This is a genomic window from Streptomyces sp. NPDC004031, assembly GCF_053604375.1.
Genome location: NZ_JBSGHL010000006.1, coordinates 57,672 through 173,014, shown reverse-complemented (window position 1 = coordinate 173,014; position 115,343 = coordinate 57,672). Strand labels below are relative to the sequence as shown.

91 protein-coding genes, 3 tRNA genes and 1 riboswitch (1 of these 95 only partly in view) are annotated in these 115,343 nt (G+C 73.2%); of the genes, 62 read left to right on the top strand and 32 right to left on the bottom strand.

All coding sequences use genetic code 11. The features are described from left to right. From sepX to ACWERV_RS05755, 6 genes are all read left to right on the top strand, one after another. Positions 1–850, top strand: the 3' portion of a protein-coding gene (gene sepX / locus ACWERV_RS05780; protein WP_452929235.1) for a divisome protein SepX/GlpR. It extends 167 nt beyond the left edge of the window; only the last 850 of its 1,017 coding nucleotides appear in the window; its start codon lies off the left edge, out of view; its stop codon occupies positions 848–850. A gap of 69 nt (positions 851–919) precedes the next feature. Beyond that, positions 920–993: transfer RNA gene (locus ACWERV_RS05775), tRNA-Ala, on the top strand. 666 nt (positions 994–1,659) lie between these two features. Continuing rightward, complete coding sequence (locus tag ACWERV_RS05770) at positions 1,660–2,220, top strand: AAA family ATPase (protein WP_452929232.1); 561 nt, start codon at positions 1,660–1,662, stop codon at positions 2,218–2,220. 133 nt (positions 2,221–2,353) lie between these two features. Continuing rightward, the gene (locus ACWERV_RS05765; protein WP_452929230.1) at positions 2,354–3,010 is read left to right on the top strand and encodes a GTP cyclohydrolase II; all 657 of its coding nucleotides are present in this window, start codon (positions 2,354–2,356) and stop codon (positions 3,008–3,010) included. 306 nt (positions 3,011–3,316) lie between these two features. Continuing rightward, the gene (locus tag ACWERV_RS05760; protein WP_398177179.1) at positions 3,317–3,922 is read left to right on the top strand and encodes a TetR/AcrR family transcriptional regulator; all 606 of its coding nucleotides are present in this window, start codon (positions 3,317–3,319) and stop codon (positions 3,920–3,922) included. A gap of 202 nt (positions 3,923–4,124) precedes the next feature. Next, positions 4,125–6,329, top strand: a complete 2,205-nt coding sequence (locus tag ACWERV_RS05755; RefSeq protein ID WP_452929226.1) for an MMPL family transporter — start codon at positions 4,125–4,127, stop codon at positions 6,327–6,329. A gap of 149 nt (positions 6,330–6,478) precedes the next feature. On the opposite strand, the gene ACWERV_RS05750 is transcribed toward ACWERV_RS05755, so the two are convergent. From ACWERV_RS05750 to ACWERV_RS05730, 5 genes are all read right to left on the bottom strand, one after another. Further along, positions 6,479–7,024, bottom strand: a complete 546-nt coding sequence (locus ACWERV_RS05750) for a methylated-DNA--[protein]-cysteine S-methyltransferase (protein WP_452929224.1) — start codon at positions 7,022–7,024, stop codon at positions 6,479–6,481. Beyond that, positions 7,021–8,520: an AlkA N-terminal domain-containing protein gene (locus ACWERV_RS05745; protein WP_452929221.1), complete on the bottom strand. Its 1,500-nt coding sequence runs from the start codon at positions 8,518–8,520 to the stop codon at positions 7,021–7,023. The genes ACWERV_RS05750 and ACWERV_RS05745 overlap by 4 nt, the downstream gene beginning before the upstream one ends. 108 nt (positions 8,521–8,628) lie before the next feature. Further along, entirely contained in the window at positions 8,629–8,931 is a 303-nt protein-coding gene (locus tag ACWERV_RS05740) for a GNAT family N-acetyltransferase (RefSeq protein WP_452929321.1), read from the bottom strand. A gap of 26 nt (positions 8,932–8,957) precedes the next feature. Further along, entirely contained in the window at positions 8,958–9,224 is a 267-nt protein-coding gene (locus ACWERV_RS05735; RefSeq protein WP_398177193.1) for a DUF2630 family protein, read from the bottom strand. A gap of 87 nt (positions 9,225–9,311) precedes the next feature. Further along, complete coding sequence (locus tag ACWERV_RS05730; RefSeq protein ID WP_452929218.1) at positions 9,312–10,190, bottom strand: MerR family transcriptional regulator; 879 nt, start codon at positions 10,188–10,190, stop codon at positions 9,312–9,314. Between the two features lie 216 nt (positions 10,191–10,406). On the opposite strand from ACWERV_RS05730, the gene ACWERV_RS05725 reads away from it, so the two are divergent. The 4 genes from ACWERV_RS05725 (at position 10,407) to ACWERV_RS05710 (ending at position 14,143) form a co-directional block, all read left to right on the top strand. Further along, positions 10,407–11,939, top strand: coding sequence for a flavin-containing monooxygenase (locus ACWERV_RS05725; protein WP_452929215.1), 1,533 nt, complete (start codon positions 10,407–10,409; stop codon positions 11,937–11,939). After that, positions 11,936–12,895, top strand: a complete 960-nt coding sequence (locus tag ACWERV_RS05720) for an alpha/beta fold hydrolase (RefSeq protein WP_452929212.1) — start codon at positions 11,936–11,938, stop codon at positions 12,893–12,895. Before ACWERV_RS05725 ends, ACWERV_RS05720 begins: the two co-directional genes overlap by 4 nt. After that, a complete protein-coding gene (locus ACWERV_RS05715; RefSeq protein WP_452929209.1) occupies positions 12,892–13,794 on the top strand; it encodes an SDR family oxidoreductase in 903 nt (300 codons plus the stop codon). The genes ACWERV_RS05720 and ACWERV_RS05715 overlap by 4 nt, the downstream gene beginning before the upstream one ends. Before the next feature lie 118 nt (positions 13,795–13,912). Continuing rightward, positions 13,913–14,143, top strand: a complete 231-nt coding sequence (locus tag ACWERV_RS05710; RefSeq protein WP_452929206.1) for an antitoxin — start codon at positions 13,913–13,915, stop codon at positions 14,141–14,143. 111 nt (positions 14,144–14,254) lie between these two features. Here the strand turns inward: ACWERV_RS05710 and ACWERV_RS05705 are convergent, their stop codons facing one another. Both ACWERV_RS05705 and ACWERV_RS05700 read right to left on the bottom strand, forming a co-directional pair. Continuing rightward, on the bottom strand, positions 14,255–14,962 hold the full coding sequence (locus tag ACWERV_RS05705; protein WP_452929204.1) for an endonuclease V: 708 nt from the start codon (positions 14,960–14,962) through the stop codon (positions 14,255–14,257). Between the two features lie 67 nt (positions 14,963–15,029). After that, complete coding sequence (locus ACWERV_RS05700; protein WP_452929318.1) at positions 15,030–18,590, bottom strand: S41 family peptidase; 3,561 nt, start codon at positions 18,588–18,590, stop codon at positions 15,030–15,032. A gap of 168 nt (positions 18,591–18,758) precedes the next feature. Between ACWERV_RS05700 and ACWERV_RS05695 the strand changes: the two genes are divergently transcribed. From ACWERV_RS05695 to ACWERV_RS05665, 7 genes are all read left to right on the top strand, one after another. Beyond that, positions 18,759–19,313 (top strand): GNAT family N-acetyltransferase, encoded by a 555-nt coding sequence (locus tag ACWERV_RS05695; protein WP_452929201.1) that lies wholly within the window; start codon positions 18,759–18,761, stop codon positions 19,311–19,313. 301 nt (positions 19,314–19,614) lie between these two features. Continuing rightward, entirely contained in the window at positions 19,615–21,306 is a 1,692-nt protein-coding gene (locus tag ACWERV_RS05690; RefSeq protein ID WP_452929199.1) for an FAD-binding dehydrogenase, read from the top strand. Positions 21,307–21,821: 515 nt separating this feature from the next. Further along, positions 21,822–23,618 carry a glycoside hydrolase family 6 protein gene (locus tag ACWERV_RS05685; RefSeq protein WP_452929197.1) on the top strand — a complete coding sequence of 599 codons (1,797 nt, stop codon included), beginning with the start codon at positions 21,822–21,824 and terminating at the stop codon, positions 23,616–23,618. Between the two features lie 257 nt (positions 23,619–23,875). After that, positions 23,876–25,051: a serine hydrolase domain-containing protein gene (locus ACWERV_RS05680; protein ID WP_452929194.1), complete on the top strand. Its 1,176-nt coding sequence runs from the start codon at positions 23,876–23,878 to the stop codon at positions 25,049–25,051. Between the two features lie 4 nt (positions 25,052–25,055). Then, a complete protein-coding gene (locus tag ACWERV_RS05675) occupies positions 25,056–25,862 on the top strand; it encodes an SDR family NAD(P)-dependent oxidoreductase (protein WP_452929191.1) in 807 nt (268 codons plus the stop codon). A 246-nt stretch (positions 25,863–26,108) separates the two neighbouring features. Then, positions 26,109–26,333, top strand: coding sequence for a hypothetical protein (locus ACWERV_RS05670; protein ID WP_452929188.1), 225 nt, complete (start codon positions 26,109–26,111; stop codon positions 26,331–26,333). A gap of 204 nt (positions 26,334–26,537) precedes the next feature. Continuing rightward, positions 26,538–27,653 (top strand): NAD(P)/FAD-dependent oxidoreductase, encoded by a 1,116-nt coding sequence (locus ACWERV_RS05665; protein WP_452929186.1) that lies wholly within the window; start codon positions 26,538–26,540, stop codon positions 27,651–27,653. A 24-nt stretch (positions 27,654–27,677) separates the two neighbouring features. Here ACWERV_RS05665 and ACWERV_RS05660 read toward each other — a convergent pair whose 3' ends face one another. From ACWERV_RS05660 to ACWERV_RS05650, 3 genes are all read right to left on the bottom strand, one after another. Continuing rightward, entirely contained in the window at positions 27,678–28,127 is a 450-nt protein-coding gene (locus ACWERV_RS05660; protein ID WP_452929315.1) for a MarR family winged helix-turn-helix transcriptional regulator, read from the bottom strand. Between the two features lie 252 nt (positions 28,128–28,379). Further along, positions 28,380–30,011: a penicillin-binding transpeptidase domain-containing protein gene (locus ACWERV_RS05655; protein ID WP_452929183.1), complete on the bottom strand. Its 1,632-nt coding sequence runs from the start codon at positions 30,009–30,011 to the stop codon at positions 28,380–28,382. 181 nt (positions 30,012–30,192) lie between these two features. Further along, on the bottom strand, positions 30,193–31,914 hold the full coding sequence (locus tag ACWERV_RS05650) for a dolichyl-phosphate-mannose--protein mannosyltransferase (RefSeq protein ID WP_398177638.1): 1,722 nt from the start codon (positions 31,912–31,914) through the stop codon (positions 30,193–30,195). Between the two features lie 181 nt (positions 31,915–32,095). On the opposite strand from ACWERV_RS05650, the gene rsmI reads away from it, so the two are divergent. The 13 genes from rsmI (at position 32,096) to ACWERV_RS05585 (ending at position 47,690) form a co-directional block, all read left to right on the top strand. Continuing rightward, positions 32,096–32,959, top strand: a complete 864-nt coding sequence (gene rsmI, locus ACWERV_RS05645) for a 16S rRNA (cytidine(1402)-2'-O)-methyltransferase (protein WP_452929180.1) — start codon at positions 32,096–32,098, stop codon at positions 32,957–32,959. Between the two features lie 474 nt (positions 32,960–33,433). Continuing rightward, a complete protein-coding gene (locus tag ACWERV_RS05640) occupies positions 33,434–33,775 on the top strand; it encodes a hypothetical protein (protein ID WP_452929178.1) in 342 nt (113 codons plus the stop codon). 47 nt (positions 33,776–33,822) lie between these two features. After that, on the top strand, positions 33,823–34,707 hold the full coding sequence (locus tag ACWERV_RS05635; RefSeq protein WP_452929175.1) for a TatD family hydrolase: 885 nt from the start codon (positions 33,823–33,825) through the stop codon (positions 34,705–34,707). Positions 34,708–34,879: 172 nt separating this feature from the next. Beyond that, on the top strand, positions 34,880–36,034 hold the full coding sequence (locus tag ACWERV_RS05630) for a ubiquitin-like domain-containing protein (RefSeq protein WP_452929172.1): 1,155 nt from the start codon (positions 34,880–34,882) through the stop codon (positions 36,032–36,034). Between the two features lie 48 nt (positions 36,035–36,082). Continuing rightward, complete coding sequence (gene rsmA / locus ACWERV_RS05625; protein WP_452929169.1) at positions 36,083–36,937, top strand: 16S rRNA (adenine(1518)-N(6)/adenine(1519)-N(6))-dimethyltransferase RsmA; 855 nt, start codon at positions 36,083–36,085, stop codon at positions 36,935–36,937. A 7-nt stretch (positions 36,938–36,944) separates the two neighbouring features. After that, positions 36,945–37,865, top strand: a complete 921-nt coding sequence (locus ACWERV_RS05620) for a 4-(cytidine 5'-diphospho)-2-C-methyl-D-erythritol kinase (protein WP_452929167.1) — start codon at positions 36,945–36,947, stop codon at positions 37,863–37,865. Positions 37,866–38,191: 326 nt separating this feature from the next. Further along, positions 38,192–40,009, top strand: coding sequence for an ABC-F family ATP-binding cassette domain-containing protein (locus tag ACWERV_RS05615; protein WP_452929164.1), 1,818 nt, complete (start codon positions 38,192–38,194; stop codon positions 40,007–40,009). Between the two features lie 193 nt (positions 40,010–40,202). Beyond that, the gene (locus ACWERV_RS05610; RefSeq protein WP_452929161.1) at positions 40,203–42,008 is read left to right on the top strand and encodes an outer membrane protein assembly factor BamB family protein; all 1,806 of its coding nucleotides are present in this window, start codon (positions 40,203–40,205) and stop codon (positions 42,006–42,008) included. Between the two features lie 247 nt (positions 42,009–42,255). Beyond that, positions 42,256–42,933, top strand: a complete 678-nt coding sequence (locus ACWERV_RS05605; RefSeq protein WP_398177259.1) for a helix-turn-helix transcriptional regulator — start codon at positions 42,256–42,258, stop codon at positions 42,931–42,933. 195 nt (positions 42,934–43,128) lie between these two features. Continuing rightward, positions 43,129–44,226 (top strand): galactose-1-phosphate uridylyltransferase, encoded by a 1,098-nt coding sequence (gene galT, locus ACWERV_RS05600; protein ID WP_452929157.1) that lies wholly within the window; start codon positions 43,129–43,131, stop codon positions 44,224–44,226. Then, positions 44,223–45,200, top strand: a complete 978-nt coding sequence (galE, locus tag ACWERV_RS05595) for a UDP-glucose 4-epimerase GalE (RefSeq protein ID WP_398177265.1) — start codon at positions 44,223–44,225, stop codon at positions 45,198–45,200. Before galT ends, galE begins: the two co-directional genes overlap by 4 nt. Continuing rightward, positions 45,197–46,348 (top strand): galactokinase, encoded by a 1,152-nt coding sequence (gene galK, locus ACWERV_RS05590; RefSeq protein ID WP_398177268.1) that lies wholly within the window; start codon positions 45,197–45,199, stop codon positions 46,346–46,348. The genes galE and galK overlap by 4 nt, the downstream gene beginning before the upstream one ends. Before the next feature lie 544 nt (positions 46,349–46,892). Beyond that, on the top strand, positions 46,893–47,690 hold the full coding sequence (locus ACWERV_RS05585; RefSeq protein ID WP_398177640.1) for a LuxR C-terminal-related transcriptional regulator: 798 nt from the start codon (positions 46,893–46,895) through the stop codon (positions 47,688–47,690). Here ACWERV_RS05585 and ACWERV_RS05580 read toward each other — a convergent pair. Then, positions 47,649–48,146, bottom strand: coding sequence for a MarR family winged helix-turn-helix transcriptional regulator (locus tag ACWERV_RS05580; protein WP_398177271.1), 498 nt, complete (start codon positions 48,144–48,146; stop codon positions 47,649–47,651). The two genes, ACWERV_RS05585 and ACWERV_RS05580, sit on opposite strands and share 42 nt — an antisense overlap. Before the next feature lie 136 nt (positions 48,147–48,282). Between ACWERV_RS05580 and ACWERV_RS05575 the strand changes: the two genes are divergently transcribed. After that, positions 48,283–49,104 (top strand): trans-aconitate 2-methyltransferase, encoded by an 822-nt coding sequence (locus tag ACWERV_RS05575; protein ID WP_398177274.1) that lies wholly within the window; start codon positions 48,283–48,285, stop codon positions 49,102–49,104. Positions 49,105–49,248: 144 nt separating this feature from the next. Here ACWERV_RS05575 and ACWERV_RS05570 read toward each other — a convergent pair whose 3' ends face one another. From ACWERV_RS05570 to ACWERV_RS05545, 6 genes are all read right to left on the bottom strand, one after another. Beyond that, positions 49,249–49,653 carry a hypothetical protein gene (locus ACWERV_RS05570; RefSeq protein ID WP_452929151.1) on the bottom strand — a complete coding sequence of 135 codons (405 nt, stop codon included), beginning with the start codon at positions 49,651–49,653 and terminating at the stop codon, positions 49,249–49,251. 62 nt (positions 49,654–49,715) lie between these two features. Next, a complete protein-coding gene (gene pth, locus ACWERV_RS05565) occupies positions 49,716–50,309 on the bottom strand; it encodes an aminoacyl-tRNA hydrolase (protein ID WP_452929148.1) in 594 nt (197 codons plus the stop codon). A gap of 106 nt (positions 50,310–50,415) precedes the next feature. After that, positions 50,416–51,048, bottom strand: a complete 633-nt coding sequence (locus tag ACWERV_RS05560) for a 50S ribosomal protein L25/general stress protein Ctc (RefSeq protein ID WP_398177283.1) — start codon at positions 51,046–51,048, stop codon at positions 50,416–50,418. A 225-nt stretch (positions 51,049–51,273) separates the two neighbouring features. Beyond that, on the bottom strand, positions 51,274–52,251 hold the full coding sequence (locus ACWERV_RS05555; protein WP_398177286.1) for a ribose-phosphate diphosphokinase: 978 nt from the start codon (positions 52,249–52,251) through the stop codon (positions 51,274–51,276). 247 nt (positions 52,252–52,498) lie between these two features. Next, positions 52,499–53,953: a bifunctional UDP-N-acetylglucosamine diphosphorylase/glucosamine-1-phosphate N-acetyltransferase GlmU gene (gene glmU, locus ACWERV_RS05550; protein WP_452929144.1), complete on the bottom strand. Its 1,455-nt coding sequence runs from the start codon at positions 53,951–53,953 to the stop codon at positions 52,499–52,501. Between the two features lie 112 nt (positions 53,954–54,065). Further along, positions 54,066–54,136: transfer RNA gene (locus tag ACWERV_RS05545), tRNA-Gln, on the bottom strand. A gap of 232 nt (positions 54,137–54,368) precedes the next feature. Between ACWERV_RS05545 and ACWERV_RS05540 the strand changes: the two genes are divergently transcribed. Both ACWERV_RS05540 and ACWERV_RS05535 read left to right on the top strand, forming a co-directional pair. Beyond that, positions 54,369–55,361: an acyl-CoA desaturase gene (locus ACWERV_RS05540; RefSeq protein ID WP_452929141.1), complete on the top strand. Its 993-nt coding sequence runs from the start codon at positions 54,369–54,371 to the stop codon at positions 55,359–55,361. A gap of 55 nt (positions 55,362–55,416) precedes the next feature. Next, positions 55,417–56,094, top strand: a complete 678-nt coding sequence (locus ACWERV_RS05535) for a TetR family transcriptional regulator (protein WP_452929312.1) — start codon at positions 55,417–55,419, stop codon at positions 56,092–56,094. Positions 56,095–56,172: 78 nt separating this feature from the next. On the opposite strand, the gene ppc is transcribed toward ACWERV_RS05535, so the two are convergent. Further along, positions 56,173–58,929, bottom strand: a complete 2,757-nt coding sequence (ppc, locus tag ACWERV_RS05530; protein WP_452929138.1) for a phosphoenolpyruvate carboxylase — start codon at positions 58,927–58,929, stop codon at positions 56,173–56,175. A gap of 255 nt (positions 58,930–59,184) precedes the next feature. Here ppc and ACWERV_RS05525 point away from each other — a divergent pair, with 255 nt between their 5' ends. Next, on the top strand, positions 59,185–60,516 hold the full coding sequence (locus tag ACWERV_RS05525; RefSeq protein ID WP_452929135.1) for a sensor histidine kinase: 1,332 nt from the start codon (positions 59,185–59,187) through the stop codon (positions 60,514–60,516). Between the two features lie 384 nt (positions 60,517–60,900). Here ACWERV_RS05525 and ACWERV_RS05520 read toward each other — a convergent pair whose 3' ends face one another. The 5 genes from ACWERV_RS05520 to ACWERV_RS05500 form a co-directional block, all read right to left on the bottom strand. Next, positions 60,901–61,854, bottom strand: coding sequence for a cellulose-binding protein (locus ACWERV_RS05520; protein WP_452929132.1), 954 nt, complete (start codon positions 61,852–61,854; stop codon positions 60,901–60,903). A gap of 239 nt (positions 61,855–62,093) precedes the next feature. After that, complete coding sequence (locus ACWERV_RS05515; protein ID WP_452929129.1) at positions 62,094–64,559, bottom strand: SUKH-4 family immunity protein; 2,466 nt, start codon at positions 64,557–64,559, stop codon at positions 62,094–62,096. Positions 64,560–64,566: 7 nt separating this feature from the next. After that, a complete protein-coding gene (locus tag ACWERV_RS05510) occupies positions 64,567–65,580 on the bottom strand; it encodes an SMI1/KNR4 family protein (protein ID WP_452929127.1) in 1,014 nt (337 codons plus the stop codon). 187 nt (positions 65,581–65,767) lie between these two features. Continuing rightward, the gene (locus ACWERV_RS05505) at positions 65,768–66,460 is read right to left on the bottom strand and encodes a hypothetical protein (RefSeq protein ID WP_452929124.1); all 693 of its coding nucleotides are present in this window, start codon (positions 66,458–66,460) and stop codon (positions 65,768–65,770) included. Between the two features lie 396 nt (positions 66,461–66,856). Further along, positions 66,857–67,582, bottom strand: coding sequence for a sensor domain-containing protein (locus ACWERV_RS05500; RefSeq protein WP_452929122.1), 726 nt, complete (start codon positions 67,580–67,582; stop codon positions 66,857–66,859). A gap of 447 nt (positions 67,583–68,029) precedes the next feature. Between ACWERV_RS05500 and ACWERV_RS05495 the strand changes: the two genes are divergently transcribed. The 6 genes from ACWERV_RS05495 (at position 68,030) to ACWERV_RS05470 (ending at position 77,546) form a co-directional block, all read left to right on the top strand. After that, positions 68,030–68,536, top strand: coding sequence for a YwqJ-related putative deaminase (locus ACWERV_RS05495; RefSeq protein WP_452929119.1), 507 nt, complete (start codon positions 68,030–68,032; stop codon positions 68,534–68,536). Between the two features lie 7 nt (positions 68,537–68,543). Beyond that, positions 68,544–69,077 (top strand): SUKH-3 domain-containing protein, encoded by a 534-nt coding sequence (locus tag ACWERV_RS05490; protein WP_452929116.1) that lies wholly within the window; start codon positions 68,544–68,546, stop codon positions 69,075–69,077. A gap of 351 nt (positions 69,078–69,428) precedes the next feature. Further along, on the top strand, positions 69,429–70,217 hold the full coding sequence (locus ACWERV_RS05485) for an ABC transporter ATP-binding protein (protein WP_398177326.1): 789 nt from the start codon (positions 69,429–69,431) through the stop codon (positions 70,215–70,217). Beyond that, a complete protein-coding gene (locus tag ACWERV_RS05480) occupies positions 70,214–72,784 on the top strand; it encodes an ABC transporter permease (protein WP_452929113.1) in 2,571 nt (856 codons plus the stop codon). Before ACWERV_RS05485 ends, ACWERV_RS05480 begins: the two co-directional genes overlap by 4 nt. A gap of 216 nt (positions 72,785–73,000) precedes the next feature. Continuing rightward, positions 73,001–76,540, top strand: coding sequence for a transcription-repair coupling factor (mfd, locus tag ACWERV_RS05475; protein WP_452929111.1), 3,540 nt, complete (start codon positions 73,001–73,003; stop codon positions 76,538–76,540). A gap of 79 nt (positions 76,541–76,619) precedes the next feature. Then, complete coding sequence (locus ACWERV_RS05470; RefSeq protein ID WP_452929108.1) at positions 76,620–77,546, top strand: TolB family protein; 927 nt, start codon at positions 76,620–76,622, stop codon at positions 77,544–77,546. Positions 77,547–77,626: 80 nt separating this feature from the next. Here ACWERV_RS05470 and ACWERV_RS05465 read toward each other — a convergent pair whose 3' ends face one another. Together ACWERV_RS05465 and ACWERV_RS05460 are read right to left on the bottom strand one after the other, a co-directional pair. Beyond that, positions 77,627–79,276, bottom strand: a complete 1,650-nt coding sequence (locus ACWERV_RS05465; RefSeq protein WP_452929105.1) for a DUF2079 domain-containing protein — start codon at positions 79,274–79,276, stop codon at positions 77,627–77,629. Between the two features lie 101 nt (positions 79,277–79,377). Then, positions 79,378–80,073 (bottom strand): hypothetical protein, encoded by a 696-nt coding sequence (locus ACWERV_RS05460; RefSeq protein WP_452929102.1) that lies wholly within the window; start codon positions 80,071–80,073, stop codon positions 79,378–79,380. Positions 80,074–80,274: 201 nt separating this feature from the next. Here ACWERV_RS05460 and ACWERV_RS05455 point away from each other — a divergent pair, with 201 nt between their 5' ends. The 3 genes from ACWERV_RS05455 to ACWERV_RS05445 all read left to right on the top strand — a co-directional run bounded on the left by ACWERV_RS05455 (position 80,275) and on the right by ACWERV_RS05445 (position 84,641). Then, positions 80,275–82,332, top strand: a complete 2,058-nt coding sequence (locus ACWERV_RS05455; RefSeq protein WP_452929099.1) for an N-6 DNA methylase — start codon at positions 80,275–80,277, stop codon at positions 82,330–82,332. 93 nt (positions 82,333–82,425) lie between these two features. Continuing rightward, positions 82,426–83,106 (top strand): hypothetical protein, encoded by a 681-nt coding sequence (locus ACWERV_RS05450; RefSeq protein ID WP_452929096.1) that lies wholly within the window; start codon positions 82,426–82,428, stop codon positions 83,104–83,106. Next, positions 83,103–84,641 (top strand): protein kinase domain-containing protein, encoded by a 1,539-nt coding sequence (locus tag ACWERV_RS05445; protein ID WP_452929094.1) that lies wholly within the window; start codon positions 83,103–83,105, stop codon positions 84,639–84,641. Before ACWERV_RS05450 ends, ACWERV_RS05445 begins: the two co-directional genes overlap by 4 nt. Positions 84,642–84,663: 22 nt before the next feature. Here ACWERV_RS05445 and ACWERV_RS05440 read toward each other — a convergent pair whose 3' ends face one another. Continuing rightward, positions 84,664–86,232 carry a DUF2079 domain-containing protein gene (locus tag ACWERV_RS05440; RefSeq protein ID WP_452929091.1) on the bottom strand — a complete coding sequence of 523 codons (1,569 nt, stop codon included), beginning with the start codon at positions 86,230–86,232 and terminating at the stop codon, positions 84,664–84,666. A 287-nt stretch (positions 86,233–86,519) separates the two neighbouring features. Here ACWERV_RS05440 and ACWERV_RS05435 point away from each other — a divergent pair, with 287 nt between their 5' ends. From ACWERV_RS05435 to ACWERV_RS05370, 14 genes are all read left to right on the top strand, one after another. Continuing rightward, on the top strand, positions 86,520–87,332 hold the full coding sequence (locus tag ACWERV_RS05435; protein ID WP_452929088.1) for an HNH endonuclease family protein: 813 nt from the start codon (positions 86,520–86,522) through the stop codon (positions 87,330–87,332). Positions 87,333–87,536: 204 nt separating this feature from the next. Next, positions 87,537–88,193 carry a SurA N-terminal domain-containing protein gene (locus ACWERV_RS05430; RefSeq protein ID WP_452929085.1) on the top strand — a complete coding sequence of 219 codons (657 nt, stop codon included), beginning with the start codon at positions 87,537–87,539 and terminating at the stop codon, positions 88,191–88,193. A gap of 34 nt (positions 88,194–88,227) precedes the next feature. Further along, complete coding sequence (locus tag ACWERV_RS05425; protein ID WP_452929082.1) at positions 88,228–89,289, top strand: nucleoside triphosphate pyrophosphohydrolase; 1,062 nt, start codon at positions 88,228–88,230, stop codon at positions 89,287–89,289. A gap of 102 nt (positions 89,290–89,391) precedes the next feature. Further along, positions 89,392–90,669, top strand: a complete 1,278-nt coding sequence (locus tag ACWERV_RS05420) for a cytochrome P450 family protein (protein ID WP_452929078.1) — start codon at positions 89,392–89,394, stop codon at positions 90,667–90,669. Between the two features lie 136 nt (positions 90,670–90,805). Further along, positions 90,806–91,873: a transglycosylase family protein gene (locus ACWERV_RS05415; RefSeq protein WP_452929076.1), complete on the top strand. Its 1,068-nt coding sequence runs from the start codon at positions 90,806–90,808 to the stop codon at positions 91,871–91,873. A gap of 410 nt (positions 91,874–92,283) precedes the next feature. Then, a riboswitch (cyclic di-AMP (ydaO/yuaA leader) is annotated at positions 92,284–92,412 on the top strand. A 5-nt stretch (positions 92,413–92,417) separates the two neighbouring features. Next, positions 92,418–93,125: a transglycosylase family protein gene (locus ACWERV_RS05410; protein ID WP_452929074.1), complete on the top strand. Its 708-nt coding sequence runs from the start codon at positions 92,418–92,420 to the stop codon at positions 93,123–93,125. Positions 93,126–93,309: 184 nt separating this feature from the next. Then, the gene (eno, locus tag ACWERV_RS05405; protein WP_398177370.1) at positions 93,310–94,590 is read left to right on the top strand and encodes a phosphopyruvate hydratase; all 1,281 of its coding nucleotides are present in this window, start codon (positions 93,310–93,312) and stop codon (positions 94,588–94,590) included. A gap of 152 nt (positions 94,591–94,742) precedes the next feature. After that, positions 94,743–95,267, top strand: coding sequence for an FtsB family cell division protein (locus ACWERV_RS05400; RefSeq protein WP_452929070.1), 525 nt, complete (start codon positions 94,743–94,745; stop codon positions 95,265–95,267). A gap of 191 nt (positions 95,268–95,458) precedes the next feature. Beyond that, entirely contained in the window at positions 95,459–95,998 is a 540-nt protein-coding gene (locus tag ACWERV_RS05395; protein ID WP_398177375.1) for a DUF501 domain-containing protein, read from the top strand. Beyond that, positions 95,995–96,981, top strand: a complete 987-nt coding sequence (locus ACWERV_RS05390; RefSeq protein ID WP_452929067.1) for a Ppx/GppA phosphatase family protein — start codon at positions 95,995–95,997, stop codon at positions 96,979–96,981. The genes ACWERV_RS05395 and ACWERV_RS05390 overlap by 4 nt, the downstream gene beginning before the upstream one ends. A gap of 294 nt (positions 96,982–97,275) precedes the next feature. After that, entirely contained in the window at positions 97,276–98,670 is a 1,395-nt protein-coding gene (locus ACWERV_RS05385; RefSeq protein WP_452929065.1) for an NAD(P)/FAD-dependent oxidoreductase, read from the top strand. 267 nt (positions 98,671–98,937) lie between these two features. Further along, positions 98,938–100,263: a class I SAM-dependent methyltransferase gene (locus tag ACWERV_RS05380; RefSeq protein WP_452929062.1), complete on the top strand. Its 1,326-nt coding sequence runs from the start codon at positions 98,938–98,940 to the stop codon at positions 100,261–100,263. 202 nt (positions 100,264–100,465) lie between these two features. After that, positions 100,466–100,548, top strand: a tRNA-Leu gene (locus ACWERV_RS05375). A gap of 385 nt (positions 100,549–100,933) precedes the next feature. Continuing rightward, positions 100,934–102,460, top strand: a complete 1,527-nt coding sequence (locus ACWERV_RS05370; RefSeq protein WP_398177643.1) for a flavin monoamine oxidase family protein — start codon at positions 100,934–100,936, stop codon at positions 102,458–102,460. Between the two features lie 67 nt (positions 102,461–102,527). On the opposite strand, the gene ACWERV_RS05365 is transcribed toward ACWERV_RS05370, so the two are convergent. Then, positions 102,528–103,406 (bottom strand): bifunctional DNA primase/polymerase, encoded by an 879-nt coding sequence (locus tag ACWERV_RS05365; protein ID WP_452929059.1) that lies wholly within the window; start codon positions 103,404–103,406, stop codon positions 102,528–102,530. 208 nt (positions 103,407–103,614) lie between these two features. Between ACWERV_RS05365 and ACWERV_RS05360 the strand changes: the two genes are divergently transcribed. After that, complete coding sequence (locus ACWERV_RS05360) at positions 103,615–104,508, top strand: Bax inhibitor-1/YccA family protein (protein ID WP_398177389.1); 894 nt, start codon at positions 103,615–103,617, stop codon at positions 104,506–104,508. Positions 104,509–104,613: 105 nt separating this feature from the next. Here ACWERV_RS05360 and ACWERV_RS05355 read toward each other — a convergent pair whose 3' ends face one another. Next, a complete protein-coding gene (locus ACWERV_RS05355; protein WP_398177392.1) occupies positions 104,614–104,847 on the bottom strand; it encodes a DUF4287 domain-containing protein in 234 nt (77 codons plus the stop codon). Positions 104,848–104,979: 132 nt separating this feature from the next. Here ACWERV_RS05355 and ACWERV_RS05350 point away from each other — a divergent pair, with 132 nt between their 5' ends. Next, entirely contained in the window at positions 104,980–105,306 is a 327-nt protein-coding gene (locus tag ACWERV_RS05350; RefSeq protein ID WP_452929054.1) for a hypothetical protein, read from the top strand. 95 nt (positions 105,307–105,401) lie between these two features. Here ACWERV_RS05350 and ACWERV_RS05345 read toward each other — a convergent pair whose 3' ends face one another. The 3 genes from ACWERV_RS05345 to ACWERV_RS05335 form a co-directional block, all read right to left on the bottom strand. Next, the gene (locus ACWERV_RS05345) at positions 105,402–106,214 is read right to left on the bottom strand and encodes a hypothetical protein (protein WP_452929051.1); all 813 of its coding nucleotides are present in this window, start codon (positions 106,212–106,214) and stop codon (positions 105,402–105,404) included. Positions 106,215–106,481: 267 nt separating this feature from the next. Continuing rightward, positions 106,482–107,702, bottom strand: a complete 1,221-nt coding sequence (locus ACWERV_RS05340; RefSeq protein WP_452929048.1) for an acetyl-CoA C-acetyltransferase — start codon at positions 107,700–107,702, stop codon at positions 106,482–106,484. A 282-nt stretch (positions 107,703–107,984) separates the two neighbouring features. Continuing rightward, the gene (locus ACWERV_RS05335; protein ID WP_452929045.1) at positions 107,985–109,055 is read right to left on the bottom strand and encodes an SGNH/GDSL hydrolase family protein; all 1,071 of its coding nucleotides are present in this window, start codon (positions 109,053–109,055) and stop codon (positions 107,985–107,987) included. 216 nt (positions 109,056–109,271) lie between these two features. Between ACWERV_RS05335 and ACWERV_RS05330 the strand changes: the two genes are divergently transcribed. Then, positions 109,272–110,660 (top strand): cystathionine beta-synthase, encoded by a 1,389-nt coding sequence (locus ACWERV_RS05330; protein ID WP_398177406.1) that lies wholly within the window; start codon positions 109,272–109,274, stop codon positions 110,658–110,660. 340 nt (positions 110,661–111,000) lie between these two features. On the opposite strand, the gene ACWERV_RS05325 is transcribed toward ACWERV_RS05330, so the two are convergent. Beyond that, complete coding sequence (locus ACWERV_RS05325; protein ID WP_398177408.1) at positions 111,001–111,411, bottom strand: hypothetical protein; 411 nt, start codon at positions 111,409–111,411, stop codon at positions 111,001–111,003. Positions 111,412–111,502: 91 nt separating this feature from the next. On the opposite strand from ACWERV_RS05325, the gene ACWERV_RS05320 reads away from it, so the two are divergent. Beyond that, positions 111,503–112,861 carry an AMP-binding protein gene (locus tag ACWERV_RS05320; RefSeq protein WP_452929040.1) on the top strand — a complete coding sequence of 453 codons (1,359 nt, stop codon included), beginning with the start codon at positions 111,503–111,505 and terminating at the stop codon, positions 112,859–112,861. A 241-nt stretch (positions 112,862–113,102) separates the two neighbouring features. Continuing rightward, positions 113,103–115,313 carry an MMPL family transporter gene (locus tag ACWERV_RS05315; RefSeq protein WP_452929038.1) on the top strand — a complete coding sequence of 737 codons (2,211 nt, stop codon included), beginning with the start codon at positions 113,103–113,105 and terminating at the stop codon, positions 115,311–115,313. The last annotated feature ends 30 nt before the right edge of the window (positions 115,314–115,343 follow it).

Below are 115,343 nucleotides of genomic sequence, written 5' to 3'. Positions count from 1 at the left end.
CGCCAAGACGCGCGGCGAGCGTGTAGAGCCCGGTGCCGACGACGTCGAGGACGACCTCGACGCCGCGGACGTCGTCGACGTCCGCGGCCTTGCCGTGCCCGCGACCGAGGTGCGCCCCGCCGTGGCCGCCCGCCCGGCCGGTTCCGCCGCCGCACGGCCCGACGCTCGCGCCAAGGTTCTGGCGCGCCGTCGCCGGACGACCACCCTGCTCTTCCTCGCCTTCACCGCCGGGGCCGTCGCCGCGGCAGTGGGCGGTGTCACGCTGCTCTGGGCGCCGGCCGTCCCAGCCGTCCTGCTCACCGTGTACATCGGTCAGATGCGCCGCCAGGAGCGTCGCCGCTACGAGGTGCGGCTCGATCAGCGCCAGGCCGCCGAAGCCGCGCGCAGGCTGCGTGCCCGGCCCGACCGCGCCCGCCCCGAGCGGCCGCGCACGGAACTGCCGCCCGCGCCCGCCAAGGAAGCCGCCCCGCCCAGGCCTGCACCCGTACCGGCCCCCGCGCCCTCGCCGCGTACAGCCGACCGCCGCGCCCTTGTCGAGCAGACCGACCACGCCGAGTGGGTCGACCAGCAACGTGCCCAGCAGGCGGCCGACGACGGCTGGGAGCCCGTACCCGTGCCGCTGCCGACCTACGTCACCGCCCCGGTCGCCCCGCGCACCACGGGAGGCGTCGACCTCGGCGCGCCCGACACCTGGAGCTCCGCCCGCTCCGGTACGACGCCGTCCTCGGCAACGGGCGAGCCTGCCGCGCCCCCGGCCGCCGGCCCCGGCCGCCCGCGCCCGCGTACGGCCCGCACCCCGCTCTTCGACCAGTACGCCGACCCGGACCGCCCCCGCGCGGCGAACGAGTAGGCCTTCCCGCCAGCCCGTATTGCGTTCACGAGCACCCTCGCGGAGATGCTAGAGTTTTCCTCGTTGCAAGGGCCTGTGGCGCAGTCCGGTAGCGCACCTCGTTCGCATCGAGGGGGTCAGGGGTTCGAATCCCCTCAGGTCCACAACATGACTGTTCCGGAGTTCACTCGGGAACAGTCGCCACATCCCGCTGATCGTGACGATCGGCGGGATTTTTGCTGTCCCCCTTTCCCCGAGGCTGTTCGGCCGTGTTCGGGGTGGCCACTGCTCGCCGCGCCGGACGGTGCCGCGGGAGGCGCCCGTTCTTCGGTGGCTCTCGGATGGCACAAGCAGCGGTGGGATCTTGTGGGAAGGGGCCACGCACCCGTCGCCGTCACGGTGATCGACTGACGATTACTGATGTCAGTGGCCCCTGCCTTCGTTGCGGTGGCCCGCGGCTGCGCTCGCCGCGCGCAATACCCGCGAGTGCCGGCAGTCGATTCCGCCTACGGGCCGCAGCAGCCCCTTCCTGACCTCACGGGCCTGCGGGACCTCGCCCTCACGGCACTCGACCGCGTCATGGCCGAGCCGTCCGAGCTGTCGAGCTCTGGGAGGGGGCTCGCGGTCACGGTTGGCGTGTGGAGATCCGGCGGCTGCGGACCGGGCTCCTGCCGTAATCCCCCCGGGAGCAGATCCGATTGGACCGCCGAGCCTGTCGGCGCCGCTCGCCCGCCACCGGAAGAACGCTGGTTCCGGGGCCACGCAGAGGCCGATGGCGAGTCTTCAGAGGCTCAGGACGACCGGTCGCGGCTCTCTGGCAACCCTGGTGGGTGACTTCTCTTCCGCGCCCCACCCTGATCGTCGTCAGTGGCCCGCCCGGGGCCGGGAAGACCACGTTGGCCCATGAGCTCGCGCGGGTCGTCGGATGCCCCGCGGTCTGCCGGGACGAGATCAAGGAGGGCATGGCGCACGCGGCGCCGGACCTCGTTGCGGGCCCGTCGGACGAGCTGGCCGTGCGGACGCTGTCGGCCTTCTTCGGGGTGCTGGAGCAGCTCCTGCGGGCGGGCGTGACGACGGTGGCGGAGGCGGCGTTCCAGGACCGGCTGTGGCGGCCCGGTCTCCAGCCGCTGGGGGCGCTGGCCCGGATCCGTGTCGTGCACTGTGTGGTGGACGCCGGGGTCGCCCTGGAGCGCAGGCGGCGGCGCCTGGCGGACAACCCGCTGCGCCGGGTGCACGACGACGCCGCGCACCATGTTGCCGGGGTGCATTCGCGGGCCCACGAAGGCTTCCGGCGAGTGGCCCTGGACGCCCCCTGGATCGAGGTGGACACCACGGCGGGGTACGCCCCCGGCCTCGCGGAGATCGCCGCGTTCGCCGGCGGTCGCGGCTGACGTACCGTCAACCGGCCGCCGCACCCTCACCGTGCAGGGTGATCCGGACGTGTGACGTGCGTTACGCGGCGGCCGGGAAATTTTCCGACGCGCGTAAGAGCTTGAGTTTTCAAGATCTTACGAGGGAGTCGACATGCCGGCAGACGCACGACCGGTGCCCGCGGCGGTGTCCGCGCCACTGCCGCCCGCGGCGGTCCGCACCAAGGTGCGCGTTCCATTGCGGTTCACCGACGGGTGGGAGACGACGGCGGACGTCTTCACCTTCACCGGTCTGGCGGACGGCAAGGAGCACCTGGCGCTGGGGATCGGCGACTACGAGCATGCCCGCGTGCCACTGGTGCGCCCGCACTCGGAGTGCCTGACAGGTGACGTCTTCGGCTCCCGGCGCTGCGACTGCGGCCCGCAGCTGCGCGAGGCGGTGGAGCGGATCGGCGAGCACGGCGGTTACCTGCTCTACCTGCGGCAGGAGGGCCGCGGCATCGGTCTGTACGCCAAACTCGACGCATATGCGCTGCAGGACGACGGGCTCGACACGTACGAGGCGAATCTCGCGCTGGGGCGGGGCGAGGACGAGCGGGACTACACCGCGGCGGCGCAGATGCTGGCCGCGCTCGGGGTGGGCCGCATCCGGCTGCTGAGTAACAATCCCGACAAGGCGCGGCAGCTGGCGGCGCTCGGCATACAGGTGGACGAGCAGGTGCCGACCGGCGTGCACATGTCCGACGCCAATGTCCGCTACCTGAGGGCAAAGGTCGAGCACACGGGTCACACGCTGGCGCTGCCGGCCTGACCGCGCCGGCTGGCCTGTGAGGCCCCGTACTGCGACCTGCGGGCGCCGTGTCGTACGGCGGCGCATATGTGCCCCGATCCTGGGGTGGCGCGACAGGTGCCGGAAATGGTGTGCGCCGCAGTGGTGCGGGGTTCCCGTTCGGCGAGTGATACGACCCACGATCGAAACGGTGGCGTTTCGATCGTGGGTCGTCTACGCTCTAGGTGTACGACATCGTTTCGATGAGGGATGGACGAAGGTGTCCACACCCCACCGGACGAGGCCGTACGCTATGGCCGCCCAACCACTGCATCCGGAGGAGAGGACATGACGGCTCAGGCATCTGCCGGGCGTCGTACGCGCCTGACCCCCGAACGCGAGCGGGAGCTGTTCGAGGCGGTCGTCGAGCTGTTGCGCGAGGTCGGGTACGAGGCGCTCACCATGGACGCCGTCGCCGCCCGCACGCGGTCGAGCAAGGCCACCCTCTACCGCCAGTGGAAGGGCAAGCCGGAACTGGTCGCCACCGCGCTGAGGATCATCAAGCCGGTGTCGCCCTCGGACATCGACACCGGATCCATGGCGGGTGACCTGCACGAGCTCGTGCGGTGCCACGACGTGGACGACTCCAAGCGCGACCAGGAACTCATGCGTGGCCTGGCACACGCGGCGTTCCGCAACGAGGACCTCTTCACGGCCCTGCGCGAGCAGCTCATCGAGCCGGAGCTGGACAGCTTCCGTGCTCTGGTCCAGCGCGCCGTCGACCGCGGCGAACTGTCGGCCGACAACCCGGCGCGCGACTTCATCCCGCACATGCTGTTCGGCAGTGCGCTCGCGCGTCCCATCCTCGAGGGAATCGACGCCGACCCCGAGTTCAGTCACAGATACATCGACGCCGTGGTCATCCCCGCCCTCGGATTGTCACAAGACTCCTGATCCCATAGCCGTACCGAGTGAACCGACCGTCGTACGAGTAGGTCACCGTTTCGCCGGTGACGCATGCCCCGGTGGCGCCTGCCGCCCGCCCGGGTCGCCCGCTCGTCCCTCCGGTCCTCCGCCCACCTGACACGCCGCTCTCGTCGTCGGGCTGGTTCCACACGCCCATATTCGCCCCTCCTGACGGGAGCCCTCCTTCTCCATGGCCACCTACCTGTACAAACTGGGCCGGTTCGCCTTCCGGCGACGGCGATACGTCGTACTCGTCTGGGTCGCGCTGCTCGCACTCGCCGGGATCGGGGCCGCGACGGCGCCGTCCGCGCCGTCCGACAACTTCACCGTGCCGGGTACCGAGGCCCAGAAGGCCTTCGACCTGCTGCACGAACGTTTCCCCGGCACCAATGCCGACGGCGCGAGCGCTCGCATGGTGTTCAAGGCACCGGACGGGCAGAAGGTCACCGCCGGGCCGGCCAAGGAGGCCGTGGAGAAGGCGGTCACCGAGCTCCGGCACATGCCGCAGCAGGCCACGGTCGGCGACCCGTACGCCGCCGACACCGTGAGCAAGGACGGGACGACGGCCTACGCGACGGTCACCTTCCAGGCCAAGTCGATGGAGATCACCGACGCGACGCACACCGCGATCGACACCGTCGCGGAGCACGGGCGCGACGCCGGGCTGACGGTGGAGACCGGCGGCACCGCGGTGCAGGCGTCGCCGTCGACAGGCAACAGCGAGGCGATAGGCATCGGCATCGCCGCGGTCGTCCTCCTGCTCACTTTCGGATCGCTGGTCGCGGCGGGGCTGCCGCTGCTCACCGCGATCATGGGTGTCGGCGTCGGTATCGCATCGATTACCGCTCTCGCGAGCACACTGGGACTGTCCAGCACGTCGTCGACACTGGCATCGATGATCGGTCTGGCCGTCGGTATCGATTACGCATTGTTCATCGTCTCTCGTCACCGTCACGAATTGATGGAGGGCCGTGACGGCGAGGAGGCGGCCGGACGCGCGGTCGGCACGGCGGGATCCGCGGTCGTCTTCGCCGGGCTCACGGTGCTGATCGCCCTCGCCGGACTCTCGGTCGTCAACATTCCGATGCTCACCAAGATGGGCCTGGCGGCGGCCGCCACGGTCGCCCTGGCCGTCCTGATCGCCCTCACGCTCATCCCCGCCCTGCTCGGTTTCGCCGGACCCAAGGTGCTCACCCGCAAGGTGCGCAAGGGCCGGGCCGTACCGTCCGACAAACCCAACATGGGCACCAGGTGGGCGAGGCTGGTCGTGCGGCGGCGCGTACCCTTCCTGCTCGCCGGGATCGTGGCGCTCGGGCTGGCGGCCGTGCCGATGACCAGCATGCAGCTGGGTCTGCCGGACGACGGTTCGCAGCCGGTGAGCACCACCCAGCGGCGGGCCTACGACATGCTCTCGGACGGCTTCGGGCCGGGCTTCAACGGTCCCCTCATGGTCGTCGTCGACGGTGCGCACACCGACAACCCCAAGGCGGCGGCGCAGGACGTCAAGCGGACGATCTCCGGCTTCGCCGACGTCAAGACGGTGACCGAGCCGTCGTTCAACCCCAAGGGCGACGCGGCAACGCTCACCGTGGTGCCCGTCTCCAAGCCGAGCAGTGCCCAGACCGAGGACCTGGTGCACGTCATCCGCGGCCATGCGGGTGAATTCGAGAGGACGACCGGCGCCGAGGTCCTGGTGACCGGAACGACCGCGATGAACATCGACGTCTCGCAGCGGCTGAACGACGCGCTGCTGCCCTACCTGGCGCTGGTCGTGGGGCTCGCGTTCCTGCTGCTGATGGTCGTCTTCCGGTCGGTGCTCGTGCCGCTGAAGGCCGCGCTGGGCTTCCTGCTGTCGGTGCTCGCGGCGCTCGGCGCCGTGGTGGCGGTCTTCCAGTGGGGCTGGCTGGCCGGCCTGCTGGGAGTGGAGCAGACCGGTCCGATCATGAGCATGATGCCGATCTTCATGGTGGGTGTGGTGTTCGGCCTCGCGATGGACTACGAGGTCTTCCTGGTCACCCGGATGCGCGAGGCCTATGTGCACGGGGAGACACCGGGGCAGGCGGTCGTCACCGGCTTCACCCACGGTGCGCGGGTGGTGTCCGCCGCCGCGGTCATCATGATCAGTGTCTTCGCCGGATTCATCGGATCGTCCGAATCGATGATCAAGATGATGGGCTTCGGCCTCGCGATCGCCGTGGCATTCGATGCGTTCATCGTCCGTATGACCATCGTGCCCGCGGTGCTCGCCCTGCTCGGGCGTGCCGCGTGGTGGCTGCCGCGCAGGCTGGACCGGGTGCTCCCGAACGTCGACGTGGAGGGCGAGCAGCTGCGCAAGGCGCTGGTGGAGCCGCGGGCCGACGACGACCAGGAGGAACGGGAGCCCGCCGTCGTCTGACGGCGTCCGCCGCCCCGCGGGCGGCGGCGTTCCGCCCGGCCGGCCGGCGCACAGCGCGTCAGCCGGCCGGTTCGTGCCCGCCTACGGTGAGGGTGAAGTGCGCGGCGCCGCGTTGACGTCGCCGCAGGGTGGTCGGTGGTGACCGGGCGTCAGCCGAGGACGGGCTGGTGCGTGCCGTTCTCGAAGCTCAGCAGCCAGCGCTTGCGCTCGATTCCGCCGCCGTAGCCCGTCATGCTGCCGTTCGCCCCGACCACCCGGTGGCAGGGCACGATGATGCTCACCGGGTTCCGGCCGTTGGCCAGTCCGACCGCGCGCGAGGCGGTGGGCTGCCCCAGGGCGGCGGCGAGTTCACCGTAGGAGACGGTCTCGCCGTACGGGATGTCGCGCAGCGCCTCCCACACCCGCTTCTGGAACGGGGTGCCCGTTGTCGACAGGTCGATGTCGAAGTCGCGGACGTCGCCGGCGAAGTAGCCCGTCAGCTGCTCGGCCGTGCGGGCGAGGACCGGGCGGTCAATGACCTCCACGCGCGGGCCGAACGTCTCCGGGGCCGGCAGGTGCCGCTGCTCGGTCATGTAGACGCCCGCGAGGCCACCCTCGCGGGTGACGAGTGTCAACGGGCCGACGGGGCTGTCGACAATCGCGTGGACGGTTGTGCCGGTGGTTGCGGTGGCCGTCGTGACAGTGGTGGGGGTCATCGTGCGATGCCTTCCGGGTGAGGGTTGTCGGTGGGCAGGACGTTGATCGGATGATCGCCCGTCGCCCACAGGTACTGCGTCGCGTAGGCACGCCACGGCTGCCAGGCGGCGGCGTGCCGCGTCAGTGCCGCGGGGGTCGCCGGGAGGCCGAGGTCGCGCGCGGCGTAGCGGATGCCGAGGTCGGTCGGCAGGAAGGCGTCGGGGTCGCCGAGCGCCCGCATGGCGATCGTCTCGACGGTCCAGGGACCGAAGCCCGGCAGGGCCGCCAGCTGCGCGCGTGCGCGCTGCCAGTCGCTCCCGACGTCCAGGTCCAGCGCGTCGTCCTCCAGGGCCCGCAGGAGCGCCGCCAGGGTGTTCCTGCGGCTCTGCGGCATCGCGAGCCCGGCGGGGTCGTGCCCGGCGAGGGCGGCGGTGGAGGGGAAGAGGTGGGTGAGGCCGCCCGCGGGGTCGTCCACGGGCTCCCCGTGGGCCGCGACAAGCCGCCCGGCGTGGGTCCGCGCGGCGGCAGTGGAGATCTGCTGTCCGAGCACCGCGCGTACGGCGAACTCGGGCCCGTCCGCGACCCGGGGGACCCGCCGTCCCGGCGCCTTGGCGACGAGCGGCGCGAGCACCGGGTCGGACGCCAGGAGCGCGTCGACCGCCTGAGGGTCGGCGTCCAGGTCGAGCAGACGGCGGCAGCGGCTGATGGCCTGTGCGAGGTCGCGCCAGTCGGTGAGCCACAGCCGGCAGCCGATGTGCTCGGGCAGCGGCCGCAGCTCCGCGATGCCGGTGCCGTGCGGCAGACGCAGGGTGCGGCGGAAGGCGCCCGCGCGCCATTCCTCGACGCCGGGCACGGCGGTCGCCGCCAGGTGCCCGAAGAGGTTGTCCGGGGTGAGGGGGCGGCGGAAGGGCAGCCGCAGAGACAGCGAGCCGGGGCTGGCGGCGGGACGCCCCTTGGCGACGCGGGCGCGCAGTTCTCCCGGCGCGAGGGCGAAGACCTCACGAACGGTGTCGTTGAACGTGCGGATGCTGGCGAATCCGGCGGCGAAGGCGATCTCGCCCATCGGCATGGCCGTGGTCTCGACGAGCAGCCGTGCGGTCTGGGCGCGCTGGGCACGTGCCAGGGCGAGCGGCCCGGCCCCGAGCTCCGCGAGCAGCTGGCGCTCGACCTGGCGGGCGCTGTAGCCGAGCCGTGCCGCCAGCCCCGGCACGCCCTCGCGGTCCACCACGCCGTCGGCGATCAGCCGCATGGCGCGGGCCACCAGGTCGGCGCGCTCGTTCCACTGCGGCGAGCCTGGGCTGGCGTCGGGGCGGCACCTCTTGCAGGCCCGGAAGCCGGCCTGCTGCGCCGCCGCCGCGCTCGGGTAGAAGGTCATGTTCACGACCTTCGGGGGCGTGACGGGACAGCTCGGACGGCAGTAGATGCGGGTGGTCAGCACCGCCGTGAAGAACCACCCGTCGAAACGGGCGTCCTTCGACTGGACGGCGCGGACGCAGGCGTCGAAGTCCGTATGCACCCTTCAAGCATCGCTCCTCGTCACGATGCCGGTCTGGCGGGAAAACGACATCGACGTGGCACCTGGTGCAGTCACGTGACGAGGGCGCCGCGGGCAGGTGCGGTGCGGTCAGTCCGAGACGCTGCTCTCCGGGACGTACCGCAGGTCGTCGTACTCCGGGTGCCGGTCGAGCCATCCGGCGATGAAGGGGCAGATGGCCAGGACGCGCAGCCCCTGCGCGCGGGCGCCGTCCATCGCGGTGCGGGCGAGCGCCGAGCCGACTCCACGCCCCTCGTACGCGTCGCCCACCTCGGTGTGGATGAAGGCGATCACCTCGGGTGTGCGCATGTAGGCGGCGGTACCGGCCAGGTCGTCATCGATCCTGGCCTCGTAGCGGTCGGCCTGCGGGGAGTCGGTGACCGTGACGGGCACGGCCCCGCCCGATGCTGCGGAATCCGTCACGACCGGTAGCCCTCCACCGTGGAGGACGGGCGGACGCGTGCGCCGCCGGGGTCCTCGCCCGCCTCGGACAGGGCGCGGCGCTGGCGCAGCAGGTCCCAGCACTGGTCCAGTTCGTGTTCCAGGGCGGTCAGGCGGGCGCGCTCGTCCGCGCCGTCGGAGTCGGATCCGGCGAGCAGTTCGCGCAGGGCCTTCTCGTCGGCCACCATCTCGCTGATCCGGCCGAGGATCGCCTGTTCGGCACCGGCGTCGTGGGGCTGTTGCACGGGTGACACCTCCCAAACGGGGTCGCTGTACTCCACTCTTGCAGGTCGCCGCGTCCCTCGCTCGGGGCGGAGCGGGCGCCGGGGGCGCTACGCGGGCCGCTCGGGCTGCGCCGGGCGGTCCCGGGGCTCCGGGTGCGGGCCGCCGCCCGCGGGGCCTGTGGCGGCCGCCTGGCGGCGCAGCCACGCCTCGATCTCGGTGCGCACCCGGCGCTCCATCGCCAGCGACATCTCGGCGTCGACGATGTCCTTGGCGAGCGGGCGCAGCCGCTGCATCGTGTCGGAGACGCGCCCGACGTGCTCGGGCGGCAGGTCGTCCAGCGGGCCCAGGACGTGCGTCTTGACGACCTGGGTGAAGAGTTCGGCGATCGCGTCGACGTGACCGCGCACCTCGCGCCCGGCGGCGAGCACCGCGGCCAGGGGCACGCCCTCGCGTACCAGCGCGGCCGACACGTCGAGCAGGCGGCGGCTGGTGTGCAGGGCGTTCTCGCCGTCGACGGAGATGTACCCGATCTCCAGGGCGGTGGTCAGGTTCTCCGGGCTGACGTCGTCGCCGAAGTGGTCCGCCAGTTCCTGCGGGGTCAGGACGACCGGGGTCTCGTCCGACCACGGCGCGGCCAGCGTCTCGTCGAGGCCGAGGAGTTCGGCGACGCCGCCCAGGGTGCGGCCCTTCTCCCACGCGGTGATCAGCTCGGCGATACCGCCGAGGGTGTGGCCGCGTTCGAGCAGCGCGGCAATGGTGCGCAGCCGGGCGAGATGGCTCTCGGAGTACCACGCGATACGCCCGTCGCGGCGCGGCGGCGGCAGCAGGCGCCGCTCCCGGTAGAAGCGCAGCGTGCGCACCGGTATGCCGGCCGCCTCCGCCAGTTCCTCCACGCGGTATTCGCGGGCGCCGGGGTGCTCGTCGGCGGTGTGTGCGCCGGAGGCACCCGGATCCGCCGTGCCTGTCTGGTCCACGCGGTCGTTCACCCGGCCAGCCTATGTGCTGGCGTAAGGGGCTTCATCCAGATGCGGCGGTCCTTACCGCGCGTTCTCCGAAGAGTTTCCGTCTGCCCCCTACCGCAGGTAACCCCCGTGTTCTACAGTCCTGACAATGCCAGTGATTGATGGCATGGTATGCCGCGGCTGGCGGGACCGGTGAGGGTCCCGGGCGCGGACGAGCGGCCGGCAGGAAGGGGCGGTGGCATGGACGACGACAACCGCGAGCACGTGCGGGTGGCGGTGATCGGATCCGGGTTCGGCGGGCTGGGGGCCGCCGTACGGCTGCGGCGCGAGGGGATCACCGACTTCGTGATCCTGGAGCGCGCCGACGCGGTCGGCGGCACATGGCGGGACAACAGCTACCCGGGATGCGCGTGCGACGTGCCTTCGCACCTCTACTCGTTCTCCTTCGCACCCAACCCCGACTGGCCGCGCGCGTTCTCCGGACAGCAGCACATCAGGGACTACCTGGAGCGCGTCGCCGACACCTTCGGGCTGCGTCCGCACCTGCGGTTCGGCGCGGAGGTGCGGCGGGCCCGCTGGGACGGCGCCCGGCGCCGCTGGGAGCTGACCACGGCGGCCGGTGAGCTGACGGCGGACGTCGTGGTCTCGGCGACCGGCCCGCTGTCCGACCCGAAGATCCCCGACGTCCCCGGCATCGAGAACTTCCCCGGCAAGGTCTTCCACTCCGCCCGCTGGGACCACGGCTTCGACCTCAAGGGCAAACGCGTGGCCATGGTCGGCACGGGCGCGTCGGCGATCCAGATCGTGCCGTCCATCCAGCCCGACGTCAGCAGGCTGACCGTCATCCAGCGCACCCCGCCGTGGGTACTGCCGCGCGTGGACCGGCCCGTCAGCGCGGCCGAGCGGTGGCTGCACGGGAAGGTGCCGAGCACGGCGAAAGCGCGGCGCGGAGCGCTGTGGATGATCCGGGAGTTCCAGGTGGGTGCGTTCGTCCGGCACCCGCGGCTGATGAAGGCGGCGGAGCGCCTGGCGCGCGGGCATCTGCGCCGCTCCGTCAAGGACCCGGCGCTGCGCGCGCGGCTCACTCCCGACTACACGATCGGCTGCAAGCGGATCCTGCTGTCCAACACCTACTACCCGGCGCTCGCGCAGCCGAACACCGAGGTGGTGACCGCGGCGCTCACCGAGGTGCGCGGTTCGTCCGTGGTCACCGCCGACGGGACCGAGCGCGAGGTCGACGCGATCGTCTTCGGGACCGGTTTCCACGTCACGGACATGCCTATCGGCGACCGCGTCGTCGGTGCTGACGGGCGCACGCTCAGCGAGCACTGGAAGGGGGGGATGGCCGCGCTGCGCGGCAGCACCGTCGACGGCTTCCCCAACCTGCTGTTCGTCATCGGCCCCAACACCGGCCTGGGCAACAGCTCGATGATCCTGATGATCGAATCATCGCTCAACTACGTCATCGATTATCTGCGGACGCTGGAGCGCACCGGCGCCGCGGCCCTCGACGCCCGGTCCGCCGCCGTCGCCTCGTGGAACGAGGAGGTGCAGCGCCGCGCCGCGCGCACGGTCTGGAACACCGGCGGCTGCAAGAGCTGGTACCTCGACGCCAACGGCCGCAACACGACGGCGTGGCCGGGGACCACGGCGGAGTTCCGCCGCGCGACCAGGCAGCTCGTCCTCTCCGAGTACGACCTGATCGCGCCCGCCGGGAGCGATCTCCCGCAGGTGGACGACGACCGCACGGTCGGGGCGGAGGTGGCGTCATGACGCACCCTTACGAGCCGGTGGCGCCGCGCAGGGCGTTCGAGGTGGCGTCCGCGGACGGGACCCGTATACATGTCGAGGAGTTCGGCCGCGCCGACGGCACGACCCTCGTCCTCTCGCACGGCTGGACGTGCTCGATCCTCTTCTGGGCGCCCGTCGTACGGCTCCTGGCGCCGGACTTCCGGATCGTCGCCTACGACCAGCGCGGTCACGGACGCAGCGCGCCGCCTGCCACCCGCAAGGGGTACGGCACCGGCGTACTGGCCGACGACCTCCAGGCCGTACTGGAGGCAGCCGTACCGGACGGCGAACGGGCCGTGCTCGCCGGCCACTCCATGGGCGGTATGACGATCATGGCGGCGTCCGGCCGGGAGCAGGTCACCCAGCGCACCGCGGCGGTACTGCTGGCCAGCACCGGCAGCGCGCGGCTGCTCGGCTCCACCGAGGTGCTGCCGCAGCGGCTGTCGGCGCGCTGGCTGCGCCGCGCCCTGCACCGCCAGCTGCTGGTGTCCCCGCTGCCGCTCGGCCCCGTCACCCCGCTGACGCGCGCCGCTTTCGCCTACGGCGTCCTGGGCGCCTCGCCGACCCGCGAACAGGCGGCGTTCACCGCGCGGATCGTCCACGCCTGCAAGGCGCGCCAACGGGCGGCCTGGGGACGGGTGCTGGCCGTGCTCGACCTGGACGCGGAACTCGCGGCGCTGTCCGCGCCCACCGCGGTCCTGGCCGGTACGCACGACAAGCTCACGCCGCCGAAGCACGCGCGCGGTATGGCGCGTGCGCTGCCGCACTGCGTGGGGCTGACCGAACTGCCCGGCCTCGGGCACATGACCCCGATCGAGGATCCGGCGGCCGTCGCGGCGCTCGTACGGTCGCTGGCCACCGACCATGCGGGGCAGCCGGCGGCGGGCGGGGCGGATTCCCGGAGGAGCGACGCCGTCGCGGAGGAGAAGAGCGCATGAGCCGATCAGGTGTGCAGGGCAAGGTGGTGGTGGTGACCGGCGCCGCCCGCGGGGTGGGCGAGCTGCTGGCCCGCAAACTCGCGGCGCGCGGGGCCCGGCTGGCGCTCGTCGGCCTCGAACCCGACGAACTGACGCGGGTGGCCGCCTCGCTGGACGGCGACGCCGCGTACTGGACGGCGGACGTCACCGATCGAGAGACGATGGCGCGCGTCGCCGACGAGGTGCTCGCGCGCTTCGGGCGGATCGACGTCGTGGTGGCCAACGCCGGGGTGGCGACCGGGGGTCCGTTCCTCGACGCCGACCCGGACGCGTTCGACCGCGTGATCCACGTCAACCTGCTGGGCAGCATCGCCACCGCTCGGGCCTTCCTGCCGGCGCTCGTCACCTCGCGCGGCTACCTGCTGCAGATCGCGTCGCTCGCCGCGATGACACCGGCGCCGATGATGGCGGCCTACTGCGCCAGCAAGTCGGGGGTCGAGGCCTTCGCACACAGCCTGCGTGCCGAAGTCGGGCACCAGGGTGTGGCGGTGGGCGTCGGCTACCTCTCCTGGACCGACACCGACATGGTGCGCGGCGCCGACGAGGACGACGTGCTGCGGGAGTTGCGGGCCCGGTTGCCGTGGCCGACGAACCGCACCTACCCCCTGGAGCCGGCCGTGGAACGTATCGCCGCGGGTATCGGGCGGCGTTCGCCGCACGTCTACGCCCAGTGGTGGCTGCGCGGAATGCAGTCCGTGCGCGGGTACTTGCCGGCGTTCATCGGAGGGCCGCTCGGGAGGCGGGAGATGCGCCGCGCCGCCCCCGCCCTGGCGCGCGGTGCCACCGCGCGGCGCGGGCTGGTCGGGAGGGGCGGGGCCGCGGACGAGTCGGCACGCGCCGCCGAACATCACGTTCCGTGACCGTAAAACCCCTCTGACCTGGGGTGATTGGCAGATGATTGCCCCGGGATGCGTGGCCCCTCCGCCCGTGTAAGTCTGATCGAGGCCGCTTCCCCACACACTCCAGGAGGAGTTCACCATGGGCGGTATGGACGACATGCGGAACAAGGCGAACGAGCTCGGCGAGAAGGCCAAGGGCGCTCGCCGCCAGGGTTCCGAGCAGGCCCAGGAGGGCATGCAGCGCGCCGGTCAGGAGGCGTCGGAGCGTACCGGTGGCCGGTCCGACGAGCAGGCCCAGCGCGGCCAGGAGCAGGCTCGCCGCCGCATGGGCGAGGACGCGAACGACGAGCCCCAGGACGACTGGAGCTGACGTCGCGCCGTGAGGCGGACGCGCTGATGCCGTGATCCGGGAAAGGGGTGCCCTGCGGGGCGCCCCTTTCTCCCTTCCCCTGCCCCGCCCCCCTGCCGCGTGCGGTACCGGTCAGGCGGACGGGGCGGCGGCCCGCAGCCGTTCGCGGCTGACGCGGTCGGCCCAGCGCGTCGTCTCCGGGAGCCGGAACTTCGGTGTCAGCCGCAGCGTGTGCGCGCAGGCGTTGTCCAGCCCTATGCCGTGTCCCACGGAGACGAACACCGGCTTGACGCCGGGCCGGGTGCGCAGCGCGCGCCCTACCACCTCGCCCTCCTCCGACGTCAGCGGCGCGCCCGCACCGCGCTCGTCGCCGACCTCTCCGTGCCCGAAGACGAACGGCGTCTTGGCCACCCCGAAGCAGGGCAGCCCCGTCAGCACTCCCAGATGCACCGCGAGCCCGGCGCGGCGCGGATGCGCGACGCCGTAGCCGTCGCACACCAGCAGCTGCGGTGTGTGCGCCAGCCTCTCCAGCGCCGCCAGCACCGACGGCAGTTCGCGGAAGGCCAGCAGGCCGGGGACGTACGGGAAGGTGACGCTTCCTTCCACGACGGCGACCTCGACCGGTTCCAGACTCGTCGCGTCCAGCACCACGGCCGCCGCCACTAAGGCGTCGCTGTCGGTGGCATAGGACACGTCCACACCCGCGACCAGGCGTATGTCCTCCGGCGCCGGTCCGGCGGACGTGAGATCGGCCAGGGCGCGCAGGCGCTCCTGCTCGGCGAGGGCCTCCGCCTCCGTCCGCGGCCAGGAGGCGGGGCGTGCGCTGCTGTGGGTGTCCATGACGCCAGGCTGCCATGGTGGGGGCGCGCGGCGCTCCTGGCAGGTGTCAGGGTGCGAGGGCGCTCCTTCAGCTGCGCGGGGGCAGCGGGGGGCGGGAACGGTCGGGGCGGTCGGAGAGGTCCGGCGGGTTGGCGGCGGGATGCTGGGAGAGCAGCGTCAGCGCGGTGCGGACGGCGACATCGAGCTGGCCGTGCCGCCCTTCCGCCCAGTCCAGCGGGGTCCGCAGACTCTCGATGTCGGGGGCCACCCCTTGATTCTCGATGGACCATCCGTACGCGTCGAACCATGCGGCGTTCATCGGAACGGTGATGACGGTGCCGTCGCCGAGCCGGTGGCGGCCGGTCATCCCGACGACCCCGCCCCAGGTGCGCAGGCCCACCACCGGGCCGAGGCCGAGCAGTTTGAACGCGGCGGTGATCATGTCGCCGTCGGAGGACGTCGCCTCGTCCGCGACGGCCACGATCGGACCGCGAGGGGCGTTGCCGGTGTACGAGACGGGCTGGGCGTTGCGGGTGATGTCCCAGCCCAGCACGGTGCGGGTGAGTTTCTCGATGACCAGCTCGCTGATGTTCCCGCCGGCGTTGCCGCGGACGTCGACGATCAGCGCGTCGTAGGCGACCTCCTTGCGCAGGTCGCGGTTGAACTGCGCCCACCCGGAGCCGCCCAGGTCGGGGATGTGCAGGTAGCCGCACCGGCCGCCGCTGAGGCGGCGTACGACCTTGCGGCGCCGGGCGACCCAGTGCTGGTAGCGCAATGGTCGATCATCGATTAGCGGGACGATGGCGACGCGACGCGGCGGGCCGCCGCCGGGCGGGCGGAACGTCAGCTCCACCGTGGTGCCGCCCGCACCGGCCAGCAGCGGGAAGGGGCCCGACAGCGGGTCCACCGGGCGGCCGTCGACATGGGTGAGGACGGCTCCCTCGCGGATGCCGGTGCCCGCGAGCGGGGAGCGCGCCTTGGAGTCCGACGACTCGCCCGGCAGGATGCGCACGACCGTCCATGTGCCGTCCTTGTTGTGCTGGAAGTCGGCGCCGAGCAGGCCGATGGGCCGCTGGTAGTGCGGCGGGCCCTCGTTGCGGCGGGCGGCGGCGACGTACGCGTGGGACGTGCCCAGCTCGCCGAGGACCTCGCGCAGCAGGTCGGCGAACTCGTCGGGCGTGGCCACCCGGTCCACCAGCGGCCGGTACTGGTCGAGGACGCCGGGCCAGTCCACGCCGCACATGTCCGGTGTCCAGAAGTAGTCGCGGATCAGGCGGCCCGCCTCGGCGTAGGACTGCCGCCATTCCGCGGCGGGTTCGACCTCGTGCAGGATGCGGCGCATGTCGACGTAGACGGTGGTGTCGTCGTCACCGCGCTCGTTGGCGGGCAGGACCGCCAGTTCGCCCTCGTCGTAGACGGCCAGGCGGCGGCCGTCGCCGCTGACGGCGTACCAGTCCATGTGCCGGACCAGCTCGGTCTTCTTGGACTTCCCGAGGCTGTAGAACTCCAGCGTGGGGCGCGCGGAGGGGTCGGTCGGGTTGACGAAGGTCTCGCCCAGGGCGCCGGAGATCGGCCAGCGCAGCCAGACCAAGCCACCTTGCACCGGTTCGAGCGAGGAGTACTTGGACGCCGGTACGGGAAAGGGCGTCACCCGGTCAGGCAGTCCCTCGGCCTCGACGACGACGGGGCCGTCACTGTCGCCGCCGCTCTCGCCGGGGTCGAGGCCGCTGCCGACCGGACCGCCGTCGATGGGCAGTGCGAAGGGCGACGGTGTCGCCGAGTTGAGCGGGACGAGGTAAGGGCGGCAGCCCAGGGGGAAGGACAGGTCGCCGGTGTGGACGTCGTACACCGGGTCGAAGCCCCGCCAGGAGAGGAACGCGAGGTAGCGGCCGTCGCGGGTGAAGACCGGCTGCTCGTCCTCGAAACGGCCGTTGGTGACATCGATGATCGTGCTGTCGGACAGTCGGGCGATCTTCACCGAACGCAGTGAGCGGCCGACGCCGGGGTGCGACCACGTCAGCCAGGCCGAGTCGGGGGAGAAGGCGATGTCACGGACCGGGCCGTTGGTGGAGCGGATGAGTTCGGTGACCGTTCCGGCCGGGTGCCGGGGCACGTCGTCGAGGTCGCTGCCGATGTCGTCGTAGTCGGACGGGCCCTCGCCGGCGCCGGTGGCCACCAGGAGCAGGCGTCCGTCGTTCGAGGCGACCGCGAGAGTCCCGCCGTCCGGGGTCGACACCAGCTCCAGGACACGGCCGAGGCGGCCCACCGCCAGGCGGGTGGGGGCGTTGGGATCGTTCACCGGTGGTGGGGGTGGGGCGCCCTCGGAGCCGCTGGCGCCGCCGACAGGTGCGAGAACACCGTCGACGTACGCCACTCGTGTGGAGCCCGTTCTGACCGTGTGGCTATCGATGGGCGATGGGCGGTCATCGTCTTTCGCTGAACGCTCGTCGCCTACCCCCGCGCGCGCCGACGCGCCCGCCACCGGAACGGTGTCAGGCGCAGTGCCGACGGGCTCAGGCGCGGTGAGCGCGGCGGCCACGTCGGCGGCCGACTCGGGGCCGCGGCTGAGCGCGCGGGAGGCCCGGCCGGGGAGCGGGGCCAGTTCGATGCCGTCCTCTCCCTCGGCATCCGTCACGTAGCCGACCAGACCGGTGTCGCCGAGCATCTCCGGTAGCCGGACGCGCGCGCCGGCGGTGTCGGCGACGGTGCGGGCCGGGCCGTCGCGGTGGGTGAGCCAGTACAGGCTGCCGCGGACGCACACCGCACTGGCGCGGCCCAGGCCGTCGACGGCCAGGCCGTGGATGTTCGAGGCGGCGGGCACATGGTACGGGCGACGGCCGCTGCGGGCGCCGCCGAGGCGGACGTCCAGGCGGCGCGGTTCGGCGTCTTCCGCGAGGTCGTCCACCAGCCACAGCGCGCCGGCGCACTGGTAGACGACGCGGTTGCCGTCGGTGGCGGCGTTGCGGGCGTAGAAGTCGGCGTGGTCGGTGTGGCGGCGCAGGCCGGTGCCGTCGGGGAGGCAGGAGTACAGGTTGCCGATGCCCTCGTGGTCCGAGAGGAAGGCGATACGGCCGCCGACGAACATGGGGGAGGCGAGGTGCCCGTCGATGTCCGGCACCAGACGCTCGCCGTGCAGCCACAGTCTGCCCGTCGCCCCGCCGCGGTAGCGCTTCCAGGCGTGCGGCTCGTGTGGCGGTGTACCGGTGAGCAGCAGGGTGCGGCGCTCGGTGCCGCCGCCTTCGGCGGCGGGCTCGTCGTGGACGGCGATGTCCGAGACCGGGCCCCAGGGCAGCGGGCCGCCTGGGCCGCCCTCCACCGGCACACTGTGCGCCCAGGTGAAGTAGGAGAAGGCCTGGCCGTGCGACGACACCGCGAGGATGTGGCCGTCCGGGGTCCAGGAGCAGACGCGCGTGTCGGTGCTGCCCCAGTAGGTGAGCCGCCGCGAGGTGCCGCCGTCGGACGGCACCAGATGCACCTCGGGGTCCAGGCTGCGCCAGGTGGTGAAAGCGATCATCGATCCGTCTGGCGACAGGCGCGGCGGGCCGACCCGGGTGCGGTCGGCGGTCACCCGCCAGGCGCGGCCGGGGGAGCCGCCCGGCGGGCCGAGCGGGGCGACCCAGATGTCGTCCTCCGCGACGAAGCAGAGCATGTCGCCGTGCAGATGCGGAAACCGTAGGTACGCGCCGTCGCTCACCTCATCTATGGTTCGGGGCTGCTTCGCGGGCAGCAACTTTTCACCCCGGTGCGCCCCCGGAGTGCGTCATCGCGCCGGGCGACCGCCGGGGTACGGTCCGATGGACGTGTACCGGATGATCCGATGGTGCGGTGGTCGGACGGGCGACCCGCCCGATGGCCGGCAGGACGTGGGGAGGCAGGCGTGGAAGCGGAGACCATCGCTACGGAGCGGCTCACACTGCTGCCGCTGGCGGCGCATCACGCGGAGGAGATGGCCGAGGTGCTGGCGGACCCGCGGCTGCACGAATTCATCGGGGGAGTACCGCTGAGCGTTGATCGATTGCAGGTGCGGTACGAGCGGCTGGTGGGGGGTTCCGGGGACGCGGATGTCGCCTGGTGCAACTGGGTGGTGCGGCTCGATTCGGCCGACCGTCTGACCGGGACGGTGCAGGCGACCGTCACCGGCACGCGGGCCGAGGTCGCCTGGGTGGTGGGTGCGCCCTGGCAGGGGCAGGGCGTCGCGAAGGAGGCGGCGCGCGGTCTGCTGACCTGGCTGCGTGCGAAAGAGGTGACGACGGTCGTCGCGCACGTTCATCCGGAGCACGCGGCGTCCGCGGCGGTGGCCGCAGCGATCGGGCTGGCGGCCACCGACGAGCGGCATGACGGTGAGGTCAGATGGCGGGCGGACATCCGATGAACCGCGACCATTCGCCATCGCCTCTCGACCATGGGCCATCGCCCGTCGATGACATCGCCCCAGCCTTCTGCTCGGGGCGACAGGGACGCGCGGGTGAGGTCGCGGTGCCGCCGGGTCCGTGATGTCGGGTGGGAATCGAGGAGCGGTGGGTGATCGTCGCCTATCGAGAGTCGGATCGGCGGAACATCGGATGAGCCGTCCGGGCCTGCCGGGGTGCTGACCGGGCGGGGGCCGCTCGCGTAACGTGCATTACCGCCGAGTAGGTCGGTGGCAGTGGACGCGTGGAGCAGGAGGCGGGCGGATGGCGCTGGACGCGGACGTCGTAGTGGTGGGCGCGGGTCTGGCGGGGCTGGTGGCCACCGCCGAGCTGGCCGACGCGGGGCGGAAGGTGATCCTGGTCGACCAGGAGCCGGAAGCGTCGATCGGGGGCCAGGCGTTCTGGTCGTTCGGCGGCCTGTTCTTCGTGGACTCGCCCGAGCAGCGCCGTATGCGCATCCGTGACAGCAGAGAGCTGGCGCTCCAGGATTGGTTCGGCACGGCCGGCTTCGACCGCCCCGAGGACCACTGGCCGCGCCAGTGGGCCGAGGCGTACGTCGATTTCGCCGCCGGTGAGAAGCGGGCGTGGCTGCACGGGCAGGGGCTGCGCATCTTTCCCGTCGTCGGGTGGGCCGAGCGCGGTGGTTTCCTGGCCACCGGGCCGGGGAATTCGGTGCCGCGTTTCCACATCACGTGGGGTACGGGCCCGGGTGTGGTGGAGCCGTTCGAGCGGCGGGTGCGCGAGGCTGTGGCGCGCGGCCGGGTGGAGTTGCGCTTCCGGCACCGGGTGACGGGGCTGACGACCACGGACGGCGCCGTCGACGGGGTGACCGGTGAGGTGCTGGTGCCGAGCGACGCGGAGCGCGGTACGGCGAGTTCGCGCGAGGTCGCGCGGGATTTCGCGCTCAGGGCGCAGGCCGTCGTCGTCACGAGCGGAGGGATCGGCGGCAACCACGACCTGGTGCGCGCGGCCTGGCCGGAGCGGCTCGGCACGCCGCCGAAGAAGCTGCTGTCGGGGGTGCCGGCGCACGTGGACGGCCTGATGCTGGGCATCACGGGCGCCGCGGGCGGGTCGCTCGTCAACGGCGACCGCATGTGGCATTACACCGAAGGCATCGAGAACTGGAACCCGATCTGGGCCCGGCACGGCATCCGTATCCTGCCGGGGCCCTCGTCGCTGTGGCTGGACGCGACGGGGAAGCGGCTTCCCGTGCCGTACTTCCCCGGGTTCGACACGCTCGGGACGCTTGAGCACATCATGCGGACCGGTCATGAATACACGTGGTTCGTCCTCACGCAGAAGATTATCGAGAAGGAATTCGCGCTGTCGGGCTCGGAGCAGAACCCGGATCTCACCGGGCGCAGTGTGCGCGACGTGCTGAAGCGGGTGCTACCCGGTGCGCCCGGACCGGTGGAGGCCTTCAAGCGCAACGGCGCGGACTTCGTGGTCGAGCGCGAACTCGGCGCCTTGGTGCGCGGCATGAACGCCCTCACCGGCGAGGACCTGGTGGACGAGGACGCGCTGCGCCGCGAGATCGAGGCCCGGGACCGGGAAATCGCCAACACCTACACCAAGGACCTCCAGGTCACGGCCATTCGCGGGGCGCGCAACTACATCGGCGACAAGCTGATCCGTACCGCTTCCCCGCACCGGCTGCTGGATCCGAAGGCGGGGCCGCTGATCGCGGTGCGGCTGAACATCCTGACCAGGAAGTCGCTCGGCGGGCTGGAGACGGACCTCGAAGGGCGCGTTCTCGCCCGGCCGGACGCGTCCGGAACCGGAGGGGGCGCGGGCGGGCGCGGCGAGCCGCTGGGCGGGCTGTACGCGGCCGGTGAGGCCGCCGGGTTCGGGGGCGGCGGGGTGCACGGCTACCGGTCGCTGGAGGGGACGTTCCTGGGCGGGTGCATCTTCTCCGGGCGTGCTGCGGGCAGGGCGGCTGCCGCGGCCACGGCGTAGCGGCGGCTCCCGTCCGCCGCGCGCGCTTCCCGCGCGTGACCCGGCACGTACCCCGGCGTGTACGACGGCGCGTACGGCGCCGTCACGGCGGCGTACCCGTCCCCGTACCCCTCGCCGCGGAGTCCGACACCTGGTGTCCGCCGCAAGCGTCCCTGCGCGCAGATGTGCCGCGCAGACGGGACGGTCGGCACATTGCCGCGCCTGCCCGTCACCTGACGGTCCTTCGGGCCGCGAACGCGGCGGGACGCGCGGCGGGTGCCGGGGCGCGTACGGCGTCGGGTACGGCGCGGCGCTGACCCGCGTGACCTGCGCGGACACGGGCTCCGGCGGGCAACTGGGGTCGGACGGCGGCGCCTTGTCGTGCTTCAAGCATTGACAGGAGCAGGAGGGCTCCGCACTATGGGAGCGCTCCCACGTTAAGAGTGTGTAACCGAAACAAGAACCACCGCACCACCTCCCATGGCCTCTCGAAGCCGTTTCGAAAGGCCCATCCCCCCTATGGAGGTTGTTCGCACATGGCAGTCCCGATTGTCCGACGCAGAACCGCGGCCATTGCCGCGGGTCTGATGGTCATTGCCTCCGGCGGTATCGCCGCCGCCCTGAACGCGCCGTCCGCTTCGGCCGCCACGGCCGGTTGCTCGGTCGACTACAGCCTCAACGACTGGGGCAGCGGCTTCACCGCGTCGGTGACCGTCACCAACACCGGCCCCGCGGTGACCAGCTGGAATCTCGGCTGGACCTTCGCCGGCAACCAGAAGGTCACCTCCGGCTGGAACGCCACCATCACCCAGTCGGGTGCGGCCGTCAGCGCCGCGAGCCTGTCGTACAACGGGGCGATCGCGACCGGCGGGACGACGAACTTCGGCTTCCAGGGCACCTACAGCGGTACCAATGCCAAGCCGAGCTCGTTCACCCTGAACGGCGTCACCTGTGGTGGCACCGGTGGCACCAACGGCGGTTCGACGGGCGGCACCACGCCTCCCACCACCCCGCCGACCACGCCGCCGACGACCCCGCCGACCACGCCGCCCACCACCCCGCCGACCACGCCTCCGCCCGGTCAGAAGGTGGACAACCCCTACGTCGGGGCCAAGGGCTACGTCAACTCGGAGTGGTCCGCCCTTGCGGCCGGGGACGGCGGCCAGGCCATCGCCAAGCAGTCGACCGCGGTGTGGCTCGACCGGATCGCCGCGATCAACGGCGTCAACGGCGGCATGGGTCTGAAGGCGCACCTGGACGCGGCCGTCCAGCAGGCCGCCGGCCAGCCGCTCACGATCGAGCTCGTGATCTACGACCTGCCGGGCCGCGACTGCGCCGCGCTCGCCTCCAACGGTGAGCTCGGCCCGACGGACATCGGCAAGTACCAGACCGACTACATCGACCCGATCACCGCGATCGAGGGCAACGCCGCGTACTCGAACCTGCGCATCGTCAACATCATCGAGCCCGACTCGCTGCCGAACCTCGTCACCAACGCGGGCGGCACCGCCGGTTCGACGGACGCCTGCGCGACCATGAAGGCGAACGGCAACTACGAGAAGGGCGTCAGCTACGCCCTGTCGAAGCTGGGCGCCCTCGGCAACACCTACAACTACATCGACGCCGGCCACCACGCCTGGCTGGGCTGGGACAGCAACCTCGCCCCGTCCGCCCAGGAGTTCTACAAGGTCGCGACGAGCAACGGCGCCAGCCTGGCCGACGTCCAGGGCTTCATCACCAACACGGCGAACTACAGCGCCACCGTGGAGCCCAACTTCAAGGTGACGGACAACGTCAACGGCACCACCGTGCGTCAGTCGAAGTGGGTCGACTGGAACAACTACGTGGACGAGCAGTCGTACGCGCTCGGCCTGCGCAACCAGCTGATCTCCGACGGCTTCCCGTCCAGCATCGGCATGCTGATCGACACCGGCCGCAACGGCTGGGGCGGCACCGCCCGTCCCACCGGTCCGGGCGCGACGACCAGCGTGGACACCTACGTCGACGGTGGCCGCATCGACCGCCGCATCCACGCCGGCAACTGGTGCAACCAGTCCGGTGCGGGCATCGGAGCGCGGCCGACGGCCGCTCCCGCGAGCAACATCGACGCCTACGTGTGGGTCAAGCCGCCGGGTGAGTCCGACGGCGCGAGCTCTGCCATCAGCAACGACGAGGGCAAGGGCTTCGACCAGATGTGCGACCCGACCTACGGTGGCAACGCGCGCAACGGCAACAACCCGACGGGTGCGCTGCCGAACTCCCCGCTGGCGGGCCACTGGTTCTCGGCCCAGTTCCACCAGCTGATCGCCAACGCATACCCGCCGCTCTCGTAAGCGACAGCAGCCGATAGCGGATCCCCCCACCGGGCCCGTAACGGGGCCGCCTCCGGGTCACCAGACCCGGACCGCGGTCCCGGTACGGGCCCGCCGCCGTTGTTGGGCACGACCTGACCGCCGTGCCTCCGGCCCCTCCCCGCTTCCCCCCCGCGGCCGGTTGTCGTACCCCTCGTGCACCATGGAGGGGACGCGACAGCAGCAGCGGACAAGCCGCCCCACCGGCGGCGGAGGGCCCGGCGGAGAGGAGGCGGCCGATGGACGGCATCGAGGTGCACGGGGTGGTCGAGCCCGGCTACGAGCCGGTACGCGCCGCCTTCGCGGGCAATTTCGCCCGGCGCGGCGACCGCGGGGCGGCGGTCTCGGTCTACCGGCACGGGCGCCGCGTCGTCGACCTGTGGGGCGGCACGGCCTCCCCGGAGGGCGGCGCGCCGTGGCGCGAGGAGACGGCGCAGACGGTGCGGTCGGCGACCAAGGGCGTGGCCGCGGCCTGCCTGCTGCTGCTCCACCAGCGCGGCCAGCTCGACCTGGACGCGCCCGTGGGCGCCTACTGGCCGGAGTTCAAGGCGCGCGGCAAGGAGCGGGTGACGGTGCGGGACGTGCTGGCGCACCGCGCCGCGGTGCCCGCGCTGGACGAGCCGCTGACCCCGCAGCAGGCGCTCGACGGGACGTCGGGGCCGCGCGCGGTGGCCGCCCAGCAGCCGCTCTTCGCACCCGGCAGGGAACACGGCTACCACGCGCAGACCTTCAGCTGGCTCGCCGGCGAGCTGGTGCTGCGCGCCTCGGGGCGGACGATCGGCCGCTTCACCGCCGAGGAGATAGCGCGGCCGCTGGGTCTGGACCTGTGGATAGGACTGCCGGACGACCGGACGGGCCAGGTCGGCACGATCGCCGACATCGCGGCACCCGAACCGGCCGTGTCCGGGGTGCTGCGCAGCCGGCCCAAGCGGTCCGTGCACGACGCGTACGCCGACGCCGGCTCGCTCACCCGGCGGGCCTTCGCCGCGATCACGCCGCTGCCGGACGAGAACGACCCGGCCTACCGCGCCGGGGAACTCGCCGCCTCCGGCGGCATCGCCACCGCCCGGTCGCTCGCCCGCTTCTACGCGGCGCTGGTGGGCGAGGTGGACGGCGGGCCCCGGCTGTTCGCGCCCGCGACGGTGACGGCGGCGAGGACCCCGGAATCGGAGGGGCCCGACCGGGTGCTGGTCGTCAACACCCTCTTCGGGCTCGGCTACATGCTGCACGGCCCGGCCGCCCCCCTGCTCGGCCCCGGCTCCTTCGGCCACCCGGGCCGCGGCGGCAGCCTGGCCTTCGCCGACCCGGACACCGGCACGGGCTTCGGCTACGTCACCAACGGCATGCAGCGCAACGTCACCGCCGACCCCCGCGCACAGGCTCTGGTCAGGGCGCTCAGGGAGTGCATACGCTGACCGCATGGGCGGACGCTTCGAGTCGTACGGTGTGATCGTCACAGGCGGTGCGCGCGGCATCGGGGAGGCCACGGCGCGGCGGTTCGCCGCCGAGGGCGCGGGGGTGCTGATCGCCGACATCGACGCGGAGGCCGCCGAGGCGACCGCGGCCGCCGTCCGCGCGGCGGGCGGCAGGGCCGAGGCCTGTGGCTGCGACGTGGCCGACCGCGAGGCCGTGGACGCGGCGGTGGCCCGCGCGGTCGACGCCTTCGGGACGCTGGACGTGCTCGTCAACAACGCCTATCGATGCGCCGAGCACCCGGGTGCCTTCGAGGACGAGGACGACGAGGACTGGCGGCTCGACCTCGACATCACGCTCGTCGGCGCGATGCGCTGCACCCGCGCGGCGCTGCCGCACCTGGCCGCGGCGCCCGGCCGGCGCGGCGCGGTGGTCAACATCGGCTCGGTCAACGGCCTCGCCTACTTCGGCAACCACTCCTACAGCGCCGCCAAGGCGGGGCTGATGTCGCTGACCCGCACGCTGGCGGTGCAGTCCGCGCCCCGCGGGGTGCGCGTCAACCTCGTCGCGCCGGGCACCGTGCGCACCCCGGCCTGGGCGGGCCGCGAGTCGGCGGTCGACGCCGCGGCGGCCCTCTACCCGCTGGGCAGGGTCGGCGAACCCGCGGACATCGCGGGCGCGGTCACTTTCCTCGCCTCGTCGGACGCGGCCTGGATCACCGGCGTGACGCTGCCGGTCGACGGCGGCATCCTCATCAGCAACCCCGGCTTCACGGCGGCTGTCGGGGCCGCCGAGGCGGGCGACGCGCCGTAGCCGCCGGGGGAGTCCCGCGGGGCCGGGCCGCAGGTGTAGGGACAGCGGTGTAGGGCGAAGGTCCGGGTGGTGCGGGCACTGCCGGGCCGCCGAGGATGCCGGCGTGACGACTCCGCCCTTCGACGTCGACCTTGTTCTCCGCGCGCAGCTCACTGCCCGGGTGGCGACCGGCGGGCCGACCGTGCGGCCGGGGTGGTTCCTGCGGCGGGACGAGGCCGGGGCGCGGCGGACCTGCGGATCGCCCTCGTGGTGGACGTGCGCAGCATCGCGACCGGTCCCGTGCGGCAGGCCGTCGTCCGCGGGCGGGCCGAACGGGTGCCCTTCGACGTGCCGCGCGGGCGGCGCATGCTCGTCCGCCACCTGTACGGCGACCCGGCCGGCCACGGCACGGTGTGGCTGCGTACGGCGCCGGCGTCGTTGACCGCGTGCGACCTCAGGTACGTGCCCGCCGGTGCCGGGACCGGCGCATGACCACTCGGGGGCGCTGACCTCGCGGTGACCCGCGCCAGGTGCGCGCGTTGGACGGGCGGCCGGTCCTCGCGCGCGGACATCTGACCGCGATTGTTTCGCGGATCCGGGAAGAGGCAGCGGCCTTGTACGGTTGTCATTCGTAGTACGAACTAATATCGTTCGTGCTACGAATGAAGATCGCCTATCGATTATGGGGTACGGAACATGAGCAGCACCGTGGTGGTCGTCGGCGGCGGGTACGGCGGGTCCAGTGTCGCCAAGGCACTGGACGCGGAGGACGGGGTGGACGTCGTCCTGGTCGAGCCGAGGGACGCGTTCGTGCACGCGGCCGGTTCGCTCCGGGCGCTGGTGAAGCCGGAGTGGGCCGGAAACATCTTCTTTCCGTACGACGGGCTGCTGGCGCGCGGGCGGGTGGTGAGGGATCGCGTGGCGGCTATCGATAGCGATGCTCGCGGCGTCACCCTCGCCGGTGGCGAACGGATCGCCGCGGACTACGTCGTGCTGGCCACCGGGTCGGACTACCCGTTCCCGGCGAAGAGCGACAGCGACGTCTCCGCCGAGGCGCTGGACCGGCTGCGGGCGGCGCACAAGGAGCTGTCGGCGGCCGGGCGTGTGCTGATCACCGGCGCGGGGCCGGTCGGGCTGGAGCTGGCGGGGGAGATCGCCGCGGTGTGGCCCGGCAAGCGCGTCACCCTGCTCGACCCGGCCGACGAGATCATGCCGGCCTTCGCGCCCGAACTGCGCGCCGAGCTGCACCGCCAGCTCGCCGCCCTGGGCGTGGAACTGCGGCTCGGCGCCGCGCTCGCCGCGCAGCCGCCGACGCCCGCCGGGCGGGCGGGGGCGTTCACGGTGGCGACCACCGCGGGGGACACGGTCGAGGCGGACATCTGGTTCCGCTGCCACGGGGTGCGGGTGAACGGCGGCTACCTCGCCGGCAGTCTGGACGCAGACGCGCTGAGCGAGCACGGGCAGGTGCGGGTGACCGCCACCCTCCAGGTGCGCGGCCATGAGCGGCTGTACGCGCTCGGTGACCTCACCGACCTGGCCGAGGCCAAGATGGCGGGCTACGCGATGAAGCACGCCGCGGTCGTGGCGGCGAACGTCGCCGCACAGGTGCGCGGTGAGCGGCCCGCCGCGACGTACACGCCCTCCCCGGTGCCGTCGGTGCTGCTGCCGCTCGGGCCGGACGGCGGGGTCGGGCAGGTGCCCGCCGAGGAGCCCGGCACCCCGCCCACGCTGCTGCCCGCCTCGGCGGTCGCCGCGTACAAGGGTGCCGACCTGTTCACCGGGCGCTTCGCCGAGCTGTTCGGCACCGCCTGAGGCGCACCGCCGGGGCTGCTGCCGTCAGCGGTGCGAGGCCGCCGCCTCGTGGTCGAGGAAGACCACCGGCACCTGGTTGTCCGTCACGACGCGGCCCAGCAGCGCGGCCATGGTGTCGCGGTCGGCGGGCGGCAGGCCCTGGGGGAGGAGTTCGACGCGGCGGCACGTCTCGGCGTAGAAGGCGTCGACCAGCGTCGTGCCCTCGCCGGTGAGGGCGACGCGTACCGCCCGCCCGTCCTCCGGGTCGGGTTCGCGGCGCACCAGGCCGCGCTGGGCGGTGCGGTCGACCAGACCGGTCAGGCTCGACTTGGCCAGGCCCAGCGTCTCCCCGAGGTCGGCCATCCCGCGCGGCTGCGGCATCAGCACGCACAGCAACTGGCCCTGCTGGCTGGTGATGCCGTACTCCCGGGCCGTCTCGGCGTAGACGGCGTTGACGAGGAAGGCGGCGCGCACCAGCGCGGTCGCGATGCTCATGTGCCCGCCGTCGTCCCTGCCCATGGCGTTCAGGGTACTTCGGCCGCGGCCGCCGCGGCGGGGCGTTGTCAGACCCTCCGCCTAGTGTGGGCGCAGACGACGGGGGGTCGGGACGGGCGGCGTGCGTACGCGTGCGCCTGCCCGTCCGTTGCCGCGGCCGGCGGGCCCCGCCCCAGGAGGGGGATGGCGGGTCCCGCCGGACCGCGGGCGGTGGTCCGGCGGGAGCGCGGCCTGTCGGGCGGCCGGGAGCGGTCAGGCGGCGGCTTTGAGCACGCTCGCGACGATCGGTCCCGCCGAGGCGTTGCCGTGGCCGCCGCCCAGGACGACGCCGGCGGCGGCGACATGTCCGGCGTAGGCGGTGAACCAGCCGTCGGCCTGGCCCTCGTTCTCCTCCGCCGAGCCGGTCTTGGCGCCGTACGGACTGGCGACGCCGTGCAGCAGGCCCGCCGCCGTGCCGTGGTCGGCGGTCTCCTTCATCATCTGCTTCAGCCCCTGCTGCACGTAGCCGGGCAGCCGGGTGGTGGGGATGGTGGTGCGGTTCTCGATCAGGCTCTTGTCCTGGAGGATCGTCGGCTGCAGGAACTTCCCGTTGACCACGGTGGCGGAGACCGACGCCATGTTCAGGGTGGACATCAGCACCTGCCCCTGGCCGATCATCTCCGAGGTGAACTCGTCGCCCGTGCCGCCCGGGATGCTGCCGTCGGGGGTGCCGGTGCCGACGAACCAGGGCAGGGATTTACCGTCGAGGCCGAAATACTTCTTGCCGACCTGGGCGAGACCGTCGGGCTGGTCGAGGTTCGCGGCGAGCCGGATGAAGCCGGTGTTGCAGGACTGGGCGAAGTCCCAGGCCAGGTTGGCGCCCTCGTTGTTCCGGGTGACATTGCTGTAGGGCTTGCCGCTGGCGAAGTTGTCGCCCTTGACGCACCGGGAGGGCGAGCTCGGGCCGATCCCGTTCGGGTAGGCGCTCGAATGCGGGGCCAGCATCAGCGCGGTGGCCGTGACGATCTTGAAGGTGGACCCGGGGGCCTTGAGGGCCAGCGCGTAGTTCACGCCGCCGGGCGGGTTGCTGGCCATTGCCAGGATCGCGCCGGTCCTGGTGTCGAGGGCGGTGACGCCCGCCTGTGTCGCGGAGGTGACCGCCTTCTCCGCCGCGGCCTGGAGCGTGGCGTCCAGCGTGGTCTTCAGCCGGGCGTTCTTGCCGGGCTTGACCACCAGCAGGGTCTTGACGGTGTCCTGGTGGGCGTCGGCGATGTACGTCTCGATGCCCGGTGTGCCGCCCGAGCCGCTGTAGCGCTTGCGCAGGTCGGTGAAGACGTCGGTCAGGCCCGGGTACTTGTCGGCCGTCATGACCTTGCCGTGGCGGTCCACCAAGTCCAGCTGCGGCGAGGTCGCCTGGCCGGTGATTATCGATTGGTTCGCCTGGACGCCGGGCACCAGCAGATCGGGCGTCCACTTCACGACCGGCTCGCCGCTCAGGTTGCGATCGACGGTCAATTGGGAGCTGTAGTCCCACTCCTTCGGCGGCAGGTTCGCGTATGTGACGGTCGCCTTCACCGTGAAGGGCACGGTCGTCCCGTTCAGCGGCTGCGGGGTCGCGGTGACCTTGCTGACCTTCGCGTCCTGGATCAGCGACGTCATCGCCGCCGTCGACGTCTGCAGCGAGTCCGTGAGGACCGCGGCCTTCTTCACGTCACCCGCCGACCATGCGGCGAGAAAGGCCGCGGCCGTCTTGGTGATGTCCCCGGCCGCGACCGGCGCGGCGGTGTCCGCGACCGTGCGGTCCTTGTTGCCGCTCCCGCCGCCCCCGTTGTCGTTCAGGCCGCTGTAGATGTTGTACGCGCCGTATCCCGCGACGCTCAGCATGACGACCAGGACCGTTCCCACGATCCCGATCTTCGCTCCAGGTGCCAACGGCATCCCGAGTCCCCCTGTCCCCACCCCTGAACGCGTTCAAATGATCGCGTTCCCCGCGCACTTTACGGGACGGGTGTGACGGGACAGGTCTCGAATGCAACACGGCTTCGTCCCCGATCTGTTCCGGCGGCCGCGCCGCCGGAACCGCCCGTCACACCCAGGAGTCGAACCACATCCTGGACTGCCAGCCGGTATACGGGATGGTCATACCTGTGTAGATCGGGAAGAAGTAGATGAAGTTCCAGATGATGAGCAGCACCAGGGTGCCCGCGCCCACCGCGCCCCACATCCGGCGGCTCTCCGAGGAGCCGGGCGGGCCGAGGAAGGCGCCCACCATCATCGCGACCGCCAGGCACAGGTAGGGGACGAACGACACCGCGTAGAAGTAGAAGATCGTCCGGTCCTGGTAGTGCAGCCACGGCAGCAGGCCCGCGCCCGCCGCGCACAGGATCGCGCCCGCGCGCCAGTCGCGGCGCATCACCCAGCGGTAGAGCAGGTAGAGCAGCGCGAAGCACGCCGACCACCACAGCAGCGGGGTGCCCAGCGCCAGGATCTCCTTCGAGCAGCCGCCCGTCGCGTGGCAGCCCTGCTCGCCGTACTTCGGCGACTCGAAGTAGTACGACACCGGCCGCCCCAGCACCAGCCAGCTCCACGGGTTGGACTGGTACGGGTGCGGCGTGTGCAGCGTGACGTTGAACTGGTAGACCTCGTACTCGTAGTGCCACAGGCTGCGCAGAGGTGCCGGGATCCACGACCAGGTGCCGCCGCGGTGGTCGGCCCAGTGCCGGTTGTAGGCGCTGTCGGACATGAACCAGCCGGTCCAGGTCGCCAGGTACGTCAGCACCGCGACCGGGAACATCGTCAGCACCGACCAGCCGAAGTCCTTGCGCAGCACCGCCAGCCAGGGGTTGCGGGCACCGGCCAGGCGGCGCGAGCCGATGTCCCAGGCGAGCGTGAGCAGCGCGAAGAAGGCCAGGAAGTACAGGCCGTTCCACTTGCTCGCCGCCGCCAGGCCCAGGCACACCGCCGCGGCGATCCGCCACGGCCGCCAGCCCATGCCCTTGCGCCCGCCGACCTGCCGGTCCGGGCCCGCCCAGCCCTCCTCGTCGACCGGCAGCGCGCGCGCCAGCCGGGCCCGCGACCAGTCGCGGTCGACCAGCAGGCAGCCGAACGCCGCGAGCGCGAAGAACATGATCACCAGGTCGAGCAGCGCGATCCGGCTCATCACGAAGTGCAGCCCGTCCACCGCCATCAGCAGCCCGGCCAGGCAGCCCAGCGCGGTGGAGCGGAACAGGCGGCGGCCGATCCGGCACAGCATCAGCACCGACAGGGTGCCGAGCAGCGCCATCATGAAGCGCCAGCCGAAGGGGTTCATGCCGAACATCCACTCGCCGAGCGCGATCACCCACTTGCCGGCCGGCGGGTGGACGACGTAGCCGGGCGAGTCCGACAGCGGGATCGTCTGCGGGTGCGCCAGGATGTCGGTGTTGGCGATCTTGGCGTCCGGCCAGGTGCCCTCGTAGCCGAGCTTGAGCAGCGACCAGGAGTCCTTGGCGTAGTACGTCTCGTCGAAGACGACCTCGCGCGGGGTGCCCAGGTGCCAGAAGCGCAGGCCGCCCGCGAGCACCGCCACCAGGATCGGCCCGAGCCAGCCGTTGGCCTTCGCCACCAGCCGGGCCCGCGCCGGGGCCAGGCCCAGCATCTGCCAGAACCGGGTCCCCGGCTCCGGGAAGGGCGGCACCAGCCGCTCCCGGGTGTCCGTACGCGGCCGCTCCGCATACCCGAACCTGCGCAGCCGCTGAGCCCACGGGCTCGGCTGCGCCTCGGCCGGAACATCCTCGGTGGCCCGGTCCTGCGTCGCGGTCTCACTCATCACCGGCCCATCGTAGGGAACGCCTCTGAAAATGTGATGAGGGTCGGCGCCCGGCGCCCCTGTTTGTCCGCAAACCCGGGGCCGCTCCGGGCCCCGCCGCCCCGCCGTACGGCCGCGGTACGGCCCCAGTACGTCCGCGGTACGGGCCGGGGGCCGCCGCGGGCGGTGCGAGACTGGGACGGTGACCACGCAAGCCGCAGGCGTCCTCGTACTGGCCGGAACCCCCATCGGCGACCCCGCCGACGCGCCGCCCCGGCTCGGCACGGAGCTGGCCGGCGCCGACGTGATCGCCGCCGAGGACACCCGGCGGCTGCGCCGGCTCACCGCGGCGCTCGGCATCGAGCCCACCGGGCGGATCGTCTCCTACTTCGAGGGCAACGAGGCCGGGCGCACCCCCGAACTGGTCGAGGCGCTGGCCGGCGGGGCGCGGGTGGTGCTCGTCACGGACGCCGGCATGCCGTCCGTCTCCGACCCCGGCTACCGGCTCGTCGCCGCGTGCGTCGAGCACGGCATCACCGTCACCGCCGTCCCCGGGCCCTCCGCCGTCCTCACCGCGCTCGCCGTCTCCGGGCTGCCCGTCGACCGCTTCTGCTTCGAGGGCTTCCTGCCCCGCAAGGCCGGTGAACGCCTCGCCCGGCTCCGTGAGGTCGCCGCGGACCGCCGGACGCTCGTCTACTTCGAGGCGACGCACCGCATCGACGACACCCTCGCCGCGATGGCCGAGGTCTTCGGCGCCGAGCGGCGCGCGGCGGTCTGCCGCGAGCTCACCAAGACGTACGAGGAGGTGCGGCGCGGGCCGCTCGCCGAGCTCGCCCGCTGGGCCGCGCAGGACGGGGTACGCGGGGAGATCACGGTCGTGGTCGAGGGCGCGCCGGCCGCGGCGCCCGCGGACCTCGGACCGGAGGAGCTGGCGCGGCTCGTCGCCGCGCGGGAGGCGGCGGGGGAGGGCCGCAAGCCCGCGATTGCGGCCGTGGCCGCGGAGGTGGGGGTTCCGAAGCGGGACGTCTTCGACGCGGTGGTGGCTGCGAAGCACGCTGCTTCCTGAGCTTGCCGCTTCTTGAGCTCGCCGCTCGGGGGTGCTCTTGCGCTGGGCGGGCGCCCTGGGCTGCGCGCTGCCGCGCGGGGCACCCGTTGTGGAGGCTGCGGCTGCGCCGCGGGGCAGCCGTTTTCAGGGGCGCGGGGAACTGCGCGCTCAGCCCACCACCGGCCGGTGGTCCGGAAACGACAGCAACTGCCCCTTCGGGCCGGTTGACTACCCGCGCCCCGGTGGGGGCTTGTCGCGCAGTTCCCCGCGCCCCTAAAAACGAGTGCCCCGCGCGGCAGGCGCGTCCCCGAGACACCGTGCCCCACATCGCACGCGCCGCCCCCCGCCGGGGTGGCCCGCGGAAAACGCGGGCCCGCGCCGCAGCGCGAGACGCCCGCCGGGGGCCGGGTTGCTGTGGGTTCGGGGGCGAGGTTCGCTGGAAGGGGAGGCGGGCGGGTGGGCCGGCCCGGAGGGCGGTGAGTGGAGGAGTGGGTGATGAGCGGCACAGTCGGGAGCGGCGCGCAGCCGCGGGTGCGGGAAGCGTACTCGTTCGCGTGCCTGAACTGCGGGTACGGCTGGGAGCAGGCGTACGAGATCGAGCACCATGTGGACGCCTTCGGCCGTGAGCACGTGACATACCTCGCCGACGGCACCTCTGTGCCGTCGCCGCTCACCAGCCCGGCGTGCGGGAACTGCGGCGGGGAGCACGTGCGGATCATGCGCTCGGGGCGGGTCGCCGGTGTGGAGGCCGTCGAGCCGTGGCACCTGGCCCGGGAGCACCGCCCGCACCACTGGTCCGCCCTGCACTTCCTGCACCGCCACCGTGAGACGGCCTGACCGCCCGCGCTGCCCGGCTGTCGTAGCCCGTCCCTAGGATCACGGGTATGGCAGACAGGAGCAGCAGGGCCGGCAAGGACCGGGACCGGGACCGGGACCGCACACCTCCGCCGGCGCCCGCGCCGCTGCGGGTGGCGGTGGCCGATTCGCACACGCATCTCGACATGCAGTCCGGCACGGTCGCCGAGGCGGTGGCGCAGGCCGCGGCGGTGGGTGTGGACACGCTGGTGCAGGTGGGGTGCGATCTGCCGGGGTCGCGCTGGGCGGCCGAGACGGCGGCGGCCTGGGAACGCATCTGGGCGTCGGTGGCGCTGCATCCGAACGAGGCACCGCGGGTCGTGGCGCGGCCGGAGGAGGGCGGGCGGGCCGGGCTGGACGCGGAGATCGACGCGATCGACGCGCTGGCCGCGCTGCCGCAGGTCCTCGGCGTGGGCGAGACGGGCCTGGACTACTTCCGCACCGGACAGGAGGGCGTGGCCGACCAGCAGCACTCCTTCCGCCGGCACATCGAGATCGCCAAGCGCCGCGGCAAGGCGCTGGTCATCCACGACCGGGACGCGCACGCGGACGTGCTGCGCGTCCTGGCGGAGGAGGGCGCGCCCGAGCGGGTGGTCTTCCACTGCTACTCCGGGGACGCGGAGATGGCGAAGGTGTGCGCCGAGCACGGCTACTACATGTCCTTCGCCGGGACGGTCAGCTACAAGTCCGCGCAGAACCTGCGGGACGCGGTGGCCGTGGCGCCGCGCGAGCTGCTGCTGGTCGAGACGGACGCGCCGTTCCTGCCGCCGGTGCCGCACCGCGGGCAGCCCAACGCGCCCTACCTCATCCCGCTGACGCTGCGCGCGATGGCCGCGGCCCGCGGTGACGACGAGGACGTGCTGGCGGCCGCGGTCGCCGCCAACACCGCCCGAGCCTTCGGCTACCCGCGCTGACGGCGCCCGCCGGGCGGACTCGGGCGCGGACCCGGGCGCGGACCCGGGCAGGGACCCCGGGCGCGTACCGGATGCGTACCGGACGCGTACCGGACGGCCGCAACACGCGGTGCCTGCGGCATACGGGTGAATGAACCGTTTATGTGGCTTTTAGGCCTTAAGGTCCGGCGTCGTGAGCATTCACCTAGCCGGAAACGCGCGCAGGCTCGTCCCGCAGGCACTCGTCGTGGCGATGCTCGCCGGTGGCACGGGAGCCGGCGTGGCCGGCGCCGCGACCGTCCGGCTGAGCGTCGACGGGACGGCGCGGACGGTGCGGACGTCCGCGTCCGACGTCGCCGGGGTGCTGCGTGAGCAGGGCATCGCGGTCGGCGCGCACGACCTGATCGCGCCCGCCCCCGGCCACCCGCTGCACGACGGCGACGCCGTGGCCGTACGGTACGGGCGCCCGCTGACCCTCACGCTCGACGGGCGGCGGCGCCAGGTGTGGACCACCGCCACGACCGTCTCGGCCGCCCTGCGGCAGCTGGGTGTACGGGCCGACGGTGCGCTGCTGGACGCCTCGCGCGGCGCGTCGATCGGCCGCCGCGGGCTCGCGCTGGACGTGCGCACGCTGCGCCGGGTGACCGTCGTGGCCGACGGCCGGGCGCACCTGGTGCGTACGCACGCCGTGACCGCGCGCGGGGCCGTCGCCGACGCCGGGGTGCTGCTGGCCGCCGGGGACGCGCTGGTGCCCGCGCCGGACGTCTTCCCGGACGACGGCGGCACCTTCACCGTGCGGCGGATCCGCGACTCCGCCACGGTGCGCCGCGAGCCGGTGCCGTACCGCACCGTGCGGCGGGCCGATCCGGGGCTGCCACGCGGGACGAGCCGGGTGGCGCGGCGCGGGCGGGCCGGGGTGCGCGAGCTGTCGTACGCCGTGCGCACCGTGGACGGTGTGCCGGGGGCGCCGCGCCTGCTGGGCAGCCGGGTGGTCCGGCAGCCGGTCACCGAGCTGGTCCGGGTCGGTACCGGGCCGGTACGGCGGCCCGCGCGTGCTCCCCAAGTGTCAGCGCCCGCGGCACCTGCCCCGACGGCAGGCGCCGCGGGCGCCGGGCTGAACTGGGCCGCGCTCGCCGCGTGCGAGTCCGGCGGGCGGCCGCACGCCGTGGACCCCTCCGGGCGCTACGGCGGCCTCTACCAGTTCGACGTGCGGACCTGGCGCAGCATGGGCGGCCGGGGCCTTCCGCAGGACGCGCCCGCCGCCGAGCAGACGCTGCGCGCCCGGCTGCTGTACGCCGCCCGCGGCACCGCGCCCTGGCCCGTCTGCGGGGCGCGGCTGCGCCGCTGAGCCCGCGCCGGGCGGGGGGCGCCCGCCGGGGGCATTAGCCTTGGGCGGGTGACGAGTGAGGACGACGGTCTGCTGGGGCCCGCGGACGTACGGGAACTGGCCGCGGCGCTGGGCGTCAGGCCGACCAAGCAGCGCGGGCAGAACTTCGTCATCGACGCGAACACGGTGCGGCGGATCGTCCGCACCGCCGAGGTGAAGCCGGACGACACCGTCGTCGAGGTCGGTCCCGGGCTCGGCTCGCTCACCCTGGCGCTGCTGGAGGCCGCGGACCGGGTGACGGCGATCGAGATCGACGACGTCCTCGCCGCCGCGCTGCCCGCGACCGTGGCCGCGCGGATGCCGGCGCGGGCGGACCGTTTCGCCCTGGTGCACGCCGACGCCATGACCGTCACCGAACTGCCCGGTCCGCCGCCCACCGCGCTCGTCGCCAATCTGCCGTACAACGTCGCCGTGCCCGTGCTGCTGCACATGCTCGCGACCTTCCCGACGATCGAGCGCACGCTCGTCATGGTGCAGTCCGAGGTCGCCGACCGGCTCGCCGCCCGGCCCGGCAGCAAGGTGTACGGGGTGCCGTCGGTCAAGGCCTGCTGGTACGCCGACGTCAAGCGGGCCGGTGCCATCGGCCGCAACGTCTTCTGGCCCGCGCCCAACGTCGACTCCGGGCTCGTCTCGCTCGTCCGGCGCGATCCGCCGCGGACCACCGCGAGCCGCAGGGACGTCTTCGCCGCAGTTGACGCGGCCTTCGCGCAGCGCCGCAAGACGCTGCGCGCCGCGCTCGCCGGATGGGCCGGCTCCGCGGCCGCCGCGGAGGCCGCGCTGCTGGCCGCCGGGGTGTCGCCGCAGGCCCGCGGCGAGGCGCTCACCGTCGAGGAATTCGCCGCCATCGCCGAGCACAAGCCGTAACGCCACCATGAGGAGCGACCCGCCCGTGTCCGCCGTCACCGTCCGCGTGCCCGCCAAGGTCAACGTCCAGCTCACCGTCGGCGGCCGGCGCCCCGACGGCTTCCACGACCTGGCCAACGTCTTCCTCGCGGTCGGACTGTACGACCACGTCACCGCCGCACCCGCGGAAGGGCTGCGGCTCACCGCGGAAGGCCGGGACGTCGACCGCGTACCGCTCGACGGGACGAACCTCGCCGCGCGCGCGGCGGTCGCGCTCGCCAAGCGGTACGGCATCGAACCGGACGTCCACCTGCACATCGACAAGGCCGTCCCCGTCGCCGGCGGCATGGCGGGCGGCTCCGCGGACGCCGCGGGCGCGCTCGTCGCCTGCGACGCGCTGTGGGGGACCGGGGCGACCCGCGAGGAACTCCTCGACCTGTGCGCCGAACTGGGCAGCGACGTGCCCTTCAGCCTCGTCGGCGGGGCCGCGCTCGGCCTCGGCCGCGGCGAGCGGCTCACACCGCTGGCGGTCGGCGGCGGCTTCCACTGGGTCTTCGCCGTCGCCGAGGGCGGGCTCTCCACGCCCGAGGTGTACCGCGAGTGCGACCGCCTGCGGCGGGCCGGGGGAGGCGGCGACCTCGCGGCGGATCTCCCCGAGCCCGCCGCCGACCCCGAGCTGGTCGCCGCGCTCGCCGCGGGGGACGCGGAGCGGCTCGCCGCGGTGCTCACGAACGACCTCCAGGCGGCGGCGGTCGGCCTGCGGCCGGAGCTGGCCGCGACGCTCGCCGCCGGGCTCGACGGGGGCGCCCTCGCCGCGCTCGTCTCCGGCTCCGGCCCGACCTGCGCCTTCCTCGCGCCCTCCGCCGCCGCGGCCGACGCCCTCGCCGCCGCCCTCCCGGGCCGCGCCTACGCCGCGCCCGCGCCCGCCCCGGGGGCGACGATCCTCTGACCGGGGCCCGTGCCCCGGGCTGCCGCTTGCGGTGGAGCCGCGGCCTGGCGGTGGGTGGGCGGCTTGTCGCGCAGTTCCCCGCGCCCCTGAAAACGCTCGTCCTCTTTCGCTCCGCCGGGGGCAGGCACTTGGCGCGCCGGGTGACAGACGTGGGGGCGCGGGGAACTGCGTGCTCAGCCCGCCACTACCGCCAGGTCGCGGCTCCACCGCAAGAGGCAGCCCGGGGCGTACCGGCCGCGGCGCCCGCGGCAGGCGGCGGGGCGGGGGGACCGCGGGGTCACCTAGGGTGGAGGGGAGTGGTTCGTACTGCGCTGGGAGAGCGAGAAGTGGCCGTCAACCTGGTCAACGTGGAAGCCGTCGGCAAGACATACGGCACGCGTACCCTGCTGGACAGCGTCTCGCTGGGGGTGTCGGAGGGCGACCGGATCGGGGTCGTCGGGCGTAACGGCGACGGCAAGACGACGCTCGTGCGGATGCTCGCCCGGCTGGAGGAGCCGGACTCGGGGCGGGTGACGCACCAGGGGGGCCTGCGGCTCGGCGTGCTGACGCAGCACGACAGCCTGGATCCGGCGGCGACCGTGCGGCACGAGGTCGTGGGGGACCGGGCGGACCACGAGTGGGCGGGCGACGCCCGGATCCGCGACGTGCTCACGGGACTGTTCGGCGGGCTGGACCTGCCGGGCTTCCCGGCGGGGCTGGACACCGTGATCGGCCCGCTGTCGGGCGGTGAGCGGCGCCGTATCGCGCTCGCGAAGCTGCTCATCGACGAGCAGGACCTGATCGTGCTGGACGAGCCGACCAACCACCTGGACGTCGAGGGCATCGCGTGGCTCGCGGCCCATCTGCGGGTCCGCCGTTCCGCGCTGGTGGTCGTGACGCACGACCGCTGGTTCCTGGACCAGGTGTGCGGCCGGATGTGGGACGTGCAGCGCGGCACCGTCTACGAGTACGAGGGCGGCTACAGCGACTACGTCTTCGCGCGCGCCGAGCGCGAGCGCATCGCGGCGACGGAGGAGACCAAGCGGCAGAACCTGGTCCGCAAGGAGCTGGCGTGGCTGCGCCGGGGCGCGCCGGCGCGCACGTCGAAGCCGCGGTTCCGGGTGGAGGCGGCGAACGCCCTGATCGAGGACGTGCCGCCGCCCCGCGACACGGCGGAGCTGATGCGCTTCGCCAACTCCCGGCTGGGCAAGACGGTCTTCGACCTGGAGGACGTGACCGTCACGGCGGGTCCCAAGCAGCTGCTGCGCCATGTGACGTGGCAGCTGGGTCCGGGCGACCGGGTCGGCCTGGTGGGGGTCAACGGCGCGGGCAAGACGTCGCTGCTGCGGGCGCTCGCGGACGCGAAGGCCAGCGACGGCGAGCAGCAGCCGGCCGCGGGCCGGGTCGTGGTCGGCAAGACCGTGCGGCTGGCGTACCTGTCGCAGGAGGTCGCCGAGCTGGACCCGCAGGTGCGCGTGCTCCAGGCGGTGGAGGCGGTACGCGGCCGGGTCGACCTGGGCAAGGGCCGGGAGATGACGGCCGGTCAGCTGTGCGAGCGGTTCGGCTTCACCAAGGAGAAGCAGTGGACGCCGGTCGGCGACCTGTCCGGCGGCGAGCGGCGCCGGCTGCAACTGCTGCGGCTGCTCATGGACGAGCCGAACGTCCTCTTCCTCGACGAGCCGACCAACGACCTCGACATCGAGACGCTGACGCAGCTGGAGGACCTGCTCGACGGCTGGCCCGGCTCGATGGTCGTCATCAGCCACGACCGGTACTTCCTGGAGCGCACCACCGACAAGGTGCTCGCGCTGCTGGGCGACCAGACGCTGCGGATGCTGCCGCGCGGGGTGGACGAGTACCTGGAGCGGCGGCGCGCGATGGAGGAGGCGGCGGCCCCGGCCGCGCCCGACCGGGCCAGGCAGCAGCAGCAGCCCAAGGACCGGCCGACCGGTGACACCCGGGCGGCGAAGAAGGAACTCCAGCGCATCGAGCGGCAGTTGGACAAGGCCGCGGAGAAGGAGAAGGCGCTGCACGCGCGGATCGCCGAGCACGCCACCGACTTCGCGAAGGTCGCGGAGATCGACGCGGAGCTGCGGGCGCTGCGCGAGGAGCGCGAGGACCTGGAGATGCGCTGGCTCGAACTGGCCGACGAGGCCGGGCAGTAGAGGCCGCGGGGGCCGTCCCCGAGGCCGTCCCGGGGGTGGTGCGCGAGGGGGTGCGGGCGGGGGTGCGGGCGGTCTCGCGGAGAACGTGTAGCGGCCCGGTAACGGAACTGCCGCGGCCCGCGGGGGTGTCGGTGCCGGGTGATAGAAAGAATTTCCGCCCGACACTGTTGTGAGTTGCGAAGAGGTTCCGCCGATGTCCCAGCCGCCCCCGCCGCCCGGCACCCCGCCCGAGTTCGGGAAGTCCGACGCGCCGGTGCCGCCACCGCCGGGATCTCCGCAGACCCCGCCCCCGCCGCCGGGCGGTTACGGCTACCCCGCCCCCGGCTCCGCGCCGCCCCCGCCGCCGCCCCCCGCTCCGGGCGGCGGTTACGGCTACCCGGCCCCCGCCTCGCCGCAGACCCCGCCGCCCGCGGGGCCGAACCCGTACGCGCAGCCGGTGCCGCCGGGGCAGAACCCGTACGCCCAGGCCCCGACGCAGGCGGCCTTCCAGGTCCCGCCGCAGACGCCCCCGCCGGGTGTGCCGCCGCAGGCCCCGCCGCCGTACCCGGGCGCCCAGCAGCCGTATCCGGGCCAGCCGCAGTACGGCCAGACGCCCCCGCCGGGCCCGTACGGCTACCAGACGCCGGCGCCGTATCCGGGGGCGCCCGGCGGTCCGGGCGGCGCGCGGAACAACAACAAGATGATCGCGATCATCGCGGCGGTCGTGGCGGTGGCGCTGATCGCCGTGGTCGCCGTCTACTTCGCGACCAAGAGCGACGGCGGTGACGACCCCAAGCCCAAGCCGACCGCGAGCGGGCAGAAGGGCCCGACCGAGTCGCCGCACTCCAGCGAGATCCAGTTCGCGTGGGACAAGCCGGCCGACACCGTCGCCAAGAAGGACAACCTCAAGCGGATACCCGGCATCTGGTTCACCGACAAGCTCGTGGTGAAGCAGGAGATCAACAAGGTCACCGCGTACGACATCGCGACCGGCGACCAGGCGTGGACGCTCGCCGCGCCCGCGGGTGACGACTGCTCGTCGGCCAGGGACACGTACCAGAACTTTGCGGCGATCCAGTACGGCCCGACGTGCAACCAGATCATGGTCTTCGACCTGACGACGGGTGTCGCGAAGTGGTCGGCGACGCTGCCCGGCGGTGACGGCGGCAGCGGCGACTTCGACTACTCGCAGATGGCCATCAGCGGCGACACGGTCGGCGTCGACTGGATGGAGGGCTCGATCGCCTACCGCATCAGCACCCAGAAGGTGCTCTGGCAGGGCGGCAACGGCAACTGCGAGGACGACGGCTACGCGGGCGGCGCGCAGTTCGTGGTCGTCGTCAACTGCGACTTCAAGACCTACAAGGTGCAGGTCGTCGATCCGGAGAACTCCGGCAAGGCGAAGTGGTCGTGGCAGGCGCCGAGCGGCTTCGAGGTCAAGGCGGTCGTCTCCACCGACCCGGTCGTGGTGGTGCTCGACACGCAGAACGGCGACGCGCTCGCCACCGACGTCGTCACCCTCTCCGCGGGCAAGATGCTCTCGCGGATCTCGCTCGGCACCGACAAGTACGACATCTCGCTCGGTGACAACGGCGTCGAGGACGTGCACAACATCCTGGTCAGCAAGGACACCGTCTATCTGACGCTGCGCAGCCAGGGCGACAGCAAGGGCCAGGTGCTCAGCGGCATCGTGGCCTTCAACACCGCCGACGGCAAGCAGAAGTGGATCGCCAAGCCGGCCGACAAGCAGGCCGTGGTGGGCCTGGACTTCCTGCCGGACGGCAAGATCCTCGCCGTCGAGCCGCCGGACTACGACGTGGCCGGCCAGCTGGACACCGTCGACCCGGCGACCGGCGCGATGCAGAAGTACGCGGTCTTCGCCGACGGCACGGAGGACAAGGTCGGCGACATGTCCGACCTGGAGGGCTACATGTACTGGCACAACGGCCACTTCTTCTACTCGTGCCACACCGTCTACGAGAGCAACGACGACCAGAAGTACATCGTCGACCTCCACTGACGGCGGCGCGCCGCGGGTCCGCCCACGGCGCGTCCGTACCCCCGCGCGCCCCCGGCGCGCACGGGTGCCCCGGAATTCCCGGGCGCCCGTGCCGCGTCGGGGGCGCGCTGTCATGGGGCAAGCGTGTACCTTCGCGTGCCTGGGCTCGTACCGCCCGGACGCGCGGTTGGGAGGGGCCGTCGCGCGGTATGCGTAGGGCAATGGGGGGCGGCGGGGACCGGGCCGCCCCGTGGAGGGGGTGTCCTGGATGGGGGTACGGCTCGTCGTCGTCGACGACCACCGGCTGCTCGCGGAGGCGTTGGCGTCGGCGCTGAAGCTGCGCGGGCACCGGGTGCTGGCCGCGTCGGCGCCGTCCGGCGGGGCGGCGGAGCTGGTGCTGGGCCGGTCGCCGGAGGTGTGCCTGTTCGGCACGGCGGCCCCGGCCGCGCCCGGCGCGTTCGAACCGGTGGCCAGGATCCGCCGGGAGCGCCCGGCGGTCGCGGTCGTGGTGCTGGGCCCGGTGCCCGATCCGCGCGGCATCGCGGCGGCCTTCGCGGCCGGCGCGTCCGGCTATGTGCGCCATGACGAGCGCATCGAGGGCGTGGAGCGGGCCATGGCCAAGGCTCGGGCGGGCGAGGTCGCCATCGCCCAGCCGCTGCTGCAGGGCGCCTTCGCCGAACTGCTCGATCCCGCCCAGCAGCCGGACGACGAGGGCGTGCGGCTGCTGGAGATGCTGACCCCGCGGGAGATCGAGGTGCTGGTGCGGGTCGCCGAGGGCGAGGACACCCGGCTGATCGCGGCGGGGATGCGGATAGCCCCGAGCACCGCGCGCACCCATGTGCAGCGGGTGCTGATGAAGCTCGGCGTCGGGTCCCGGCTGGAGGCGGCGGCGCTGGCCGCGCGCACCGGCCTGCTGGACCGGGCGGCGGCTCCCGGCCCGCGCTGAGGGCGCCACGGCGCTCCGGCGGGGGAACCGCTCACGCATCTGTTCGTCTTTGTTTGGTTGTGCCCGAAACGGAGTCGCAGCCCCGTACTGACCAACGCGTCAACTTCACCCACGCCCGCGCATTGACTGCACTGTTGTGTCATGATTCATTGTGTGCGGTTCTGTTGGGTGATTGTGGTGTGAGGGGTCAGCAGGGTGAAGAAGACGACGACCCGGCTCGCGGACGGCCGTGAACTCATCTATTACGACGGGGACGTACGCCCCGGCGGCGCGGCCGCGCCCGTTCGCGACGCCGTCGACCGCCGCCCCCTGGAACCCGTCTCCACCCACTCCGAGCTGCGCGAGGACCGGCTGCTCGGCGACACCGTGGCCATCGCCTCGCACCGCCAGGGCCGCACCTACCACCCGCCCGCCGACGAGTGCCCGCTGTGCCCGTCGCGCGAGGGGCGGCTGAGCGAGATCCCCGACAGCGACTACGAGGTCGTCGTCTTCGAGAACCGCTTCCCCTCGCTCGCCGGCGACGCCGGGCGCTGCGAGGTCGTGTGCTTCACCTCCGACCACGACGCCTCCTTCGCCGACCTCACCGAGGACCGCGCTCGGCTGGTCCTCGACACCTGGACCGACCGCACCCTGGACCTCTCCCGGCTGCCCGGCGTCGTGCAGGTCTTCGCCTTCGAGAACCGGGGCAAGGAGATCGGCGTCACCCTCGGCCACCCGCACGGCCAGATCTACGGCTACCCGTTCGTCACCCCGCGCACCTCGCTCATGCTGGGCACCCTCGCCGCGCACCGCGAGCGCACCGGCCGCAACCTCTTCGACGACGTCCTCGCCGACGAGACGGTCGACGGGACGGCCGACGGGACCGCCGACGCGGCCGCGGGCGGCAGCCGGGTGGTGCTGGCCGCCGAGCACTGGGTGGCGTTCGTCCCGCACGCCGCCCACTGGCCCTACGAGGTGCACCTCTTCCCGCGCCGCCGGGTGCCGGACCTGCTCGCGCTCGACGAGGACGCGCGCGCCGAGTTCCCGGGCGTCTACCTGGAGCTGCTGCGCCGCTTCGACCGGATCTTCGGCCCGGACCAGCCGCCCACCCCGTACATCTCCGGCTGGCACCAGGCGCCCTTCGGCATCCCCGAGCGACGCGAATTCGCCCTGCATCTGGAGCTTTTCACGATTCGCCGCACATCGGGCAAGCTGAAGTACCTTGCGGGGTCCGAGTCCGGTATGGGCGCCTTCATCAACGACGTCCCGCCGGAAGCCGCCGCACAGCGACTGCGAGAGGTAGCGAGCACGTGACCGAGAATCCCAGGAAGCTGCTGGTCACCGGAGGCGCCGGGTACATCGGCGGGGTGGTGGCCGCCCGGCTGCTGAACGCCGGGCACCGGGTGACGGTGCTGGACGACCTGTCCACCGGCTTCCGCGCCGGGGTGCCGGACGGCGCCGACTTCGTCGAGGGACGGATCCAGGACGCCGCCAAGGTGCTCGACCCGAGCTTCGACGCGGTGCTGCACTTCGCCGCCTTCTCACAGGTCGGCGAGTCCGTCGCGGACCCGGGCAAGTACTGGCGCAACAACGTCGGCGGCACCATGGACCTGCTGGACGCCATGCGCGACACCGGGGTGCGCACCCTCGTCTTCTCCTCCACCGCCGCCACCTACGGCGAACCGGCCTCCGTCCCCGTCACCGAGGACGCCGTCACCGCGCCCACCAGCCCGTACGGCGCCAGCAAGCTCGCCGTCGACCATATGATCGGCGCCGAGTGCGCCGCCCACGGCCTGGCCGCGGTGTCGCTGCGCTACTTCAACGTCGCGGGCGCGTACGGCGGCCAGGGCGAACGGCACGACCCCGAGTCGCACCTCATCCCGCTGGTCCTCCAGGTCGCCCAGGGCCGCCGCGAGGCCGTCGCCGTCTTCGGCGACGACTACCCGACGCCCGACGGCACCTGCGTGCGCGACTACATCCACGTCGCCGACCTCGCCGACGCCCACCTGCTCGCCCTCACCCACGCGGCGCCCGGCGAGCACCTGGTGTGCAACCTCGGCAACGGCAGCGGCTTCTCCGTCCGCGAGGTCATCGACACCGCCCGGCAGGTGACCGGGCACCCCATTCCCGAGACCGCGCAGCCGCGCCGGGCCGGCGACCCCGCCGTGCTCGTCGCCTCCGCGCAGCGCGCCCGCGACCTGCTCGGCTGGCAGCCCGTGCGCACCGATCTCGCCGACATCGTCCGCGACGCGTGGACCTTCGCCCAATCCCTTCGGGAGGACGCATGACCGACGGCCCCGGCACGACCGACGACCTCGGCATAGCCTTCAAGGACGCCTTCGGGCGCGACCCGGAGGGCTGCTGGTCCGCGCCCGGACGGGTGAACCTCATCGGCGAGCACACCGACTACAACGACGGTTTCGTGCTGCCCTTCGCCCTCGACCGGACCACCCGCGCCGCCGTCGCCCGCCGCGACGACGGACGGCTGCGGGTGCACTCCGCCGAGATGAGCGGCGGTGTCGTCGAACTCGCCCTGGACGACCTCGCCCCCGGCACCGACGCGGGCTGGGCCACCTACCCCGCCGCCGTGCTGTGGACACTGCGCGAGGCCGGCCACCCGGTCGGCGGCGCCGACATCCACTACACCAGCACGGTGCCGGTCGGCGGCGGCCTGTCCTCCTCCGCGGCCCTCCAGGTCGTCACCGCGCTCGCCCTCGCCGACCTGCACGGCGTCGAACTCCCGCGGCAGGAACTGGCACTGCTGTGCCAGCGCTCGGAGAACACCTACGTCGGCGCGCCCGTCGGCGTCATGGACCAGACCGCCTCCGCGTGCTGCACCGACGGCCACGCCCTGCACCTCGACGTGCGCGGCCTGGTGCAGCGCCAGGTCCCGCTCGACCTCGCCGAGGCCGGCCTCGCGCTCCTCGTCGCCGACACCCGCGTCAAGCACGCGCACGCGGACGGCGCGTACGCGCGGCTGCGGTCCGGCTGCGAGGCGGCCGCGGCCGAACTCGGCCTCCCGGCGCTGCGGGACGTCCCCTTCGACGGCCTCGACACCGCGCTCGCCGCGCTCTCCGACGAGCGGCTGCGCCGCCTGACCCGGCACGTGGTGACCGAGAACCGGCGCGTCGAGGAGGTCGTCGCGCTGCTCGACGCCGGGCGGGTCGCCGACGTCGGACCCGTCCTGACGGCCGGCCACGCCTCGCTGCGGGACGACTTCCAGGTCTCCTGCCCCGAGCTGGACCTCGTGGTCGAGGCCGCGCTCGCCGGCGGCGCCCTCGGCGCCCGGATGACCGGCGGCGGCTTCGGCGGCTCCGCGGTGGTCCTGACCCCGGCGTCCGCGGCCCCCGCCGTGACCTCGGCGATCCTCGCGGCCCTCCCCGGCGCCCGCGTCTTCGCCGCCGCCCCCTCCCCAGGAGCCCACCGCCTGACCTGACGATGCCCCGCGGGGCCCTCGTTTTCGGGGGCGCGCGTGCGGTGCGGGGACCCGTTTCGGGGCTGCTCGTGCGGCGCGGGGCACCCGTTTTTCGCGGCGCGCGGGGGGCTCGTTCTGGGGCTGCGCGTGCGGCGCGGGGCCCTCGCCCCCAGGGGCGCGGGGAACTGCGCTCCCCCAGAGCTCCGCCTGGGAGGTGCCCCCAGGACCACCGGCCGGTGGGGGCGGGCCGCGCCGTTCCCCGCACCCCCGGCGCCCCCGGCGCGGTCAGCGCACCCCGCACACCCCGCGCCCCCGGCAGGCCACCGCAGGGAAACCGCTTACCGAGCAGCCCGAGCCCCGCCCGGCAGGGCAAGTTGCGCCAAGACGGCGCCATTCCGCCGGGGAACCCCTACGCTTTTCCCACAACGCCGGTGGGGGCCGGCGTTCATCAGGGGGCGAGACGCAGGGATCCGGCCCCGTCCGCGGGCGGCGGCCCGCGGTACGGGACCGGGTCCCACGCGAGGCCCCGCCACTGGGGGAGTGCCGTACACCGGGAGTGGTGTCCGTGGGACGAATCCGCGTTCTCGTCGTCGATGACCACCGCATCTTCGCCGAGTCGCTCGCCGCCGCGCTCGCGGCGGAGTCAGACGTCGACGTGTCGGCGGCCGGCAGCGGCCCCGCCGCACAGCGCTGCCTCGACCGGGCAGCGGTCGACGGCCGCCGTTACGACGTACTGCTGGTCGACGCCGATCTGGGCACCGCGCCGCGCGGCCGCCCGGCGCTGGCGTCCGTACCGCCGCCGTCCGCGCTGCGCGCGGCCGAGCCGCGCGATCCGGTGCTGGACGGGCTCGCGCTGGTCGAGCGGGTGCAGGCCGAGCATCCGGGGACGCGTACGGTCGTGCTGGCCGAGCGCGACGACCCGCACCGCGCCGCCTGCGCGCTGCAGGCGGGGGCGTCCGGGTGGGTCGCCAAGGACTGCTCGCTGTCGCGGCTGCTGGCCGTGGTGCGTGGGGTGCTGCGGGACGAGACGCATCTGCCGCCCGCGCTGCTGACCGGGGTGCTGCGGGAGCTGACCGCGGCCCGGCGGCACCGCACCGAGAGCGAGCAGCTGGTGGAGTCGCTGACGCCGCGCGAGCAGGAGGTGCTGCGCTGCATGGTGGCGGGGCTGGGCCGCAAGGCGGTCGCCGAGCGGCTGTTCCTGTCCCCGCACACGGTGCGCACCCATATGCAGAACGTGCTGGGCAAGCTGGGCGTGCACTCCACGCTGGCGGCTGTGGCGCTGGCCCGGCGGGCCGGGGTGGGGCCGGTGGAGCTGGCCGCCTCAGGTGGGGATGTTGTCGAACGGCGCGGTCAGCTGTCGTAGCAGGCCCGCGAGTTCCGCCCGCTGGGCCTGGGTCAGCTCGCCCAGGATGGAGCGTTCCTGGGCGAGCAGGCCGGCCAGGGCCCGGTCGGCGCGGTCCTGTCCGGCGGGGGTGAGCCGGACGAGTACCCCGCGCCGGTCGGAGGGGTCGGGGAGCCGCTCCACGAGCCGCTTCTCGGCGAGCCGGTCGATCCGGTTGGTCATCGTGCCGGATGTGACGAGGGTCTGTGTGAGCAGTTGCCCCGGTGAGAGCTGATACGGCGTCCCGGCCCGCCGCAGCGCGGTGAGGACGTCGAACTCCCAGGGCTCCAGTCCGATCTCCGCGAACGCCAGCCGCCGGGCGCGGTCCAGGTGCCGTGCGAGCCTGCTGACCCGGCTGAGCACTTCGAGCGGTTCGACGTCGAGGTCGGGGCGCTCTCGGCGCCATGCAGCGACCAGCCGGTCGACCTCGTCCTCCATGGAGATCAGTGTAGTAGGTCTGTCGATATGAAGTCTCTTGACATCAAGATATCCCCGGGTGGAGCCTGGAACCGGAGAGATGAACCTCGCGCTCCGTTTCGGCAGCGGGTTCCGTACCACCCAGGGAGTACGAACGATGCACGCAAGCCCGACGTGGGATCCCCACCAGTATCTCCACCATTCCGCCCACCGCACCCGCCCGTTCCTCGACCTCCTCCACCGGATTCCGGAACTGCCCGGCGGCGGCTCCCCGCGGATCGCCGACATCGGCTGCGGGCCCGGCAACGTCACCGCGCTGCTCGCCGACCGCTGGCCCGCCGCCCGCGTCACCGGCTTCGACAACTCCGCCGAGATGCTGTCCGCCGCGCAGCAGTACGCCGGGCCCACCGCCGGCGGCGGCACCCTGGACTTCCGCCGGGCCGACGCCGCCGACTGGACGCCCGACGAGCAGTACGACCTGATCGTCTCCAACGCGGCGCTCCAGTGGGTGCCCGGCCACGCCGACCGCTTCGGCGACTGGCTCGACCACCTCGCGCCCGGCGGCACCCTGGCCTTCCAGGTGCCGGGCAACTTCACCGCGCCCAGCCACGCGCTGCTCGCGGAGCTGTGCGAGTCCCCGCGCTGGCGCGACCGCCTCGACGACCACGGCCGCCGCTACGTCCACATCCTCAGCCCCGCCGGCTACCTGGAGCACCTGACGGAGCTGGGCTGCGCGCAGGTGGACGTCTGGGAGTCGACGTACGTGCAGCTCCTCCAGGGCGAGGACCCGGTGCTCGACTGGACAAAGGGCACCGCCCTGCGCCCGGTGCTGACCGCCCTGGACGGCGATCCGGCCGCCGTCCGTGAGTTCGTCGGGCAGTACCGCGACCTACTCCGCAAGGCCTACCCGCCGGGCCCGCACGGCACGGTCTTCCCCTTCCGCCGCATCTTCGCCGTCGCCCGCACCCCCGCACGCTGACCGGTGGGGCCGGGTCCCGTCGCCCGAGGGGGTGCGGGGCCCGGCCGGCGCGGGGTCACAGCGTCAGGAACGCCCCGGCCAGCAGCGCCGCGCCGAGCCCGCTGAGCGTCCAGGCGGTGCGGTAGGCGCGCAGGCCGGCCGCCGTCACCATCGCGGCGAGCAGCAGCGGCCGCCCAGCGGCACCCACGCCCACAGCACCCCGCCCCAGCCGGCCCGCACCACGGTGTCGGTGCCGGGCTCGACGGCGACCGGGATGTGCGCGCCCGTGGTGTGCCGGATCGGCAGGCTGATGGTGACCTCCGGCCGCGCCACGGCGGTGCCCTTCGGCGCGAAGGGGCCCGTGCAGGTGGAGTCGCCGCAGTCGGTCAGGGTCATCGTGCCGTGCTCGCGGCCCTTGGTGAGCATCACGTGCTGCGCGGTCCGCCAGGAGTCCCAGGCGCCGGACACCAGCAGCAGCGCGGCGACGAGCGCGACGGCCACCACCCGGGCCAGCCGCGCCGGGCCCCTGGCACCCTCCGCCGCACGGCGGGAGCGGCTCCGTTCGACCATGCGGGCGATCCTTGGCCATGGTGTGCCGCCGGGTCAACTCCCGGTCGGCGGTCCGTGGTCCGTCAGTTGTTGTACGTGCTCTGCGCCCGCTCCAGGCCGTCGCCGACGAGCGCCTCGACCGCGTCGGCGGCGCGGTCCACGAACCACTCCAGCTCCTTGCGCTCGGTCGAGGAGAAGTCCTTCAGCACGAAGGCCGCCACGTCCATGCGCCCCGGCGGGCGGCCGATCCCGGCCCGCACCCGCAGGTAGTCCGGGCCCATCGCCTTGGTGAGCGACTTCAGCCCGTTGTGCCCGTTGTCGCCGCCGCCGAGCTTGAGCCGCAGCGTCGGGTACGGGATGTCCAGCTCGTCGTGGACGGCGACGATCTGCTCGGTCGGCACCTTGTAGAAGTCCCGCAGCGCGGTGACCGGGCCGCCGGACAGGTTCATGAACGACATCGGCTTGACCAGCACCACCCGGCGGCTCAGCGGTCCGGGCGGGCCGATACGTCCCTCGAGGACCTGGGCCTGCGCCTTGCCGGAGCGCTTGAAGGAGCCGCCCATGCGGGAGGCCAGCAGGTCGGCGACCATGAAGCCGATGTTGTGCCGGTTCCCGGCGTACTCGGGGCCCGGGTTGCCGAGCCCGGCCACCAGCCAGGGCGCTGTGCTGTCGCTCATCGAGTCTCCATGGGGTGCGGGGGTCCGCCCGGCACGGACCGGGGGGACAGACACGGCCGCCGCCGTACCCCGGGACAGGGTACGGCGGCGGGCCGCGGTGTCAGGCTCAGGCCTCTTCGGCGGCGGCTTCCTCGGCGGTCTCGCCCTCGGCGGCCTCGGCGGTCTCGGCCTCCTCCTCGCCCTCCTCGGGGGCTTCCTCGACCTGGGCGGCGACGACCTGGATCACCACGGCGTCCTCGTCGACGGCCAGCGTGACGCCCTTGGGCAGCGCGATGTCCTTGGCCAGGACGGAGGCGCCGGCCTCCAGGCCCTCGACGCTGACGGTGACGCCCTCGGGGATGTGGGTCGCCTCGGCCTCGACGGGCAGCGCGGCCAGCACGTGCTCCAGCAGGTTGCCGCCGGGGGCCAGCTCGCCCTCCGCGGTCACCGGGATCTCGACGTTGACCTTCTCGCCGCGCTTGACCGACAGCAGGTCGACGTGCTCCAGGAAGCCCTTGATCGGGTCGCGCTGCACGGCCTTGGGGATGACCAGCTCGGACTTGCCGTCGATGTCCAGCGAGATCAGGACGTTCGCGGTGCGCAGCGCGAGCAGCAGCTCGTGGCCGGGGACGGAGACGTGCTTGGGCTCGGCGCCGTGGCCGTAGATGACGGCGGGGACCTGGTTGGCGCGGCGGATACGGCGCGCGGCGCCCTTGCCGAACTCGGTGCGCAGAGCGGCAGGGATCTTGACCTCGGACATGAGGTTCACTCCTCGTGGTGGCAGACGGTACGGTCGCCCGGCCCCGACGGGCCGATCCACGGTTCACGAGGAGCGCGTCGATAACGGAGCCGGATTCCGGACCGCGTCAGACGCGTCCGGGGCCTCCCTCGCCGAGCAACGCGGACAGCGTAACCGGCGGGAAGGCCCCGGACGAAATCGATCACCGAGCGCGGGCGTACCGATTCTGCGGCCGCCCGCGCCGGATCAGTGCGCTTCCTCGAACAGGCTGGTGACCGAGCCGTCCTCGAAGACCTCGCGCACCGCGTTGGCGATGGTCGGCGCCATCGACAGCACGGTGATCTTGTCGAGGTCCAGCTCCGCCGGGGTCGGCAGGGTGTCGGTCAGGATGAACTCGCTGACCTTGGAGTTCTTCAGCCGGTCGGCGGCCGGACCGGACAGCACACCGTGCGTGGCGGTCACGATGACGTCCTCCGCGCCGTTGGCGAAGAGCGCGTCCGCGGCGGCGCAGATGGTGCCCGCGGTGTCGATCATGTCGTCGACCAGCACGCACACCCGGCCCTCGACGTCGCCGACGACCTCGTGGACGGTCACCTGGTTGGCGACGTCCGGGTCGCGGCGCTTGTGCACGATGGCCAGCGGCGCGCCGAGCCGGTCGCACCAGCGGTCGGCGACGCGCACCCGTCCGGCGTCCGGGGAGACGACGGTGAGCTTGTCCCGGTCGACCTTGGCGCCGACGTAGTCCGCCAGTACCGGCAGCGCGAACAGGTGGTCCACCGGCCCGTCGAAGAAGCCCTGGATCTGGTCGGTGTGCAGGTCGACGGTGAGGATCCGGTCGGCGCCCGCGGTCTTGAACAGGTCGGCGATCAGCCGTGCGGAGATCGGCTCACGGCCGCGGTGCTTCTTGTCCTGCCGCGCGTAGCCGTAGAAGGGGACGATCACGGTGATGCTGCGTGCCGACGCCCGCTTCAGGGCGTCCAGCATGATCAGCTGCTCCATGATCCACTGGTTGATCGGCCGGGTGTGGCTCTGGATCAGAAAGCAGTCGGCGCCGCGCGCCGACTCCTGGAACCGCACGTAGATCTCGCCGTTGGCGAAGTCGAAAGCCTTGGTCGGCACCAGCTCGACGCCGAGTTCCCGTGCCACCGCCTCCGCCAGATCGGGGTGGGCGCGGCCGGAGAAGAGCATCAGCTTCTTCTCACCGGTCGTCTTGATCCCGGTCACTGCACCGTCTCCTTGGTGTTCGACTGGTGTTCGACACAGCGACACCCGGATGCGGGCGTGCTGGCGGAATTGTGTGCACCCCACACGGTACGCCCCCTCCGGCGCATGTGTGCACCTCGGAGCGGCCGATGAGACAGCCCTCACTCACCCGCCGCTCGCATGTGCGACGGCGGGTGTTCGCCCTGCCGGAACCGGCAGGTGGGTGTGGGTGGTGTGGGGGAGGCGGGAGAGGGGAAAGGGTCGCGGCTCAGTCGTCCGGCTGGGTCTCGTGGGCCCGCTGCGCGGCCTCGGCGGCGGCGCTGCCCGGACGCTTGCGGGCGACCCAGCCCTCGATGTTGCGCTGCTGCCCGCGGGCCACCGCGAGCGAGCCGGCCGGCACGTCCTTGGTGATCACCGAGCCGGCCGCGGTGTAGGCGCCGTCGCCGACCACCACGGGCGCCACGAACATGTTGTCCGACCCGGTCTTGCAGTAGCTGCCGATCGTGGTGTGGTGCTTGGCCTCGCCGTCGTAGTTCACGAAGACGCTGGCGGCGCCGATGTTGGTGTGGTCGCCGATCGTCGCGTCGCCCACGTAGCTCAGGTGCGGCACCTTGGTGCCCTCGCCGATCGAGGCGTTCTTCATCTCGACGTACGTCCCCGCCTTGGCGCCCCTGCCGAGCCGGGCACCGGGGCGCAGGTACGCGTACGGGCCGACGTTCGCCTGCGGGCCGATCTCGGCCTCCTGGGCGACGGTGTTGGACACCCGGGCGCCCTCGCCGACGACGGTGTCGGTCAGCGTGCAGTTCGGGCCGACCTCCGCGCCCGCCGCCACCCGGGTGGCGCCCAGCAGCTGGGTGTTGGGGTGGATCACCGCGTCGGGCTCCAGGACCACGCCCGCGTCCAGCCAGGTCGAGGCGGGGTCGACGACCGTCGCGCCGTCCAGCATCGCCTGGTGCAGCAGCCGGTCGTTGAGCACCCGGCGGGCCTCGGCGAGCTGCACCCGGTTGTTGACCCCGGCGATCTCCCGGTGGTCGGCGGCGGTCCAGGCGCCGACCCGGTGGCCGGCCCCGCGCAGGATCGCCAGGGTGTCGGTCAGGTACTCCTCGGCCTGCGAGTTGTCCGTGGTGATCTTGGTGAGGGCCTCGGCGAGCAGCGCGGCGTCGTACGCGTAGACACCGGAGTTGATCTCGGTGATCGCCTGCTGGTCCGGGGAGGCGTCCTTCTGCTCCACGATCGCGGCGACCTGGCCGTCCGTCACGTCCCGCACGATGCGGCCGTATCCGGTCGGGTCGGGCACGTGGGCGGTGAGCACGGTCACCGCGTTGCCGTCCGCCTGGTGCGCGGACACCAGTGTGGCCAGCGTGCTCGCGGTCAGCAGGGGGGTGTCGCCGTAGGTCACCACGAGGGTGCCCTCGGGGGTGGCGCCGCGCCGGGCCAGCTCCTCCAGGCCGGTGCGGACCGCGTGCCCGGTGCCGTTCTGCTCCGCCTGCACGGCCGTCAGCGCGTCCGGGTCGGCGGCCGCGAGGTGCTCGGTGACCTGCTCGCGCCCGTGGCCCACGACCACCAGCAGCTGCTCGGGGTCCAGCTCGCGCGCGGCGGCGACCACATGGCCGAGCAGGGAGCGGCCGCAGATCGGGTGCAGCACCTTCGGGGTGGCCGACTTCATGCGCGTCCCCTCACCCGCGGCGAGGACGACGACGGCAGCCGGACGTGTGGGGCTCACAGGGAGAACTCCTGGGCTTTCGGGAGCGGGACTCCCGCAGAATACCCAGGCCGTCCGGGACGGGCCATCCGCTGCTCCGCGCGTCCGCCCGGCACGGTTCACCGCGCACCTGCTCCGCCGCCAGGACTCGAACCCGGACTTAAGGCACCAAAAGCCCCAGTGCTGCCATTACACCACGGCGGATCAACTCGGCCTCCCCGTCGATCAGGCCGGGGCGGCGAGCCGGTCGCTCCCATCATGCCGCACCGGGCATGGTGCACGCGACGGAGATCAGGGTAAGCATCGATCGGTGCCCGCCCGACTGCCCGCCCGACACGGTCCTGTCGTCCACGGGGCGCCGCTGCAATACTTACGGCAGCGTAGGTTACGCGTAACCGCTGATTACAGCCCCCACTTCCATCCGACAGGGACAGACATGACCACACAGACAGACGTGAGGCCCGAGTCCCGGGAACCGGATCCCGGGACGACAGGACAGGAGCCGCCGAGCGCCACCCGCGGTGGCGAGAACAAGCGCTCGATCGAGCAGATCGCGCTGCTGCTGTTCATCTGCATCCCCTTCGTGGCGCTGGTCGCCGCGGTGCCGCTGGCCTGGGGACACGGGATGAGCTGGCTCGACCTGGGCCTCATGGTGGGCATGTACTTCCTGGGCTGTCACGGCATCACCGTCGGCTTCCACCGGCACTTCACGCACAGCTCGTTCAAGGCCAACCGCCCGCTGAAGATCGCGCTGGCCATCGCCGGCTCGATGGCCGTCGAGGGCCCGATCGTGCGCTGGGTCGCCGACCACCGCAGGCACCACAGGTTCAGCGACGCCGAGGGCGACCCGCACAGCCCCTGGCGCTACGGCGAGACGCTGCCGGCCCTGCTCAAGGGCCTGTGGTGGGCGCACATGGGCTGGCTCTTCGACGAGGAGCAGACCCCGCAGCAGAAGTACGCCCCCGACCTGATCAAGGACCCGGCGATCCGCCGCATCTCCCGCGACTTCTGGCTGTGGACGGCGCTGTCGCTCCTCATCCCGCCGGTCGTCGGCGGCCTGGTCACCATGTCGTGGTACGGCGCCTTCACCGCGTTCTTCTGGGGTTCGCTCGTTCGGGTGGCGCTGCTGCACCACGTGACCTGGTCGATCAACTCCATCTGCCACGCCGTCGGCAAGCGCCCGTTCAAGTCCCGCGACCGCTCCGGCAACGTATGGTGGCTGGCCGTCCTGTCCTGCGGCGAGTCCTGGCACAACCTGCACCACGCCGACCCCACCTGCGCCCGGCACGGCGTGCTGCGCGGCCAGATCGACTCCAGCGCCCGCATCATCCGCTGGTGCGAGATGGCCGGCTGGGCGACCGACGTGCGCTGGCCCACCGCCGACCGGATCGCCGCCCGGCGTAAAGAAGACGTAAGCGAAGCGGCATGATGGAGGCGTGAGCGACGGCAGACAGCGCAGGGCGACGACGGCCGGCCGGACGACGGTGGCCCGCGGATCCGCCGAGGCCGCCGCCCCGGCCCCCTCGGGACCGACCGCACGCCGCACCCGCCGGGTCCGGATGACCGGCAAGGAACGCCGCGAGCAGCTCCTGGACGTGGGCCGCACGCTGTTCGCCGAGCGGGGCTACGAGGCCACCTCGGTCGAGGAGATCGCCCACAAGGCCGGGGTGTCCAAGCCCGTGGTCTACGAGCACTTCGGCGGCAAGGAAGGCCTGTACGCCGTGGTGGTCGACCGCGAGATGCGCCGGCTGCTGGACATGGTCACCGGCGCGCTCACCGGTGGCCACCCGCGCGAGCTGCTGGAGCAGGCCGCCTTCGCGCTGCTGGACTACATCGAGCGCTTCACCGACGGTTTCCGCATCCTGGTGCGCGACTCGCCCGTCGCGCAGTCCACCGGCACCTTCGCCTCGCTCATCAGCGACATCGCCACCCAGGTCGAGGACATCCTCGGCCACGAGTTCAAGCAGCGCGGCTTCGACCCCAAGCTCGCCCCGATGTACGCCCAGGCGCTCGTCGGGATGGTCGCGCTGACCGGCCAGTGGTGGGTCGAGGTGCAGCGCCCGAAGAAGTCCGAGGTCGTCGCCCACCTGGTCAGCCTGTCCTGGAACGGGCTGTCGGGCCTGGAGCCCCGGCCCCGGCTGGTCGGCCACCGCAAGAGCTGACGGATCCGCCGCGACGCGAGGGGAGCCGCCCCCGGCACGTGCCGGGAGCGGCTCCCCTTCCGTTCGTCCGGGCGGGTGTCAGCCGGTGTTGCGCAGACCCGCCGCGACACCGTTGACGGTGAGCAGCAGGGCGCGCGACAGCAGCGGGTCCGGCTCCTCACCGCGCGCGGCCGCCTCACGCTGCCGGGCCAGCAGCGTGACCTGGAGGTACGAGATCGGGTCCAGGTACTGGTCGCGGATCCGGAAGGTCTGCGCCAGCACCGGGCTCGCCGCGAGCAGCTCGGACTCGCCGGTCAGCCGCAGCACCTCGCGCACCGTCAGCTCGTGCTCGGCCTCGATGGCCTCGAAGACGTGCTTGAGGTCGTCGGGGACGAGCGAGTCGACATAGTGGCGGGCGATCCGCAGATCGGTCTTGGCCAGCGTCATCTCGACGTTGGACAGGAAGTTGCGGAAGAAGTGCCACTGCCCGAACGCCTCGTCCAGCACCCCGTCAAGACCCGCCTCACGGGCCGCCTTCAGGCCCGAGCCGACGCCGAACCAGCCGGGGACGATCTGCCGGGACTGCGTCCAGCCGAAGACCCACGGGATCGCCCGCAGGCCGTCGAGCCCGGCGCCGGAGTCCGGGCGGCGGGACGGGCGCGAGCCCAGGTGCAGCTCGCCGAGCTGGTCGACCGGGGTGGAGGCGAAGAAGTACTTCGGCAGGTCCGGGTCGTCGACGAGCTTGCGGTAGGCGCCGTTCGCCGCCTCCGAGACGATGTCCATCGCCGCGTCCCAGCGCGCCAGCGCCTCGTCGGACTGCCGCGGCGCGGTGTGCAGCGCGGACGCCTGCAGCGTCGCGGCGACGGTCAGCTCCAGGTTCTCCCGGGCCAGCGACGGGATCAGGTACTTGTCGGAGATGACCTCGCCCTGCTCGGTCACCTTGATCTCGCCCTCCAGGGTGCCCCACGGCTGCGCGAGGATCGCGGTGTGCGAGGGGCCGCCGCCACGGCCGACGGTGCCGCCGCGGCCGTGGAAGAGCCGCAGCCGCACACCGTGCCGGTGCGCCACGTCGCGCAGCCGGCGCTGCGCCCGGTGGATCTCCCACTGCGAGGTCGTGATGCCGCCGAACTTCGAGGAGTCGGAGTAGCCGAGCATGACCTCCTGCACGTCCCCGCGCAGCGACACCAGCCGCCGGTAGGACGGGTCGGACAGCATCTCGTCCAGCAGCTTGTCGGCGATCTTCAGCTCGACGGTCGTCTCCAGCAGCGGCACGATGCCGATCTTGGCGACACCCGCGTGCAGGTCGATCAGCCCGGCCTCGCGCGCCAGCACCGCGGCCGCGAAGACGTCGTCGGAGCCGAAGCACATCGAGATGATGTACGACTCCATCACCTCGGGGCCGAAGCGCTCGAAGGCCTCGCGCATCGTGTGGAAGACGCCCAGGGTCTTGGCGCCCGCGGCGTCCAGCGGCGCCGGGGTCGGGGCCAGCGGGCGGCGCGAGCGCAGTTCCTTGGCGAGCAGCTTGCGCCGGTAGTCGCGCGGCATGTCGGCGTAGCGCCAGGACTCCTCGCCGAGCCGGTCGAAGAGCTGGCCCAGCGCGTGGTGGTGGGCGTCCGCGTGCTCGCGCACGTCCATCGTGGCGAGCTGCAGGCCGAAGGCGGACAGGGTGCGGACGGTGCGGTCCACCCGGCCCTCGGCGATCAGGCCGCCGCGGTGCGCGCGCAGCGAGTCCTGGATCAGCTGGAGGTCGGTGAGCAGCGCGGCCGTGCCGAGGTAGTCCCGGCCGGGCACGTGCGGGGTGCCGGTGGCCAGCCGCTCACGGGTGTTGATGAGCTTCTGCCGGATGCAGGTCGCCTTGAGGCGGTAGGGCTCCTCGGCGTTCAGCCGCTTGTAGCGCGGGCTGATCTCGGGCAGCGCGACCAGGTCGGTGGCCAGCGAGTCGAGCAGCTCGTCGCTCGCGCCGGAGTTGCGGATCGAGTTGGACAGGGCGCCGCGCAGGGCGTCGACCAGCTCCAGGGCGTCGGTGATGCCGTGCTCGTGCTGGAGGATCAGCACGTCCCAGGTGACCTCGGGGGTGACGTTGGGGTTGCCGTCCCGGTCGCCGCCGATCCAGGTGCCGAAGGTCAGCGGGCGGGTCTCCGGCGGCAGCGGCACCCCGACCCGCTCCAGCTCCGCGGCCAGGTCCTCCAGCACGTCGCCGACCGCGACGGCGTGCAGCTCGTCGAGGTAGTAGATCGCGTTGCGCGCCTCGTCGGCCGGCTCCGGGCGGACCACCCGCAGCTCGTCGGTCTGCCACAGCAGGTCGATGCTCTCGGCCAGCCGCAGGTCGGCGCGCCGCCGGTCGCCCGTGCTGCCCTCGCCGTTGCCGTGCCCGTCCTCCAGCAGCTCGGCGATGCGGCGCAGCTTGTTCAGCACCGAGCGGCGGGCCGCCTCGGTGGGGTGCGCGGTGAAGACGGGACGGACGTTGAGGTTGCGGACCGTCTCGCGTACGTGCTCGGGGTCGCCGTCCTTGAGCAGGTCGGCGGTCTGGGCGAGCAGGCCGCCCTCGGCCGCGCGCCGCGACCGCAGCTCGCGCCCGCGGTGCACCTGCTCGGTGACGTTGGCGAGGTGGAAGTAGGTGGAGAAGGCGCGCACCAGCTTCGCGGCCGTCTCCAGGTCGGTGTCGCCGAGCAGTGCCGCGGCGGCCTCCCCGTCGCTTCGGGTCAGTGCGCGGACCTTCTCGACGAGATCGAGGAGTTCCTGCCCCTCCTGGCGCACCAGCGTGCCGCCCAGCAGGTCTCCCAGGCGGCGGATGTCGGCACGGAGGGCGGAACTGCTGGCGGTACTGCTGTCCGGGGCGGTGTCGGCGCTGCTCACAGGTGCGGCTCCTTGTGCAGGGGTGTGTGGACGGCGTACTCGCGGACCGCGCTGTCCGGCCGTTCCAGGATAGGTCGCGGCCCGCCCGGCGAGACGCCCAGCCCACGTGCCGGACACCGGGCGTCCGCTACGGCCCCCCGTCCGGGCCGCTCCGCCGCGCACCCGGGGCCGTTCACGGGCCCCGGGTGCGCGGCCGCGGTGCGCGGCTGGTACGTGCCCGGTACGTCCGGGCGTCCACCGCCTACGCTGGACGCCATGAGTACGACGGGGGCGCACGTACCGGACGACGGCGCCGGAGGAGGCGCGGCAGGCGACACGGCGGCACCGGTGCTGCTCCCCGCCGGCTGGTGGTGGTGGCAGCGGCGGCGCAGCTTCCTGCTCGACGCGACCCTGGCCGCGGTCTCCGCGATCGAGTGCGCCTTCGAGGGCGGCACCTTCGCCGACCGGATCGGCGTCCCCGCCTTCCTCGGCGCGCTCGTCGGCGTCCTGGTCGGCGGCGTGCTGCTGCTGCGGCGCCGCTGGCCGGTCGCGGTCGTGCTCGTCGGCATAGCCATGACGCCCGCGCAGACCGGATTCCTGCTCTCCCTCGTCGGCCTCTACACCCTCGCCGCCTCCGAGGTGCCGCGCCGCATCACCGCCGCGCTGGCCGGGATGAACGGTTTCGGCACGATGCTGGTCGCCGTCATCCAGTTCCAGGACAACCTCGACACCTCCGACGACGGCAGCGCGCTGCGGATGCCCGTCACCCTCTTCGTCTCCATCCTCATGGCGCTCGGCCTCACCGGGCCGCCCGTGCTCCTCGGCCTCTACGTCCGCGCCCGGCGCCGGCTTGTGGAGAGCCTGCGCGAGCGGGCCGACGGCCTGGAACGCGAACTCGAACTGCTCGCCGAGAAGGCGGCGGAACGCGCCGAGCGCGCTCGGGCGGAGGAGCGCACCCGCATCGCCCGCGACATGCACGACGTCGTCGCGCACCGGGTGAGCCTGATGGTCGTGCACGCCGCCGCGCTCAAGGCCGTCGCCCTCAAGGACCCGCACAAGGCCTCCGCCAGCGCGGAGCTGCTCGGCGACATGGGACGGCAGGCGCTCACCGAGCTGCGCCAGATGCTGGGGGTGCTGCGCACCTCGGAAGCCGCCTCGCCCGCCACCCCCGCCGCGCCCGCCCCGGACCGGCCCGCCTCCCGGGAGGAGGAAGAGGGCCCGACGCTGGCCCGCCTCGCCGCGCTGGTGGAGGAGTCCCAGGCGGCCGGCATGGGGGTCGAGCTGACCGTCGAGGGCGCGAAGCGCCCCTGCGGGGCGCGCATCGAGGCCACCGTCTACCGGGTGGTCCAGGAAGCCCTCACCAACGTCCGCAAGCACGCGGTGGGCGCCAGCGCGGTCGTCCGCCTCGCCTACCGCGACGCCGAGGTCGCCGTCCTCATCACCAACGGCCCCTCCGACGGCACCCCCCAGACCGCCCTCCCCGGCAGCGGCCACGGCCTGACCGGCATGCGCGAACGCGTCACCTCCCACGGCGGCGGCTTCGCGGCCGGCCCCACCCCCGACGGCGGCTTCCGCGTCTCGGCGATGGTCCCCCTCCGAAGCGCCTGACCCCAGGGTCGCCGGACGCTCCCACGAGGACGGTCCGGCCCGGCCACATCGTGGCGGATGTTCCCGCGAGGACGGTCGGGGGCAGCCGGTGGGGTGAGGGGGCGCGAGGAACTGCGCGCTCAGCCACATGGCGGCCGATGTTCCCGCGACAACCGGCGGACGCACCCCGGGGGGCTTGGGGGCGCGGGGAACTGCGCGCTCAGCCACGTCGTGGCGGATGTTCCCGCGAGGACGGTCGGGGGCAGTCGGCGGGGTTTGGGGCGCGGGGAACTGCGCGCCAAGCCCCCACTCGCGGACGGCCCCGCGACAACCGGCGGACGCACCCCGGGGGGTATCAGCGTCCGGCGCGGCAGCCGCAGCGGCAGGAGCCCGAGGGCGCAGCCCTCAGGAGGGGGAGGGGCCCGGGGGCCGCGGGTCACGGCCGGTCAGCGCGGCCAGCGCGCTGCGCACCCTCGCGAAATGAGCCCTCAGCTCATCGCGTCGCACCTCGTGCTCCCGCAGCGCCCGCTCGCTCTCCCTGCGCACCCTCTCCTCGTGGGCCCGCGCTCGCGCGAGCACCGCCGCGGCCCGCCGCTCCGCCTCCGCCTCCCGGGCGCGCAGCGCCTCCTCCGCGGCGGCGCGCTCGCGGTGCGCCGCGTCGAGACGCCGCTCGGCGTCGGCGAGCAGCTCGCCGAGCCGGCTGTCGGCCCCGGCCTCGCGTTCGGCGAGTTCCCGCTCCAGCGTGTCCAGCCGGGTGCGCCGCTCCTGCTCGCCCTCCGCGGCGCCGCGTTCCGCGTCCTGCCGTACGGTCTCCAGCGTGCGGCCGGCCTCGCCGCGTACCGCTTCGGCCTCGGCGCGCGCCTGGCCGAGGATGTCGGCGGCCCGCGCGCACGCCGCGTCGAGCATCCGCTCGGTCTCGTCCTCCGCGGCGGCGAGCCGTGCGGACGCGGCGGCGCGGGACTCGTCCTGGAGGGTGCGCCGCGCGGTCTCCGCGGCGTCCCGCGCGTACTGCGCCTCGGCCTCGGCCCGTTCGCGTACGGCCGCGGCCTCCTCCTCGACGAGCCGCACCAGTTCCTGCGCGCCGGGGCCGAGCGCGTCGAAGGCGGAGGACGGCAGCGCGTCGAACTGCGCGCGCAGCGCGGCGTGCTCGGCCTCCATCTCGTTGGCGAGTTCGCTGAGCCTGGTGGCCCGCTCCCATGCGGCGTCGCGGTCCTCGGAGAGTTCTTCGAGGAAGCGGTCGACCTGCTCGGGCCGGTATCCGAGGCCGCGCCCGCGCGCCCGCCGGACGGGCCCGGCGCCCACGTCCGCGCCCGCGCCTGCCGGAGGAGTCCCCGCCGATGCGGTCGTGTCGCTGCTCATGCGTCTGCTCCTTCGCCGCCGCTCGTCCCGCGCTCCGCCGCCGCACCCATCTCCTCTTTATGGCTTATGTCCGAATTCTAGAAGGTGGGGTGCGCGGAGCGCGCGTCTCCTGCGCGCATCCGGGCACCGGACCTCACCAGTACCCCTACCCGGAAAACGGCGGGGCCGGGCGGGAAGGCCCGAAAGCCCTCCCGCCCGGCCCCCGGCGGCAAGCCGCCGCCGTGCCGTGACGCCCGCCGCTACAGCAGCCCGTCCCACATCTGCTCGATGAGCACCGACCACCAGTTGTCGGGCGAGGCGATGGCCGCCGGGTCCTGCGCGGCCAGCTGCGCCTGGAAGTCCACTGTCCAGTGCCCGGCCTGCTCGGGCGTGAGCCCGATCCGCAGCCGCCACATCCGTCCGAGCAGGGCCATGCAGCGGGCGAACTCCGGCAGGCTCGAATTCACGAACTGCGGTGCCGCGGGCGGCGATCCGGCCGGACCCCCCTCCAACGGCAGCGCCACGATCTGCGCGGTGCCGTACTGCACGCACAGCTGGCGCCCGAAGTCGTTGCCCATCACCAGGTACGAGCCCGCGTCCGCGGTCGGCTGCACGCCGCGCGCGGCGGCCAGCTCGGCAAGGGTCGGCACCGGCTGGCCCGGCTGTGCCTGCGCCCAGAAGAACGGCCCGAAGTCCATCGGCAGCCCGGCCCACATCAGGGTCTGCGCCACGATGTCGGGGACGCCCTGCCGGGAGACGGCGCGCTGGTCGAAGCGGAAGACGCCCTGCGGGCCGAACGCGCCCGCCAGCTCCTGCCCGATCACGTCGAGCCCGACCGGCGGCACCCGCAGCACCGTGTGCGCGTCGGGCATCGGCACCCGCTGCGGCTGCGGGCGCGCGGGCGCGCCCGCCACCTGGTGCAGCTCGCCCTGGTGCGTCAGCAGGTGCTGGACGCCCTGGCGGCGGCTCGCGTGGTCCCGGCCGTAGGGGGCGGTGTGGCTGATCCGCACCTGCGGCCAGGTCTCGCGGATCATCCGCGTGCAGTAGCCGCCGGGCAGGTCGCAGGACTCCAGCTCGGTGTGCAGTTCGAGCACCTGCTCGGGGCGCACGCCCGCCGACCGCAGCTCGTGCAGGATCTGCCACTCCGGATGCGGGGTGCCCGGCGCCGAGCGCCGGATCATCTGCTGCTCGCTGCCGTCGGCGCCGCGGTAGCGCAGCACCGCCATGTAGCCCGGACCCACCGTCGGCACCCCTGCGTTCGGCTGCGGATAGCCGTACGCGGGGGCGGGGGCGGGGGCGGGGGCGGGCGGCGGCGTGCCGGTGCCCGCGGCGAAGGGGGCCGGGGGCGGCGGCGGGGTGCCGCCTGCCGGAGGGCCTGCGACAGCGGGTCCGGCGAGCATGGTCGCGGCGTAGTGCGGGTCGTTGCTCGCGGGCGGCGGCGTTGCCTGTCCGGCGTACGGGGCGGGTGGCGGCGTTGCCTGGCCCGCGTGCGGAGCAGGCGGGGGCGTGCCCTGTCCGGCGTACGGGGCGGGCGGGGGCGTGCCCTGACCGGCGTACGGCGGCGGGGGCGGGGTGCCCTGCGCGGACGGCGCGGACGGCGCTGATGGCGCGGGGGGAGCCAGCGGGACATGGCTGACCGGCGTGGCCTTGGCCGTCGCCAGGCCCGCGATGTCGGCGGCGCTCTGCCCGCCGCCCTGCGGCACCGGCGGGGGCAGCGGCACGGCGGGGCCGTCCGGCGCGGGGTACGCGGAACCGCCCATGGTGTGCGGCACCCCGCCCTGGGCGGGCGGCGGCACCGGCGGCCCGGACTGGGCCGGAGGCGGCGCGGGGGGTCCGGACTGCTCCGGCGCGAGCAGCGTCGGCGGCAGCCCGCTGCCGGAGGGCAGCAGCTTCGTCCTGGCCTCGGAGGACTCGGGCGCGGGCGGCGCCTCGGGGAGATCCGCGCCGCTGATCGGCGGCGCGAAGACGGTCGCGGGCATGGGCACGGACGAGCCCTCGCCGCTGTCGCTCACCGTCTTGCCCGCCCAGCTCCCGCCGTCCTCCGGCTCGTCCGACAGCGCGTCCTGCGGCTGCTCCTGCGCGGGCGCGGCGGCCACAGCGGGCGCGGCGGGCGCACCGGACCGCCGCACGTAGTCGACACCGCCCGACGCCTCCTCCGCCGCGGGAGCCGCCTCCGAGGCTGGCCGCCGTACGTAGTCGACGCCCCCGGACGACAGGTCGGCGGCCTGCGCGGGAATCCCGCCGCCGGACTCCCCGGCGGAACCGGAATCGGAGCCGGAACCAGAACCAGAGCCGGCGCCGGACCCGGAAGCGCTCCCGGCGCCCGACCCACCGCCGGAGCCGGACCTGCGGTCGGGGATGCCCATCCGGTCGGCGGCCTCCTGGAGCCACTCCGGCGGGCTCAGCAGGAAGGACGTTGCCTCCAGGTCGATGCGTTGCGGCGGCTCGGGCGCCGTGTCCTGCGGCATGGCGCCGTACTCCTCCTCGTAGCGGCGGATCAGCTCGCCGACGGGCAGCGGCGGCCAGAGGGTGGCCTCGCCGCTGTCCCGTGCGATGACGACCCGCAGTTGTGAGCCGTCGTCCGCCGGGCCGTCCTCGCGCGGCTCCGCCCATACGACGAAGCCGAGGTCGAACTCCCTGACCCGGATCTCGCGGTGCTCGTACGGCGGCACGTCGCCGTTGATCCACCGCTCGGCGCGCTCCTGCGCCTGCGCGAAAGTCACCATGGCCGGCTCACTCCTCCACCTGGACGGCGGTGGCGAAGCCGCCGTCCACCATCAGATTCGCCACCGTCGCCAGTTCCGGCGGATTGCCCGCGAGGCGCAGCAGGAACGCGTCGAGCGACTGGCCGCAGGGCAGCAGTAGGTCGGCGACCCGGTCGGCGGGGGTGTCCCAGTCGTCGCCGTCCCGCGCGTCGTCGTAGGCGCAGAACCACACCGTGCCGGCGTCCTGGCCCTTCACCTTCACCGCGAGCAGGCCGCCCTGGACGTAGCCGACGGCCAGGTAGTCCTTCGTCAGGTGGTCGCGCAGGCACTTGTTGACGTACACCAGGTCGTTGACCGCCGCGGCGTCGCGCACGGTGAAGAACGGCTGGTCGATCAGCAGTCCGAGATCGGGGTCGAGGGCGACCCCGCGCGGCGCGCAGCCGCCCGCCGCCTTGAGGAAGGCCCGGTAGGAGCCCGGCAGCCGGTAGCCCAGCTCCTCCTCGACGTCGCGCACCTGTGCCTCGGTGACCGCGACGGCGTCGATGGGCAGTTCGAAGTGCACCGGCCTGGTCTCCTGCAACGGGCGGGTGCCGCGTTTGGAGTGGTCGGCGACGGAGTCCGCGAGCCCGCCGTGGTGCCGCAGCAGCGCCTTGACCTCGGCGGGGACCAGCTCCAGGCGGCGGGTGCCCGCCACGTGGTGCCACGTCCAGCCGTGCGGGGTGGCCACCGGCGGCAGGCTGGCCCACAGTTCGTGGCCCGCGGCGTGCAGCGCGGCGTTCGCCGACACGTAGTCCGTCAGCCGCAGCTCGTCGATGCCGAAGCCCTCGGGCGGCTCGGCTATCTCGGCCGCGGCGCGGGCGAACGGCGAGAAGTCCGGGTGCCCTTCGGTGTCCACCCACACGCCCTGCGGGTAGCGCGCGGCGCGCACCGGGTCGGGGAAGTGCACGACCTGCCCGGCGTAGGCCACGTTGGGCGGCGCGGTCCGGGACTCCGCGCCGGAACCGGGGGGCGACGCCCCCAGCCCTTGCCGACCTGTCGTCATGACTGCTGCCCCCTGGTGCGTATGGCTGATGACCACAGCCTAGGGCCTGCGGCATGCCCGTTGACCGGCCAGTCGCCCGGTTGTGGACAACTCGTGAAACGCGCCGCCCGCCACCCCGTCCGCCACCGGGTCCACCGCGTCTCTCCGGCCGTCTCCCCGGCCGTCCCCGCGGCCTCCCCGGCGGCTGTCAGCTGTCCTTCGCCGCGTCCCGCAGCTTGGCGGCCTGCTTGGCCGGGATCGACGTGCGCAGCTGCGCGGGCTTGTGGTCGGCGCGCACCGTCTCGTACGCCGCGGTGGTGTCCCCCACCCGCACGACGGTCACCAGCACCTCGCCCGCCGTGCCCTTGGCGGTGTCGCCGATGACGTAGGCGACGCGCTCGTCGCCCAGCCCCGCGTCGGCCGTCGCGGAGCGCACCGTGAAGTGGGAGGTGACGCCGCCGCGCACCACGGAGTAGGAGTGGCAGACGGCGAGGGCCGCCGTCAGGTCCTTCAGCACCTTGGCCGCGTCGCCCTTCTTGTAGGACGCGATGACGGTCAGCGAGATGGTCTTGGCGCCCTTGTCCTTACCGGTGGCGTCCTTGGTGTCGGTGACCATCGCGCCGGTGTAGACCTGCCGCTGGTACTTGGGCCGGCTGACCCACTGGTCCACCACCGGCTGGCACGCGGCGGTGTCGGCCTTCTGGGCGTCGCCGAGCAGCTGCTCCTTGGTGCCCGCGGGCAGCACCTGCACGTCCGGGACGTCCTGCGAGGTGAGCAGCGCCGCGGTGAGCTTCGGTGTGCTCACCGCGCCCTTCGCCACCGTCGGGCCGTCCTTGTCGTCGCCGCCGCTGCCGCAGCCCGCCGCGAGCGCGAGGACGGGCAGCAGCGCGGCGGCGGCCACGGCGCGCCTACCGGCCGGTAGGCGATGGTCTGCGCGGATCGGCATCGGTGCGTTCCCCTGGTTCGTCGCGGCGGTCGTCGGCGGCAGGTGCCCGTGCGGCGCGGTGCGTCCCGCCCCGCGCCCCGGCACCCCGCGCGGGTGTGCCCCGGCCGCGGCGTCGTGCGGCGCGTCCCCCGTCCCGGGGGACCTCCCGCGGGCGCCGGGCCCGTTGCCGCGCGACTCTACGGCAACGGGCCCGGCACCTCCCCTGTGGGGCTGCTCACATGTGCGAGGCGCGGCGGGCCCACGGCCCGCCCCCCGCCGCGGCACCGCGCGGGAGCCGTCCGGGGCCGCGGGAGAGCCCCACCGCGGCCGTCCCGCACCCGTACCCGTACCCGTACGGCAGCCGTACCGCGGTCACTTGCGCGCGGCGAGGGCCTGCTTCAGCTTCTCGTCCTGCTTGCGCTCCACGTCGACGGGCAGCGGCCCGGCGCCGCCCGCGGACTTCACCGACACGTACATCGTCACCGTGTCCCCGGTCTGCACGACGGACAGCAGCGCGGCGCCGGCCTTCTTGTCGGCGGTGTCGTTCATGATCCAGGACACCGCCTTGTCGCCGACCGGCACCGCGGGCCCCTTGGACACGGTGAAGGGCGTCTTGGCCCCGGAGCTGTCGGTCGCGGTGAAGCCGGTGCAGCCCGCCAGCGCGGTCTTCAGCTCCGCCATGACCTTCCCGGCGTCGCCGGGGGCGTGGCTGGCCACCAGCATCTGGTTGATGATCTCCGGGGTCGCGCCGGTCTTCGCCGTGGTCTTGGCGAAGGCCGCGCCGACGAACGCCATCCGGTGGATCTTGGGATTGCTGCTGGTGACGTCGGCGAGTGGCTGGCAGGCGGGCTTGTCGGCGGTGAGCGTCGAGGTGTCGGACGTGTCGGCCGTCTGCGAGGGCTGCACGGTCCAGCCGGGCAGGTCGGAGTCGGTGATGAGGGCCTTGCTGAGCTGGTCGGTGGTGAGCGGGGCCTTGCCGCTGAGGACGTTCGGCGACTTGGAGTCGGGCTCGGGGGAGCCGTCGCCGGAGGAGCAGGCGGCGGCGAGCAGCAGCGCGGGCAGCGCGGCCGCGACGAGGCGGAGCCGGGTGGTGTGCATCGGGGTCACATTCCTGGTTCGGCGGTGTGGGGGGACCCGCTGGGACGGGCCGACTGCTGATCCTCCCCGGCCTTCCTGTGCCACGTCCATGCCGCGTCGGCCCGTCGCCAGTCCGAAGCCAGTCCGGAGCCCGTGGCGCGACCGCGTCCGACCGGCACCTGTGCCGTGCGCGGACGGTGACCGTCCGTGCCCGCAAGCCGCCGCGTCACGCGGGCCGCGGGCCAGCCGTTCGGGCGGTCCGCCGCCGTACGGATGTGACGTTCGTATGTTCGCCGTGTACGCACTGTGCCTGCTGTGTCGGAATTCGGACACCGGACGGTGACATGGCCCACACACAATGAGCCCGCCGACGTGTTCGCTTCCCCATCGCGCGACGCGTTTGGCAGTCTGATCGGCATACGGGGGAACGCCCGCTCGCGCGGGCGGACGGAGGGACGCACGCAGAACATGACAACTCATTTCCTGGACGCGGGTGCCGCGGACCCCAGGCTGAACTGGGGCGCGCCACGGCCCCCGGACGGTCCGCCGCGGCTGCGGCACCGAAGAGACGGCATCCTGCCCGCGGTCGCGGCCGCGCTGTCCATCCGCGACGAGGTGCTTACGTGCACCGGCGCCAAGGGCGACCAGCCGCCCGTCCTGCATCCGATCGTGCAGGAGTTCCTGGACGCGCTGCCCGCGACGCAGCGTGAGCGCTTCACCGGGCGCTGCGCCGAACCGGTGCTGATCTCCCGCCACCTGGCGTCCGTCGAGGGGCAGCGCGGCAAGCGCGCCGCCCGCCGGCCGCTGACGCAGGGTGAGGCGCGCAAGGCGCTGCGCGGCGCGAAACTGACGGCCCGCCGGATACGCGAGGACGGCGATCCGGCGCACGGCACGTACGCGCCGCCCTGCCGGTCCTGCGCACCGCTGCTCGCGCACTTCGGGGTGCAGGCCGTCGACCCGGCAGAGGGGGCATGACGTCCTGATGGCAGCGAGCGCACGCTTCCCCGCCGCCGTCGACGCCGCGCTGCGGGCCGGCGGGTGGCAGCCCGGACGGTGGGACATCAAGCAGGCCGAGGAGTGGGCGGACCTGCTGCGCGGCCATGTGTCGCCCGGCGGGCACCGGCACTGCGTCTTCCCCGCCGCCGTCGAGGCCTGGGCGGAGTTCGGCGGACTGGTCCTCCCGGCGGCCGCGGGCCCCGGGCCGCTCACCGCGCCCTCCGCCGTGACCGTGGACCCGCTGCGCGGCCTGCACATGGCCCGTACCTTCGGCGACCTCGGCCGCGCGCTGGAGACCGAGGTCAGCCCGCTCGGCGAGGAGCCCGCCACCGGCGCCCTGCTGGCCATCGACGCCGAGGGCCGGGTCTACGGCATCGACCACGCGGGGGACTGGTACGCCGGCCCCGACATCGACCTCGCGCTCGCCGCCCTGATCGGCGGCGGCCGCACCGTGCGCCTGACGCTCGCGACGTCCGGCGCGGACCGCGCCGACCGCGCCGACCGCGCCGACCGCGTGTAAAGCCCGTACGCCGGGCCGTACGACACCGCGGAGCCGCGGGCGCCCCTGAGGCCGTCCGGGCCCACCCCGGAGCCGCTGCGCTGCACTTCGGGGCGCCTGTCCCCGACCGCGGTATGACCCGGGGCGCCGGGTCCCCTAGGGGGCGGTACCTACTTTTGGCATGGACCGGTTCGTTCCGCCGGATGACGTCCGCGTCCCGCGCGCTCCCTACGGTCATAGGGCGGGGTGGGGATACCCCCACCACGGAGACGGAGACCTTCCCCAATGTGCGGCGGAGCGCCCTCCGGCAGGCTGATGGACATCACGACAGCGCGACACACGACCACGCAACACGACGACGCAGGAGTAACAGTGACAACGGCAGTGACGATTCCCAGGTCCGGGGGCAACGGAGAACGTTCGGCTGTTGCCGCTGCGGGTCGCTCGGTGACGAAGGCGTACGGCGCGGGTGAGACCCGGGTCGTGGCGCTGGACGCGGTGGACGTGGACATCGCCCGCGGCAAGTTCACCGCGATCATGGGCCCCTCGGGCTCCGGCAAGTCCACCCTCATGCACTGCCTCGCGGGCCTCGACACGGTCACCTCGGGGCGGATCTGGGTCGGCGACAACGAGATCACCGGCATGAAGGACAAGAAGCTCACCCAGCTGCGGCGGGACAAGATCGGCTTCATCTTCCAGTCCTTCAACCTGCTGCCGACCCTCAACGCGGCGGAGAACATCACGCTGCCGATGGACATCGCGGGCCGCAAGGTCGACCGCGACTGGTTCGAGCGGGTCGTGGAGACGGTGGGCCTGGCCGGCCGGCTCAAGCACCGCCCGACCCAGCTGTCCGGCGGCCAGCAGCAGCGTGTGGCCGTCGCCCGCGCCCTGGCCGCGCGCCCCGAGATCATCTTCGGCGACGAGCCGACCGGAAACCTCGACTCGCGGGCTGGCGCGGAGGTCCTCGGCTTCCTGCGCCGCTCGGTCGACGAGCTGGGCCAGACCATCGTGATGGTCACCCACGACCCGGTCGCCGCCTCCTACGCCGACCGCGTCCTCTACCTCGCCGACGGCCGCATCGTCGACGAGATGGCCAACCCCACCGCCGACTCCGTACTGGAGCGCATGAAGTCCTTCGACGGTCGCGGGAGGACGTCGTGACCGTCCTGAAGACATCGGCGCGGAACTTCTTCGCGCACAAGGGCAGAATGGCCCTCTCGGCGATCGCCGTCCTGCTGTCGGTCGCCTTCGTCTGCGGCACCCTGGTGTTCACCGACACCATGACCGCGACCTTCGACAAGCTCTTCGGCTCCACCGCCTCCGACGTCACGGTCAGCGCCAAGAAGATCGACGACGAGCAGGCCACCGGCATCCCGGACACCGTGCCCGCCGCGCTCCAGCAGCAGCTCGCCAAGGTGCCCGGCGTCGCCAAGTCCGACCCGGACGTCACCAGCGACCAGGTCACCGTCGCGAACGCCAAGAACGAGAAGATCGGCTCCTCGTCCGGCGCCCCGACCATCGTCAGCAACTGGGACCCGACCGAGACCAAGGCCGTCGAGCTGTCCTCGGGCCACCTGCCGAGCAGCGCCACGGACGCGGTGATCGACGCCGACACGGCGAACAAGAAGCACGTCGCGATCGGCGACACCCTGCGCGTCATCGCCGCGCCCGGCGACTTCGACGTCACCGTCAGCGGCATCGTCACCTTCAGGACCACCAACCCCGGCGCCACCGTCCTCTACATCGACACCGCCACCGCGCAGACCAAGCTGCTCGGCCGCTCCGACGCGTACACCGGCTTCGGCCTCACCGCCGCCAAGGGCACCACGGACGACCAGCTCAAGAAGAACGTCAGGGCGGCCATCGGCGCCGGCTACACCGTCGACACCGCGGCCGAGACCAAGAAGAAGGACCAGGACGACCTCGGCGGCTTCCTGAACTTCATGAAGTACGCGATGCTCGGCTTCGCCGGGATCGCCGTCCTCGTCGGCATCTTCCTGATCGTCAACACCTTCTCCATGCTGGTCGCCCAGCGCACCCGGGAGATCGGCCTGATGCGGGCCCTCGGCTCCAGCCGCGGGCAGGTCAACCGCTCGGTGCTCATCGAGGCGGTCTTTCTGGGCCTGACCGGCTCGGTGCTCGGCATCGGCGGCGGCATCGGCCTGGCCGTCGGGCTCATGCACCTGATGGGCAAGGCCGGCATGAAGCTCGACACCTCCGAGCTGACCATCAAGGCCACCACCCCGCTGGTCGGCCTCGCGATCGGCGTCATCGTCACCGTGGTCTCCGCCTACATCCCGGCCCGCCGGGCGGGGAAGATCTCCCCGATGGCCGCGCTGCGCGACTCCGGCACCCCGGGCGACGCCCGCGCCGGACGCATCCGCGCCGCCGTCGGCATCCTGGTCAGCGCCGCCGGCGCCCTCGCCCTGGTCGCCGCCGCGAAGGCGGACAAGGCCTCCTCGGGCGGCGGGATGCTGGGCCTGGGCGTGCTCCTCACGCTGGTCGGCTTCGTGATCGTCGGCCCGCTGCTCGCCGGTGTGATCGTCCGGGCGGTGAGCGCGGTGGTGCTGCGCTTCTTCGGCCCGATGGGACGCCTGGCCGAGCGCAACGCGCTGCGCAACCCGCGGCGCACCGGCGCCACCGCCTCCGCGCTGATGATCGGCCTGGCCCTGGTGGCCGGCATGTCGGTGGTCGGCTCGTCGATGGTGGCCTCCGCCGACGACCAGCTCGACTCCTCCGTCGGCGCGGACTTCATCATCGAGGTCGGCAGCAACGGCAGCCAGCCCATCACCCCGGCCGCCGAGAAGGCGCTCACCGCCACCCAGAACATCGAGCACTTCACGCACTACACGATCGTCAACGCCAAGTTCACCCTGCCCGGCGGCGAGACCCTCAGCTCCGACCTGAGCGCCGCGGACCCGAGCTACCCCAAGGACCTGCGGCTCAAGACCACGCAGGGCAACCTGCTGGACGCCTACGGCAAGAACGCCATGTCGGTGCCCGAGGGCTTCGCCAAGGACCACCACCTGAAGCTCGGCGACGAGATCAAGGTCGTCATGACCGGCGGCCGCCCGGCGCAGCTCAAGATCGCCGCGATCACCAGCGACGACACGACGATCGAGCACGGCTCGAAGTTCATCAACATCGCGACCGCCCGCGAGTACCTGCCGGCCGACAAGATGCCGGGTGACTTCCTGCTCTTCGCCACCGCGGTGGACGGCAAGCAGAAGGAGGCTTACACCGACCTGAAGGCGTCCGTGAAGTCCCACCCGGAGATCGACGTCCGCGACCAGGCCGACTACAAGGACCTCATCCACAACCAGGTCAACCAGCTGCTCTACATGATCTACGCGCTGCTGGCGCTCGCGATCATCGTGGCGGTGCTGGGCGTGGTCAACACGCTGGCCCTGTCGGTGGTCGAGCGGACCCGGGAGATCGGCCTCATGCGGGCCATCGGCACCTCGCGGCGCCAGATGCGCCGCATGATCCGCCTGGAGTCGGTCGTCATCGCCCTGTTCGGCGCGCTCATCGGCCTCGGCCTGGGCCTCGCCTGGGGCACCACCGGCCAGCGCGTGCTGGCCGCGGAGGGGCTCGGCATCCTCCAGATCCCGTGGACGACGATCGTGGTCGTCTTCGTCGGCTCCGCGGTCGTCGGCCTCCTCGCCGCGCTGCTGCCCGCGCTGCGGGCGGGCCGGATGAACGTCCTCAACGCGATCGCGACGGACTAGGCGGTACGCCGTCTCAGGGCCCGCGGCCCCCGTCCCCGGCAAGGGGGTGCGGGGGCCGCGGCCTTTCCGCTGCCGCGAGGGCACCCCCCTCCGCGGAGGGCACGCCCCGGCCGGAGGCCGTACGCTGGAGAGACCCCCGGCACGTGAGACGTGTCGGGCGCTCGCGTTGCCCGTGGCGGCGGCGCCCCTACACGTACCCCCCGGGACGGAACCCTCATGAGTCTGAACGGTCTGGTCGACGCCGCCGTCGCCGACACCGCCCTCGCCGAGGCGGTCCAGGCCGCGGTCTCCGGAGCGCGGCCGCACGTGGATCTGGTCGGCCCGCCCGCCGCGCGCCCGCTGGCCGTCGCGGCGCTCGCCGCCAAGGCCGGACGCCCGGTGCTGGCGGTCACCGCGACCGGCCGGGAGGCCGAGGACCTGGCCGCGGCGCTGCGCTCGATGCTGCCCCCGGACGGCGTCGTGGAGTACCCGGCGTGGGAGACCTTGCCGCACGAGCGGCTCTCGCCGCGCAGCGACACCGTGGGCCGCCGCCTCGCGGTGCTGCGGCGGCTGGCGCACCCGAAGGCGGACGACCCGACGGCCGGGCCGGTACAGGTCGTGGTCGCACCGATCCGCTCGGTGCTCCAGCCACAGGTCACGGGGCTGAGCGAGCTGGAGCCGGTGGCGCTGGCGAGCGGGCAGAGCGCCGATCTCGGCACGGTGGTGGACGGGCTGGCGGCAGCCGCCTACGCACGGGTGGAACTCGTCGAGAAGCGCGGCGAGTTCGCGGTGCGCGGCGGCATCCTGGACGTCTTCCCGCCGACCGAGGAACACCCGCTGCGGGTGGAGTTCTGGGGCGACGAGGTCGAGGAGATCCGTTACTTCAAGGTCGCCGACCAGCGCTCCCTGGAGGTCGCCGAGCACGGCCTGTGGGCGCCCCCGTGCCGCGAACTGCTGCTCACCGAGGACGTACGGGCGCGGGCCGCCGAACTGGCCGCCGCGCACCCCGAGCTGCGCGAGATGCTGGACAAGATCGCGGAGGGCATCGCCGTCGAGGGCATGGAGTCGCTCGCCCCGGTGCTGGTGGACTCCATGGAGCTGCTGCTGGACGTGCTGCCGGCCGGCGCGATGACGGTCGTGTGCGACCCGGAGCGGGTACGGACCCGGGCCGCGGACCTGGTGGCCACCTCGCAGGAGTTCCTGGAGGCGTCCTGGGCGGCCTCCGCGGGCGGCGGCGAGGCCCCGATCGACCTGGGCGCCGCGTCCCTGTGGCCGATCGCGGACGTCCGGCACCGGGCCGCCGAGCTGGGCATCCCGTGGTGGTCGGTGAGCCCGTTCGCCGCGGACGAGGCCGACGACCTCGGCGGCGACATCCTCCAGCTGGGCATGCGCGCCCCCGAGGTCTACCGCGGGGACACCGCGCGGGCGCTGGCCGACACCAAGGGCTGGCTCGCCGAGGGCTGGCGCACCGTGTACGTCACCGAGGGCCACGGGCCGGCCTCCCGGGTCGCCGAGGTGCTCGCGGGGGAGGGCATCGCGGCCCGCCTCGACATCGAGCTGGCCGACCTCGCGCCGTCCGTGGTGCATGTCGCCACCGGCTCGCTGGAGCACGGCTTCGTCGACCCCGGGCTGCGGCTGGCGGTGCTCACCGAGACCGACCTGTCCGGCCAGAAGTCGTCCACCAAGGACATGGGGCGGATGCCGTCCCGCCGCCGCAAGACCATCGACCCGCTCACCCTGACCGGCGGCGACTACATCGTGCACGAGCAGCACGGCGTGGGCCGCTACGTCGAGATGGTGCAGCGCACCGTGCAGGGCGCCACCCGCGAGTACCTCGTCGTCGAGTACGCCCCGGCCAAGCGCGGCCAGCCCGGCGACCGGCTCTTCGTGCCGACCGACCAGCTGGAGCAGATCACCAAGTACGTCGGCGGCGAGGCCCCGACGCTGCACCGGCTGGGCGGCGCGGACTGGACGAAGACCAAGGCGCGGGCGAAGAAGGCGGTCAAGGAGATCGCCGCCGACCTGATCCGGCTGTACTCCGCGCGGATGGCCGCGCCCGGCCACACCTTCGGCCCCGACACCCCCTGGCAGCGGGAACTGGAGGACGCCTTCCCCTACGTGGAGACGCCCGACCAGCTCACCACCATCGCCGAGGTCAAGGGCGACATGGAGAAGTCGGTGCCGATGGACCGGCTGATCTGCGGCGACGTCGGCTACGGCAAGACCGAGATCGCGGTGCGGGCGGCCTTCAAGGCGGTGCAGGACGGCAAGCAGGTCGCCGTGCTGGTGCCGACGACACTGCTGGTGCAGCAGCACTTCGGCACCTTCTCCGAGCGCTACGCGCAATTCCCGGTCAACGTGCGGGCGCTGTCCCGCTTCCAGACCGACACCGAGGCGAAGGCGGTGCTGGAGGGGCTCCGGGACGGCTCGGTGGACGTCGTCATCGGCACCCACCGCCTCTTCGCGTCCGAGACCCGCTTCAAGGACCTCGGCCTGGTCATCGTCGACGAGGAGCAGCGCTTCGGCGTCGAGCACAAGGAGCAGCTGAAGAAGCTGCGGGCCAACGTCGACGTGCTGACCATGTCGGCGACCCCGATCCCGCGCACCCTGGAGATGGCGGTCACCGGCATCCGCGAGATGTCCACGATCACCACCCCGCCGGAGGAGCGGCACCCGGTGCTGACCTTCGTCGGGCCCTACGAGGAGAAGCAGATCGGCGCCGCCATCCGGCGCGAGCTGCTGCGCGAGGGCCAGGTCTTCTACATCCACAACCGGGTCGAGTCCATCGACCGGGCGGCGGCGCGGCTGCGGGCCATCGTGCCCGAGGCGCGGATCGCCACGGCGCACGGGCAGATGAGCGAGTCCGCCCTGGAGTCGGTCGTGGTCGACTTCTGGGAGAAGCGGTTCGACGTGCTGGTCTCCACCACGATCGTGGAGTCCGGCATCGACATCTCCAACGCCAACACCCTCATCGTCGAGCGCGGCGACACCTTCGGCCTCTCCCAGCTGCACCAGCTGCGCGGCCGCGTCGGGCGCTCCCGCGAGCGCGGCTACGCCTACTTCCTCTACCCGCCGGAGAAGCCGCTCACCGAGACCGCGCACGAGCGGCTCGCCACCATCGCCCAGCACACGGAGATGGGCGCGGGCATGTACGTGGCGATGAAGGACCTGGAGATCCGCGGCGCGGGCAACCTGCTGGGCGGCGAGCAGTCCGGCCACATCGCGGGCGTCGGCTTCGACCTGTACGTGCGGATGGTCGGCGAGGCCGTCGCCGACTACCGCTCGGCCCTGGAGTCGGGCGGTGAGCCGGAGGAGACGCTGCTGGAGGTCAAGATCGAGCTGCCCGTCGACGCGCACGTCCCGCACGACTACGCCCCCGGCGAGCGGCTGCGCCTCCAGGCCTACCGCGCCATCGCCGCCGCCTCCTCCGAGGAGGACATCACCGCGGTGCGCGAGGAACTGGTCGACCGCTACGGGCCGCTGCCCGAACCGGTCGAGAACCTGCTCCTGGTGGCGGGCCTGCGGATGCTGGCCCGCAAGGTCGGCGTCACCGACATCACCCTGCAGGGCTCCAACGTCCGCTTCGGCCCGGTCGAGCTGCGCGAGTCGCAGGAGCTGCGGCTGAACCGGCTGCACCCGCGCACGGTCCTCAAGCCCGCCACCCACCAGATCCTGGTGCCGCGCCCGGCCACCGCCCGGATCGGCGGCAAGCCGGTCGTCGGCCGCGAACTGCTCCAGTGGACCGCGGAGTTCCTGACCACCATCCTCGACAACTGACCCGCCGCACCGGGCACGGCGCCGGACCGGTGCGGCCCCGACCGGTGATCGCCGCGACCCGCGCGGTTACAGTGCGGGCGTGACGATCACCGGAGCGGGGACGAACGTACGGCCGCTGGCCCCCGGGCAGCGCGCCCGGCTGCTGGTCGGCGACATCGACGGCGGCGCGCCGCGGCTGGTCCACGAGACCGTGCACAGCGCCCTGGAGGCACCGAACTGGTCGCCCGACGGCCGCTGGCTGGTCTTCAACCAGGACGGCCTGCTGCTGCGCGTCCCCGCCGACGCCGCGCCCGGCGACGGCGTGCTGCCCGAGGTCATCGACACCGGCGGCATCACCGACGCCAACAACGACCACGTCCTCTCCCCGGACGGCGCCACCGTCTACCTGTCGGCCGGCGACGGCCACATCCACGCCGTGCCCTTCACCGGCGGCCCGGCCCGCCGCGTCACCAACGACCGCGGCCCCGGGCCCTTCCGCCACTTCCTGCACGGCGTCTCACCCGACGGTCTGGTCCTCTCCTACGTCGGCGTCGAACCCTACGGCGGCGACGAATGGGGCTACCGCAACATCTTCACCCTCCCTTCGGCCGGGGGTCCCGACACCCGGCTCACCGACACCCCCGCTCCCGCCGACGGCCCGGAATTCACCCCGGACGGCGAGTGGATCGTCTTCAACTCCGAGCACGGCGCCACCGTCCCCGGCCACGCCCAGCTCTTCCGCATGCGCCCCGACGGCTCCGAGCTGACCCGGCTGACCTCCGACGAGCGCGTGAACTGGTTCCCGCACCCCTCGCCGGACGGCCGCCACCTGCTCTACATCAGCTTCCCGCCCGGCACCGAGGGCCACCCCGCCGACCGGGACGTCGTCCTGCGCCTGCTGGACGCGCACGGCGGCGGCACCCCGCGCGACCTCTACGCCTTCCTCGGCGGCCAGGGCAGCCTCAACGTCAACAGCTGGTCCCCCGACAGCCGCCACTTCGCCTACGTCGACTACCCCGTCGGCTGACCACCCGCCGCCGCCCAGCCCGTCCGGCCTGCCCCCGCCGGGCGGCGGCGGGCGGCGGCCGGTGCGGTCCGGCAGCGCTCCTAGTTGCGGCGCAGGATGACGTAGCCGTCCTGGCTGGCGATCTGCGTGTACGTGTAGCCGGGGTGCAGCTGGGTGCCGTACACCACCGGGTCCGGCACCCACCCGCTGGAGTTGTCGATCGCTATGTACTGCGGCACGACGTTCTTCGTCCCGCCCACCCAGTAGACCGTCGTACGGTGCACCAGCCGGCTGATCGGCCCGACGTTCGCCTCCACGGTGGCGCCGTCGGGTATCTGGTCGAGCAGTTTCTCGACCGCCTTGGTGCGCGCGTCCACCTTGTAGGTGTCGGAGTGGCCGAGCGAGGCCAGCGGCATCGACAGCGTCAGCGCCATCGCCGCCCCCACCGCCGCGGCCGGTACCCCTGAAGCGTAGGAACGCAGCCACGGGGTGCGGCTGTTGCGCGACCGGTCCGCGGCGTCCACCAGGGCCAGGAACACCACCGGCATCAGCACCGCGCTGTAGTGCCAGGCCGTGCCCCAGTTCTCCGGGTAGTGCGACACGAAGCGCCACCCGATGGTCGGCAGCGCCGCGACGATCAGCGGCGACCGCAGCGCCAGCAGCCCGGTGGTCGGCAGCAGGATCCACAGCAGCGTGCGCAGCGCGGTACCGAAGGGGATGTGGCCGGTCAGCGTGCCGTCCCCGTTGATGTGGTTGAACGCGTCGTAGCCGGGTCCGTAGAACGCCGGGATCAGCACGGTGATGGCCAGGGCGGACGCCGCCACCCCGAAACCGATCAGCCCGATCGCCCACGGCCCGTCCCGCTCCGCGTCGCTCAGCGGCACGTCCACCTGGTCACCTCCCTCCGAGGTGCTGCCGTCCTGTGCCCCGCCGGATTCCCCGGCTGCGGGTCCGCTGTCGGTATCTGCCCCGTCCGCCACCGCGGCAGCAGGTCCTGCTCCGGCCGCCTCCGCGTCGGCCGCCTGCTCGTCCGCGGTCCGCCCCGCCGCCGGTGCGGCCGCCCGTGAACTCTCCCGGGTGCGCCACCAGACGATCGCGCCGATCGTCGCGGCCGTGACCCCCAGGTCCTCCTTGACCAGCACCAGCGGCACCGCCCACCACAGGGCCGCCCCCCAGCGCTTGCGGACCACGGCCTCCAGTGAGAAGGCCAGCAGCGGCATCGCGAAGGCGATCTCGTGGAAGTCGAAGTCGACCGCCCGCTGCACGGCCCACGACAGCCCGTAGGCGGCGCCGATCGCGAGCCCGCGGCCCCGCCCGAGAAGCAGCGAGGCGCCCCGCGTGACCGGTACGACCGAGATCGCGAACAGCAGGGCCTGCGCGACGAGCAGCGTCACCGGTGTCGGGAAGACCCGGTAGAAGGGCGCGATCAGCGCGGTCACCGGGCTGAAGTGGTCGCCGAGCGCGTTGAAGCCGGGCCCCTTCAGCGTGGTGGTCGGCGCGTGCAGGTGGGCATACCCCTTCACGGCCTGCTCGAAGATGCCCAGGTCCCAGGACATCGTCAGCATCCTGCGGAACCGCACCAGCGACAGCAGGAAGTAGGCGACGAAGAAGACGACCCCGAGCAGGTACGGGTCGAGGCGTGCTCCCGGTATCCGCAGCCAGGGCCGCGCCGCCGTGGCGGTGCCCGGTTCTGCGGCAGGCGGCGCCGTCTGTCCGCCGGAGTGCGGTATGACGGCCTCGGCCCTGTCCATCGTCGTCCTCCCGAGGATGTGGGGTCGGGTCTGCCGGAAAAGATACGGGACGAGGCTGTCCGCGCGGGACCCGTGGGAGGGACGGGCTCTCTTCTGCCTGCTCAGCCGGTCTTGGTCCAGGTGCCGCAGTCGGCCGTCTTGAAGTAGGCGTCCTTGGCGGTGATCGTGACCACGGCCTGGCCGGTGACGTTGTCGTTCGCGATGATCGAGTCCACGTCGTGCAGCGCGTCCTTGGTGCGCTCCCAGTAGCAGGTCTCGCCGCCCTTGGCCTTGTAGGTGCCGGCGGCTATGTCCGTGCCCACCTTGTACATGCCGTCCCCCATCGACTTCTTCGGTGAGGCGGGCTTGTCCTTCCTGTCGGTGAACCAGTCCTTGCAGTCCGTCGAGGTGAAGATCTTGTCCGTCGGCTTGATCGTCACGTAGCTGCTGCCGTACACGGTGTCGTTCGCGATGATCGAGTCGGTGTCGCCCTTGGCGTCCTTGTCGCGCTCCCAGTAGCACATGCCGTCGGAATTCCCGCTGGTCCGGTACGTGCCCGGCTGGATGTCCTTGCCGACTTCGAACGTGCCGTTCCCCTTGAAGGCGGGCTTGTCCGCCGGCTTGTCCTCTTTCTTCTGCGCGGGTGCGGACGAGGGCGCTGCGGGTGCGGACGCGGTGTCGCCGCCCTTCGCCGACGAGCCGGACGAGCCTGACGAGCCGGCCGAGTCGTCGGAGGGCCCGCAGGCCGCGATCCCGATCGCGAGGAACGCGGTGACGGTGCCCGCTGCGGCGAGCCGGACGAGAGACGTCTTGGACATGGGATTCCCCCCTGCGCTCGGCGGGCCTCGGTGGCCCTGTGAACCGTTGACACCATGAGAGCATGTCGTTGTGAACCGAGTCAACACTAAATCTCGAACGAGTGACGTTCACGCCGTGAAGGGGTTCGATCGTGATCACTGGGTATGCTCGCCCTCACAGACACAGGACACACGCGGACGATCAGGGGGAAGGAGAGGACAGTGCCCGAGCACGCGAGCGAGGTGACGGCGGCGGAGATCGCCAGGCTGGCCGGTGTCGGAAGGGCCGCCGTCAGCAACTGGCGCCGGCGTCATGACGACTTCCCCAGACCCGTGGGAGGCTCCGACACAAGCCCGACCTACGAGCTGGCCGCCATCGAGAAATGGCTGCGCGAGCAGGGCAAGCTCCCCTCCGTGCCGCTGTACGAGCGCCTCTGGCAGCGCGCCGACAGCCATCCCGCGGGCGTGCCCGCGGCCCTGCGGATCGCCGGGTCCGTCCTGATGCTCATGCGCGAGGACCCCCGCCTGGCAGTCCACTACAACGCCGCCTCCGACGCCGAGCTGGCCGACCGGCTGGCGCCCGAGCTGCAATCCGCGCTGACCGCACGATTCGGCCCGGAGCACCCCGTGCGCCTGCCCGACCGGCTGGAGGAGGCCGTGCCGCTGCTGCGCACCGCGGTGAAGTTCGCCGAGGACGTCGGCCCTGCCCAGACCTACGAATTCCTCTTCGGCCGCTATCTCGACGCCAATCCGCGGCAGTTCGTCCTCACCCCGCCGGGCCCGGCCGAGCTGATGGCCGCGCTCGCCGGGGAGCGGCCGGGCAGTGTGCTCGACCCCGCCTGCGGCAGCGGGGCCCTGCTGCGCGCGAGCGGCGCCACGGCCGCCGTGCACGCCCAGGAGGCGGACGCGGAACTGGCGTCGCTGACCGCGCTGCGCCTGGCCCTGGCGACGGACCCCACCGTCCGGGTCCGGGTGGCGACGGGCGACAGCCTGCGTGCGGACGCCTTCCCCGGCCTGACCGCCGACACCGTGCTCTGCCACCCGCCCTTCAACGACCGCAACTGGGGCCATGACGAGCTGGGTTACGACCCGCGCTGGGAGTACGGCTTCCCGGCCCGCACCGAGTCCGAGCTGGCCTGGCTCCAGCACGCGCTGGCCCACGCGAAGGAGGGGGGGACGGTGGTGATGCTCATGCCGCCCGCCGTCGCGTCCCGCAGGTCGGGCCGCCGGGTGCGCGCCGACCTGCTGCGCCGGGGCACGCTGCGCGCCGTCGTGGCGCTGCCCGCGGGAGCCGCGCCGCCGCACGGGCTGCCGCTCCACCTGTGGGTGCTGCGCAAGCCGCACCCCGAGCACCGTCCTCCCGCCGAACTGCTGCTGTTCGACGCGGCCGGGATACCAGGATCCGGCGCGGAGAAGGCGCCCTGGTTCGCCGTCAGTTCGGCCGTGCTCGACACGTGGCGGGCCTTCGACCGGCACGGCTCGGTGCCCGACCGTCCGGGCCTGAACCGCACGCTGCCGGTCATCGAACTGCTCGACGACGACGTGGACGTGACGCCCGCACGGCACCTCCCGCCGCCCGCCGCCGACGGGGGAGCCGCGGAGCTGGAGTCCGTACGGGACAAGCTGGCGCAGACGCTGCGCCGCACCGCGGACATGGCTCCGGCGCCCCCGGCGGACGGCGAGCCGGCCCGCTGGCCGACCACGACTGTGGGTGAACTGGCCCGGTCCGGTGCCCTGCTGATGCGCGCGGGCGGCGCGGGCAGCGCACCGCAGGACGGCTCGGCCGCCCCGCCCCCCGTGCTGACCGAGCACGACGTCATCGCCGGCGGCGGGCCCACGGGCATACTCCCGCCGGGCCGCGCCGAGGGGCCCGCGGAGGAGCCGGTGCTCGTCGAGGAGGGCGACGTGGTGGTGCCGGTCCTCGGCGGCGGGGGAGTGGCCCGGGTGGTGGACGCCGCCACCGCGGGCGCCGCGCTCGGGCGCAATGTCTACCTGCTGCGACCGGACACCGCGGCCCTCGACCCCTGGTTCCTCGCCGGGTTCCTGCGCGGCACCGCCAACAGCCGCCAGGCCAGCAGCTTCGCGACGACGTCCACCCGGCTCGATGTGCGGCGGCTCCAGGTGCCGCGGCTCCCCCCGGCCGAGCAGCGGCGCTACGGCGAGCGCTTCCGCGCCCTCGCGGCCTTCGAGGACGCGCTGCGCCAGGCCACCCAGCTCGGTGACCAGCTCGTGCAGGGGCTCTACGACGGGCTGACGGAGGGCACGGTGCGGCCCGGATAGTTGTCCACAGGCCGCCACCGAACCCGCGCGGCCTGCCCGTTGTGGCCGATACGCTCTCGACTAGTCATCCGCTTCGACGACCAGGAGCACCAGATGTACGGCCCCGGCATCACCCAGCCGCCGCACCGGCCCGCGGGCCGCGGCGCCGTGATCGGGCTGCGCGTGCTGTTCGCCGCGCTGCCGGTGCTCTCGCTCGGGTTCCTCGCCTGGACGGCGCCGCTGCGGCTGGCCGTGCTGCGGCGCAACCCGGCCGACTGGGCGCTGATGGTGATCGACATCGTCCTGGTCGTCACCGGTTACACGCTGGTCGGGCTCGCACAGGAGAACACGGACACCTGGCAGTCGAACGCGGGGACGCTGACGGTGCTGTTCGTCATGTGCGGCACCCCGGCGTACTTCCTCGTCGCCGACATCCGGCGGCGGCCCCAGCCCCCCACCGGATATCCCGCGCACGGCGGTTACCCGGTGCAGAACCCGTACGCCACGGGATACGCCCCGGCGGCGGGCGGGACGACCGCGGGGATACCCGGTCCCCACCCGATGGCGCACCAGACGCCGGTCCCGCACCAGACCCCCGTCCCGCACCACACCCCGGTGCCGCACCACGGGGTCGGTCCCAACGGGCCGGGCCCGTACGGGACACCGGTTCCCGTGCCTCCGGTGGCGCCCGAGCCGTCGGTGGGGGCGGGTCGGCCGCAGGCGCCGCGGATCGACCAGGTGCGGGCAGAGCTGGACGAGTTGAGCGACTACCTCCGCAAGGAGGAGGGCAGGTGATCGGTCGGCTCGTCGCCGGTCGCTACGAACTGGCCACGGTGATCGGCCAGGGCGGAATGGGCCAGGTGTGGACGGCCTACGACCGGCGGCTGGACCGCCGGGTCGCGGTGAAGCTGCTGCGCCCCGACAAGGTCGCGGGCAGCGACGACGCCGGTGAGCTGCGGCAGCGGTTCGACCGGGAGTGCCGGGTCACCGCACAGGTCGACCACCCCGGCCTGGTGACGGTGCACGACGCGGGCGCGGACGGCGACGACCTCTATCTGGTGATGCAGTACGTGGAGGGAGCCGACCTCGGCGACCACCTCGCCGAGCACGAGCCGTATCCGTGGCCGTGGGCGGTGGCGGTGGGGGCGCAGCTGTGCGCGGTGCTGGCGGCCGTCCACGCGGTGCCGATAGTCCACCGCGACCTCAAGCCGCGCAATGTGATGGTCCGTCCCGACGGCACGATCACCGTGCTCGACCTGGGCGTCGCCTCCGTGATGGACACCGACACCACGCGGCTGACGCACACCGGCACGCCCATCGGGAGCCCGGCCTACATGGCGCCGGAGCAGGCGATGGGCGGCGCGGTCGGACCGCGCACGGATCTGTACGCGCTGGGAGTGCTGCTGCACGAACTGCTCAGCGGGAATGTGCCGTTCGCCGGCACCACCGCGCTCGGTGTGCTGCACCGGCATCTGTACGAGGCTCCGGTGCCGCTGCGGCGGCTGCGGCCCGAGGTGCCCGAGCCGCTGGAGGCGCTGGTGCTGCGGCTGCTCGCCAAGGATCCGCAGCACCGTCCCGGCGCGGCGCAGGAGGTCTACCAGGAGCTGGCGGCGCTGCTGCCGCCGCCCGGCGCGCACCGCACGGTGCTCGGGCCGATGGATCCGACGCGGCCCTTCGTGCGTCCGCAGGCGCCGTGGCCGGACCGCGCCGCCGCCCCGCCGGTGCCGGCGAAGCCCGTCGTGCCGCCGCGGCCCGCGCAGGCGCCGAAGGACACCGACCTGGCCGTGGCCGTGGACGAGGTCAAGAAGCTGCTGGACGCGGGCCGGATCACCCAGGCGGTCGACATGCTGGGCGGCATCATCCCGGCGGCGGCGGAGAAGCACGGCGAGCACTCACCCGTCCTGCGGGCGCTGCGCAAGCAGTACGCCGCCACGCTGATGGAGGACGGGCAGTACCGCCGGGCGCTGCCCGAACTGCGGCGGCTGTCGGACGAGTTCGCCTCGCAGTACGGCGGGGCGGACCGCCAGGCGTTGCAGTACCGCTACGAGGCCGCGCAGTGCCTGGAGCACCTCGGCGACCCGCGGGCCGCGCTGAGCGAGTACCGGGTGCTGCTGCCGTACTTCGAGCAGTGGACGGCCACCAGTCCCGGCGTGCCGCTGGACATCCGCCGCAGAACGGCCCATCTGCTCCTGTCCATAGGCGACCGCACCGCCGCCCGCGACATCCTGACCCGGCTGCTCTACGACGCCGAACGGGTCCATGGCCCGCACCACCCCTTCCCGGCCGAGATCCGCCGGACACTGGCGTGGCTCGGCCAGGTGCACGTGTAGCCGGGCGCGGGACCGGGGAGCGTCACCCGCGGCGCAGCACCACGTAGCCGCCGCCCTCGGCGACGGTGGCGTAGCGGGCCTGCGGGTGGAGCTGCCGGGCGTAGTCGACCGGGTCGCTGAGCCAGCCGGAGAGGTTCTCGAAGGCCAGGTAGTCCGGGGCCCGGCCACCGGTCTGGCCGACCCAGTAGACGGTGGTGCGCCGGACCAGGCGGCTGATCGGCCCCACGTTGGCCTCCACCGTGGCGCCGTCCGGGATGCGGGCGAGGGCCCGTTCGGCGGCCCGTGTCCCGCTGTCCACCCGGTAGGCGGCCAGGTGCGTCAGCCCCGCCAACGGGAGCTGGGTGCACAGCGCCACCGCGGCCCCGAGCGCCGTGGCGGGCAGTGCGCGGGCGGCGGCCCGCAGCCACCGCGGGGTCGGGCGGCGGCCCGGCGCGCCCGAGGCGCAGTCGACGGCGGCGAAGAAGACCACGGGCATCAGCACGGCGTTGTAGTGCCAGGCGGTGCCCCAGTTCTCGGGGTAGTGCGAGACGAAGCGCCACCCGAGGGTCGGCAGCGCGACCAGCAGCAGCGGGGAGCGCAGCGCCAGCAGCCCCCCGGCGGGCAGCAGCAGCCACAGCAGCGTGCGCAGTGCCGTGACCGGCGGGATGTGGCCGGTGAGGGTGCCGTCGCCGTCGATGTGGTTGAACGCGTTGTACCCCGGTCCGTGGAGCAGCGGGATGAGCCAGCCGATCTCCCACGCCGACGCCACGATCCCGAAGACCGCCAGCCGCAGCGCCCACGGGCGGACCCGCCCGCCGCCCGCCGCGCCCCGCAGGGTGTCGCGTCCGGCCCGCAGCCACACCACCACGCCGATCGCCGCGACGGCCGCCCCCAGGTCCTCCTTGACCAGCACCAGCGGCAGCGCCCAGAGCATCGCGGCCGTCCAGCGGCGCAGCAGGACGGCCGAGAGGGAGAAGGCGAGCAGCGGCACGGCGAAGGCGATCTCGTGGAAGTCGAACTCGACGGCCCGCTGGACGCCCCACGACAGCCCGTACGCGGCGCCGACCGCGAGTCCGCCGCCGCGTCCGAGCAGCAGCCCCGCGGCCCGTGTCACGGGGACCACGGACAGGGCGAACAGCAGCGCCTGCGCCACGAGCAGCGTCACCGTGGTCGGGAAGACCCGGTAGAAGGGCGCGATCAGGGCGATCACGGGGCTGAAGTGGTCGCCGAGTTCGTCGAATCCGGGGCCCTTGAGGTCGGCGACCGGAACGTGCAGATGGGCGTACCCCTTCACCGCCTGCTCGAAGATGCCCAGGTCCCAGGACATCGTCTCCATCCGGCGGTAGCGCGAGAGCGAGAGCGCCGCGTAGAGCGCCGTGAAGACCCCGGCGAGCAGCCACGGGTCGAGCCGGAGCGGGCCGAGCAGCGGTCGGCCGAGCGGGGCCGGGAGCGGCCGCGCGGCGCCCGCCGCCGCGTCCGCGTCCGCGCGGGTGTCGCCGGTGTCCGGGGCCGGCGGGCGCGCGGGTGCGGGGATCTCCCGTGTTCCGCCGGGCTCCTGGGCCGGGAGCACGGCCTCCGCGCCGTCCCGCTCGCCGTTGCCGTCGCCGCTCATCCGCCGGTCCTTCCGTCGCCTCGGCTGCCCTGCCACGACACCGCGGCTGCGCACCTTTTCTCCCGTTTCGGGGTGCTACCAGCTTGGCCGGGTGAAGGGGGCGTGCTCGCGGCGGCGCGCCGACGCGGGTCCGGTCACCCGCGGGAGGGGGCGGTCCCGCGGCGACCCGGCGGACCGGGACGCGGACGCGGAGCCGTAGTCTGCGCCATCGGGGGAAGGCAGTTGACGGACTGTTCTTCCGTTAGTCGCACCGGTCGCCCGACCGGCCGGACCCCTGAGAGGCGCTCATGGCACCCACGACCACCCCGCCCGCCGGGTCCGGCACCGACGCCGCGACCGGCCCGGCCGGCACCGGGCGCCCGGCCGCCCGTTTTCGCCTCGCCCGTACCCGGCCCGCCCGGACCCTCGCCTGCGCCGCGGCCCTCGCCGTCGTCCTCGGCGGTGGCCTCGCGGGCTGCAAGGACCCCAACCTCCCCGCGGCAAGCGGCAGCGCCTCGGCGTCCGCCGCTCCGGGCAGCACGGCGGGCGCGCCCGGCAGCGCACTGGCCGCCGCGGGCAAACTGACCGTCAAGGGGCGCGCGCCCAAGACCGGCTACACGCGCGAGAAGTTCGGCCCCGCATGGTCCGACACCGACCACAACGGCTGCGACACCCGCGACGACATACTCAAGCGCGACCTGCGGCAGACGACCTTCCGCGACGGCGCCAAGAAGTGCATCGTCACCGCCGGCGTCCTCGCCGACCCGTACACGGGCACGCAGATCACCTACAAGCGCGGCGCGAGCAAGGTCGACATCGACCACGCGGTGGCGCTGTCCGACGCGTGGCAGAAGGGCGCCGCGCAGTGGCCGGACACCAAGCGCCGCGACTTCGCCAACGACCCGCTCAACCTGCTGGCCGTCGACGCCTCCACCAACCGCCGCAAGAGCGACGGCGACACCGCCACCTGGCTGCCGCCGAACACCGCCTTCCGCTGCGCCTATGTGGCGCGGCAGGTCGCGGTGAAGAAGAAGTACGGCCTGTGGGTCACCTCCGCGGAGCGCGACGCCATGCGCAAGGTGCTCGGCGGCTGCCCCGCGGAGCGGCTGCCCACGGGCTGACGGCGCCGGGTCCGGAATGCCGTCCGCACCTGCGGGAACCGGGCGGTGACACGGGCCGTGGGGCAGCGGGGGAGCGGCCGGCGCGGGCGGGCTGTGCGGATCCTGTGGTGCGGAGTGCTGGATATCGGCGGCCCGGGATCAATATCCTCGTGCTCGATCATCACATCAGCATCGTGAGGCTTGTTCCCCTGCCGGGAGGCACCCATGGTCCGCCGCCGCACCGCCGCCGTCTCGATCGCCGCAGCCGCGCTGCTGCTGGCATCGCCCGCCCTGACCGCGTGCGGATCGGGCCCGGACCGGACCGGCGCCGCGGCCGTGGTGGGCGACCAGCGGATCACCGTGGCCTCGCTCCAGTCGAAGGTCAACCAGGTGCGCGCGGCGCAGGAGGCTTCCCCACAGAGCGCCCAGCTGCTCGCGTCCAGCACCAAGCTGTCGACGCAGACGCTGACCATGCTGGTGCAGACCGCCGTCATCGAGCGGGCCGCCGACGACGCCGGTGTGACGGTCTCCGAGGAGGAGGCGCAGCAGGACCACGCGGCCGCGCTGGAGCAGTTCGGCGGCAGCGACCAGGCGCTGAACGCGGCGCTGCTCCAGCAGTTCGGCATCGCGCCCGGCGAGGCCGACACCTACTTCCGGACGAACGCGCTGCTCGGCAAGCTGATCTCCAGCCTCGGCTACCAGCCGGGCAGCGACGGCGGCCAGACCGCGCTGCTCGGCATCCTCACCAAGACCGCGGACAAGCTCGGTGTGACGGTCAACCCGCGCTACGGCACCTGGGACAAGAAGAAGGCCAGCATCGGCGACACCTCCGACGCCTGGGTGATCACCAAGCCCCCGGCCGCGGCGGCGCCGGTCGCGTGAGGCCGTTGTCGGACCCTCGCGGTACGTTCGAGGGGTGAACGACTCCGCTGCCGACTCCACCGCCGGTCCCGGCACCGCCCCCGCGGGCGGCGCCGGCCGGCTGGTCCTGCTCACCACCAGCCACCGGGTGGCCCCGGGGCAGCTGTCCTGGCCCGCGTGGCAGGTGCTGCGCGGCGCCGACCGGGTGCTGTGCCCCGACGACGGGCATCCGCAGCTGCCCTTCCTGCGCGAGGCGGGGGTGGCCGTGGAGATCGCCGCGCCCACCGGCCGTGAGCTGGTGGAGGCGGCGGCCGGGGGGCGCACGGTGGTCTATCTGCCGCCGGGCGGCGGGGAGGGCGACCGGGCGGTCACCGCGGAGCTCGCCGCGCTCGGCGGTTCCGGCCGGGTCGAGATGCCCGACCTGGAGCTGCTGCCCGGCTCGTACGACCTGCCGGGCGCGCGGCTGCTGGATCTCGTCCAGGTGATGGACCGGATCCGGGCCGAATGCCCCTGGAGCAGCCTGCGCACGCACGAGGATCTCGCCACGTACGGCATCGAGGAGATGTACGAGCTGGTCGAGGCGATCGAGGAGGGCGACCGGGCGGCGGTCCGCGAGGAGCTGGGGGACGTCCTGCTCCAGGTGGTCTTCCACGCCGCCATCGCCGAGGGCGATCCGGACGAGCCGTTCGGCATCGACGACGTGGCGGCCGGGCTGGTCGACAAGCTGGTCCACCGCCATCCGCACATCTTCGGCGACGAGGTCGCCGAGACGCCCGAGCAGGTGCAGGCCAACTGGATACGGCTCAAGGGCGTCGAGAAGGCCCGCGAGTCGGTCACGGACGGGGTGCCGCTCGCCTCCCCGGCCCTGGCACTGGCCGCCAAGCTCGCGGGGAGGGCGCGGCAGGCCGGGCTCCCGCTGCCCGTCACCCCGCCCGCCCCGCTCTACGACGACGAGAGCGCGCTCGGCGACCACCTGCTGGCCGAGGCCGCCGCCGCCCAGTCGTCCGGCATCGACCCCGAGGCGGCCCTGCGCCACGCGGCACGCCGCTACCGTACGGCGATACGCGCCGCCGAGTCGGAGGCGCGGGCCGGGCGGAACGGGCCCCGGGAGCCGTAGCCGCCGCGGCGGCCGTGCGGGGCACGGCCACCTCGCCCCGCACGCGGGCGCACCCGCACTGGGGCGCATCCCGCACGCGGGCGCGTCGCGTACGGTCGGGGGATGACCGACGGCGCCGCCATGCCCGAGCTCTTCACCTGGGAGTTCGCCACCGACCCCTACCCCGCCTACGCCTGGCTGCGCGAGCACGCGCCCGTCCACCGCACGACGCTGCCCAGCGGGGTCGAGGCCTGGCTCGTCACCCGCTACGCAGACGCGCGCGAGGCGCTGGCGGATCCGCGGCTGAGCAAGAACCCGGTGCACCACGCGGAGTCACCCGGCGCGCGCGGCAAGACCGGTATCCCGGGCGAGCGCAGCGCGGACCTGATGACGCATCTGCTGAACATCGACCCGCCCGACCACACCCGGCTGCGCCGCCTGGTCTCCAAGGCCTTCACCCCGCGCCGGGTGGCGGGCTTCGGGACGCGGGTGCAGCAGCTGACGGACCGTTTCGTGGACGGCTTCGCGGCACGCGGGGAGGCGGACCTGATCCACGAATTCGCCTTCCCGCTCCCCATCTACGCCATCTGCGACCTGCTGGGTGTCCCCGCCGAGGACCAGGACGACTTCCGGGACTGGGCCGGGATGATGATCCGGCACGGCGGCGGCCCGCGCGGCGGTGTGGCGCGCTCGGTCAAGCGGATGCGCGCGTATCTGACGGAGCTGATCCACCGCAAGCGCGCCGAACTGGCGGCGGGCGCCGTGGGCGGGCCGCCCGACGACCTGATCGCCGGTCTGATCCGGGCCTCCGACCACGGTGAGCACCTGACGGAGAACGAGGCCGCGGCCATGTGCTTCGTGCTGCTCTTCGCGGGATTCGAGACCACCGTCAACCTCATCGGCAACGGCACCTACGCGCTGCTGCGCAACCCCGGGCAGCGCGCGGTCCTCCAGCAGGCCCTCGCGTCGGGCGACCACGGCCTGCTGGACACCGGGATCGAGGAACTCCTGCGCTACGACGGCCCCGTGGAGCTGGCGACCTGGCGCTACGCCACCCGGCCGGTCGAGATCGGCGGCGTGGCCGTGGCCCAGGGCGACCCGGTCCTGGTGGTGCTCGCGGCCGCCGACCGCGACCCCGAGCGCTTCACCGACCCCGACCGCCTCGACCTCGCCCGGCGGGACAACCCGCACCTCGGGTACGGCCACGGCATCCACTACTGCCTCGGCGCGCCGCTCGCCCGGCTGGAGGCCAGAACGGCGCTCGCGACCCTGCTGACCCGGCTGCCGGACCTGCGGCTCGCCGCCGATCCCGGCGATCTGCGGTGGCGCGGCGGCCTGATCATGCGCGGCCTGCGCACCTTGCCGGTGGCCTTCACCCCCGAGGCCCCGCAGCAGAACTGACGCGCTGTCAACCTCGTGACCGCGACGTGACGACCGCTACATCGACTTGTGATCCGTTGGCCAACCCCGCTACGTTCTGCGGTCAACGCGAGGCGTGCGAAGGCTGCGCGCGACGGCACCGATGAAAGGCGACCGTATGCTCTCCGCCAACGGCAGGCACCGACGCCCCCGCCAGGCCCCCGCGGCCGTGGTGACTGTGGCGGCGACCGGTGCGGGACTCGCACTGCCGCTGCTGGTCGCGGGTGCCGGGGCCGCGCAGGCCGCGGACGGCGGCACGTGGGACAAGGTCGCGATATGCGAGAGCGGCGGCCAGTGGGACGCCACCTCGGACAACGGCGTCTTCGGTGGCCTCTCGCTCACCGAGGACACATGGGTCCGCTACGGCGGCCTGCTCTACGCCCCGCGCCCCGACCTCGCCTCCCGCGCCCACCAGATCAAGGTGGCCGAGAAGGTCCTGGACGCCCTCGGCCCCGACGCCTTCCCCGGGTGCGAGCTGGGCACGGGCCTGCTCGACGACCCCGCCGGCGACGACAGCGGCAACGGCGGCGGCAACGGGAACGGCGACGGCTCCACCGCCACCCCCGCGCCCACCACGACCGCCGACCCGACCGCCCCCACCGCCCCCGCCGATCCCGGCACCCCGGCGGCGACGCCCACGACGCCCGCCGCACCCACGACGCCCGGCACCCCCGCGACCGGCACCGGCACGGGCACCCCCGCGCCCCCGGCCACGGCGAGCCCCACCCCGACCGACCCGAGTGCCCCCGCGGTCACCCCCACCGCCCCGGCCACCGGCCCCTCCGCCCCGGCGACGTCCGCCACCCCCGTCGACCCCGGCACGCCCACGACGGGCTCCGGCCGCCACGCGCGCCCGTACAGCCCCACCGACGAGGAGCTGGCCGCGGCCGACCGGGCGAGCCGCACCCGTACGACCGCCGTCGTTCCGGGTGTCACGGACGGGGACACCGGCGCGGGCACCGCGGACGACGGCCAGGCCAACGGCCAGGGCAACGGCGGCAATTCGGACACCGCTTCACATAAGGCGACGGACACCTACAAGATCGGCGCCGGTGACTCGCTCTCCGGGATCGCGGCCGCGCACGACGTCCCCGGTGGCTGGCAGCACCTCTACGACGTCAACCGCCAGGCGATCGGCGACGATCCAAATCTCATCAAACCCGGACAGACCATCGATCTCGGGTGAGGTGTACGGCCGTCCGGAGTGAAATCCCCTGTCGTATATGCCTGGTGACAAAAAGGACGTAGGGGATTTCCATCCCATGGGGTGATGTGACAAGCCTCTCCTCGAACCTGTGACCGCCTCCTCGCCTCCCGCCCCGTCGTGGGCGTCCGACCTGCGGATTCGTCCAGCGGCCGACATCGTGGCCGCAGTTGGCGTCCGAAACGCGAGTGTTTGTTCAATCCGGTCCGGTGTGCTTAACGTCTAAGCGCTCGCCACAGCGGGCCCCGCCGGAGCGGAACGCCGAGTCCTGCCGCCGCGCCCGACGGGAGCAACCGACGCGAAAGCGCCGCAGGCAGGAGCGGGGGACCCACGGTCTTTCCGCCGGACCCAGGCAACGGACGGCATCGTGCCGCGCAGCCCGCTGCGCCGTCGCGACGAAGCCGCCGCCGCCCCCATGGGTCCGGCTCGGGGTGAAGCAGGGCATCCGCCTACGCGGTGCCGGCCGGGCAACTCACGTCCGAACCCGACAGCTGACCTCGCAGGCGTCGGTGAGGGACATATACACATGGGTAAGCACCGTCGTGCCTCGAAGATGGTCCGATTCGCCACTTTCGCCGGTGTTGCCGGCGTCGCCGTCGCCGCGCCGCTGATCGGCGCCACCTCCTCCTCGGCCGCCTCCGTGGCCACCTGGGACGCCGTCGCGCAGTGCGAGTCCGGCGGCGACTGGCACATCAACACCGGCAACGGCTACTACGGCGGCCTGCAGTTCTCGCAGTCCAGCTGGGAGGCGGCGGGCGGCCTGCAGTACGCGCAGCGCGCCGACCTCGCCACCAAGGACCAGCAGATCGCGGTCGCCGAGAAGCTCCTCGCCCTCCAGGGCCCCGGCGCCTGGTCGTGCGCCTCGGCCGGCGGCCTGACCGCGGGCGGCCCGGCCCCCGACATCAACCCCGGCGGCTCGTCCTCGTCGTCCTCCTCGTCGAGCAGCTCCAGCAGCTCCACGGCGGCGAAGACCACGACGAAGACCACCACCAAGACCACCGCCGCCAAGAGCACCCCGGCCAAGAAGGCCGCGAAGCCCGCGAAGCACACCGCCACCGACTGGCAGCGGCACGGAGCCAAGGGCTCGTACACCGTCGTCTCCGGCGACACGCTGTCCGAGATCGCCGCGAGCCACCACGTCAAGGGCGGCTGGCACAACCTCTTCCAGCTCAACAAGGACGTCGTCAAGGACGCCGACCTGATCTACCCGGGCCAGCACCTGCGCCTCGGCTGATCCGGGACGGGGGTGAGCAGCCCCCGCACGCCCTCACCGGCCGGCCGGACGCGCGGCGCGCCTCGCGGCGCCCGCGCGCCCGGCCGGTTTTCCGTCTCAGGGGCCGGGCCGAGGACCGGCCCGGGGACGCGAGCCGGTTAGGCTCGTCCCGGAAAAACGAGAAGACATCTCAGAAGGAGACAACGTGCCGTCCATCGACGTCGTCGTAGCCCGGGAAATCCTCGACTCGCGAGGCAACCCCACCGTCGAGGTCGAGGTCGGCCTCGACGACGGCAGCACCGGCCGGGCCGCAGTGCCGTCCGGCGCCTCCACCGGCGCCTTCGAGGCCCTCGAACTCCGCGACGGCGACAAGAACCGCTACCAGGGCAAGGGCGTCGAGAAGGCCGTCCTCGCCGTGATCGAACAGATCGGCCCGGAGCTCGTCGGCTACGACGCCACCGAGCAGCGGCTGATCGACCAGGCGATGTTCGACCTGGACGCCACCCCCGACAAGTCCTCGCTCGGCGCCAACGCCATCCTCGGCGTCTCGCTGGCCGTGGCGCACGCCGCCTCCGAGGCCTCGGACCTGCCGCTCTTCCGCTACCTGGGCGGCCCGAACGCGCACGTCCTGCCCGTCCCGATGATGAACATCCTCAACGGCGGCTCGCACGCGGACTCCAACGTCGACATCCAGGAGTTCATGATCGCGCCGATCGGCGCGGAGTCCTTCTCCGAGGCGCTGCGCTGGGGCGCCGAGGTCTACCACACCCTCAAGGGCGTGCTCAAGACGCGCGGCCTGTCCACGGGCCTGGGCGACGAGGGTGGTTTCGCGCCGAATCTCGGCTCCAACCGTGAGGCGCTCGACCTGATCATCGAGGCGATCAAGCAGGCCGGCTACACCCCCGGCCAGGACATCGCGCTCGCGCTGGACGTCGCCGCGTCCGAGTTCTACAAGGACGGCTCCTACGCCTTCGAGGGCAAGTCGCGCTCGGCGGCCGAGATGACCGACTACTACGCCGAGCTGGTCGACGCCTACCCGCTGGTCTCGATCGAGGACCCGCTGTTCGAGGACGACTGGGACGGCTGGAAGACCATCACCGACAAGCTCGGCGCCAAGGTGCAGCTGGTGGGCGACGACCTGTTCGTCACCAACCCGGAGCGCCTGCAGAAGGGCATCGACAACGGCACCGCCAACGCGCTGCTGGTGAAGGTCAACCAGATCGGCTCGCTCACCGAGACGATGGACGCCGTCGAGCTGGCCCAGCGCAGCGGCTACAAGTGCATGATGTCGCACCGTTCCGGCGAGACCGAGGACGTCACCATCGCCGACCTGGCCGTCGCCACCAACTGCGGCCAGATCAAGACCGGCGCCCCGGCCCGCTCCGAGCGCGTCGCCAAGTACAACCAGCTGCTGCGTATCGAGGAGATCCTCGACGACGCCGCGGTCTACGCCGGTCGCAGCGCCTTCCCGCGCTTCAAGGGCTGAACCGCACCGCACGCGCCGCGTCCCCGTCCGGTGCCCTTCCACCGGCGGGGACGTACACGCGTACGGGCGACGGGACAGTATGTTCCTCCCAGGGGCGATAACGTCCCGTGCGAGGGACGCGAGTCCGAGGGACGTACGAGGGGAGCGACGGCGTGGCTCCGGATCGGTTCTCCACCGCTGCCCGGCTCAAGGCCATCGGGCAGGAGGCGCACGCGCGGGTCTACCGCGCCGCGGCGGCCCGCAGACCCGGCCGGCGCAACCGGCTGACCGGGCGCGCCGCGCTGCTCGCGCTCGTGCTGTGCGCCCTGGTGATCGCCCTCGCCTACCCGACGCGGCAGTACATCGCGCAGCGCTCCGACATCGCCGACCAGCGCCGCGAGGCGCAGCAGGCGAAGAAGAAGGTCGAGCAGCTGCGCGAGGAGAAGGCCCGCTGGCAGGACCCGGAGTACGTGCGTACCCAGGCCCGCAGGCAGCTGCACTACGTGATGCCCGGCGAGGACGGCTACTCGGTGGCCGCCCCCACCGCCTCCGCCGGTTCGACGGGCGGGCACAACCGCGCCGCGGGCACCCCCGGCGACGCGGGCGGGCAGGCGGCGGCAGCGGCCCACCGGCCCTGGTACGCGAACCTCTGGGACGGCGTGGACCACGCCGACGCCGCGGCGCAGCCCGGACGCTGAGGCCTGCCCGGGGGCTGCCGGAGTCGCCTCCCGCGGGGCGCGCCCTGCCGCCCCGTGGCGCGCACGTGGCCGCGCCGGTCCGGTCGCCCCGCAGCCGGGCTCCGCGGCCCCACGGCACGGCCCGCACGGCACGGCTCGCACGGCCCGCACGGCCCCACGGCCCCTCACGGCCCCGAAACGAGAAACGGCACATGAACGACTCACAGCACCCTCCCGCCACCCCCGCGGACGCCGACGCCGTCCGGGCGCAGCTCGGCCGCCCGCCGCGCGGCCTGCGTGCGGTCGCGCACCGCTGCCCGTGCGGCAACCCCGACGTGGTCGAGACCCAGCCGCGGCTGGAGGACGGCACGCCCTTCCCGACGCTGTACTACCTGACCTGCCCGCGGGCCGCGTCGGCGATCGGCACGCTGGAGGCGGACGGCGTGATGAAGACCATGACCGCGCGGCTGGCCGAGGACCCGGAGCTGGCGGCGGCCTACCGTGCCGCCCACGAGGACTACCTCGCCCGCCGCGACGCGATCGAGGTGCTGGAGGGCTTCCCGAGCGCGGGCGGCATGCCGGACCGCGTGAAGTGCCTGCACGTGCTCGTGGGCCACTCGCTGGCCGCCGGACCGGGTGTCAACCCGCTCGGCGACGAGGCGCTCGCGATGCTGCCCGAGTGGTGGGCCAAGGGCCCGTGCGTCCCGCTCCCCGAGGAAGACCGTGACGACCGGCAGGAGACGTCCTCATGACCGCCCCCACGACGACCCGGGTCGCCGCCGTCGACTGCGGCACCAACTCGATCCGGCTGCTGGTCGCGGACGTCGACCCGGCCACCGGGACGCTGCACGACCTGGACCGGCGGATGCGCATCGTCCGCCTCGGCCAGGGCGTCGACCGCACCGGGCGGCTCGCGCCCGAGGCGCTGGAGCGCACCTTCGCGGCCTGCCGCGAGTACGCCGGTGTGATCCGCGAGCACGGTGTGCCCCCCGAGCGGATCCGCTTCGTGGCCACCTCCGCCTCGCGCGACGCGGAGAACCGCGACGACTTCGTGCGCGGTGTGCGCGAGCTGCTCGGCGTCGATCCCGAGGTCGTGACGGGCGATCAGGAGGCGGCGCTGTCCTTCACCGGCGCCACCGCGGAACTGACCGGCGGGCACGAGTTGCTGACGCCGTATCTGGTGGTGGACGTCGGTGGCGGCTCGACCGAATTCGTGCTCGGCGCCGAGCACGTGGAGGCCGCCCGCTCGGTGGACGTGGGCTGCGTACGGATGACGGAGCGTCACGTCGTGCGCGACGGACGGCCGGTGGACCCGCCGTCCGCGGAGATCGTCGCGGCGATGACCGCCGACATCGACGCGGGGCTGGACGAGGCGTCCCGCACGGTGCCGCTGGAGCGCGCCCGTACGCTCGTCGGCCTGGCCGGGTCGGTCACCACGGTCGCGGCGCTCGCGCTGGAGCTGCCGGTCTACGACTCGGCGGCGATCCACCACTCGCGGATCACCCTCGCGCAGGTCAGGGCGGTCACCGAGCGGCTGCTGGGGTCCACGCACGCCGAGCGCGCCGCCCTCGCGGTCATCCATGAGGGCCGGGTCGACGTGATCGCCGCGGGGGCGCTGGTGCTGCTGCGGATCATGGAGCGGACGGGTGCGGAAGAGGTCGTGGTGAGCGAGCACGACATCCTGGACGGCATCGCTTTCAGCGTCGCGGGACAGGGCGCCGGAAAACCTTTGTGAAACTCTTCACATGAAGTTCCCGCCCCGTGGCCCGATTTTCCAAGGTGTGGGCGTCCGCAATCCCGGGAATCGTTGGTGGCGGCGTGTTTCAGCGGTGTGACAACCGCCGGGTCACGGGGTGAACGCCGCGCGATCGGTGCTGATCAGCGCCCGTGGTCCGGGAGCGGCGGCCGGAGCGCGGGCCGGCGGGTGTGTCGCACCTGGTCGCGAAACCGCGCAGGGTAGCACAGGGTGTCCAGGTCCTTGTGAAGGGGCTCACGAGGTAGCCCCCGCTGTGTGCTGGATACTCGATGCATGAGCACCACGGAGCGTCCACGGATCCTCGTAGTAGGCGGCGGTTATGTCGGCCTGTACGCGGCGCGCCGCATCCTGAAGAAGATGCGGTACGGCGAGGCGACCGTCACGGTCGTCGACCCGCGCTCGTACATGACGTACCAGCCCTTCCTTCCCGAGACGGCAGCAGGCAGCATCTCCCCGCGTCACGTCGTCGTCCCGCTGCGGCGCGTGCTGCCCGGGGCCGAGGTGCTGACCGGGCGGGTCGTCGACATCGACCAGGACCGCAAGGTCGCCTCGGTCGAGCCGCTCGTCGGCGAGTCCTACGAGCTGCCCTTCGACTACCTGGTGATGGCGCTCGGCGCGGTCTCCCGGACCTTCCCGATCCCGGGCCTGGCCGAGAACGGCATCGGCATGAAGGGTGTCGAGGAGGCGATCGGGCTGCGCAACCACGTGCTGGAGCAGCTCGACAAGGCCGACTCCACCACGGACGAGGAGATCCGCCGCAAGGCGCTCACCTTCGTCTTCGTCGGCGGCGGCTTCGCGGGTGCGGAGACCATCGGCGAGGTCGAGGACATGGCGCGCGACGCCGCCAAGTACTACTCGAACGTCAAGCGCGAGGACATGCGCTTCATCCTCGTCGACGCCGCGGACAAGATCCTCCCCGAGGTCGGCCCGCAGCTCGGCAAGTGGGGCCTGGAGCACCTCCAGGAGCGCGGTATCGAGGTCTACCTCAGCACGTCGATGAAGTCCTGCGTCGACAAGCACGTGGTGCTCGCCAACGGCCTGGAGGTCGACGCGTCCACCATCGTGTGGACGGCCGGTGTGAAGCCGAACCCGGCGCTGGCGAAGTTCGGCCTGCCGCTCGGTCCGCGCGGCCACGTGGACACCGCCCCGACGCTCCAGGTGCGCGGCACCGACTACATCTGGGCCGCGGGCGACAACGCCCAGATCCCGGACCTCGCCGCCGGCGAGGGCGCCTGGTGCCCGCCGAACGCGCAGCACGCGCTGCGCCAGGCCAAGGTGCTCGGCGACAACGTGGTGTCCGGCATGCGCGGTTTCCCGCAGCAGGACTACAAGCACGCCAACAAGGGCGCGGTCGCGGGTCTCGGGCTGCACAAGGGCGTCGCGATGATCGTGTTCGGCAAGGCGAAGATCAAGGTCAAGGGCCGTCTCGCCTGGTACATGCACCGTGGCTACCACGGCATGGCGGTGCCGACCTGGAACCGCAAGATCCGTGTCTTCGCCGACTGGACGCTGGGGATGTTCCTCAAGCGCGAGGTCGTCTCGCTCGGCGCCATCGAGAACCCCCGCGAGGAGTTCTACGAGGCCGCCCGTCCGGCCCCGGCGCCCGCCGCCGTGCCGGAGCAGCCGAAGGCCGCCGCTGCCGCCGCCGAGAAGGCCGGCGCGGCCTGACACCCCCTCGTCGGCGCCGGGAACGGACGCCGCCGGGCACAGCAGACGCCGTGAGGGCGCCCGCCATCCGTGGTGCGGGCGCCCTCGCGGCGTTTCCGCGTCCCGTGCGCGTCCCGTGTGCGGCGGGCGGCCGGACGGGCGGCCCGGCGGGCCCGGAGCCCCTCCCCGGCCTGCGGCAACCGCCGTCCGGGCGAAGTGCGTGTATCCGCAACATAGATTTGCGGCCGAACGGCGATTTTTGGTCGCCGCGGTCGTACGCTCAGATGCATGGCTGACGCGGCTCCGAGAATCGTCGACTTCGCCGAACACGCCCTCTCCCGGCCGTTCCCGCTGCGCGTACGGGCCTGGGACGGCAGCGAGGCCGGGCCGCCCGGCACCCCCGTTCTCGTCTTCCGCCACCGCCGTGCCCTGCGCCGCGTGCTCTGGCGGCCCGGCGAACTCGGCCTGGTCCGCGCCTGGGTGACCGGCGAGCTGACCGTCGACGGCGACCTGCACGACGCCCTCGACCGCCTCTCCGGCCTGCTCTGGGAACGCCCCGAGCCCGTGCCGCCGCCCGCGGGAGCCCCGTCCGCGGCCCGCCGCCTGCCGGCCGCACTGCGCGACCCGGACACCTACCGGCTGGCCCGCCGCGCCCTGGCGCTCGCCGGGCCGGGGCTGCCGCCCGCACCGCCGCCCGAGGAGGTGCGCCCGCGCTCGGGCCCGGCGCACACCAAGCGCCGCGACCGCGCGGCCGTCTCGCACCACTACGACGTCGGCAACGACTTCTACGCCCTGGTCCTGGGCCCGAGCATGGTCTACTCGTGCGCGCTGTGGCCGGAGGCGGACACCACGCTGGAGCAGGCCCAGTCCGCCAAGCTCGACCTGGTCTGCCGCAAGCTGGGCCTGCGCGAGGGTCAGCGGCTGCTGGACGTCGGCTGCGGCTGGGGCTCGATGGTGATGCACGCCGCCGCGCACTACGGGGTACGGGCCACGGGCATCACGCTCTCGGTCGAGCAGGCGGACTTCGCCCGCAAGCGGATCGCCGAGGCGGGGCTCGACGACCTGATCGAGATCCGGGTGCAGGACTACCGGGAGGTCGCCGACGGGCCCTTCGACGCGATCTCCTCGATCGGCATGGCCGAGCACGTGGGCAGCGAGCGCTACCTGGAGTACGCGCGCATCCTGCACGGGCTGCTGCGTCCGGGGGGCCGGCTGCTCAACCACCAGATCGCCCGCCGTCCGCTGCGCGACGAGACGGCCTACCACGTGGACGAGTTCATCGACCGCTACGTCTTCCCGGACGGGGAGCTGGCGCCGGTCGGGGCGACCGTCTCCCGGCTGGAGGAGGCCGGCTTCGAGGTGCGGGACGTGGAGGCGCTGCGCGAGCACTACGGGCGCACCCTGCGGGCCTGGGTGACGAATCTGGAGGCGAACTGGCGGCAGGCGGTGCGCCTGGTCACGCCGGGGCGGGCCAGGGTGTGGCAGCTGTACATGGCGGCGTCCGCGGTGTCGTTCGAGCGCAACCGGATCGGTGTCAACCAGGTGCTCGCGGTACGCACCGGCGAGGACGGCGACTCGGAAATGCCGCGCACCCGCGCGAATTGGCTCTCGTAACGACGCCAAGTGCGCGCCAAGGGCGATTTCGCGTCACTTGTGCGGGGCAACCATGGTCCCGCAAGTGCCGCGCTGTCCTGGCGATGTGTCGGGCCGGAGCCAATGAAGCACCGTCAGTAGCCTCTAAAATCAGACAACATGACTAGTTAGGCGCCCTGTTGGGATCCGCCGACCCCGATACGCTTTTCTCTGCGCCCCGCCGGCCCGGATGGTGGAACGCAGACACGGCGAGCTTAAACCTCGCTGCCCCATGTGGGCGTGCCGGTTCAAGTCCGGCTCCGGGCACTTCACCCTTCGGGTGGCAGGCCTGCGAGCCGGCCGGAATATGGGGTTCCGGCGGGGCATATGCCACCGTGCCCGGCCGCGTATGCCGTCTTGTCCGGCCTTTCCGTGCATCGTGCGCGTCACGCACCTATTGCCGAACCCGGCGCATACTGCCGCGCCGTCGCATACCGCCGGGGCGGCACGCACTGCTGAACCCGTGCTGAACTGCCCTTGAGCATATGGAGCGGAGCTTCCCCTTACCCCCGCGACACGCGCGACGCGATCATGCGTAACCCGCGCTTGCCAAAGTCCGCTGCGCCAGCAGCGAAAGGGGACATGGCAGATGACCCAGCTCAATCGACGTGCGTTTCTGCGTGCCGTCGGCGCGACGGGCGGCGCCGGCGCGATGCTCGCCACCATGGGGGCGCTCGGCCTCACGCCCACCGCACAGGCCGCGGCCGCCCGCGAGGCGGCCTACCGGCCGCCGCGCACCGGGGACTTCACCCTCACCGGCAGATCCGCGGCCTCGGTGGTCGTGCTCGGCGGCGGCATAGCCGGCCTCACCACCGCCTACGAGCTCGGCAAGGCGGGCTACCGGTGCACGGTCCTGGAGGCCCGCGACCGCCCCGGCGGCCGCAATTTCACCGTGCGCGGCGGCGACACCACCACAGACCTCTACGGCCACCGGCAGACCGCCCGCTTCTCCGACGGCCAGTACATGAACGCCGGGCCCGCCCGCATCGCCCAGTGGATGATCACCCTCGACTACTGCCGCGAACTCGGCGTCCCGATCGAGGTCTTCACCAACGTCAACGCCGACACCTACCTGTACAACGAGTCGGCCGGCATGACCTCGCCCATGCGCTACCGCGCGGCCAAGGCGGACGTCTTCGGCTATGTCACGGAACTGCTCGCCAAGGCCTCCGACCAGGGCGCCCTCGACGCGGCGCTCACCGCAGACGACCGCGAGCGGCTGACGGAATTCCTCAAGGACTACGGCGACCTCGGAAACAGCCTGCAATACACCGGCAGTTCGCGCCGCGGTTACACCGTGTGGCCCGGCGCCGCCGGGACCCCCGGTGTCGTGGCGGGCGATGTGCCCACCGCCTCGGAGATCTTCGCCACCGGGGTGGGCCGCTACTTCGCCTTCGAATTCGAATTCGACCAGGCCATGCTGATGTTCCAGCCGGTCGGCGGTATGGACCGCATACCGCACGCGCTGGCGGGGGCGATCGGCAACCAGAAGATCCGCACCGGCTGCGCCGTCACACAGGTGACGGACAAGGGCGACGGCGTCCGCGTGACCTACACCCAGGGCGGGCGGAGCCGGGCCATCGAGGCGGACTACTGCGTCGCCGCCATGCCGCCGAACATCCTCGCCAAGGTGCCGCACAACCTCGGCGGCGGGGTGCAGAGCGCCCTGGAGGCGATCACCCCGTCCTCGGCGGGCAAGATCGGCCTGGAGTACCGCTCGCGCTGGTGGGAGACCGACCACCGGATCTACGGCGGCATCACCGAGACCGACCTGGACGTCACCCACATCTGGCACCCGTCCTACGGCTTCCACGGCGAGCGCGGTGTGATCATCGGCTACTACAACACCGGGGCCAACGCCGACTCCTACGCCCCCCTCACCCCCAAGGAGCGCGAGGCGCGCGCGGTCGCGGCCGGTGTGAAGATCTACGGCGAGAAGTACCGCAGCGAGCTGGCCACGTCCTTCTCGCACCACTGGCGGCAGTTCCCCTACCAGGAGGCCGCCTGGCACAGCACCCCCGGCGGCCCCGACCACGCCCGCTACAAGCCGCTGACCCAACCGGCCGGCCGTGTGCACTTCGCGGGCGACTGGCTCAGCTACATGGACGCCTGGCAGCACGGGGCCTTCAGCTCGGCCCGCAGCGCCGTCACCGCGATCCACCAGCGCGTCCTGGCCTGACGCGGCCCCGCCCGGGTTCCGTGCGGGCCCGTGCGGGCCCCGTCCGGACCCCGGGCACCGCCCCGCGTCACGGATGCGGGGCGGTGCGCAGCCGGCCCGCCGACGCCACGGTGGCGGCGGCCTCCCGCTCGCTGAGGCCGGTGTGCACGGCGGCCGTCACCAGTGCGGGTGCGAGGGTGTCGCCGACCCCGGCGTCGTAGGCGCGGCAGGCGGCCCAGAAGAGCCGGCCGTTGCGCTCGCCCTCCTGCGAGTCGAGCACGAAGCGCACCAGGGCCGCGGCCCGCTTCTCGGCGGGATGCCGCGGCCATGCCGCGTGCCGGGGCCGCTGCTCCGGCGGGCTCGCGGGCGGGGCGGCCAGCCGCAGCAGCGCCGCGGGGGCGGGGGCGAGGACGGCGCCCGCCGAGCCGGGGTCGGGCAGGTAGCGGCCCGCCAGGGTGCGCGATCCCGGGCCGACGACGTACCCGCCCTCGCCGCGTATGTCGATGCCGCGGGCCAGCCGCCCCGCCGAGTTGGGGACGGGGCCGGGCGCGGTGAGCCACAGGTGGCGGCCGCCCGAGGGGGTCAGCACCGTCAGGGTTTCGGGCACGGTGAAGCCGTGCCGTGCGGCGAGCGCGCGCAGCGCCGCGACGCCGTCCGCGCCGTGCTTGACGTCCAGGTCGACGCCGACGAGGTGGTGCGGGGCGCGGCCGCACGCGACGCCGTAGCCGGTCGCCCACGGCGCCACGGCGAACAGCGCGCGTATCCCGGCCGGGTCGGTGGTCGCGTCGTGCACCCCGTGGCCCGGCCGGCCGCAGGCGCCGCGGCACAGCGCCGCCGTACGCGGCTCGTCGCGGTGCGGGGAGCGGACGGCGGGCAGCTTGCTGCGCGAGAGCGGGAAGACGGGCAGGCCGCGGGCGGCGGCGAGCAGGGCCGCGTGCAGGGCTCGGGTGTGGTCGGGGCGTGCCATGGCCTGCTCCCTGGGTTTCGAACGCGTGTTCGTCTGCACTCTTCAGTGATACCGCGCCGGGGGCCGGGCGTCCACCGGGTATACCCACCGGGACGGTCCGCGGCCCGTGCGGCGGATGTGTTCGAGTCGCCGATCTGCGGGAAGGCTGCTTTTTTGCCAAGCCATTACTCTTGACGCAGAGCCGCGGACGCGGCCTTGGAGGAGTGAGATGAGGAGCAGCAACCCGGTCTTCTCCCGGCGGGGTTTCACCCGCGGGAACGACTACGCCGGCTTCGAGTCGGCCGGTGCCCGGGGCGGCGGCCCGTACGGCGGCGGCAACCCCTACGGCGGCGCGCAGGGCAACCCGTACGCGGGGGCGCCGCGCAATCCGTACGACCAGCCGGGGCCGGCGAGCGCCGAGCGGCTGGAGGAGATGTACGCGGCGCCCGCCGCGGGCCCGGCGCAGACCGGGCGGATGACGATCGACGACGTCGTGACGCGTACCGGCATCACGCTCGGCACGGTCGTGGTCGGCGCCGTCCTGGGATGGGTCGCGCTGCCGGACCGGGTCGGCCTGGCGGTGGGCGCCGCGCTGATCGCGTTCGTGCTGGCCATGGTGCAGGCGTTCAAGCGGCGGCCCGTACCCGCGCTGATCCTCGGTTACGCCGCCTTCGAGGGCGTTTTCCTCGGTGTGCTGAGCCGGGAGTACAACCAGGCGTGGCAGGGTGCGCCGGTGCAGGCGGTGCTGGGCACCATGGCCGTCTTCGCCGGGATGCTCGTCGCCTACCGGGCGCGGATCGTTCGGGTCACCGCGCGCTACCAGCGCATCGGCATGGCGGTCGCGATCGGCTTCGTGCTCGCGATGGTGGTGAACCTGCTCTTCGCGGCCTTCGGCGGCTCGGACACGCTGGGCCTGCGCACCGGCCCGCTCGGCATCGTCTTCTGCCTGCTCGGTGTGGCGCTGGGCGCTTTCTTCCTGTCGCTGGACTTCAAGCAGATCGAGGACGGTGTGCGGGGCGGTGCCCCGCGCGAGGAGTCCTGGCTTGCGGCGTTCGGTCTGACGCTGTCGCTGGTGTGGATCTATCTGGAGCTGCTGCGGCTGATCGCGATCCTGCGCGACTGACGCCCCGCGGGCCGTGTCCGGGGGGTACGGGCGCACGCGGCGGGCTGCCGGGAAGTACCGCTTCCCGGCAGCCCGCAGGCGTGTGGGAGTGTCGGCGGTGACCGTTCAGCGCAGGTTGCGGGCGGCCCGTCGCAGGTCGTACTCGTGGACGAGGGCCTTGGCGTGGCCGTAGGAGAGGTCGTGCTCGCTGCGCAGCCAGCTGACCTTCTCGTCGAAGCGGAAGAGCGCGGGTCCTTCGTCGAGGGCGGACAGCCACTCGCTGACCTCGCGGCCGGTGCAGTGCGGGATACGGTCGATCAGATTCCGGTGGGTTTCCGCGGAGAAGTGCGTTTGGGACATCGGCGCCTCCGGTATGTGGTCCGGTCACCCCACCGTGCCCCAGCGGTCGTTCGTTGGCAACCATCGCGCGGCGAACCGCCGGGGACGGACATGGGTGCGAGGCCGTCTTCCTTACCCCGGTACTGTCGGGTCATGCCCGAGCAGACACGACCGGACGAACTGGGCGCAGCGGTGGAACGCCTCGCGGGGCGGCTGCGCGCGCTGCCCCAGCGGCGGCTCCAGGCGGGCGCCGCGGCGGCCGGACTGGAGCTGGCGCGGTGGCTGGACCGGGAGGCCCAGCTGCTGGAATTCCCCGGGCGCGAACCGTACGTGATGCCGGACGAGGGCGTGTTCGTGGTCGGCGACCAGCTCTCCCTCGCCGGGCGGGAGTTGCTCGCGGTGGCGGCGTCCCCCGGGCACGGCGCGCTGCTGGCCGAGGCGCGCGGGAAGGTCGCGAAGGCGGCGCGGGAGGTCGGCTGACCGGCCTTCGTACGGTGCGACGCGGTGCGAGCGGTGCGACGCGGTACGGGTGCGGCCGGTGCAGAACCCGGCCCGCGGGGCTCGGATCTCAGATCTCAGAGCGAGGCGACGACGCGGTCGGCCAGCACGTAGACGCTCTCCTCGCCGAAGGCGAAGGTCAGCGCGTAGGCCCCGGCTATGGCCGAGCCGCCGCGCAGTACGGGCACGTCGCCGCGGTCCAGCGCCTCCGACAGCCGCAGCGCGGTCTCCCGGTGGCCCGGCGTCATGCACAGCGTGGTGCCGTCCGCGAAGACGTAGACGTCCAGGGTGCCCAGCGGGCCCGGTCGGACGTCGGAGAGCGGGATGCGGCCGTCCGCGAGGTCGGCGAGCCGGTCGGCGGTCTGGTCCGGCGAGGCGACGACCGGCGAGGGCGCGAAGTCGGGGCCGGAGGGGTGCGGGATCGCGCCCGGTGCGGGCAGGACGGCGTCGCCGGGGTCGCCCGCGCCCTCGGTGTCGCGGACGCCGTCGAAGGCGCCCTCGGCGGCGTCCAGGCCCGCGAAGTCGGCCTGCCGCGGCAGGTAGGGCAGCACCGGCGGCACCTCGTAGTCGCAGCCGGGCAGCGGGCCGTCCGCGGCGCTGCCGTACAGCCCGCGGAAGAGCGGTGCCTCGCCCGCGCTCTCGCGGGCCTCCTGCTCGGCCCAGAAGGCGCGGGCCTCGGCCAGTTCGCGCTCGCGCTCGTCGGCGAGGGCGCCCGCGACGGCCGCCCTGATGCCCTCGGCGTCGCGCTGCCCGGGTACGCCGAGTCCGGCCAGGTCCTGGCGCAGGGCGGCCAGTTCGCGCCGCATGCCGCGGGCGGAGACCAGAGCGGCGGAACCCGCCGCCACGGCGAGACCCGCGGCGACCAGCAGGACGGTGAAGTTGGCACTCACTGACGTTCTCCCGACTGACGCGACCCGAGCAATTGCCCACTTGTCCGGTGGACGAAACTTTCCCCTCACATCACTGTGCCGGTAAACCCCTGGCCCTTGCAGTGCGGAAAGTCATGACTTGGGCGATTCCTGGGATCTGTCCGGGTTTGACGGGGGCGGTCTGACCTGGGTAAACGCGACGCCCCCGGGACAAATTACATCCCGGGGGCGAGGTGCCTGCGACATACGTCACAACTCGGCGCTACGGAGTCGGACGGTGGCGGAGTGTCACGAAAGCCGCTCGATCACCATGGCCATGCCCTGTCCGCCGCCCACGCACATGGTCTCCAGGCCGAACTGCTTGTCGTGGAACTGGAGGCTGTTGACGAGCGTGCCGGTGATGCGGGCGCCGGTCATGCCGAAGGGGTGGCCCACCGCGATGGCGCCGCCATTGACGTTGAGCCGGTCCAGGTCGATGCCCAGGTCTCGGTAGGAGGGGATGACCTGGGCGGCGAAGGCCTCGTTGATCTCGACCAGGTCGATGTCGCCGATGCTCATCCCGGCCCGCCGCAGCGCCTGCTGCGAGGCCGCGACCGGGCCGTAGCCCATGATCTCGGGGGAGAGCGCCGAGACGCCGGTGGAGACGACCCGGGCCAGCGGGGTGATCCCCAGCTCGCGCGCCTTGGTGTCGGACATGACCACCAGTGCGGCCGCGCCGTCGTTGAGCGGGCAGCAGTTGCCCGCGGTCACGGTGCCGTCGGGCCGGAAGACGGGCCCCAGGCCCGCGACGCCCTCCATGGTCACCCCCGCCCGCGGACCGTCGTCCGTGGCCACCACGGTGCCGTCGGGGAGCGTCACGGGGGTGATCTCGCGCTCCCAGAAGCCGTTCTTCAGCGCCTGCTCCGCCAGGTTCTGCGAGCGGACGCCGAACTCGTCCTGCTCGCGCCGCGTGATGCCCTTGAGCGCCGCCAGGTTCTCCGCGGTCTGGCCCATCGCGATGTACGCGTCGGGCAGCAGGCCGTCCTCGCGCGGGTCGTGCCAGTCGGCGCCGCTCTGTCCGGCGCGCTCGGCGGTGCGCGCGATCGCCTCGTCGAACAGCGGGTTCATGGTGTCGGGCAGCGAGTCGGAGTTGCCCTTGGCGAAGCGCGAGACCATCTCCACGCCCGCCGAGACGAACACGTCTCCCTCGCCCGCCCTGATGGCGTGCAGCGCCATCCTGGTGGTCTGCAGCGACGAGGAGCAGTAGCGGGTGACGGTGCAGCCCGGCAGGTGGTCCATGCCCATCTGCACCGCGACGATGCGGGCCAGGTTGAAGCCCTGCTCGCCGCCGGGCAGGCCGCAGCCGAGCATCAGGTCGTCGATGTCGTGCGGGTCGAGCTGCGGGATCTTGTCGAGCGCGGTCCGGATGACGGTCGCGGCCAGGTCGTCCGGGCGCAGCTCCTTGAGCGATCCCTTGAAGGCGCGCCCGATGGGCGAACGGGCGGTGGAGACGATGACGGCTTCGGGCATCGCGGCACTCCTCGGCGGGCTGCGGCTGTGGACAGGTACGGACTGACGGACTGCTTCCGGGCTGGGCCCGGTCCCGGCGGGCCGGGTCCGGTCCGGGCGTACGGGACGGCCGGCGCGGTCCCGTACCCGCCGCGGCCGGTGCGCCGTCCCGGACGCGGGGGCCGACTGGAAAGTTACCCGTGCGTAGCGCGATGCGTCATCCGCCGGGCGCTGTGATGCGGGCTACTTTCTGAGCGCTTGCTTACCCGCCGACGTCCCACCCCTACCCCGCGGGCCCCGCGGTTACGCCGACCGGTTCGCCGCGTCCTCGGCGTCCCCGGCGTCGGTGCCCCCGCCGCCCGCCGCGGGCACGTCCTCCCGCTCCTGCTCCAGCGGCCGCCGCCGGCGCCGCTTGACGAGCGCCCAGCGCCCGCGCGGACCCGCGCCCGTACCCCGCGCCGCCGTGACCTCCGTACCGCCCGCACCGGCCGCCTCGGCCGCCGCCTGGGCCACCGGCAGGAAGCCCTCGCCGCGCCGCGCGTCCGGCCGCTCGTCGGCCTGCGGCCACAGCCCCAGCACCGCGCACAGCGTCGGCAGCACCGCCATCGCGGCGGTCGCGTAGCCCTCGGCGGAAGGGTGGTAGTTGTCCGGGCCGAACAACTCGCGCGGCCGAGCCTCGAACTCCGGCCCCAGCAGGTCGCCGAGCGAGACCGTACGCCCGCCCGCCTCCACCACGGCGATGGTCTGCGCCGCGGCCAGCTGGCGGCTCATCCGGCGCGCCAGCCAGCGCAGCGGCTGGTAGACGGGTTCGACCGAGCCCAGATCCGGGCAGGTGCCGACGACGACCCCGACGCCGGCCGCGCGCAGCTCCCGTACCGCGTCGGCCAGCAGCCGCACCGAGGTCGCGGGCGGCATGCGGTGGGTGACGTCGTTGGCGCCGATCATGATCACCGCGACGTCCGGCGGGGCGGCGCCGGCTTCGAGCACCAGCTCCACCTGGCGCGGCAGGTCGTCGGACTGCGCACCCGGCTGGGCGACGGTGAGCAGCCGCACCGGCCGCTCCGCGACCGCCGCCAGGCCCGAGGCGAGCAGCGCGCCCGGGGTCTGGCCGGCCCGGTGCACGCCCTGGCCCGCGGCCGTGGAGTCGCCCAGGAAGACCAGCCGCAGCGGCGGCTCGGCGCCGGGGCGCGCGAACGCCGACCCGTATCTGCCGTCGGCCCGCGGCGGCACGTCCCCCGAGCCGCCGACCACCCGTCTGGCCAGTCTGACCTCCGCCAGCACCAGTCCGACCGCCGCCCCGCCCAGCAGGCTGATCCCGCCCCCGCCGACCGCTGCCGCGCCCGCGATCCGCCGCGCCACCCTCGCCCTCGACATCGAGTCCGCTCACCACCCGTCCACTCGCCGGTACATTCACGTGTTGCCCCGCGGGACACCTCAGGCAACGTCGGCGGCGCCCCCGCCTGCACGGTGCGCCGCAGCGTCCTTTCCGCCACTGTGCCGTTCCGGCCCTTTCGCCGTTTCGCCTCCGGCCGGGTGCGTCCCGCCCCCTAGGCTGGCCTCCACCACGACGGAGAACCCGGAGACACTACGGTGCAGTTTCACGACTCGATGATCAGCCTCGTCGGCAACACCCCGCTGGTGAGGCTCGGCAGCGTGACCGAAGGCGTCAGGGCCACCGTCCTGGCGAAGGTCGAGTACTTCAACCCCGGCGGTTCGGTCAAGGACCGCATCGCCCTGCGCATGATCGAGGCGGCCGAGCGCAGCGGCGACCTGAAGCCCGGCGGCACCATCGTGGAGCCGACCTCCGGCAACACCGGTGTGGGCCTGGCGATGGTCGCGCAGCGCAAGGGCTACCGCTGCATCTTCGTCTGCCCGGACAAGGTGTCCACCGACAAGATCAACGTCCTGCGGGCGTACGGCGCCGAGGTCGTCGTGTGCCCCACGGCCGTCGATCCCGAGCACCCGGACTCGTACTACAACGTGTCCGACCGCCTGGTGCGCGAGACCCCGAACGCCTGGAAGCCCGACCAGTACAGCAACCCCAACAACCCGCTGTCGCACTACGAATCCACCGGGCCCGAGCTGTGGCAGCAGACCGACGGCCGGATCACGCACTTCGTGGCGGGCGTCGGCACCGGCGGCACCATCAGCGGCACCGGCCGCTACCTCAAGGAGGTCAGCGACGGCCGCGTGCAGGTGGTCGGCGCCGATCCGGAGGGCTCGGTCTACAGCGGCGGCTCCGGGCGGCCGTACCTGGTGGAGGGCGTCGGCGAGGACTTCTGGCCCGAGGCCTACGACCGCGGGGTGGCCGACGAGATCGTGGCCGTCTCCGACAAGGACTCCTTCCAGATGACCCGGCGGCTGGCCCGCGAGGAGGGCCTGCTGGTCGGCGGCTCGTGCGGGATGGCGGTCGTGGCGGCCCTGAAGGTCGCCGAGCGGCTCGGCCCCGACGATGTCGTGGTGGTCCTGCTGCCGGACAGCGGGCGCGGCTACCTGTCGAAGATCTTCAGCGACGAGTGGATGAGCTCGCACGGCTTCCTCGACGAGGGCGAGGGCGAGCCGCGCGTCGCCGACGTCCTGGCGCACAAGGACGGCGACCTGCCGCAACTGGTGCACATGCACCCGGACGAGACCGTCGGCCAGGCCATCGAGGTGTTGCGCGAGTACGGCGTGTCGCAGATGCCGGTGGTCAAGCCGGGCGCCGGCCACCCGGACGTGATGGCGGCGGAGGTGGTCGGCTCGGTCGTGGAGCGCGACCTGCTGCACGCGCTGTTCACCAAGGCCGCGAGTCTGGACGACCCGCTGGACAAGCACATGTGCCGGCCGCTGCCGCAGGTCGGCTCCGGCGAGCCGGTCGGCGACCTGATGACCGTGCTGGAGGCGGCCGACGCCGCGATCGTGCTGGTCGAGGGCAAGCCGACAGGCGTGGTCAGCCGCCAGGACCTGCTGGCCTTCCTCGCCCTGCGCGGCACCGCCTGACCCTGCGCGGCCCGGGGCGGCGGGGGCGCGGATTCGCGGAACTGGTACATCCGCGACACGTCCGCGCAGCACGCGCTTAACAAGCGTCCGGCACATTGGTGGATGTCGGAAGGGCGGGCGGCCAGCCCACCCGGACGGCACCAGACGGCGCCAAGGACTTCCGGAGCGGCTCCCGGACTCCATGGTGACCCGGACGCGTACAGCCCGGTCCTGACCCGGCCCGCGTCCCTCGCGGGGACCGCCGTCGTCCCGCCCTCCGGCTCGCTCCGGGGGTGCGGCGGTCCCCGCGACTACCTCTTCGCGGTCCCGGCTCCCGCCTTCTCGCGGCCCCGCCCGTCCGCTAGTCGTCCTGCGAGGGCTTCGTCCGCGTCCACGCGCTGGCCAGGCCCTGCGCCACGTTCACGCCCACGATGCCCGCCCAGCTGATGAACAGGCCCGCCGTACCGGCCTGCGTCGCGGCGATCGCGGACAGCGGGATCGCCAGGATCAGGGTGAAGCCCGCGAACCCGTAGCGGGCGAAGGCGGGGCCGGTCTGCGGCGGGCCGATCGGGCGGCGGTCGGCGCGGGCGAACGACGTCTGCTGCTGCGCCAGCTCGCGGCGGACCCGCTGCTCGACGCGGCTGTCGATGCTGTCCGACACCTTCTCGATGAAGGAGTCGACGAGCGCGGATTCGTACTCCGCTCCGAGGTCCTTGCGGGCCTGCAAGGTGGCGGAGAGTTCCTTGGTCAGTTCCGGGTCGCGGGTGTCCATGCGCCCACGGTAGGCGGACGGTGCCGTGGGCCACACTGGGGTTAGCCCCCGGATCGACCGGGGGTCGAGTCGTCCCGCAGGAGGATCCGCCATGGCCGACGTACCGCTGCTGACCGCCCTGCACGGCGGTACGGACCGGGCGGACGCGCTGACCGTCGACGGGCGCGGCAGCTCCTACGAGGAACTGCTCGGCGCCGCGGGCGCGGTCGCCCGGCGCGTCGCGGGCGCCCCGGCCTTCGCCGTGCGGGCCACCGCCTCGCTGGAGACCGTCGCCGCGGTCGTCGGCGGACTGCTCGCCGGGGTGCCCGTGGTGCCGCTCGCCCCCGACGCGGGCCCCGCCGAGAGCGAGCACATCCTGCGCGACTCCGGCGCCGAGGTGGTGCCGGTCGACTTCGCCGAACGCGCCGACTTCACCGGCGCCGAGCCGAGGGCGGCGTCCGACCCGTCGCCGTACCGCGACGCGGCCCTGGTGCTCTACACCTCGGGGACGACCGGGCCGCCCAAGGGCGTGCTGGTCTCCCGCGCCGCCGTGGCCGCCGATCTCGACGCCCTGGCGCAGGCGTGGCAATGGACCGCGGACGACACCTTGGTGCACGGTCTGCCGCTCTTCCATGTGCACGGGCTGGTGCTGGGGGTGCTCGGGGCGCTGCGCACCGGAAGCCGCCTGGTGCACACCGGGCGGCCCGCACCCGCGGCATACGCGGCGGCGGGCGGCAGCCTCTACTTCGGGGTGCCCACCGTCTGGCACCGCGTGGCGCGCGACGAGGAGGCGGCCCGCGCGCTGTCGGGCGCCCGGCTCCTGGTGTCGGGCAGTGCCCCGCTGCCGGAGCCGGTCTTCCGGTCGCTGCGCGAGCTGACCGGCCACGAGCCGGTGGAGCGCTACGGCATGACGGAGACGCTCATCACGGTGAGCGCGCGGGCGGACGGCGCGCGCGTCCCGGGCGCGGTCGGCACCCCGCTCGCCGGGATCCGCACCAGGATCGCCGAGACCGAGGACGGGATCGGCGAGCTCCAGGTGCAGGGCCCCACGCTCTTCGACGGCTACCTGGGCCGCCCCGAGGCGAGCGCGGCGGCCTTCACCGACGACGGCTGGTTCCGCACCGGTGACATCGCCGCGGTCGACGAGGACGGCACGCACCGCATCGTCGGCCGCGCCTCGACCGACCTCATCAAGTCCGGCGGCTACCGGATCGGAGCGGGCGAGGTGGAGAACGCCCTGCTGGACCATCCCGCGGTACGCGAGGCTGCCGTCGTCGGCGCCCCGCACCCGGACCTCGGGCAGCAGATCGTGGCCTATGTGGTGGCGGACGGCGTGAGCGCCACGGAGCTGACCGACTTCGTGGCCGCGCGGCTGTCGGTGCACAAGCGGCCGCGGACGGTGCGCTTCCTCGCCGAGCTGCCGCGCAACGCGATGGGCAAGCCGCAAAAGCGGTTGCTGCCCCCTGTCTGACCAGGTAGACGTTGGGGGCGGATCGAGCGGAGGGGGTCGCTCCTTCCGGCGTGCCCGGACGACCCGGGCCGCGCCCGGGGGCACCCCGCGCTTGCCACTTGCCGGGCGGCAAGTAAGCTCATCCCACAGACAACGTTGCCCGTCCCACCGGACGGCCTCCCCTGGGCCGTCCGGGTCGCCGATACCCCGGTCCCGCTCCGAAGGGTGGCGGTGATACGTCCTGCCATGGAGGCAGCACCGCATGTTCCACCGCATCGGACGCACAGTCGTCCGCCATCCCGTATGGACCATCGTCGCGTGGGTCATCGCGGCGGTCGCGATCATCGCGACGGCCCCGAGCCTTCCGTCCAACAGCGACGAGAGCAGTTTCCTGCCGAGCAGCTATGAGTCCATCAAGGCCATGGACCTCCAGGAGAAGGCATTTCCCCAGGCCTTCACCCCCGCCGCGATCGTGCTCTACCAGCGCGAGGACGGCGGCAAGCTGACCAAGACCGACCAGGCCGACATCGCCCGCATCACCAAGGACCTGGGCGGCAAGAAGATCGACCAGGTCCAGAAGGTCGTCGACGGCACCTCGTCCAAGGACGGCAAGTACACCACCGCCTACGTCCAGATGGACAAGAAGTCGGCGGGCCAGCCCAAGCAGGCCGATGCCGCGAAGGAGCTGCGCAAGGATTCCACCGACCTGGCCAAGGGCACCGCGCTCAAGGTCCAGGTGGGCGGTCAGGCCGCGCAGAACCTGGACCAGCAGGACGCCGGCAAGACCTCGGACGCGGTCGCGCTGTTCGGCTCCCTGCTGATCATCATCGTGACGCTGTCGATCATCTTCCGGTCGCCGCTGATCGCGATCATGCCGCTGGTGCTGCTCATCGGCGTCGTCTTCACCGTCTCCAACGCGCTGATCGCCGACGCCACCAAGGTCTTCGGACTGCAGGCCAACAGCTCGATCTCGGCGCTGCTCATCGTGGTGGTGCTCGGTGTCGGCACCGACTACTTCCTCTTCCTGATGTTCCGCTATCGGGAACGGCTGCGGGCGGGTGACGAACCCAAGCAGGCGATGATCAACAGCGTCACCAGGGTCGGCGAGGCGATCGCCTCCGCGGCCGGAGCGGTGATCATCGCCTTCTGCGCCCTGGCGCTGTCGACGCTGGGCTTCCTCACCCAGCTCGGCCCGGCGCTGGCGATCCTGGTCGCGGTCACGCTGCTCGCCGGTCTGACGCTCTTCCCCGCGGTGTGCTCGCTGATCCCGGTGCGGGTGCTGTTCTGGCCCGGCAAGAAGTGGCAGCAGGAGCCCACGGGCACCCGCTTCGCCGCCATCGGACGGCTCGTCGGCCGCAAGTCCGGCCTGGTCGCGGTGGTGTCCGGCCTGGTGATGCTGCTGCTGACGCTCGGCACCTTCGGCTACAAGGCGTCCTACGACCTGGCGTCCGGCTCGATCCCGAAGTCCAAGGAGTCGATGGTCGTCCAGGACACCCTGGCCTCGGCCTACTCCGCGGGCGCCGCCGAGCCGACCAACGTCTACCTCAACAGCACCAACGGCAAACCGCTGCCCGCGGACCTGTCGGCCTACAGCGACAAGCTGAGCAAGGCCGAGGGCGTCGCGTCCGTGAGCTTCGACAAGGCGAACGACCTCAACAAGCCGGGCACCACCGCGAACTTCACGGTCACGCTGAAGTACGAGGCGGCCAGCGACAAGGCGATCTCCGCGGTCGACGGCATCCGCAGCGTCGCCCACGACAACGCGCCGCCCGGGACCGAGGCCTTCGTCGGCGGCACGTCGTCGATCTTCAAGGACATCAACGCGGCCGTGAACCACGACTACCGCACGGTCTTCCCGGTCGCCGCCATCCTGATCATGGTGATCCTGGGGCTGCTGCTGCGCAGCGTGGTCGCGCCCTGGTACCTGATCGCGTCCGTCGGCCTCGGCTTCGGCGCCACCCTCGGCACCACGGTGCTGCTGTTCGGGCGGGGCGACGGGCTGATCTTCATGCTGCCGATCATCATGTACCTGTTCGTCGTCGCCATCGGCACCGACTACAACATCCTGATGATCGCCCGCCTCAGGGAGGAGGCCCGCGAGGGCCGCAACCCGCGCGAGGCGGCGGCCGAGGCGCTCAAGCACGCCGGTCCGACGGTCGGCGCGGCGGGCGTGATCCTCGCGGCGACCTTCGCGACGCTCATGCTCTCCGGCAACTCGTTCCTGACCCAGATGGGCTTCACGGTCGCCTTCGGCATCGTGATGGCGGCCTTCGTGATGGCGATGTTCTTCACGCCGAGCCTCACCGCGCTCATCGGCCACGCCGCGTGGTGGCCGGGGCACGCCGACCGGGCGTCCGCTTCCGGCGGCACGGGGAACGGCGACGGCGGCTCCGGCGGCTTCGGCGGACCGAACGGTCCGGGTGGCCCCGGCGGTCGCCGGGACTCCGAGCTTGACGCGCCCGGGAGGCGCTGAGCTGCGGGTTTTCCGGCAGTAGCCGGGTTT

Excerpts from the sequence above, each read along its gene's own strand:
- ACWERV_RS05570 (WP_452929151.1), bottom strand. The coding sequence starts at position 49,653 with ATGGTCGAACGGAGCCGCTCCCGCCGTGCGGCGGAGGGTGCCAGGGGC.
- ACWERV_RS05525 (WP_452929135.1), top strand. The coding sequence starts at position 59,185 with ATGAGTACGACGGGGGCGCACGTACCGGACGACGGCGCCGGAGGAGGC.
- ACWERV_RS05440 (WP_452929091.1), bottom strand. The coding sequence starts at position 86,232 with ATGAGCGGCGACGGCAACGGCGAGCGGGACGGCGCGGAGGCCGTGCTC.
- ACWERV_RS05500 (WP_452929122.1), bottom strand. The coding sequence starts at position 67,582 with ATGCACACCACCCGGCTCCGCCTCGTCGCGGCCGCGCTGCCCGCGCTG.
- ACWERV_RS05515 (WP_452929129.1), bottom strand. The coding sequence starts at position 64,559 with ATGGTGACTTTCGCGCAGGCGCAGGAGCGCGCCGAGCGGTGGATCAAC.
- ACWERV_RS05640 (WP_452929178.1), top strand. The coding sequence starts at position 33,434 with ATGAGCGGCACAGTCGGGAGCGGCGCGCAGCCGCGGGTGCGGGAAGCG.
- ACWERV_RS05665 (WP_452929186.1), top strand. The coding sequence starts at position 26,538 with ATGAGCAGCACCGTGGTGGTCGTCGGCGGCGGGTACGGCGGGTCCAGT.
- ACWERV_RS05680 (WP_452929194.1), top strand. The coding sequence starts at position 23,876 with ATGGACGGCATCGAGGTGCACGGGGTGGTCGAGCCCGGCTACGAGCCG.
- galK (WP_398177268.1), top strand. The coding sequence starts at position 45,197 with ATGACCGACGGCCCCGGCACGACCGACGACCTCGGCATAGCCTTCAAG.
- ACWERV_RS05415 (WP_452929076.1), top strand. The coding sequence starts at position 90,806 with ATGCTCTCCGCCAACGGCAGGCACCGACGCCCCCGCCAGGCCCCCGCG.
- ACWERV_RS05395 (WP_398177375.1), top strand. The coding sequence starts at position 95,459 with ATGAACGACTCACAGCACCCTCCCGCCACCCCCGCGGACGCCGACGCC.
- ACWERV_RS05580 (WP_398177271.1), bottom strand. The coding sequence starts at position 48,146 with ATGGAGGACGAGGTCGACCGGCTGGTCGCTGCATGGCGCCGAGAGCGC.
- ACWERV_RS05320 (WP_452929040.1), top strand. The coding sequence starts at position 111,503 with ATGGCCGACGTACCGCTGCTGACCGCCCTGCACGGCGGTACGGACCGG.
- ACWERV_RS05605 (WP_398177259.1), top strand. The coding sequence starts at position 42,256 with ATGGGGGTACGGCTCGTCGTCGTCGACGACCACCGGCTGCTCGCGGAG.
- ACWERV_RS05490 (WP_452929116.1), top strand. The coding sequence starts at position 68,544 with ATGGCAGCGAGCGCACGCTTCCCCGCCGCCGTCGACGCCGCGCTGCGG.
- ACWERV_RS05365 (WP_452929059.1), bottom strand. The coding sequence starts at position 103,406 with ATGGCACGCCCCGACCACACCCGAGCCCTGCACGCGGCCCTGCTCGCC.
- ACWERV_RS05360 (WP_398177389.1), top strand. The coding sequence starts at position 103,615 with ATGAGGAGCAGCAACCCGGTCTTCTCCCGGCGGGGTTTCACCCGCGGG.
- ACWERV_RS05335 (WP_452929045.1), bottom strand. The coding sequence starts at position 109,055 with ATGTCGAGGGCGAGGGTGGCGCGGCGGATCGCGGGCGCGGCAGCGGTC.
- ACWERV_RS05380 (WP_452929062.1), top strand. The coding sequence starts at position 98,938 with ATGGCTGACGCGGCTCCGAGAATCGTCGACTTCGCCGAACACGCCCTC.
- ACWERV_RS05650 (WP_398177638.1), bottom strand. The coding sequence starts at position 31,914 with ATGAGTGAGACCGCGACGCAGGACCGGGCCACCGAGGATGTTCCGGCC.
- ACWERV_RS05430 (WP_452929085.1), top strand. The coding sequence starts at position 87,537 with ATGGTCCGCCGCCGCACCGCCGCCGTCTCGATCGCCGCAGCCGCGCTG.
- ACWERV_RS05635 (WP_452929175.1), top strand. The coding sequence starts at position 33,823 with ATGGCAGACAGGAGCAGCAGGGCCGGCAAGGACCGGGACCGGGACCGG.
- ACWERV_RS05495 (WP_452929119.1), top strand. The coding sequence starts at position 68,030 with ATGACAACTCATTTCCTGGACGCGGGTGCCGCGGACCCCAGGCTGAAC.
- ACWERV_RS05685 (WP_452929197.1), top strand. The coding sequence starts at position 21,822 with ATGGCAGTCCCGATTGTCCGACGCAGAACCGCGGCCATTGCCGCGGGT.
- ACWERV_RS05520 (WP_452929132.1), bottom strand. The coding sequence starts at position 61,854 with ATGAGCAGCGACACGACCGCATCGGCGGGGACTCCTCCGGCAGGCGCG.
- ACWERV_RS05750 (WP_452929224.1), bottom strand. The coding sequence starts at position 7,024 with ATGACCCCCACCACTGTCACGACGGCCACCGCAACCACCGGCACAACC.
- ACWERV_RS05410 (WP_452929074.1), top strand. The coding sequence starts at position 92,418 with ATGGGTAAGCACCGTCGTGCCTCGAAGATGGTCCGATTCGCCACTTTC.
- pth (WP_452929148.1), bottom strand. The coding sequence starts at position 50,309 with ATGAGCGACAGCACAGCGCCCTGGCTGGTGGCCGGGCTCGGCAACCCG.
- ACWERV_RS05695 (WP_452929201.1), top strand. The coding sequence starts at position 18,759 with ATGGTGCGGTGGTCGGACGGGCGACCCGCCCGATGGCCGGCAGGACGT.
- ACWERV_RS05700 (WP_452929318.1), bottom strand. The coding sequence starts at position 18,590 with ATGCTCTGCTTCGTCGCGGAGGACGACATCTGGGTCGCCCCGCTCGGC.
- ACWERV_RS05385 (WP_452929065.1), top strand. The coding sequence starts at position 97,276 with ATGAGCACCACGGAGCGTCCACGGATCCTCGTAGTAGGCGGCGGTTAT.
- ACWERV_RS05760 (WP_398177179.1), top strand. The coding sequence starts at position 3,317 with ATGACGGCTCAGGCATCTGCCGGGCGTCGTACGCGCCTGACCCCCGAA.
- ACWERV_RS05675 (WP_452929191.1), top strand. The coding sequence starts at position 25,056 with ATGGGCGGACGCTTCGAGTCGTACGGTGTGATCGTCACAGGCGGTGCG.
- mfd (WP_452929111.1), top strand. The coding sequence starts at position 73,001 with ATGAGTCTGAACGGTCTGGTCGACGCCGCCGTCGCCGACACCGCCCTC.
- ACWERV_RS05710 (WP_452929206.1), top strand. The coding sequence starts at position 13,913 with ATGGGCGGTATGGACGACATGCGGAACAAGGCGAACGAGCTCGGCGAG.
- ACWERV_RS05350 (WP_452929054.1), top strand. The coding sequence starts at position 104,980 with ATGCCCGAGCAGACACGACCGGACGAACTGGGCGCAGCGGTGGAACGC.
- ACWERV_RS05765 (WP_452929230.1), top strand. The coding sequence starts at position 2,354 with ATGCCGGCAGACGCACGACCGGTGCCCGCGGCGGTGTCCGCGCCACTG.
- ACWERV_RS05620 (WP_452929167.1), top strand. The coding sequence starts at position 36,945 with ATGAGGAGCGACCCGCCCGTGTCCGCCGTCACCGTCCGCGTGCCCGCC.
- ACWERV_RS05460 (WP_452929102.1), bottom strand. The coding sequence starts at position 80,073 with ATGTCCAAGACGTCTCTCGTCCGGCTCGCCGCAGCGGGCACCGTCACC.
- ACWERV_RS05660 (WP_452929315.1), bottom strand. The coding sequence starts at position 28,127 with ATGAGCATCGCGACCGCGCTGGTGCGCGCCGCCTTCCTCGTCAACGCC.
- ACWERV_RS05420 (WP_452929078.1), top strand. The coding sequence starts at position 89,392 with ATGACCGACGGCGCCGCCATGCCCGAGCTCTTCACCTGGGAGTTCGCC.
- ACWERV_RS05705 (WP_452929204.1), bottom strand. The coding sequence starts at position 14,962 with ATGGACACCCACAGCAGCGCACGCCCCGCCTCCTGGCCGCGGACGGAG.
- ACWERV_RS05755 (WP_452929226.1), top strand. The coding sequence starts at position 4,125 with ATGGCCACCTACCTGTACAAACTGGGCCGGTTCGCCTTCCGGCGACGG.
- ACWERV_RS05465 (WP_452929105.1), bottom strand. The coding sequence starts at position 79,276 with ATGGACAGGGCCGAGGCCGTCATACCGCACTCCGGCGGACAGACGGCG.
- ACWERV_RS05315 (WP_452929038.1), top strand. The coding sequence starts at position 113,103 with ATGTTCCACCGCATCGGACGCACAGTCGTCCGCCATCCCGTATGGACC.
- ACWERV_RS05355 (WP_398177392.1), bottom strand. The coding sequence starts at position 104,847 with ATGTCCCAAACGCACTTCTCCGCGGAAACCCACCGGAATCTGATCGAC.
- ACWERV_RS05720 (WP_452929212.1), top strand. The coding sequence starts at position 11,936 with ATGACGCACCCTTACGAGCCGGTGGCGCCGCGCAGGGCGTTCGAGGTG.
- ACWERV_RS05560 (WP_398177283.1), bottom strand. The coding sequence starts at position 51,048 with ATGTCCGAGGTCAAGATCCCTGCCGCTCTGCGCACCGAGTTCGGCAAG.
- ACWERV_RS05715 (WP_452929209.1), top strand. The coding sequence starts at position 12,892 with ATGAGCCGATCAGGTGTGCAGGGCAAGGTGGTGGTGGTGACCGGCGCC.
- ACWERV_RS05340 (WP_452929048.1), bottom strand. The coding sequence starts at position 107,702 with ATGCCCGAAGCCGTCATCGTCTCCACCGCCCGTTCGCCCATCGGGCGC.
- ACWERV_RS05370 (WP_398177643.1), top strand. The coding sequence starts at position 100,934 with ATGCTCGCCACCATGGGGGCGCTCGGCCTCACGCCCACCGCACAGGCC.
- ACWERV_RS05325 (WP_398177408.1), bottom strand. The coding sequence starts at position 111,411 with ATGGACACCCGCGACCCGGAACTGACCAAGGAACTCTCCGCCACCTTG.
- ACWERV_RS05450 (WP_452929096.1), top strand. The coding sequence starts at position 82,426 with ATGTACGGCCCCGGCATCACCCAGCCGCCGCACCGGCCCGCGGGCCGC.
- ACWERV_RS05690 (WP_452929199.1), top strand. The coding sequence starts at position 19,615 with ATGGCGCTGGACGCGGACGTCGTAGTGGTGGGCGCGGGTCTGGCGGGG.
- ACWERV_RS05725 (WP_452929215.1), top strand. The coding sequence starts at position 10,407 with ATGGACGACGACAACCGCGAGCACGTGCGGGTGGCGGTGATCGGATCC.
- ACWERV_RS05435 (WP_452929088.1), top strand. The coding sequence starts at position 86,520 with ATGGCACCCACGACCACCCCGCCCGCCGGGTCCGGCACCGACGCCGCG.
- ACWERV_RS05610 (WP_452929161.1), top strand. The coding sequence starts at position 40,203 with ATGTCCCAGCCGCCCCCGCCGCCCGGCACCCCGCCCGAGTTCGGGAAG.
- ACWERV_RS05540 (WP_452929141.1), top strand. The coding sequence starts at position 54,369 with ATGACCACACAGACAGACGTGAGGCCCGAGTCCCGGGAACCGGATCCC.
- ACWERV_RS05575 (WP_398177274.1), top strand. The coding sequence starts at position 48,283 with ATGCACGCAAGCCCGACGTGGGATCCCCACCAGTATCTCCACCATTCC.
- ACWERV_RS05510 (WP_452929127.1), bottom strand. The coding sequence starts at position 65,580 with ATGACGACAGGTCGGCAAGGGCTGGGGGCGTCGCCCCCCGGTTCCGGC.
- ACWERV_RS05390 (WP_452929067.1), top strand. The coding sequence starts at position 95,995 with ATGACCGCCCCCACGACGACCCGGGTCGCCGCCGTCGACTGCGGCACC.